The organism is Flavobacterium sp. HSC-32F16 (genome assembly GCF_024171645.1).
GTDB lineage: Bacteria > Bacteroidota > Bacteroidia > Flavobacteriales > Flavobacteriaceae > Flavobacterium.
The window spans coordinates 57,672-173,014 of record NZ_JALKAC010000005.1; the positions used below are offsets into that span (position 1 = coordinate 57,672).

The window sequence follows — 115,343 nt, forward strand, 5'->3', positions numbered from 1 at the left end:
AATCTGAAAAAGCTTCTATAGTAGCTGGAGCCATTATGATTGTTTTTCTTTTTGTTGGAGAAGGTTTTCTAAACCTTATTGGCATTGATGTTCATTCATTTGCTGTAGCGGGTTCTTTTGTATTGTTCTTTCTTGCATTAGAAATGATTTTAGGAATTAGAATTTATCGTGACGAAGAACCAGGTTCTGCATCTATCGTACCGCTGGCCTTTCCTTTAATTGCCGGAGCAGGAACAATGACAACTTTACTTTCTCTTCGTTCTCAATTTCACACTATTAATATTATCATAGCAATTTTACTTAATATTATATTGGTATATGTAGTTTTGAAATCATCTAAAAAGATTGAAAATTTGTTAGGAGAAAACGGACTTGGCGTAGTTCGCAAGACATTTGGAGTTATACTTTTAGCGATTGCTGTTAAATTATTCGCTGCTAATGTTAAAGGTTTGTTCGTCTAACATTTATTTTTATACTTTTACCCCCAATAAATTTATAAAATACAACTTTAAGACCTATTTTGTTAAAGTTTTATTTTGATTTTTAGATAAACAAAACAACCAATATGAAAATCTTCACTTCAATCTTAGTGCTTTTGGCATTAGCTTTAATTGTTTTTAATATTACGCTATTAGACTTTTCAAATCCTTTTCAAGGAGACAGTGCGGTAGCTTTTATTGGAATCGCAGCTTCTTTTTGTGCCGTATTGATTCTTTTGATTTTTAGAATTTCAAAAAGAATTGAAGAAAAAACAAACGGCAGATAGTAATGTTTGACGTTTTAATTATCGGCGGAGGCGTATCTGGAATGTCTTGTGCATTGGTTCTGGGATCTGCAAATAAAAAAGCTTTTGTTACCGACAAAAAAATCGGAATTTTTACCCATCAGAAAAATTCTTCTTTACAAGAAGCAATTTTCTACAATGCTTATGGTATTACATCAGGTAAATTAGGTTCTGAACTTCTTACAGAAAGCACAAAGGATTTAGCTGCAACTTATCCTCATATCGAACAAATTGCAAATGAAAAGGTAATTAAAATCGAAGGTTCTTTTCCTGAATTTACAGTAGTTACAAACAAAAACTCTTATAAAACAAAAAATATCGTTGTTGGGATAGGTTCTGCCAATACTTTTGATATTGAAGGTTTAACTCAATATGCTGAACCTCATAAAAAAGCTCTTCCTGAAAAACAACGTATTCAGCTTAAAAACGAAGATCATAAAGTGGCTGACGGCATTTATGTAATTGGAACTTTAGCCGGCTGGAGAAGCCAATTAGCCATTGCAGCAGGAAGCGGTGCAGCAGTTGCCACAGATATTCTTACTGTATGGAATAACGGAACACAGACTCACTCACACGACAGTATTCGATAAAATTATTAAACCATATAAGTTATATAAGTTCATATTATACTTTGCGTATAGATTAAATGAACTTATATAACTTATATGGTTTAATTTTAATTTTTATTTGTTTTGTGTCTTTATTTCACCGAAACAATCTGCGTTACCTTAATATGTTTTTCATCATCCGTTTTCCAGATTTCTCCTTTTAGCGAAACTACGTCTCCAATTTTTAATTGTTTGTAATTCTGTGGTCCGCCAACGTTCACGATGCTGATCGTAGCAAAATATACTTCTTTCGTATCTGTGTTGATTTTTGCCGTGTAACCGTCTTTTCCTGATTCAATTGACTCTACTTTTCCTGAAACTGCACTATTGTCATTATTTTTCATAGTTGTACAAGAGATTACAAAAGCCATTAAAAGTACAAGGAAACTTATTTTTTTTAGATTTTTCATAGTTTAGTTTAACCGCAAAGCCAGGCAAGATTTACGCAAGGTTCGCTAAGTCGTATTTTAAGTTAATATTATTTTAGTGTTCAAGATTTATGCCAATTGAACACAGCTTCCGGCAATAACTTTTAAATCATCATCAATTTTTTTCCAAACTCTGATATATTTAAAAACACCATTTATGGGATTATTATCGTAAGTACCTTTTAATGAGACGGTAACCGTAACTACAGCCGAATCATGAATTACATTAATTATTTGGTCTGAAGCCTCTAAAGAATGAACTTTCATTTTTCCCGAACGATAGGAATTTAAATCAAACTCTTTTGTAATAGTTTGGCCGTCTGGCATATTAAAAAGTAAATCATCATGAAGAGTTTTGTCTAAAACAGCGATATCAGAATTTCTAATTGCAGTTAGAAGCTCTATTTCCGCAGTTACGATTGAGTCTTTTTTCATTAAATTAGAATTAAGTTTTATTTCTTCGGATTTAGGATTGTTTTTATCATGGCATCTTCTTTTAAAATAACATCATAATAATACACTTCTCCATATAACTGACGAGCAAATTCTGCCGTTATGTATCGATTTACCAAAGCTTTGGTTTTGTCTAATTTTAGATCTAAACCGGTCATTAAAATATAGTTTTTAAATTTTTTGAAATAAGCGTCTGAAGTTTTCATCTTTTCTAAAAACTCATTGAACTTAAGTCCTGAAAAAGCCTCACGGTCTTTATCTAATTCTTCAAAAACAAAATGACCTACGATTCCTGTTTGAAGTAAATAAGCCACGTTTTCATTTCCGTGTTCAGCTTCCATCGGAACAAAAACATCCGGTACAATTCCGCCGCCTCCATAGACGATTTTACCTTTTGGCGTTTTAAATTTTAAAGAATCCGCTACTTTTATACTGTCTTTTGCGTATAATTCGCCCGTTGCGATTCTGGATTCAGATTCTTTGAAATATTCGTCGTTTCCTTTTTTATACGGTTTTTGAATTGATCTTCCGGTTGGTGTGTAATACCTCGCAACTGTTAAACGAACTGCTGATCCGTCATTGAAATCCATTTCTCGCTGTACTAAGCCTTTTCCAAAAGAACGACGTCCAACAATAGTCCCGCGGTCGCTGTCCTGAATTGCTCCAGCCAAAATTTCACTTGCAGAAGCACTATTTTCGTTGATTAAAACATATACTTTTCCAGTTTCAAAACTTCCGGCTTTTGTCGCATATGTTTTTTCGGTTGTTCCATTTTTATTTTTGGTAAAAACAATAAGCTGTTTGTCTTTCAAGAATTCATCGGCAATAGCAATTGCTTCTTCCATATAACCACCGCCATTATCGCGAAGATCAATCACAAGCGACTGAATTCCTTTTTGTTTTAATCGTGCTAAACCGGTTTTGAATTCATTAAAAGTGGTTTCGGCAAAACGATTGATTTTGATATAACCTGTATTATTTCCAATTAGTAAAGAAGCATCAACACTTTTTATCGGAATAACATCTCTTTTAATTTTAAACTTTAATTTCTTTTGTTCGGATTTTCTAAAAACAGTCAATTCGATTTCTGAACCTTTGATTCCTTTTAATTTGGAGAATAAACTATCCGAAGGCAGTCTTCTTCCATACAATTTCGTTTTTCCTGCATATAAAATCCGGTCACCGGATTTCAATCCCGCTTTCGCTGAAGGCCCGTTTTCGACTGGTTTTATAATCGCAACAGAATCTTTGTACATATAAAAATTGATTCCTATTCCAACGAAATCACCTTTCATGCTTTCAGCAACCTCAGCTTGTTCGCTTGGCGGAATATAAACAGAATGCGGATCTAATTTTGAAAGGATATTATCAACTGTAAGATTTACAATCGAATCGGTATTGACGCTGTCAACATATTCGGTATTGATAAAATCAATTAGTTTATTCAGCTTGGTTTTGGAGTAATTTTTAGCCAAAAGCTGATCATCTGCAGGACCGTTTGTTAAACTTCCTATCACAATACCAAGAGCAAAAGTCGCTCCGATAACAATTGGCAGATATTTGGGATTAAATTTCATTATTCTTCTAAAACAGGAATATGTTCGACTTCGACACCCGCTTTTATTAAAAACTGAATTCCGGCATCATCACGATATCCATCTTTATACACTACTCTTTTTATTCCGGATTGATGTATCAGCTTACTGCATTCTTTACAAGGTGAAAGTGTAATATACAATGTTGCACCTTCACACGATTGTGTTGATCTTGCTACTTTTAAAATCGCGTTTGCCTCGGCATGCAAAACATCCCAGCGTGTTAATCCGTCTTCGTCTTCGCAGCAATTTTCAAATCCGGATGGCGTTCCATTGTAGCCGTCAGAAATAATCATTCTGTCTTTTACGATAATCGCCCCAACCTGCTTGCGCTTGCAATACGATAAAAGGCTCCATTCTTTAGCTATTCGCAAATAGGCTTTATCGTATTTATTTAATTTTTTTACTTCCATTTATTTATCTGTTCCAAATCGGACTTTCTATTATCATTGGAATCACAACTCCTATAATAAAAGCCGACATTACAAGCGCCCAATCGCGTTTTGAAAAACGAAAAACGGTCTGCACTATATATGATAGTACCAAGACAACAAAAACTACTACTAACTGAGCAGCTTCGATCCCTAAAGCAAACTCTCCCAAAGGTAACAATTTTGACGTTGCAGTGCCTCCTAATATTGTTTTGAAATAATTAGAAAAACCTAAACCGTGTATAATACCAAAGAATAAAGTTATAAAAAATACCAGATTCACACCATCATTTTTTGAAGTCTTTCCTGCTGTAAATAAATGATAGAGAGCAGTTACCAAAATTGTAATTGGAATTAAAAACTCTACAATATTTACTTTTATCGCAACTATCCCATAAACAGAGAGAATTAATGCCAATGTATGACCGATTGTAAATATAGAAACCAGCAGAAAAATTCTTTTCCAGTCCTTAAATAAATAAGGGACTGTCAGGGCAATTAAAAAAAGAACATGATCATAGGCATTAATATCTAAAACATGCTTTAATCCTATTTGAAAATAAATCCAAAATTGTGACATAGGTAAATTAAAATTAAATAATTAGGGGTTGTAAACTTACGATTAATTTTCAAAATTAAAGATTTACCTATTCAAATCGTACAATAAAAATAAGTTAAATTTTATGAGAAATTTAAAATCAATAATTTAAAAATAGGCCTATATTTGTTCAATAAAAACTTATTAATTATGCCATTTTCAGAATTATTTGATAACGAATTCAAACAAAGAAACAGAGGTCATTTCTCTGCCATTGTGCGTGTAGCATTTGCTGACGGTAAAATAAGCCCGGAAGAACAGGAATTTTTGGACAAAATTGCTTCAACATTACAAATTTCAGAAGACGAATATAAAGAGATTCTTAAAGATCCTTGGAAACACCCAATAAACCCGCCTTATTTATATACACAGCGTTTAGAACGTTTATATGATTTAGCAAGAATGGTTCACGTAGATCACCACTTAGGCGATCAACAGGAAGTTATGTTAAATCGTATGGGATTAGCTCTAGGATTTACTCCAGGAAACGTAAATTATATTGTTTCAAAAGCATTGTCTCTAATCGATAAAAAAGTAGATTTAGATACTTTCCTTTTTGAAATGGAGAATATGAATAAATAATTTTAGTTTTCAGTATTCAGCAACAGTTTACAGTATTGTACCGAAGATTGAAACTTTATTGAAATTAAAAAATAAAAATAAACCCGACAGGTTTTAAAAATCTGTCGGGTTTGCTATTTATAGTTCAGACTGAAAACTGAGACTGCGGCTGAATATTAAAAAACTTATTCAGCTGCCATAAACTCCTCAGCCTTTTCTACCATGTTTTTGCTTCCGCAGAAAAACGGCACTCTTTCGTGGAGTTCTGTCGGCTGGATTTCCATAATTCGGCCAAACCCGTCTGTTGCTTTCCCTCCTGCTTGTTCTGCTATAAATGCCATTGGATTACATTCATATAATAAACGTAATTTCCCTTTTGGCGCTTTTGAACTTGTTGGATAAATATAAACACCGCCTTTGATCATATTTCGATGAAAATCGGCCACTAAGCTCCCTATGTATCTTGAAGTATAAGGCCTGTCCTCTTCTTCACGCTGGCAGTATTTAATGTAATTTTTTACTCCCTGCGGAAAATGAACATAATTTCCTTCGTTTACTGAATAGATATTTCCATTTTCAGGAAACTTCATGTTTGGATGCGAAAGGTAAAATGTTCCAATCGCCGGATTCAGCGTAAAACCATTTACACCAAAACCCGTTGTGTACACTAACATGGTCGAAGTTCCATAAATTACATAGCCTGCTGCAACTTGATTGATTCCCGGTTGTAAAAAATCCTCGCTTGTTACCGGAGTTCCTATAGGGGTAATTCTTCTAAAAACAGAAAAAATAGTTCCCACAGAAACATTTACATCAATGTTTGAAGATCCGTCAAGCGGATCCATTAAGATCACGTACTTATTATTATGACAGTTGTCGCTCCCCTGAACTGTAATAAAATCGTCGTTTTCTTCAGAAGCAATACCACAGACAATCTCACGGTTTATTAACGTCTGGATAAATACTTCGTTTGCATAGACATCTAATTTTTGCTGGTCTTCTCCCTGAATATTTTGTTCGCCTGCGGCGCCAATAATATCCACTAAGCCTGCTTTGTTCACTTTATAGTTTACGACCTTTGCCGCCAAACGTATAGAGTTGATAATTCGGGAAAGTTCTCCCGACGAATACTGAAATGCTTTTTGGTTCTCAATAATAAACTCTCCCAGTGTTTTATTGCGTTCTTCCATTGCTATAACGTTATAGTTTTAATTTTAAGTCACAAATATCGCTTATTTTGTGAGAATGATTTAAAAATTATTTTGTTAGTTTGCTACTATTGTATATTTGCTAATTAATAGCAAAAAGTACCTTATAAATAAATGCTTTTTTAGCTAATAAACACTTAATAATACGAATAAATGAATATTAGAAAAGGAAATCCCGAAGACATGAAATCGGTTTTGGGATTAATTCAGGAGCTGGCAATATTCGAAAAAGAACCTGATGCTGTTGTCATTACAGAGGAAGATTTAGTTCGTGACGGATTTGGAGAAATACCTCTTTTTCAGGTTTTTGTAGCAGAGATGGATTCGAACGAAAATGAAAGCGGAAAAGAAATAGTAGGAATCGCATTGTATTACTACCGCTATTCTACATGGAAAGGAAAAACAATACACCTTGAAGATTTAATTGTGAAGGAAAAAATGCGCGGTACCGGTTTAGGATCTGCATTGTATTCTGAAATTATGAAGCAGGGAAAAAGAGACAACGTTCGCAGAGTAGAATGGAATGTTTTGGCCTGGAATACTCCGGCAGTTAATTTTTATAAGAATTCCGGAGCGAGAATTCTTGATGACTGGCAGGTTGTTCAAATGGATGAAGCAGGAATTAATTCGTTCTTAGAAAAATTATAATTTTTTTGTCACAAATTCCATGAATTAACACAAATTAATTAGTGAAAATTTGCGCGATTCGTGGCAAACCGACACAGATTATAAAATCATTTTAATCCTAATAATCTGTAGCAGAAAAAACAAAATACTTGATTTCGATTTGAATCTGAAATCTAAAATTAAAAATCTAAAATTAAAAATGAGAGTATTTAAATTTGGTGGAGCATCAGTAAAAGATGCTGAAGGAATTAAAAACGTATATGACGTTTTACAAAAAGTGGGTTATGAAGATGTGATTTTGGTTGTTTCGGCAATGGGAAAAACCACAAATGCTCTTGAGGTTGTAATCAAGAATTATTTTGAAAAATCAGAAGAACTGAATTCATCAGTACAGGAAATAAAAAATTATCACTTTCAAATCGTATTAGATTTATTTAAAGACGAAAACCACGCTGTTTTTGCCGCCGTAAATGCTCAATTTGAAGAATTAGAATACTTCCTTGCTCATAATAAATCTCCAAACTACAACTTCGTTTATGATCAGGTGGTAAGTTTTGGAGAATTAATTTCGACTAATATCTTAAGTCATTTCATGAATTTCATGGGAATTCAGACACAATGGCTTGACGTTCGTAATTTCATCAAAACCAATGCAAATTACAGAGATGCTGAAGTAGATTGGGAAGCTACAGAACAAAACATCAGCAAAAATGTTCCAAGAAAAATATTGAACATCACACAAGGTTTCCTTGGTGCCGATGAAAATAACTTTACAACTACTTTAGGCCGTGAAGGTTCTGATTATACTGCCGGGATTTTTGCTTATTGCTTAAATGCCGAAAGTGTAACGATCTGGAAAGACGTTCCGGGAGTTATGAATGCTGACCCGCGTTATTTTGAAAATGCAAGTCTGCTGAACCAGATTTCGTATCGTGAAGCTATCGAATTAGCATTTTACGGAGCAACGGTAATTCACCCAAAAACATTACAGCCTTTACAGAAAAAAGAAATTCCGTTGTATGTAAAATCGTTTATTAACCCATTATTAAAAGGAACTTGTGTTTCTAAAGGTGTTGATCTGGAACCGCAATACCCATGTTTTATCGTAAAAAGAGAGCAGCTTTTGATTTCGCTTTCTTCAATTGATTTTTCTTTCATTATGGAAGAAAATATAAGCGAGATTTTTGGTTTATTCCACGAATTTAAAATCAAAGTAAACCTGATTCAGAACTCTGCGATTAGTTTCTCTGTTTGCGTTGAAGATAAATTTGGAAACTTTAACGATTTGAATGCAATTCTTTCGAAAAAATTCAAAGTAGATTACAGCGAGAATGTAACTCTGTATACGATTCGTCACTTTACTGAACAAGCTGCAGAAACGGTTGAAAAAAATAAAGCGGTTTTATTAAAACAAGTCAGCCGTGAAACCATGCAGATTGTGACTAAAGAACTAAATTAATATTGCTTTATAAAAGGTAATTATTTCAATTCATTAATAAAAGGTTTCATCTTAATTGATGAAGCCTTTTTTAGTTTCTACCTCACCCTATTATTCTCCGTCTGCTCAATTTCAGATTTCTTATAAGCTGGCTTTTTTGAGTTTCCAAAACTGTACGCTGCGATTAATTTAAAATAATTTGTGGTATAAGTTCTATGATAATAAATTTGGGTTTGCCCCACTTCATAATTACCGGAAACCATAAAATCATGAAAAATATCGCTGGCTGTAAAATTGAGCTTCAAGGCATCTTTAAAAAAGTTTCTTTCGATTCCTAATGTGATTGTCGAACGGCTGTTATCACTTCCTAATCCGTAACTTCTATTGCCTAAATACCAAGCCAAAAGCTGAATCTTAAAAAGCTTAGGAATTGTAAAAGTATTATTCGAATACAAATAAATTTGAGGTTTAACAGGGCTCATTTCAAACGAATAAAAATCATCTACAGATTTAGTCAAATTCATACTTATGGTATTCGTAGAATTCCACCATTTAACATTAAAAGATCTCGAAAGCGAACTAAAAAAAGTATGCCCTTTTTGAAGATTTAAAGATCTCAAAATATAACTGTTTGGAGTATCTCCCTGCAAAGCAGCCCCGGAAATGGGATCAATTTTATACGTGTAACCTATTTTAAAATCAAACTTTTTATACATCGTTCCTATTTCAAAAGCGTGTACTTTTTCGGGAAGAAGGTTTGGGTTTCCTTCAATGGTGGTAAACGGATCCTGATACACCACAAACGGATTTAATGCCTGATATCTTGGCCTGGTTATTCTTGAAACATAGGAAAAATGCGCTTTCCAGTCTTCTGAAAAATTAAAATTCAAAAGCAGGTTTGGAAAAAAGTTTCCGTAGCTTTTTCCAAATTCCTGAATCCCGTTTGCATTCGTATACAAATCATAATTTGTTCTCTCTGCCCTTGCTCCTATCGATAAATTGACTTTCTCACCAAGTTTACTGACGTAATTAAAATAAGCTGCTGTAATTTTTTCATTGTATGTAAAATCACTCGAAAGAGCATCATCTAACTCAAAATCAACCGCATTGGCATTAGCAATAAAAAAATCGGTTCCTGATTTTATGGATGCATAGCTAAATTTTACGCCTGATTCAAGTTTGGTGTTTTCATTAATTTTTTTCGAATAATCGGCTTGTGCCGCCGTTATATTAATCGTATTTCCAACATCATTTTTCAGATATCTTCTGCCACCAGTTTCTTCTATTACACTATTTTCTTCTATAAAATCTCTTACCGTTCCGTTATAATTTGAATATTGAGTTCCAATAAATAATGACGAACCTTTTGAATCTGTAATTAAATTGTAATTCAGATTGATAAACTGATTCAGCAAAACATCATTTTTAGCAATATCTGTAGCATAAAAACTATTTTCAGAATTATTGGTAATGGAGTTTCGACTTTCTACTGCTCCGCCTAAATCTTCAATATTACCACTATAAGCAAGAGAGATATAACTTTTTTCAGAGAACATATACTGAAGTCCAAATCCAAAATTAGAGTAATTATTAAATTGTCGAAGCCAGTCGGTTGTTAAAACCGACTGCATGTAGGCATCAGGGTTTGGGCGTGTTCTGGTCGTGTACAATAATTCACGGCCTTTACCTAATTGAAGTCCGTAATTGGTTATAAACGAAAATTTTCCTTTGGTATAATTAAAATCGACCAATGTATTGGTGCTCGTTCCTGCAAATTTTGAAACCGTAATATGCTGGCTTGCCGATCCCATCATACCGCTTTCTATATTTTGTCTGGTTATGATATTGATAACCGCTTTCCCTTCGGCATCGTATTTTGATGATGGATTTGAAATGACTTCTATTTTCGCAATCTGAGAAACCGGAATTGCTGCAAATCGTTCGTAATTAATCAAAATTCCGTTTAGGTAAATTATTGCTTCTCCTTTTCCCAGAACGTTAATTTGTCCTTCGGCAACCACAACATTTGGAACTCGTGCTAACAATTCGTGTACAGAACTACTTGTGGCGAGAACTGTTCCTGTTACGCTAACATCAATTGTGCCGTTTGCTCCGTATTTTAATAATGAAGGATTGCTTTTTATCACAACTTCATTTAACTGATTGTTGTTTTCTAAAACTATAATGGTTCCTAAATCAATGTTTGATGCATTGGAATAATTTACACGCAAAAACTGATCTGCAAATTCTGCCGAAGTCAGCTTTAGAATAGTTTCTTTTTGATTGATATCTGATAATTGAAAAACACCGTCTAAAAAATCCTGCTGTTTGATAATTACAGAATCACGAACAGACAAAACCGTTGCAGTTCCCATCATCATCGCGTTATTTCGATTAATAACTTTACCTGAAATTTTTTGGATAGACTGTCCGTTTGAAACGGTCGAATTAAAAAGAAAAAAATAGATATAAATGAAAACCAGAATTAGAAACCTCATGAAATTTAGGAATTAAGATTTGACCTTTTGCAGTAACAAAAGTCATCTCTAAATCACGAAATGAGGTAATCGAAAAAGAAATCAGGAGTACGAATTTATAAATCAATACTGCGTATTAGGCTTGTAAAGCCCGAAGCTGATAATTTAAAGGTGTTGTTCCGGTATGTTTTTTAAAAGCAGCAAAAAATGTTGATTTTGAATTAAAACCAACATCATAACCAACCGATTCCAAAGTCAGTTTATCATTTGAAGTAATGATTTTACAGGCTTCGTTTATTCTAAATTCGTTTACGAAACTGGTAAAATTCTTTCCCATATTATTATTTAAAAACTGTGATAATTGATGACTCGAAATATTAATTTCTCGCGATAAATCCTGTAAATTCAAATTCGGGTTTTTATACAGGCTTTTTTCATTCATTATATTTTCTAATTTTTCAGAAATAATAACGGCTTCAGCTGCATCTATTTTTTTAACTAAAACCTTCTGATTATTCAGGAGAAACAAATCATCGGTCTTTTTTCGGTATAAAAGAATAGAAATGATCAGATATAAAATAAAAGAAAAAACGACCGCACCGCTTATATAAGTTGCCGCCGAAGCGCCCATAATGGCCAAAAAGTAAAAAAGAAACAGTAAAAAATTACCCAAAAATAGAGTTCCAAACCACATTTCTGACGGACTGGTCTTTTCTTTTGTATTGAAAATTTTCTTTAAAATACCGCCGATTGTAAATCCTGAAAACAAAATATACACAAGCCATTGAAAGTAAATAATTCTAATAAAATAAAAACTCCAAAGTTTGGGATAAGTTTGGTATGGATATACTATTCCAATGCCAAGAATTAGAATTCCCCAAAACATCAGAATCATTTTCCACGATTTTGGCATTACATTGATTTCTTCAACCGCCGATCTAAGGAAATAATACAAACACGGCCCAATAAAAAAACAAGCGGTAAGCCCAAACTGCAAATACATTTTTGGCAGTTCGGGATGAAAATAAATAAAAACAGATTTTCCAATTCGGATGCTTAAAGCAAACAACAGTGCACCCAGGAAATAGTTCGTCAAGTATTTTTTCTTAGTAAAAAAGAAAAAATAAATTCCCAGAATAATTCCGTTGAAAGATCCCAAAGCACTAAAAAAGAATAAAAGTTCTTTACCAGTATCCATTATTTAATTTTGTTTTATCCTGACAAAGCTAAAAAAAAATGATTGCGGTTGACTGTCTTTTTAGTCTTAATAAAAAATAAGATTATTCTTGTCGATAAAAATATTTAACTAATTTTATAGTACTTAAAGAAAAGTCAAACGAGATCAAACGCTCAAAAACCATGGAAGACGAAAACGAACCAAGCGAAGAAACCAAAGATAAATGGATCAATGATCCTAATAATTGGCTTTGGGGGATTTTTTATTACAATCCGAAAGACAAAAGGCTTTTCCCTCCCAAGAGAATAAAAGCATTTGGCTACACAACCAATTTTGCCAATCCTAATTCTGTTTTTGCAATCATTTTTTTAATGTTAATTCTTATTGTTGTAGGAAGACATATGCATTAAAAACCATTTTCTAATCATAAAACTAAAATCTCCTCCACAGCATTTCCCAATTATAAATACTACTTTTGAATTTTTAGAGTTAAAGTGTTTATGTTGAAAAAATTACTGTTTTGTGTGATGCTGTTTTGGTATTCCGGGCTTATAGCGCAGGAAACAGAAACGCTGTACAAAACCAAAAAAATAATCGCAGCAAAAGATACTATTCATCTTGAAAAAGTGAGTATCAACTCGAGTTTTTTTGAAATTTTAAACACTAAAAACCAGCCGATTGATTCTGCTTTTTACAAAATTGATTTTCAAAAAGGAATACTTATTTTCAACGAAAAATTTACTTCAGTTTCTGATACTTTAATTGTCAATTATCTCAATTATCCCGATTTCCTGACCAAAGAATACGGACTTTATAAGGACAGTCAGGTTGTAAGCAGTGATGTTACTTCAGACAAATTATATAAAATAGACAATAGCAATACTAAAAAAATTACTCCTTTTGACGGTTTAAGTACTTCCGGAAGTATTACGCGCGGCGTTACGATTGGAAATAATCAAAGTACGGTTTTGAATTCTAATTTAGATTTGCAGATTACAGGAAAAATTTCAGATAAAGTCACTCTGCGGGCCTCACTGCAGGATAATAATATTCCGCTTCAGGATGGTGGCTATTCTCAAAAACTCGATCAGTTTGATAATATTTTCATGGAACTTTTTACAGATGACTGGAACATTCGCGCCGGTGATGTTTTTCTTGAAAACCGGAAAACACAATTTTTAAGTTTTAACAAAAAGGTTCAGGGATTGGCTGCCAGTTTTGATTTTGATACCGAGAAAAGTAAAACCAATGTTTTTGCTTCGGTGTCATTTGTAAAAGGACAATATGCCCTAAGCACTTTTACGGGGCAGGAAGGAAATCAGGGACCTTATAAACTAAAAGGGCAAAACGGCGAATTGTATGTTTTGGTAATTTCAGGTTCTGAGCGCGTTTATGTAAATGGTGTTTTGCTGAAACGCGGTGAAAACAACGATTATGTTATTGATTATAATGCAGGAGAAATTGTTTTTACTTCGCTTTTTACGATTACTTCTGAAATGAGAATTAACGTTGAATATCAATATTCCGAAAGAAATTACAATCGTTTAGTAACTTACGCAGGCGCAGCGACTGAAAGTAAAAACTGGAGTTTTGGCGGTTATATCTATTCTGAAAATGACATGAAAAACCAGCCTTTGCAGCAAAATCTTTCTACAGAACAAGTTCAGATTTTGGCTAAGGCGGGCGATGATATTAATTTAATGAAAGCGCCATCGGCATTTGAAGACACGTATTCTGAGAATAAAATTTTATACAAAAAGACGCTTATCAACTCGGTTGAAGTTTATGAATATTCAAACAATTCTGCAGACGTTTTGTACAATGTAAAGTTTAGTCTTGTTGGAAACAATCTCGGAAATTATATCATCCAGAAAACGAATTCGGTTGAAAGAATTTACGAATATGTTTCGCCAATTGGCGGTATTCCGCAGGGAAATTACGAGCCAATTGCACAATTAGTTGCGCCAATGAAAATTCAGGTTGCCACTTTTTTAGGAAAATACAATCCCGACGAAAAAACGCTGGTCGATTTTGAAATTGCAATGAGCAATAATGATAAAAACTTATTCTCGAACATTGATGATTCTGATAATGAAGGAATTGCTTTTAAGACCAATATTAAAAAACGTCTTTTTACCCGAGACTGGACTTTAGACGGTTTTGCGAATTATCAATTTGTACAGAAAGATTTTAAATCGGTTGAACGTTTGTATAATATTGAGTTTAACCGCGACTGGAATCTAAATTCTACACTTTTAGGAAATCAGAGTTTATTGGTTACGGGCGTTAATTTTGATTTGTTTGCCAAAAAAGAAACGTCGAATATAGGCTTGTTTACCTATCAATTTGAGAAATTGGATTTTACCGAAAGTTATTCTGGAGCGCGGCATACTACAACAGCTTTATTCAAACTAAAAAAATGGACGATAGAAAATCAGGGAAGTTTTTTAAATTCTGATGCCACGGCTTCAACTTCAAAATTCATTAGAAATCAAACCCGAACAAAATATCATTTTGGTAAAAACTGGATTGGCGGGAGTTTACAGATCGAGAACAATCAGGAAAAAGATAAAGCAACGAATCAGTTTTCGGCTTTAAGCCAAAGGTTTTCTGAATATGGTGTTTTTGTTGGACGCGGTGACAGTACGAAAGTTTTTGTTGAATTGGGTTATTTGCAGCGTCGAAACGATAGTTTACAAAATGGACTTTTACAGCACGTAAACAATTCGCAGACCTACTTTTTAAAATCAAAATTAATTCAGAATAAAACGACTGATTTGGCTGTTTATGCCAGTTACCGAAATCTGGATTTTACAGATTCAGGCAAAAAAAATGAACCTTCCTTAAATTCAAGAATTTTATACAACGACCGATTTTTTAATCAGTTCATGCAGACAGGAACGGCTTATGAAACGAGTTCAGGAACCATAGCGCAACAGGAATTTACTTATGTCGAAGTTCCAACCGGACAAGGCGTTTATACCTGGAATGATTATAACGGAAACGGAATTCAGGAACTGGAAGAGTTTGAAATTGCTGCTTTTCCGGATCAGGCAAAATACATTCGCATCTTTTTACCGAATCAGATTTACATTAAAACGAATCAGAATAAATTTTCGCAATCGGTTATTTTAAATCCGTTACAATGGCAGAACGAGAAAGGATTGAAAAAATTGATTTCGTATTTCTATAATCAGACTTCGTTTATTATGGATAGAAAAGTACGAAGCAACGGCGATCGCTTGGAGTTGAATCCTTTTTATTCTTCAGATGAAAATGTTTTGGGTTTAAATTCAAGTTTCAGGAATAGTTTGTTTTATAATCGCGGTAAACAAAAACATTCGGTTACCTATTCTTACCTTATTAATAATGGTAAAAATTTACTATCTGTTGGTTCTCAAAGTGTCAAAAATAGTTCACACCAATTGCAGTACACACATTTGTATCAAAAAAGCTGGTTATTTAATTTCTTTACCAAAACGATAAAAACTGATTTAATTTCGGAGGATTTTGTAGAAAAAAATTATGATTTAAAGGGATATCAGCTGGCACCAAAAATCAGTTATTTATTTTCTAAAAATACGAGTCTGGATTTCTTTTATGAGTTTCAGAATAAGGAAAATCAAATAGGAAATTTTGAAACTTTAGTTCAAAACCGACTTGGTACTTCTTTTTCTTTTGCCGGCGAAAAGAAAGTTACTATAAACGGGGAATTCTCTTTTTATGAAAACAAATTTAATGGAAATGAGTTTTCTTCTGTTGGTTTTCAGATGCTGGAAGGATTACAGCAAGGGCAAAATTTGGTTTGGAAACTGCTTTTGCAGAAGAATATTACTCAGTTTTTAGACGTTAATTTAAACTACCAAGGTCGTAAAAGTGAGACCGGAAATACGATTCATACCGGCAATGTTCAGCTTCGTGCCTATTTTTAATGTTTAACAAAAACATAAGAATTAATTGCTTAATTTTATGTGAATTTATAAACTATAGCCACCATGAAAAAATTAGTATTACTTTGTTTTTTAGTAGTTTTATCTACTAATTTCTACGCACAGGAAACCACCACAAAAGCCGCTAAGAGCAAAACTGAAGCATCTTCAAAAAAAGCAAAATCTGATGCCGACAAGGCAAAAGCCGATGCCAAAAAAGAAGCGGCAAAAGCTAAAAAAGAAGCAGCGAAAGCTACTGAAGCATCATCGACGGCGAAAAAAGAATCTGCGGCAGCAACTAAAAAAACAGCAGACAAAGAAGCAGCTAAAGCAAAAAAGGAAGCGGCAGGTGCAAAAAGTGACGCAGCAAAGGCAAAAAAAGCAGCCGATAAAGCCGAAGGAGCAAAAGCTGACGCTAAGAAAGAAGCAGCAACTGCAAAAAAATCTGCCACAAAGACTTTAAAAGAAACCAATGAAAAAGCTCCAAAAACTCCAGATAAGGTTACGGGCGAATACAATGGTAAAAAAGTATATACTGGACCAAAAGGCGGTAAATACTATATTAACAAAAATGGTAACAAAACGTATATTCAGGAATAAGAGAGATACTGAGATACTTAAAGCCGAACGTAAGTTCGGCTTTTTTTATGTACTGAGAAAATGCTTAGAGCGTTAGTGTAGTGAAATCTCAACATCTTAATTATTCATAAATATATCGCTCCTCTTGAGCTTTAAAACTATATTTTTAAATCTATATTAATTAAAATTTAGTTTTGGTCAATTTTAAAATCAAATTGTACTTAACATATAAGTAACTTTATTATTCAAATTACTGCTTTTTATTTTTCTTTTTAACGAAATCAAAAGCCTTATAACGTCTATAGAGTTAATAATTTAGTAATATGTGCGAAATAACACAAAAAGCATATTTCTTTATCTTCGTTTTTTAAAAAGCGTTAAAAAATATGAGCATTGACTATTCTGCTAACAAAACTATATTAGTTGCTCCGTTAAACTGGGGACTAGGGCATGCCACAAGATGTATTCCGATAATTAAAGCGCTTCAAGAAAATAATTATATTCCGATTATTGCTTCTGACGGTATCGCTCTGGCTTTGCTGCGCAAAGAGTTTCCATACGTACAGACTCTGGAACTGCCTTCTTATCATATTGAATATGCTAAAAATGGCAAGAACTTTAAATGGAAGCTGATCAAGAATCTTCCTAAAATGATTACGGCCATTTTAGACGAGAAAAAAATGGTAAACAGCTGGATCAAAAAGCACGGTATTGATGGTATAATTTCGGATAACCGATTAGGTGTTTTCAGCAAAAAAATACCTTCTGTTTTCATGACGCATCAATTGAATGTTATGACGGGAAACACGACTTGGTTTACAAGTAAATGTCATCAATATTTTATAAAAAAATATACACAATGCTGGGTTCCTGATTCTAATGAAAAAGTGAATCTTACCGGCGATTTAGGTCATCTTAAAACTGATCACCTTAATTTAAAATATATTGGTCCTTTAAGCAGAATGAAGAAAAAGGAAACGCCAATGGTATACGACCTTATGATTATTTTATCTGGTCCTGAACCGCAGCGTACTTACTTAGACGAGAAACTGCAAAAAGAAACCGCAAGATTTAATGGAAAAGTTGTTTTTGTACAAGGAATTGTAGAGAAAACGCAAGAAAAATGGCAGGCTGGAAATGTAACGTATTACAATTTCATGAACTCGAAACAACTGGAACAAACTTTTAACGAAAGTGAATTTGTGCTTTGCCGTTCTGGTTATACAACTGTTATGGATTTGGCGAAACTGGGCAAAAAAGCTTTTTTTATTCCTACGCCGGGACAATATGAACAGGAATATCTGGCGATAAAACTTCAGGAAGAAAATCTTGTACCGTATGCAATGCAAGACGACTTTACGATTGAAGATTTATCAAAGGTAAAGTCGTTTAAAGGTTTGTCTCAATTTAAAAATGATATAGACTGGGACTCGTTATTTAATGTTTTTGAAGATAATTCTCAACAATAAAAAATCTTTATCTGTGTCTTCACAATACTGTATCCGTTTAATCTGTGTATTACAATCAGAACACAAATTAAACGGATTTGCATTTGTAAAAGCGTGGATTTATACTGATTTTATCTCTTTTTTAGAAATTAAACTGAGCTTGTAATCGCAGCACATTTCCTTTTTGTCTGTTTATTGGAAGCGCACTGTCTTCAAAAGTTCTGTCGGCAAGTACATATGATGCCGTTAATTCAAATGCTTTAATTGGCTGCCACTCGATACCAAATTCATAGTCTCTTACAACGTAACTTCTGGCATCTTTTTCATATTTCTTTCCTCCGTCGTAATATTGAAATTTGGCGAAAGGATAAATATGCTGTTTTTTGATATCCCATTTATAGTTTAGCAAAACGTAACCTCCATTTAAATCCGTTTCATCTACTGTATTCGTTAAGGTATTATAACGAGGACCTGTTCCTATATTGTATTCTGTCTGGATTCCAAAAGGTCTTGGATACAAAACAAATGTCGCACCTACTCTTTGGTCTTTTACATATTGCGGATCATTTACGATTACTCCGTTAGAAATTTCTCCTGTAAAAGCCCATTTTCCTGTATAAGCCTGAATTCCGGGTTCGATAATCTGACTTCCAATTACAAATGGATACGTTACTCTGGCAACAACATTTAAATCTCTGTTTCCGTCCATTTTATTAGCGATCTGTCCATTATAAACTCCAAAAGCAAATACTCCAAAATCTCCAGAACCTTTGTATCCGTCTCTAACCAGCATATTGAAACGCTCTCTAATTTCGGCTGGAGCCCAATAAAAGAAGATTCCTAAATCACGCTCATTGGCTATTGAACTGTTTATACCATCGGCACGGTCAAGAGTCAAACGTTGTGAACTTGACTGCATATTTTCGAAACCATAAGGGATTTTACTTTGCCCAACACGAACACGATATTCTTTTTTCTTATCAAAAGAAAGGTCAAAATACAAGTCACGAATTTGCACAAAATTCTGAATACCAGTACTTGGTGAACTGGCAAAATCAGGCTGAAAATAGAAAAACACATTGGGGTGAACCTGTCCTGAAAATACTAAACGCGCACGGCGGATAAAAAGTCCGTTGTTTGCTTGTGCATCTGGAGCTGTTGATGTTGTTCCCCAGGATTTATCACATTGATCGCAGGAAACTTTATCATTTGTAGAAAGAAGTCCGTTGTATCTAATTTGGGCATAACCTCTTAAAGATATTCTGTCGTACCAGTGTTCTTCAACTCCTCCTCCAGATTTAGTTTCCGGAAGTTTTGCTTTATTGATGGAATCTAAAATACGAAGTACTTCATTTTTTACTTCCTGTTTGTTTATTTCCTGTGCATTTGCAGCAAAGGTTATCAATAATAAAACGGCTATTATTTTTCTTTTTATCATTAGTTCTCTAATTCCCTTAATTTCAGGATGCAAAGATGACTCACCTATGTTAAGAAATCATTAACCAGATGTTACTATAATAAAAATTTAATGTTACGACCTGAAATCGTATGTTGATTTATTGTTAAAATCCTTTGTTTTAAGGTGTTTGACAAAAACTCGCTTACAATTTTTTAACCTCAGCTTTTTGGCTTTTGAATGCTTTTTCGAGTGTAAAAGAGAATTCTGAACCAATTCCGAACTCACTTTCTACATAAACTTTCTCTTTATGAGCTTCAATAATATGCTTTACAATGGCTAAACCTAAACCAGAACCTCCTTCAGATCGTGTTCCGCTTTTGTCAACTCGGTAAAAACGTTCAAAAAGTCTCGGAATGTTTTGTTTTTCAACACCTTCTCCATTATCACTTATACGAATTAAGACTTTTTTCTTGGTTAAGTTTACTACACCAACTTCGGTTAAACCGCCTTCTTTTCCGTATTTAATTGAGTTTACAATTAGGTTTTCTAAAACCTGCTGGATTCTGTCCTGATCACCGCGAATAATAACCGACTGTACATTTTTGCTTTCAAAAGCCAGTTTGATTTTCTTTTTATCGGCTTTCATTTCCAATAAATCAAAAACATTCTGAATTAGTTCAACGATATCAAAATCAGTCATATTCAAATCTAAATCACCAGATTCCAGTTTGGTAATCATATCTAAATCTTCGACTATATATATAAGACGCTCTACACCTTTTTCGGCACGTTTTAAATATTTTTTTCGAATGTGTTTATCGTCCATTGCGCCGTCAAGTAAAGTCGAAACATAACCCTGAACGGTAAATAAAGGTGTTTTTAATTCGTGTGAAACGTTACCCAGAAATTCCCTGCGGTATTGTTCACGAATTTCGAGCATTTCGATTTCAAGTTTTTTATCGGTGGCAAACTTTTTCACTTCTCGCGAAAGCGTTTCCATATCGGTTGTAATGGGCTGATTAATTAGTGTTGTGGATTCTAATAACGAAACCTCATCGTAAATTTTCTTTACTCTTCGATATATAAAACGTTCTACTCGATATTGTAAAACCAAAAAGGAGAATATATAAATGGATATTAGGAAAATAATTCCAAATGCAATTTGATGTTTTAACTGACTTTTATAAAATAACGACATTAGAATCAGTACAAATCCCGTCGAGAAAAGACTGATGTACAATGCCGATTTTATAGCAAATTTGTATGTTTTTTTAAAATTAATTTTCATTGAAATATTTAAAATATAAAACCATTAAGAGGTATTTTTTTTACCATATAAGTGATATAAGTTCATTTAAAAATAAACTTATTTCTTTGGATTACAAAACAATGTAAAAAAGTAAATCTTTGCCAAAGTCCAGAACTTTGACAAAGATAAATTTTAATACAAAAGTATGTACACTATAATTTAAATGAACTTATATAACTTATACGGTTCAAATTTATATAGAATGTTTAAACTTCAAATTTATAACCAACACCTTTTATGGTTTTAAAAAGATCTTCTCCTATTTTTTCACGTAGTTTTCTGATGTGAACATCGATTGTTCTTCCACCTACTACTACTTCATTACCCCAAACTTTATCAAGGATTTCATCTCTTTTGAAAACTTTTCCTGGTTTTGAAGCTAATAAATAAAATAATTCGAATTCTTTTCTTGGTAAAGCAATTTCGACATTGCCTTTTATGATTTTGTATTCTTCTCGGTTAATCTCAATTCCGCCAACATTTAGAGTATCTGTAACGACTTCTTGTTCTTTTAACCTTCTTAACAAAGCCTTTACTTTAGACACTAATAATTTTGGTTTGATTGGCTTTGTAATATAGTCGTCAGCACCTGCGTCAAAACCAGCTACTTGCGAATAATCTTCGCTTCTTGCGGTAAGAAATGTTATGATAACATTATTTAACTCAGGAATTTTTCTGATGTGCTCACAAGCTTCCATCCCGTCCATTTCTGCCATCATTACGTCCATGATAATTAATTCCGGCAATTCTTTCTGAGCCTTTGCTATAGCATCTTTTCCGTTAGAAGCTGTAACAATCTGGTAGCCTTCCTGAGCGAGGTTATAGCCAACGATTTCCAAAATATCCGGTTCGTCGTCAACTAATAAAATCTTAGTTTGTGTTTTTTTCATAAATAGCAAAAATTGAGATTTTTACATCAAATATTCTTATTCATTTATCCGATGTTTTTTATTTCACAGGGTAAATATACTAACAAATGAACGGTTAAAAATTGGTGTTAACCGTAATTTAATCTGGTAACAATTTCATAATCTTAACAACACAAAAACATAACAAGTCCGTAACATGGACTTTACAGCGCGGTTCTTTCTTTGCACAAAAATAAATTAAACACAACACACAAATGAAATTCAATTTAAGATTTCTATTTATTGCATTATTTATCTGTACGATTTCGATCGCGCAAAACAAAGGTACGATTTCTGGAGTTCTGACTGACAAAGAAGCGAACAATGCATCGTTACCTTTTGCTAATGTTTTAATTAAAGGTACAAATATTAGCGCAAACACTGACATTGACGGAAAATATTCGTTGAATGTAAATCCTGGAAACTATACTGTTATTTTTAGTTTTGTAGGATATGAAACTAAAGAAGCTCCAGTTACTGTAAAAGCAGGCGAAACTGTAGTTATAAATCAAGTACTTTCTTCCGGAAGTTTTACTTTAAAAGATGTAGTGGTGAAATCTACGGCTGGAAATAAACAAAAAGAATCAGCATTGTTACTAGATCAAAAAAATGCAGTTTCATTTAAAGCTGCGATTGGTGCCGAAGAAATTTCCAGAAAAGGAGTTAACGACGTTGCTAATGCCGTGGCAAAAGTGAGCGGGGTATCTAAACAAGATGATTCTGGAAATGTTTTTGTAAGAGGTCTGGGCGACCGTTACAATGTAACTACTTTAAATGGCCTTCCTTTACCATCAAATAATCCTGCAAATAAAAATATACTTTTAGATATTTTCACAACAAATATCGTAGACAACATTGGGATTAGCAAAACATTTGAAGCACAGAATTATGCCGATTTTGGAGGTGCAAATATTGACATCAGCGCAAAAAAATTCAGCGGCAAACCTTTTATCAGCTTTTCAATTGGTACAGGAGCAAATACAAATGTGCTTAGTCAAGATCACTTTTACTTACAAGATGGTCCATCATATACTGGATTTAAAAAAGCAGGCGTTCCAGATTCTCCTTTAAAACCATATAATTATGCTACAAGCTGGGACAGACAAGAAAACAAAAATGTTTTAAACGCTTTCTATACATTATCTGCCGGAAAAAGATTTAACATAAACGACGAAAGTTCAATTGGTACTTTTGTCACAGGATCTTTCAGCGCAAGAAACAGATTCACAGAAGGTTACAACAGAGGATCAATTAACTCAAATGGAAACATAAACAGTAATTTATACAGAACAGCTTATAAACATAACACCACAACAACTGTTATGGCTACAGCTGATTATAAAATCAACAACAATCATTCTGTAATGTTAACTTCATTATTCCTGAATTCAAGTGATCAGGATTATAGTGAATACCAAGGAACAAATCAAGATTTTGATGGAGGCGGTGATACTGAACTTCAACAAACAAGCGGATTTATTAAACGTGGAACTTTTGAAAGAACTCAATTAATTGTAAATCAATTAACAGGTAAAAATAAATTTAACGATCAATGGAATTTAAATTGGGCAGCCGGATACAGTACTTCAAACAGTGCAATTCCAGATCGTATGCAAAATACATTTGTTCATGCTCCTAATGGAACTGATTACACTTTTTTTATCAACTCTAACATTAATAATCATAGATTCTTTCAGGATTTAAAAGAAAATGAGCTTTCTGCAAATATTGCTCTATCTTATAATTTCAACAAAAAAAGCGAAGATGACGGTTATAAAGGAAAAGTAACTTTTGGTTATTCTGGAAAAATGAAAAAACTAGACTACACCATGCAGCAATATTCGTTTTTCCCAGACAGAACGAAAATATCTTTTCCATTCGAAGACGTTCATCATGTTGACAACTATTTAAACGAAGCCAACTTTGGTTCATCTTCATCTAACAGAATATTTCAATCTTATAATGGAGATTTAAATATGAATGGTGCATTTGCTACTATTCAATACTCACTTACTGAAAGACTAAGTGTAATTTTAGGAGCAAGATTTGAGCAGTTAACTCAAAATGTATCATATATTACAACTACACTTCCTGACGGCGATGACTCTGATTATTCTAAGTTTAACATTTTACCAAGTTTAATTTCAAAATATACGCTGACAGACAAACAAAATTTAAAATTCTCTGCCAGTAAAACTTATACACTTCCTCAGTTTAAAGAAAAAGTGCCTATTATCTATGAAGATGTAGCACAAGCTTACAGAGGAAATCCAGACTTATATCCATCAACAAACTATAATGCTGATTTAGGATGGGAATATTTTCCAAAAGCAGGAGAGTTGGTTTCGGTAACAGCATTTGGTAAAATTATTCAAAATCCAATTAATGAAATGTTCGAAAATTCTTCTTCAAATGATATTACTTATGCTAATACAGGTGAAAAAGCAACTGTAGCGGGAGTTGAATTAGAAATTAGAAAAGACATTTTTGAAATTGAAAATGCTAACAGCCTAAAAACGAAACTTTCGTTTGACGTAAACGGATCTTATCTTTACACCAATCAGGATTTGGATGGCGAAAAAGTAAATAATGAAAATGGCTTTGGTGCTCTTTTTACTTTTAAAGAAAGCAAATTAACAGGTGCTTCAAATTTCCTGGCTAATGCCAATCTTTCTTTGATGAAGCAATTTACAGAGAACAATGATATAACAGCAACAGTATCTTACTCTTATTTTTCAGATAAATTAGCCGTAATTGGAACTTCACAGATAGGAAACCAAGTTGATAAAGCTGTAAATAAATTAGATTTCATTTTAAACTCAAGTTTAACTAAAAACCTAAAGTTAGGTCTTATTTACAACAACATTCTAAACCCAACTTTTAAACGCGTACAAGAGCAAGGAGAAGTACCAGGAAAAGAAGCTGTTGGTGATATTACAGTAACATCATACAAAGCAGGTTCTGATCTTAGACTTACTTTAAACTACACATTTTAAGAAAATAAATATAGAATTTACGAAAAGGTGATTAGCAGTGCTAATCGCCTTTTTTGTTTTCATACAAACCGAATGTAAATTTTATATTAAGCAAAGCTGTTTACAACAGAACATACTTAATATATTATTAATACGGCCTTAACTCAGCAAAAACATATGTTCATTTACTTTGCTTAAATAAATTAAAACAATAAAACACAACAACAATGAAAAAATCATTTTTTGCAATGGCTGCAATATTAGGACTTGCTTTAACAAGCTGTAGTTCTGACGACAACAACAAAAGCGATGAGAACAAAAGTACTTTCGTTTTAAAAGTTGACGATTTAAAAGGTAACATCAATGACGGTACTGTAACTTTAGACCCTACTCAAACTTACACTTTAACTGGAGGTTTAGTTGTTAAAGGAGGAGCAACTTTAGTTATTCCTGCTGGAACAACTATCAAAGCTTCTGCAACAGCAGATCCAACATCTTTATTTATTGCTGTAGAAAGAAATGCTAAAATAAACGTAAATGGTACTGCTGCAAAACCTGTTATCATGACATCTGCAAAAGCAGTTCCAACTGAAGGAAGCTGGGGTGGATTAATTATCGCTGGTAATGCTAAAGTAAACACTGGAGATAACGGTACATCTGAAGTTGGTTCTTTAAGCTACGGTGGTACAAATAACACTGACTCTTCTGGAAATATTAACTTCTTAAAAATTTCTTACACTGGTTCTAAATTCTCTACAACTAAAGAATACAATGGTGTATCTTTCTTTGGAGTAGGTTCTGGAACTATAGTATCTGATATCTACACTTACGAAAGTGGTGATGACGGAATTGAATTTTTTGGAGGAACTGTAAACGCTACTAACTTAGTAATCGTTAACTCTTATGATGATTCATTCGATTTTGCTGATGGATGGCAAGGTTCTGCAACTAATGTTTACATCAAAGGTGTATCAAAAGCTGCTATTGAAGGATCAAACAACGAAAAAAGCCCAGGTGAAGCTACTCCTGTAACTACTGGAAAATTAGTTAACTTTTCTATCATCAAAGGTGGTGCTGCTTTCTTAGCTGACGAAAAAACTATCAACTTTAAAGATGGTGGTGGAAAACAAGCTTACACAAATTTCTATGTTGATAATGATATGCCATCTGCACTTATCAAAATATCATCTACTGATGCTGCTGCTGCTAAAAACATTGCTGATGGTTTCTTTACAATCGAAAACTACAGCTTTGGCGCTGCAATGACAAACACAACTGGCCCTAAATTATCTGGAACTGTTGGTGCAGCAACTGGAGCTGGTGCTGGTGCTGAATTACCATCTTGGGCTAGCTGGACTAAATAATAAAAAGTATTTAGTTTCCCTATAAGACTACTATTTGGTCCGTTGGTTTCTAATAACTTAAAATACAAAATGTTAAAAACATCCTAAATATTTAGGATGTTTTTTTTTGGTGTAATTCTTGTAATTTTTTTTGTATATTTACAATATCCAAATATACGCGATGGCAAAAAACTACTTTTATATTACATTCTTATTGGCTTTTTTCTTTACTGTAAGTGTCTCGGCACAAGACAGTAAGCAATTACCAAAGACTCAAGACGCTACAGGCATTGAGGGTCTCAGCTTGTACCCTAACCCAGTGGTAAACGGAAAAGTATATATTACTTCAAAAAATGATTTTGATAAAGAAGTCATTGTTTTCGACATCTTAGGCAAGAAAGTATTACAAGCGCATTTAACTACAAAAGAATTAAACGTTTCAGACTTAGTTCCCGGCGTTTACATCATAAGAATAAGCGAGCAAAATGCAACAGCAACACGAAAACTCATTATTCGATGAATTTTTTAAAAAGCTCCTTTTAGGAGCTTTTTTAGTTTAAAGTCGCAGCCATTGTTTGCAGTTTCTGCAATGCAGTAAAACTGGCAGCTGAAAACCGAGACTGAAAACTAAAAATTAAATATCTTTGCACAAAAAAGTTTTGATTACAGCCAGCGATATATTTACGATTTCAAGCCATAAACAATTTGAAAAAACAGCATTAAAAGTGTTTCGTTTTCAATATGCGAATAATGTAGTATATCGTGACTTCTGCGATTTCTTAAAAACAGATGTTCAACAAGTAAAATCACTACAGCAAATCCCTTTTTTACCCATTCAGTTTTTCAAAAGTCATAATGTTGTTTCGAATGAAAATACTGCCGAAGTAACTTTTACCAGCAGCGGTACAACCGGAATGATCACCAGCAGACATTTAGTGACCGATGTTTCCTTATATGAGGAAAGTTACCGCAAAGGTTTTTCTCAGTTTTACGGCAATATCGAAGATTACGTTGTTTTAGCACTTTTGCCGTCCTATTTAGAACGCGACGGCTCTTCGCTTATTTACATGGTCGAAGACTTAATAAAACTATCTAATCAGCCTGACAGCGGGTTTTATTTACACAATCACGACGACTTAATTAAAAAGCTGACTGAATTAGACGAATCTGGACAAAATGTAATTTTAATTGGTGTTACTTATGCTTTATTAGATTTAATTGAAAAACATCAATTCAATCTTCAAAATACCATAATAATGGAAACCGGAGGAATGAAAGGAAAACGTAAAGAAATGATTCGGGAAGAACTACATGAAATTCTTTGCGAAGGTTTTGGCGTTTCCTCTATCCATTCAGAATATGGAATGACTGAACTCTTAGCGCAGGCCTACTCTTTAGGCGAGGGTGTTTTTGAGTGCCCCTCATGGATGCATATTTTGGTGCGAGATCCAGAAGACGCTTTAACTTACATTCAGGATGGAAAAACCGGCGGTATCAATGTTATTGATTTAGCCAATATCAATTCCTGTTCCTTCATTGCTACACAAGATTTAGGTAAAAAAAATCCCAACAACTCTTTTGAGGTATTAGGACGTTTTGACAATTCTGATATCCGAGGCTGTAACCTGATGGTTTTATAAACATCCCTTCCTTATTATATTCTCTTTATTTTTTTATTCGTAAGAATATACTCAATTTAATAACCTACAGTTAATATAGAAAAAATACTACATTTATATTTAAAATATACTTTTAAAGTAACATTTTAAATATAAAAAATTATGAAAAAAATTACTTTCTTAGTGCTTATTTTTATAAGCAGTATTACGAGCTGGTCTCAAACGTACAAATTTCACACCCTTCAGGATTTAGGTCCAAACATTGAAATAGCTATTTCTGCCGGATGTGCTCAACGTGTCACAGTTGGACCAAATAGAGATGTTAATCTAAATCAAAGTTTTAAATTGGAAGTTGGTAAAATTTACAAATCAGACCTTATTTTGGGTTCAACTTCCGGATCAAGATACTACAGAGTACTTTACGCTGTAGATTATTATCTTGACAAAGGAAGTGATATAGATGAGCCCGCTAACTTTGAACTAATTCCAGATTTATGCAATTCTTTGTCATGGAAATACATTAGACCAATCTTACTAGGCTCAAATATACAAGAAGCTCAAGCTAACTTTTGCTCTAATCTAACCGCTAACACAATTAGAGAAAAAGTAAATATCAAAACAGAAAAACCTTTAAATATGGGAGATGTATATTTGATGGATTTTGGAAAAGGTGCCAATTATTATTTAATTACAGCATCAGATATAGAAGCAGGAGATAGTGAGTATCAACTTGACCCAACAAACGGTAACATTTTTTCACCAGTTACTTTCAATTGTCAAAAACCAGACATTCAAGCAGTAGCAGTTGGGTTTTCTGATTATACCGATTCTTATCGTGGATCAAAAAAAACTGCAGCATATTCTATAAGAAACATAGGCTCAAGTATTCAAAGTGCCAATACAACTTTTTCACTTTATCTTTGTACATCCAGGAATTACATAGATGGTAGCGACACCTTATTATATACTGAAGCTGTTAGTCCTATTAGCGCAAATGGAAATTTTGTCTCGAGCATGTCCTTTACAATTCCTAACACAGTTAGCAATGGTAAATATTATTTAAATGTAAAGGCGACCAATAGCGAAGACTTTAATGTATATAATAACATAGTGTCATCACCATCTAAAATAACTATCATAAACGGAACCCCTCCGACAACACCTGCACCTACTCCAACACCAACACCTACTCCAACAGGCAAACCAGATCTAATTATAGATCCTAACAATACAATTGTATTTAGTGATTGTTTTGACTGCCCTGGAGCATTAAGTGATTTAAAAGGAAAGAGACATAGAATAAGTAACCAGGCCGGATCAATAAAATTACCATTAATATCTGTTAAAAATATTGGAAATGCCCAATCGTCCAAAACAAACCTTAGGTTTTATCTATCATCTAACACTACTCTAGATACCGCAGATCAAAAATCCAGTGGAAATACTATAACAATAAACACCATTAACGCAGGAGAATCTTATGTGATGCCCGGAGGCAGTATTTTTTCTACTGATTTTGGTAACATTGGAGCTACATTTACTGGAAATTGGAACATTCTTATGGTTGTTGACGATTCTAAAACAATTACAGAATCAAACGAAAACAACAATGTAACAGTTATTCCTGTAACTTTTTACAATCCATTTGCAAAAATAGCACCAGATACACTACAATCTAATTTAGATTTTGAAGATACAGTACAGCCTTATTCTATAAACGTTTACAATTTTGAAGGACAAAAAGTTCTAACAAAAGAAGTTAACTCTAAAGAAGAAGAAAACAAATCGTTAGGTTCATTAAAAAGTGGTATCTACATTATTAAATCTAAAAACGAGACCCGAAAAGTTCTTAAATAAGAACAACTATTAAATAGAAAAGCATCCTTACTCAGGATGCTTTTTTTATTGTATAAATCATGATACGAATTAAACCACTCTAATCACAAAATAATTCTTTTTACCGCTTTGTAATAACACAAACTGATTATTGATTAAATCATTTGCCGTTAAAACAAAATCTTCTTTAATTTTTTCTCTGTTTACAGAAATTGAATTAGCCGTTAAAGCTCTTCTTGCTTCTCCGTTTGATTTAAAGAAACCCGTTTTTTCGTTTAAAACTGTAACGATTTCCAACCCATTTTCTAAATCTGCTTTTGCGATTTCAGCCTGAGGAACTCCGTCGAAAACTTCTAAGAATGTTGCTTCATCTAATTTCTTTAAATCTTCAGCAGTTGAATTTCCAAATAAAATATTCGAAGCCTGAATTGCTTTTTCTAACTCTTCTTTGCTATGAACAAAAATTGTAATTTCTTCTGCTAATTTCTTTTGTAGAATTCTTAAATGCGGTGCCGCTTGATGCTCAGCAATCAAACCATCAATAGTTTCTTTATCTAAAAAAGTAAAGATTTTAATATATTTTTCAGCATCAGCATCTGTAGCATTTACCCAAAACTGGTAAAATTTATAAACAGAAGTTTTGTCAGCATCCAGCCAAACATTTCCTCCTTCAGATTTACCAAATTTAGATCCGTCTGCTTTTGTGATTAATGGCGTTGTTAAAGCAAAAGCTTTTGCGTTTTCACCGCCCATTCTGCGTACTAATTCTGTACCAGTGGTAATATTTCCCCATTGGTCGGAACCTCCCATTTGCAAAAGGCAGTTATTGTTTTTATATAAATGATAAAAATCGTATCCCTGAATTAATTGATAAGTAAACTCTGTGAAAGACATTCCTTCCCCTTCGCCATTAATTCTCTTTTTAACAGAATCCTTCGCCATCATATAATTTACCGTAATACGTTTTCCAACTTCACGGGCAAAATCAATAAACGAGAATTCTTTCATCCAGTCATAGTTATTAACCATAACCGGTGCATTTGCTTCTTTTGAATTAAAGTCCAAGAAACGAGACAAAACACTTTTGATTCCGGCAACGTTTTTAGCCAAAGTTTCTTCGTTCAACAAATTTCTTTCGTCAGATTTTCCAGAAGGATCTCCAATCATTCCGGTCGCACCGCCCACAAGAGCAATTGGCTGATGACCAAAATTCTTTAAATGAACCAATAAAATAATCTGAACCATACTGCCTATATGCAATGAATCTGCTGTTGGATCAAAACCAATATAGGCGGATGTTACCTCTTTTAGCAATTGTTCTTCCGTTCCTGGCATGCTATCATGGTATAAACCGCGCCACTTTAATTCTTCAACTAGATTCTTCATTTTTTAAAATATTTTGCGCAAATATAATCAATGGTAATGGCAATATCAAAAACTTATGCTGCTAAGGCACAAAGGCACAAATATTATTAAAAAACAAAAAAACTTTGCGCCTTTGTGTCTTTGTGGCAAAAACCAAAAAACTTATATTTACAAAATGATATTAGTAACTGGCGGAACAGGTTTAGCAGGCTCACATTTATTGCTTCATTTAATAGAAAATGGAGAAAATGTTCGGGCTGTTTACCGAAACGAAAGCAATATTCAAAAAGCAAAATCAGTTTTTGAATTGTATAAAAAAGCGGATTTATTTGAAAAAATAGAATGGATTGAAGCCGATATTTTAGATGTTCCTGCTTTAGAAATTGCTTTCGCAGATATTGACTACGTTTATCACTGCGCCGCTTTAATTTCATTTGACCCAAAAGATGAAGAAGCACTTCGAAAAATCAATATCGAAGGTACGGCCAATATGGTTAATTTTTCGATTGCGAAAGAAGTTAAAAAATTCTGTTTTGTGAGTTCAATTGCCGCACTTGGAGATTTAGCTCCGCACGAAACCTACATTACAGAAGAAACCGACTGGAATCCTGAAAAACCACACAGCGATTACGCTATTTCGAAATATGGTTCCGAAATGGAAGTCTGGCGCGCACATCAAGAAGGTTTAGATGTAATCATTATAAATCCGGGAGTTATTTTAGGACCAATTCCTAAAGAAAAAAACAAACAGCAGGGAAGCGCAGAGTTATACACAAAAGTGGCCAACGGACTTTCTTTTTACACATTGGGAAGCACTGGATTTATTGCCATTGATGATGTTGTTGAAACCGCTTATCAATTAATGAAAAGCGACATTAAAAACGAACGTTTTACTTTAATTGCTGACAATATTGTTTTTAAAGATATTCTTGACACAATTGCAGATGCTTTACAAGTTAAGAAACCACACATTCATGCAAAACCATTTTTCATGAATTTGCTTTGGATGGCAGATGGTATTTTTTCGACTTTATTTTTCCAAAAAAGAAGTCTTACACATGCAACTGCAAAAGCTTCTTATTCAAAAAACCTGTATTCAAATGAAAAAATAAAAACCGCTTTGGGAACGGTTTTTTTAGATGTGCATCAATATATAAAAGACATTTCGAAGTTATAGAATTATCTTCTTAATTTGCTTTTTGAATTTTTGATCGAATCGATGTTTATTTGTTTTGGTATTATCTTTTTGATTGAGTCTTTCGAAATTTCTTTCTTTTTCTTTTTGGCTTTTTTATCTTCAATTACAACAATCGAATCTGTTGCTCTTTGAACTTTGGCTAATCTCTTCCCTACCTCATCAAACATGTCTTTATAATTCTCATAATCTGCTGCATAATACATATTGTTTTGCGCAAACTGTAAACTATCCACTTTATATTTTTTTAAAATAAATTTTGTTGGATTTGTTTCTGTAGAATCTATAAGCTGCGGATGCTGATATTTCATCGCTTCCAACAGAGACAAATCATACATAATATCAATCATTTTATCTTTCTCAATAAGTTTTGCAGGCTGTTTTACAACTTCCTTTTTACAACTTACAGAAAGAAACAAAACTAATAGTATTACTAAACAATTCTTCATTTTAGCTTTTTATCTGTCAAACAATAAACGTTTTCCGGCGCGGATATCTTTTACTTTAAAATTATTGTAAACCAGTTCTCCGTTTACAAAAGTATGCGTAATTCTCGATTTAAAAGTCGTGTTTTCAAATGGAGACCAGCCGCATTTGTATAGAATATTATCTGAATTTACCCTCCAAGGCAGACTCGGATTTACAATAACCAAATCGGCAAAGTAACCTTCTTTAACAAAACCTCTTTTTTCGATTTTAAAAATCTTAGCCGGATTATGGCACATTTTCTCCACAATTTTCTCTACGCTGATTTTACCTTGGTGATGCGCCTCAAACATTGCCACAACTGCGTGCTGCACAAGCGGACCTCCAGAAGGTGCTTTTAAGTACGACTGTAATTTTTCTTCTTTAGTATGCGGTGCATGATCTGTTGCAATAACATCGATACGTCCGTCATTTAAAGCTTTCCAAAGTTCAGCTCTGTCGTGTTCTGTTTTTACAGCAGGATTCCATTTAATGAAATTTCCTTTTGTTTTGTAATCTTCATCAGTAAACCAAAGATGATGTACACAAACCTCAGCTGTAATTTTTTTATCTTCTAATGGAATTTTGTTCGTAAACAATTCCATTTCTTTTGCTGTAGAAAGGTGAAAAATATGCAAACGTGCTCCTGTTTTCTTTGCCAAAGCTACCGCTTTTGAAGACGAAAGATAACAAGCCTCGGCGCTTCTAATTAAATTATGCGCCGTTACCGGAACATCTTCACCATATTTTTCTTTGAATTCTGCTAAATTGTTCTGAATTGTAGTTTCATCTTCACAATGCACCGCAATTAACATTGGCGTGCTTGAAAAGATTCTCTCTAAAGTCGCTTCATTATCAACCAGCATATTTCCTGTTGAAGAACCTAAGAAAATCTTAATTCCGGCAACATTTTTTGGATTTGTTTTTAAAACTTCTTCCAGATTATCATTTGTTGCACCCATCATAAACGAATAATTCGCAAATGATTTTTCGGCAGCAATTTGGTATTTATCTTCTAATATTTCCTGAGTAACTGCATTAGGAACCGTATTGGGCTGTTCGATGAAAGAAGTAATACCTCCCGCAATTGCTGCTCTCGATTCAGATTCAATATCACCTTTATGCGTTAAACCCGGCTCTCTAAAATGCACCTGATCATCAATTGCTCCGGGCATTAAAAAACTTCCTTCGGCATCTATAACAATACAATCCGAAGTTTTTAAACTGATACTGTCGGCCACTTCAACAATTAAATCATTTTCGATCAAAACATCTCCGTCAAAAATAGATCCCTCGTTTACAATTTTGGCGTTTTTTATTAAAATCCTATTCATGTTCTATCTTATAATGTATTGACTAATTTTTTTAATCGCAGAGAAATTACTCCCAGAATTGCTTCTTTTATAATGGCATTACTCATTTTTGAAACGCCTTTTGTTCTGTCTGTAAAAATAATCGGGACTTCTTTTATTTCGAATTTAGAACAATAAGTCCTGTACTTCATTTCGATTTGAAACGCATATCCAACAAACTTTATTTTATTCAGATTTATTTTCTCTAAAACTTCTCTTTTATAACAAACAAAACCTGCTGTTGCATCGTGAATTTTCATTCCGGTAATAAATTTTACATATACCGATGCAAAATATGACATTAATACCCGGCTTAAAGGCCAGTTCACCACATTTACACCTGTAACATAACGTGAACCAATGGCTAAATCGGCTCCTCCAAAATGACAGGCATCATATAACTTTTCAAGATCATTTGGGTTGTGTGAAAAGTCGGCATCCATCTCAAAAATAAAATCATAATTGTGTTGTAATGCCCATTTAAAACCATGAACATATGCGGTTCCCAAACCCGCTTTTTTAGCTCTTTTTTCAAGAAACAATCTTTCAGGATATTCTTCCTGCAAAGCGATAACTTTATCAGCCGTATGATCTGGGGAATTATCATCTATTATTAAAAGATGAAAAGGTTTATGCTGCGAAAGAACGGCTCTTATTATACTTTCTACGTTCTCTATTTCGTTATAAGTGGGAATTATGACAATACTATCATTCATTTTTTTCTCGGTAATTTCACCGCAAAAGTAAACTTTTTATAGCATTCGGTTCATAATAAATACATAATAAAAGTATTGATACAAAAAATTACTAATTTTGTGACGCTATGATTGAACACCTTCATCCACGAATTATCGAAAACAAAGACTGGGCAACGGCTTTATTTGTCCTTACCTTTGCCGTTGTTGCAATGACAAAATCTGCTTATGAAACTCGTTTTACCGAATTCAGCAAGCTTATTTTTTCAGATAAATATGCAAAAATCTATCGCGATAACAGCCACATGAAAAGCAGTTTTACAGTTGGCTTATTTTTCGTTCAGGTTATTTCGTTTGCTTTCTTCATTCAGCTTACGATGAACACTTTTGGAAATGCCTCAAAAACCGACTGGGTTTTGTTTATTCAAATTGCCACTTTCCTGCTTTATTTTATTCTGGCAAAATACTTAGTTGAGAAAATTGTTGCGGCTTCATTCAACATTGACGACTTTGTAGAGCTTTTTAATTTGCAAAAAGTTACTTACAGAACTTATATTGGCGTTTTAATCCTTCCAATTAACGCTATTTTGTTTTATTATGACAATATTCCAACGATTGTACCGCTTGCTATCATTGGTATCTCACTGTGTATCAGTCTGTATTCGTATTTTATTTCAATTAAAACATATCAAAACGTAATAATCGGCAAGTTATTTTATTTTATTTTATATCTTTGCGCTCTTGAAATAGCGCCTTATTATTTTCTATATTATTGGATTACAAAAGGGAGTGCTTAGAAAATGTTTATAATATGAAAGTGAAAACAATTTTGGTGTCACAGCCTGAACCTAAAGTGGAGAATTCTCCTTACTTTGAGCTCCAACAAAAACACAAAATAAAAATTGATTTCAGACCATTTATTCATGTGGAAGGGGTTAGCGCAAAAGAGATTCGATTACAAAAAATCGATCTTAATCATTACACTGCGATCATTTTAACAAGTCGAAATGCTGTAGATCATTTTTTTAGAGTGGCTGATGAAATGCGTTATAAAGTTCCTGAAGGATTGAAATATTTTTGTCAATCTGAAGCTGTAGCATTTTATCTTCAAAAGTATGTTGTTTACAGAAAACGTAAAATTTACGTTGGGGCAAAAGATTTTGCAGATTTATCTCCTCTTATTAAAAAGTACAAAGACGAGAAGTTTTTACTTCCTGCATCTGACCAATTAAATGCTGATGCACCTGTCACATTAAACGGCTTAAAAGTTGATTGGGCACAAGCCATTTTTTACAGAACTGTAATGAGTGACTTATCTGATCTTGCTGATGTTTATTATGATGTTTTAGCGTTTTTTAGTCCAACTGGAATTAAATCTTTATTTAAAAACTTCCCGGATTTCCAACAAAACAACACCAGAATTGCTGTATTTGGAAGCACAACTCAAAAAGAAGCTTTAGATCACGGTTTAAGAATTGATATTCTTGCTCCAACTCCTGAAACTCCTTCTATGACAATGGCTTTAGAAAAATATATTGCAGAAGCAAACAAAGGAAAATAACCTTAAAAAATATACAATTTTAAAAATCCAAATTCCAACTAATCATTGGGATTTGGATTTTTTGTTTTCAATCAATTCTTTATCTCCTTGCGTTTAACATGATTGAAACCACGGGTTATATTTTTAGAATTGGGACTCGACCGACAGCGAATAAACGAAAAAATTTAAAAAATTGAAATTTCATTATTAAAAGCCTTTTAACTACATTTGATTTCTATTCCAAACCCAAATCACTAGAAATAGTTTCAAATTTTAAGTTATGAAAATTAATTCCCTATTAATTGAAATCGACGGTATCGACAAAGAAATCCTTCGCTATTTAATGGACGATGCCCGAAAACCTATTTTACAAATCGCTAATAAAATTGGCATTTCGGGAGCTGCAATTCATCAGCGATTAAAAAAGCTCGAACAGTCCGGTGTAATTTCAGGATCTAAGTTTACTGTAAATCCAAAAGTTTTGGGTTATAATACTATGGCGTTTGTGGGAGTTTATCTTGACAAAGCTTCCCGAAATTCTGAAGCCGTAAAAGATCTAAAAAAAATACCTGAAGTTCTGGAATGCCATTATACAACCGGAAATTGGTCGGTTTTGATAAAAATTATCTGTCGCGATAACGAACATTTAATGCAGCTTCTAAATACAAAAATTCAGGCCATTGAAGGAGTTTCAAGAACTGAAACTTTTATCTCCCTGGATCAGCAGATTGACAGGCAGATTCAATTGTAAAATTAGAGAATGAGGCAATATGATACTTAAATAATCCGACCTGAAATGACAAACATTCGACCTGAAATTAAAACACTGCTATTTTTTGCAGCTTATTTTATAGCTTTTATCCTTATAAAGACATTTCAGCCACATGGCAGTCCACACGCACCCAACATAAGTGACATTTTTTTCTTATTGTCAATTCCGGCAAGTATAATCTACAGCCTATTTCTTCTTTACAAATTTTTCAAATCTGGCAATAGAAATTATGTAAATGCCATATTTGTAGTTACCGCATTATGGGTTATATTTTATAATTTATTAAAATACGTAATCTATTAAATAACAAAACCCGACAGATTTAAAAACCTGTCGGGTTTGCTATACATTATCTAATTGACTAATTATCTAATTAATTTCTTCTGTTTGAATAAATCGAGATATAGTACAACAACGTAGCGATAGACCCTAAAGCCGCAACAACATACGTTCTTGCTGCCCATTTTAAGGCATCTTTTGCTCCGGCTTGTTCTTCTTGCGTCAACATATGTTTATTTTCAAGCCAGGCCAATGCTCTGTTACTTGCATCGTATTCTACAGGTAAAGTAATAATTGAAAACAATGTTGTTACCGCAAAAATTATAATTCCCACTAAAAGCAATTGCGGAAAAGTTCTAATCATCAAAATTCCGGCTAACAAAATCCACTGCATAAAGTTAGAAGCTACACTAACAATTGGCACTAGTTTAGAACGCATTGTTAACCATTCGTAACCAATAGCGTACTGCACTGCATGACCACATTCGTGTGCTGCAACAGCCGCTGCCGCTGCATTACGATGATTGTAAACTGCTTCACTTAAATTCACCGTTTTATCTGACGGATTGTAATGATCGGTTAACTGACCCGGAGTCGAAATAACACGAACATCTCTAATTCCGTTATCAGCAAGCATTTTTTCAGCGATTTCTGCACCACTCATTCCGTTTCGTAATTGCAGTTTAGAATATAATTCGAATTTACTTTTAAGTTTTGAACTCACCATCCAGCTAAACAACATAATAGCTCCGGCAAGTATTAAATATCCACTTCCCATATTTTTACTTTTTTTGATTGAAATTTAAAGTTACGAAAGAAACAGCAATTTCTGAACCAAAATCAAAAAATGTCATTTTGACATTTTATAAGACAAAATTTCAATCTAAAAGGTTATTTTTTAAAAGCAGTGTAATCAATTCTGCAACATTTTTGGTTTTATACTTTTGAAGAATATTTCGTCTGTGTGTTTGAACCGTTAAAAAGCTTAAAAAAAGCTCATCGGCAATTTCCTGAGTTTGTTTTCCTTTTGAAAGTAAAAGCGCAATATCTTTTTCCCTTCTGCTTAAACTAGGAATAGTATCCAAATCTTCAGATAAAGGCTGGCTTACAATTGTTTTTACTTCATCACTAAAAACAATTTCGCCTTCAATTGCTTTATTAATACAGTTTTTAAATTCTTCAAACGAAGCGCTTTTTAAAATATAACCATTCCCTCCATTTTGAATAAACTGCATCACCAGGCTTCTTTCAGACTGACTGCTCATCCCGATAACTATCACCTGAGGAAATTTTTGTTTAATGGCTTTACACAAATCAATACCGGTAACTACGGGCAGAAAAATATCCATTAAAACCAGATCGACTTCGTTGTTTTCGATATAATCGAGAAGTAAAGCTCCAGATTGCATTTTCTCAACAATTTCAATATTATCAAGATCTGACAACAGACCAGAAATTCCAGAAATCACAATTGGATGATCATCGACCACAACCATTTTATATTTTTTACTCATTTTCCTGTTTTTCGTTTATTACATTCACTTCTATATAAACGGAAGTTCCCTGATTTATTTTACTGTCGATTTCTAATTTTCCGCTTAAAAATTCTACTCGGTTATTAATATTCTTTAATCCCATTCCGTTTTTTCTTTTTGCTTCGGCAACATTAAACCCTACTCCATTGTCCTCAACCGTAATAAAAAACACATCTTTATTTTGAGAACAGGAGACCAAAACCTGCGATGCTTTTGCATATTTTAAAGCATTATTCACCAGTTCCTGAATAATCCTGTAAATCATGATTTCGTAGTTTTTAGGCAGTCTTGATTTTTTATTAACTAAATACTGATATTCAATTTTAGTAACCGAATTTGAATTGGCCGCACATAAATCTCTTAAAGCGTGTTCCAAGCTGAGTTCCAGTAAAGTTTCAGGCATTAAATTCTGCGAAATATTTCGAAGTTCTTTAATTGAATTATCTAAAAGAGTATCCACATTATTTACTGTTTCGGCATTCTCTTTTTTAGCCAGATTCAAATGAATCTTCACTCCCGAAAGCATACTTCCAAGTCCATCGTGTAAATCTCTGGCGATTCTTTTTCTTTCCATTTCTTCACCCTGAATCAAAGCTTTAGAAACTGAAAGCTTATGACGATCTTCAAAAGAAGATAATTCCTGCTTAAGATTAATTTCTTTTTGGGCGCTTAATTTCTTTTGATTTTTATTGAAAAGCCACAGAAATAAAATAATTAAAAGTAAAAGAAAAGACAATCCGGCAAATAACACCGAATTTAATCGATTGTTATACACCAGTAAAGCCGCCTTATCGTTTTGTGATTGCAGTAAAGTGATTTTTTTCTCGCTTTCGGCCTTTTTATATTTGGCTTCAAGCTCTACAATTTCACTTTTAAACTTTGTACTGTTTAAACTATCATTTAAAGCATTGTATTTATGAGAATAATAATATGCTTTATCAAATTCTTTGGTAGCATTATACACTTTGGCCAATTCACTGTAGTAATTCTTCTTATCTACTACAAAAGGAGTGTTTTCTAAAAGATAATCGAGATTTTTCTTTGCCTTATCATAATTCTTGAGTTTAAAAAGCACTTCATATTCAGCAAATTTTAATCGGTTTAAGGCAATTGCATTTTGGTGTTTTTCTGAAGATTTAATTCCTTTTCCATAACTTTCCAAGGCACTTTCGCTTTTATTTAGTTTGGCATAATATAGTCCTTCAGAATAATAATAAGAATCATTTAAGTTCGATTCCGGAAAATTTTTTAAGGTCGAAAATGCTTTATCCAGCACTTTTTTAGCATCATAAAAATGTTGTAATTCGACTAAATTTTCGGCATTAATAATATAAGTCTCCATTTTTGACTCGGCGGCCGTTGGAGATTTTTTAATGGCCCTTTCTATATATTTTTGAGCTTCATTTAAATACTCACTTGCTTTTTCACGTTCGCTGTTATTCATAAAAATAATAGCTACAGCTTTATATAATCCGCTTATAAGTTCGTAATCACGGCTTTTTTTGGCAGCAGGAATGGCTTCATTAATTAGCAGTTTCATGTAAACCTTTTCATTATTCTTACGTTGCTGCATGATACCGTAATTCTGCAGAATAATAGCGCGGATTCGAAAAGCTTCCGTATTAAAATATTTTTTCAGCTTCTCATTTCCTTCAAGCAGTGTTTGTTCGAAGCCTTCAACATCCCCTTTTTCCAGAAAACCAGACGAATTATAAAAGATACCGGCATCTCGTAAAAACGGGAACTTGTCTTTTAGCTTATTTGCCTGTGCTAAATATTCCTTTGACTTTTTACTATCCTGAACCATCAAATATAACTTTGACAGCTTAAAACTGTAAAGACATTTTATACTATCTGATTTTGTGTATTTGGTAATGTTGGCAATACTGTCAATGTACGCAGAATCATCATCTAAAGAAAGAATAACCTGTGAATGGGATAAGGCGGATAAAAATAGAAATAGTGTAAGTAAATAGATTTTCTTCATAGAGAGCGGCATTTATTCAAATTTATCAAATTAAAAATCTTTTCAAAAAGAAATTTTTCAATTTTACCTGATATCAGGTAATGCAAAATGCATTTTATCAGGTATTGCTACCTCTCTAATTTGAATTTAAATTTGTTTAAGATTATTAATTAAAATATTTAACCATGAAATCAATTTTGAAAACAGCGGCGCTTGTACTGACTCTTGCTTTTACAGCAGTTTCTTGCAGCAGCGATAATGACAATGACAATGGTAACAACTCCGGTACAGGATCACGAGATGTAAAATATGAAGTAACAGGAAATTTTACTGGAAAAATGGATGTGTCTTTTTTGGAAAAAAGCGGTGCACCTCTTATTGAAGATCTTACCAAGCTGCCTTGGACTAAAGAGTTTACAGCTGATGCCGGAAGCGACGGAGCACTATTACACACAAGCGGTTATGGTGGAACTCAAGGACAGACTTTGACAGCTAAAATCTATGTAGGTGGAAAAGTAGTTTCAGAATTAACCGGAACTGCAAACAGCGAAGGAATTATTGTAGTTCATACCAAAACTTACGTATTCCCAAGATAACACTTTAGGATTAGAATTTAATATTTTTTTGTTTTTGGAAAAAAGAAAGCTTCACAATTTGTGAAGCTTCTTTTTTATAACTTCAACTGATTATTGATTTCTTCAAACTTCTCAATCAGGCTGTTTAATTTTTCCTGCTGTTTTTTAATTTGTTTCGGTCGAAGATAAAACCAATTGAACAACATCCACAATAAAGTAATTCCATACGTTAAACCTGCTCCCAAAAGCGTCATTCGGCTTGCGTATTCGTACATATACAAACAAATCCCAGCTGTTAAAGCTATAAAGTAAAAACTCATCATTTTGGTTTGTAAAAACTGCTGCTGCTTCTTAATTAAAATCAGCTTTTGCAAATAGTCCTGATTTGTCTGCGCTGCATCGATATCTTTAAATTCAGCCAATAATTTATTGTACACAAACATATAAATGGCCATTGCCAAAATAGTAAACACAATTCCTATTTTAGTCGAAATAAACTGCGGCTGATAATATATCCAGATAAAGATTATAAAAGCACTTGTTGCAAAAAGCAATATATTGGTAATCCATAAACTTCTTAAAGCTGCTTTTTTAAATTTACTAACTCGCAAAAGCAAATCTTTCATGTCGGGCTGATTTACAGATTGTTTTTTCCATAAATCTTTAAAATCTATATTGTTATCGTTGTCCATTTTCCTTAAATTTTTGAGTCAGTTTTTCTTTTATTCTGTGAATTTTCACTCTAACATTGGCTTCAGAAAGGCCGACAATTTTTGCAATTTCTGATTGCTTTACATCTTCTAATTCTAATGAAATAATGATACGTTCCGCCTCGGGCAGTTCTGCAATACATTGGTATAAAAACTGAATTTGCGGTTCTAATGAAGCTGGTCTTTCTTCTGAAAGATGAATTGGAAGTTCTGATTTCAGGAATCGTTTTTGCTTTTCTATCTGCCTCAAGCAATTGTTTGAAGCAATTCTGAAAATCCAGGTTCCTACAGAAGATTCATTTCTAAAGGTTTCCAGTTTCTGCCAGACAATTATAAAAGTTTCCTGAGCCAGATCCTGAGCAGCATCATAATCATTCACAAATCCCATGCAGAGCCTGAAAATTCTATCCCAATATGTTTTGTAGATTTCTTCGAATTCCATCTTAAGATTTTAAAAAAGCGTTTAATTGTGCCAAATACCAGTCTTTGTCATCATACATTATAAAATGCAGTCCTTTATTGGCATATTGAAAATTAGCAGTTTTCATATTTTTATACTGTCCTTCGATTGCCGGTTTTAAATTTATAAAATAAGATTCTAATAAAATTAACGCCGGACATTTTATCGCTGCTATTCTTTCTCTTAAATCGACATTAAAGAAATCACAATACATTTGAGCAAAGGTTGTTCTATCTGATTTTACACTCCAATCGACAACCATTTCCTGTTTTGATTTATCTTCTAAAAGTCTTGGCATAGTTTGTTTCTGCATATCGTAAAACTGTTTTTCGTTCATCGCAGCCATTTGTGCAACCATAGGCGAACAATCATTATTTTCTTTTGATTTGAAAGACGGATCGCTCAAAGCAGCCAAACACGGAAGCGCATCAACCACTACAATTCCCCCAATCAAATCTGGATAATCTGCTGCAATGGCAAGCGCAAGTCCGCCGCCCATACTATGACCAACAAGAATAGGTTTTTCGATTTTATTGTCTTTGATGTATGCTGCAATTCCCTTTTTCCAATTTTCGAATGAAGGGTTTGGCTGTGGTTTTACCCCAGCAAATCCAGCCATCGTAAGTGTATAACAGGTAAAATCTTTTTCGAATACTGTTTTGGTTTCGCTCCAGACTTGTCCAGAAGAAGCAAATCCTGGAATAAAAACTATAGATTGTTTGCCGCTTCCGGTTTTAAGAACTTCAAAAGGATATGATTTTGTTTGTGCAAAAACATTTAAACATAATGCTGAGAATAAGAATGCGATTATTAAGATATTATACTTTTTCATTTTTAATAGTTTTAAGTTGTTAATTAAATCGGATCCATGCTTTGGATACTAGAACTATTAAAATGTTACAACATTTTGAAAATTTTCAATAATTAAATTCCAAATCCCAATGTTGGCGAGGGTTTTGTAGTGCAAAGTGCACGAAGGTTATTTGCTCGCAAAGACGCTAAGTCGCAAAGTTTTTTGCCACAAATTACACTAATTTTCACGAATTTATGGCAAAAAAATTTGTGCCCTTACACTTTTGCAAACAAAATAACTTTCTAAACTTTGCAAAAAACCTTAGCCCACTTTGCGTTAAAAATATACACATCATCTAAAATTAAATTCGTAAAAATTAGTGTAATTCGTGGCAAAAAAAATAAGCACAAAAAAAATCCCAAACCCCAATCGTAAAATTGGAATTTGGAATTTTTATATTGGAATTTTAAAATTAACCTACAAGGTTGATAATTTTTCCAGGAACGATAATTACTTTATTTGGTGTTCTGCCGTCCAATTGTTTTTGAGTTCTTTCGTCTTTCATTACGATTTCTTCAATTTGTTCTTTAGTTAAGTCTAAAGGCAATTCGATTGTGAAACGCATTTTTCCGTTGAAAGAAACTGGATATTCTTTATTAGTCTCCACTAAATGTTTTGCATCAAAAGCAGGAAAAGCTACTTCAGAAATTGAAGTTGTATGTCCTAACTGTGCCCATAATTCTTCTGCGATATGCGGTGCGTATGGCGAAACTAAAATAGCCAATGGTTCTAAAATCGCTCTTGAATGACAGTTTTGAGAAGACAATTCATTTACACAAATCATAAATTGAGAAACCGAAGTATTGAAAGAGAAATTCTCGATATCTTCTGCTACTTTTTTGATGGTTTTATGTAATGATTTTAAGTTGTCTTTTGTTGGTTCGTCGTTGTTTACGATTAAACCGTTATCATCAAAATACAATCTCCATAATTTTTTCAAGAAACCAAAAACTCCTGAAATTCCAGCAGTATTCCAAGGTTTTGCCTGTTCTAACGGACCTAAAAACATTTCGTACAAACGCAATGTATCAGCGCCATATTCTGCACAAATATCGTCTGGCGTTACCACATTATAGTATGATTTCGACATTTTTTCTACTTCACGACCTACAATGTATTTTCCGTTTTCGTCAAAAATAAATTCTGCTGTATTGAAATCTTCTCTCCAAGCTTTGAACTTTTCGATATTTAATTCATCTGAAGAGTTTACGAAATTAACATCAACACGAATTGGCTGTACATTTTGACCTTCAATTTTATTTTTAGATACAAAAGTATTTGTTCCTTCCAATCTATAAACATAAGCCGTTGTCCCCAAAATCATTCCCTGATTAATCAGTTTTTTGAATGGTTCTTCGGTTGGAGCGAAACCTTTGTCTTTTAAAAATTTGTTCCAGAAACGAGAATACAATAAATGTCCGGTTGCGTGTTCGCTTCCTCCAATGTATAAATCTACACTTTCCCAATACGCCAAAGCTTCTTTGCTTGCAAATTCATTTTCATTATGCGCATCCATATAACGCATCCAATACCATGAACTTCCTGCCCAGCCTGGCATAGTATTCAATTCTAAAGGAAAAATGGAAACATTGTCAACTAAATCTGTATTGACAACTTTGTTTTGTTTTGTATCCCAAGCCCAAACCGCTGCATTTCCTAAAGGAGGCAAACCGTCTTCTGTTGGTAAATATTTCTCAACTTCCGGCAAAATAATTGGCAAATGCTGCGCATCAATCATTTTTGGAAGTCCATTCACGTAATAAACTGGGAATGGTTCACCCCAATAACGCTGACGAGAGAAAACAGCATCACGCAAACGGTAATTTGTTTTACCTTTTCCCTGCCCGATTTCTTCTAATTTATAAATCGCTTTTGCTGTTGCGTCTTTGTAATTTAATCCGTTTAAGAAATCAGAACCAGCAATTTCAACGTTATCTTTTGATCCATAAGCAGCTTCTGAAATATCAACATTAGCGAAGATATTTTTAATTTCCTGCATTCCGTTCTGCCCTTTAAAGAAATTAGCAAAAGCATAATCTCTTTCGTCTCCGCAAGGAACTGCCATTACAGCACCAGTTCCGTAACCAGCCAAAACATAATCACCAATCCAAACCGGAATAGCTTCTTTTGTAAAAGGATGTTCAGCATAAGCTCCTGTAAATACTCCTGAAATCGTTTTTACATCGGCCATACGCTCACGTTCAGAACGTTTTGACGTTTTTTCGATATACGCTTCAACAGCTTCTTTTTGTTCTGGAGTTGTAATTTTAGCCACCAAATCGTGTTCTGGTGCCAAAGTCATAAAAGTAACTCCAAAAATTGTATCAGGTCTTGTTGTAAACACTTCGATTACTTCGTTGTGATTTTTCACATTAAAAGTTACTAAAGCCCCAACCGATTTCCCAATCCAGTTTCTTTGAGATTCTTTGATTGACTCACTCCAATCGATATCATTTAAACCTTGAAGTAAACGTTCGGCATAAGCAGAAATTCGCATACTCCATTGTGTCATTTTTTTTCTTATAACAGGAAATCCTCCACGCTCAGAAACTCCGTTTACAATTTCGTCATTTGCCAAAACAGTTCCTAAGCCCGGACACCAGTTTACTTCCGTTTCTGCCAAATAGGTCATTCTGTATTGCAAAAGGATTTTTTCTTTTTGATCCTCAGAATACGAATTCCATTCGTCAGCAGTAAAAATCATTACGTTATCATCGCAAACTGCTTCGACAAGTGCGTTTCCACTTTCTTCAAAAACCTTTACAAGCTCTGAAATTTCAAATGCCTGCCCTTGTTTTCTGCAATACCAAGAATTAAATAATTGGATAAAAATCCATTGTGTATGTTTGTAATAATCAGGATTTGATGTACGTACTTCACGTGCCCAGTCAAATGAGAATCCGATTTTATCTAATTGTTTTCTGTATCCGGCAATTTGTTTTCCTTCTTTATCTACACCACCATCAATATTTACACGCGTTGTATCTTCCGGACGCTGTCCTGTCTGAATTGCATATTGTTCTGCAGGCAATCCAAAACTGTCGTAACCCATTGGGTGCAAAACATTGAAGCCTTGATGTCTTTTGAAACGAGAATACACATCTGAAGCTATATAACCCAGCGGATGCCCAACGTGTAATCCTGCTCCAGATGGATAAGGAAACATATCGAGAACATAATGTTTCGGTTTTTCAGAATTATTTTTTGCTGCAAAAGTTTGATTTTCTGCCCAATATTTTTGCCATTTGGCGTCAATTTCGTTTGGATTGTATTTCATTTCTAAGTGACTAAGATTCTAAGTGACTAAGGTTCTAAGGCTTTTCACTAATTAATTAGCCGCAAATTTACATTTATTGTTGCTTGTTCCAAAGCTATTTCACTGACAAACAAATAAATTTACGTTTTACGTATTATCAATTAAGTAAAAACACGTATTATTGTAACTACTAAATACTTATTTACATTGAAAATCGATGGCAGAAAATAAGAAATATAACGTTGAAGTTCGAGTTTGGATTGAAGAAACGGAAGGTGCTTTTCTTGGTATTGGCAAAATCTGGCTTTTAGAAAATATTCGGAAAACCGGATCGATTACCAATGCTGCCAAAGAAATGAAAATGGCATATCGACAAGCGTGGCAATTGGTTGAGGAAATGAATCAGCGTGCCGAAAGTCCGCTTGTTGAAAAACTACTCGGCGGGAAAGGCGGCGGGGGCGCAAGATTGACAGAGGCTGGAGAAAAAGCTATAACTGTTTTTTATGAAGTCGAAAAACGAATCAAGGCATTTGCTCAGAAAGAAACTCAAAATCTGAAATTTTAGAATTTGAAAAATTAACCGCAAAATTCACAAAGCCTGACGTTTTTTTGGCCGCTCCCGATGGCTATCGTGAGTAATTATTTCTTTTAACTTTACTAACCTTGCATAAAACCTTGCGCACTTTGCGGTTAAATTACCTTTACTATTCAATATCAAATCGTACATTTATAGTATAAAAGTTTGTTATTAACTTTAAATAAAGAAATTCTTTATTATTTTTACCACATAATTTAAGCATACTATGAGTTCTAACTTTGATAAATTTCAAAAGCGCAGGTTAATTTCCTCTTATTTTTCAGTTGTATTAAGTGTATTCTTGGTATTATTCCTTTTGGGAGTACTAGGATTATTCATTATTAATTCTAAAAAACTGGCTGATGACTTTAAGGAAAAAATCGCCATGACGGTTTTCTTTAAAAATGAAGCAAATGACAGTGTTATCAAAGCATTTAATACTGAATTAAAAAGAGCTCCTTTTGCATTATCTTATGTTTATGTAACTAAAGAAAAAGCGGCAAAAGAACATACCGATATTATTGGTGAGGATTTCTTAACCTTTTTGGGCGAAAATCCATTGTTAAATTCATACGATATTCACTTAAAAGCAGATTACGTAGAACGTGACAGCATCCTGAAAATCGAAAGCGGTTTACGTAAAAACACTATGATTGAAGATATTGTTTATGACAAACAATTGGTTAATCTGGTAAATGATAATATCAAAAAAGTTAGTATGTGGATTTTGATTATCAGTGGTTTCCTTACTGTAATTGCCGTTTTATTAATTAACAGCTCATTGCGTTTATCTATTCACTCCAACCGATTTATTATTAAAACCATGCAAATGGTGGGCGCTACAAAATCGTTTATTCGTAAACCTTTTGTAACCCGAAGTGTAAAACTAGGAATGCTTGGTGCTTTATTGGCCATAATCGCTTTAATCGGGCTTTTATTTTATGTAGAAACAAATTTCCCCGGATTAGGAATTTTAGAAGATAAAGCTTTAATCGGGTTGGTATTATTAGCTGTTTTTGGATTAGGTGTTTTAATTACATGGGTAAGCACACACTTTGCAACGCAGCGTTTCCTTAATTTAAGAACTGACGATCTTTATTAATTTTAGATTGCAGATTTTAGCTTAAAATAAAATACCCTTCTCCCGAAGTACCGGGATCGCTCAGGGTGACAAAAAATTAAAATATCCTTTGGCTTAATCATAGGATGACAAAATAAACAAAATGAAAAACAATTTTAAAGAAGAATCACAATCAGAGCCGCATAAACAAGAATTCCTTTTTGACGGTATCAATTACAAAATTTTATTAGCTGGAATTGGCGTGATTGCATTAGGATTTATTTTAATGTCTGGAGGAGGAAGTGATAATCCAAATGTTTTTAATGAGGATGTTTTTAGTTTTAGACGTATTCGATTAGCCCCAACTACTGTTTTAATTGGTTTTGGAATCACGATTTATTCTATTTTCAAAAAATCTAAATAAAATAGGTTTAGATTTTTGTCGCCCTGAGCGAATTCAAAGGGATGCCAATCTGAAATCAAAATCTAAAATCTAAAATTTCGAATGAATACATTACAAGCTATCGTTCTTGCCATTATTGAAGGAATTACAGAATTTTTACCTGTATCTTCAACTGGACACATGATTATTGCCTCTTCTTTTTTTGGAATCGCAAAAGACGATTTTACTAAACTTTTCACCATTGTTATTCAGCTTGGTGCAATACTATCAGTTGTAATTTTATATTTCAAACGTTTTTTTCAAACTTTTGATTTTTACTTTAAACTTTTAGTTGCTTTTATTCCTGCAGTAGTCTTAGGATTATTGCTGAGTGACATTATTGACGGATTACTAGAAAACCCCGTTACGGTTGCAGTTTCTCTTTTAATTGGAGGATTGATTCTATTGAAAGTTGACGAATGGTTCAACAACCCAAATACAGCCGAAACTTCGCAAGAAATCACTTATTTACAGGCTTTAAAAATTGGATTATTTCAATGTATTGCCATGATTCCGGGAGTTTCACGAAGCGGCGCCAGTATTGTGGGCGGAATGTCTCAAAAATTATCCAGAACCACTGCTGCCGAATTTTCATTTTTTCTTGCCGTTCCAACCATGTTAGGTGCAACAGCAAAAAAATGTTACGATTACTATAAAGCTGGATTTGAATTATCACATGATCAAATCAATATTTTAATTATTGGAAATGTGGTTGCCTTTATTGTAGCGCTTTTGGCGATTAAAACCTTTATTGGATTTTTAACTAAAAACGGTTTTAAAGTTTTTGGTTATTACCGAATTATTGCCGGAATCATTTTATTATTGATTCACTTTTTCATTCACCCGCTTACCATTATATAATGACACCTGAAGAATATTTAAACGGACAAGTTTTACTAATAGACAAACCTTTAAAATGGAGTTCGTTTCAAGCTGTCAATAAATTAAAATACCTTTTAATTAATAAAGTCGGACTTCCAAAAAAGTTCAAAATTGGTCACGCCGGAACTTTAGATCCTTTGGCTACCGGTTTGTTATTAATCTGCACTGGAAAATTCACCAAAAGAATTTCAGAGCTTCAGGGTCAGGCAAAAGAATATACGGGAACTTTTTACATTGGAGCCACTACTCCATCGTATGATTTAGAAACCGAAATCGATCAGACTTATCCAACAGAACATATCGACGACGCTTTAATTCACGAAACAGTAAAACAGTTTTTAGGCGAAATTGATCAAAAACCACCTATTTTTTCGGCTATTAAAAAAGACGGAGTTCGTTTATATGAACACGCACGTGCCGGCGAATCGATAGAAATTGAAAGCAGAAAAACAACTATTCATGAATTTGAAATTACAAGAATAGAATTGCCCGAAATTGATTTTAGAGTAGTTTGCAGTAAAGGAACTTATATCCGTTCTTTGGCTTACGATTTTGGAAAAGCAATGAATTCAGGTTCACATTTAACCGTTTTACGCCGAACCAAAATTGGCGATTACGATGTGAAAAATGCGATTAATATTACTTTGTTTGAAGATAGTCTTCAATAATTTCTATAATAAGAATTCTATTTTTTTTTCTTTCTTTTATTTTTTTTCATCAGTCTCAATGCACAAGGTCAAGTAACCCAAAAGACGTATCTGTAATTTGATGTGCTTCGTCAATAACATGAAATTTAGACTATGATAATTCAGCCAGTTCTTTTATTGTTGCAATGGCAACGGAATAAAAATTGGTTATGGAATTCTTTAATAAATAATCAAATCAATATCTTCTAAAAAACAAGAAGCACATTACATGTGAATTGTAATGTGCCTACTTCCAAAAATAATGTTGTCCCATACTTGTTTGTTACTTAATAGTGAGGAACATTTTTCCCTCCAAACAAGAATGTCGAAAAAAAATCGTAAAACCTTTCGAATAACTTTTTCATAATAGTGCATTTTTTAATTGTTAATATTAAATAGACACCAATAAAAAGAGTAAATCAAAAATTAAATAATAGAAGTGGGATCATAACAGCAAGATACAAAATTTTGTCTTACAAAATACATTTTAGCAAAACATTATAATATTTGTTATCAACACATTACCACTAAACTGTTTTTAATCCGTATTACAAAAACAATCTTTTATCTATAATCGGTTGTATTTGATGTTTTCCATGATTTCGACTAATTCCTGCTGAACAGAGATTCCTTTATCTGCTAGATACCATAATTGTAAATCGGTTTTTATTTTTTCATCAATTGCTCCAACTTCTTTTTTATGTTTTGCCATTAATTCTGATGCGCCTTTGGGTCTTGGTCCCCAATCTGTTCGCACAATTCCGGCTTCTTTACAAATTACAATAACTTTTGGAATTGCTTTTCCGCCATTTGTCAAGTATTGATTCATTAATTCCTCGTTTTCATCACGAAGAACAATTCGAAGATCAATTTTTTTATTAGATTCGTGAGCCATTTTATTTAAAATAGGAAGAATCTGCGCTGCATCGCCGCACCAGCCTTCAGAAATTACAAGCCAGATATAATGATTATCCAAATGTCTTAATTTTGATATGACATCTTCAGAAATTGTAATTGTCTTTTCTAAACGGTTCATTCTAGCCTCGTTTAGTTTGGAATAATTCGTAAGACTTTCAGACTGATCGTTTCCCGTTGATTTTCCTTCAGATAATAAATCGGTAACTAATTTTCGATATTCAGCATACGAATGGCTGTTGAATAATGCTTTTGCTACAGTACTTTTCATAGAGGTTTATTTTGCTTACTATAAAATTAATAATTTTAGGAAGATGAGGGAATGACTTTTGTCACATTCGAATGAAAAAATCAAAAAAGTCTTTATAAAAATTAAAATCCAGAGAGCAATTAATTTTTTATCAACATTATTTTTAAAAATCAGAATATGTCTATATTTGCACAAATTAACGCAACACAACATGAAATATAAAAGAATTCTTCTTAAACTTAGCGGCGAGGCCTTGATGGGTGATTTACAATACGGAATTGACCCTAAAAGATTAGGCGAATATGCAGATGAAATCAAGCAGATTCACCAAAAAGGGGTAGAAATTGCGATTGTTATTGGAGGAGGAAATATTTTTAGAGGCGTTGCCGGTGCAAGCGCAGGAATGGACAGAGTGCAAGGTGATTACATGGGAATGCTTGCTACTGTTATTAACGGAATGGCTTTACAGGGCGCTCTTGAAGATAAAGGAATGAAAACGCGTTTGCAGACTGCTTTAAAAATGGAATCTATCGCAGAACCGTATATTAAAAGAAGAGCTGACCGCCACCTTGAAAAAGGAAGAATTGTAATTTTTGGTGCAGGAACCGGAAACCCATATTTTACAACTGACACTGCAGCGGTTTTAAGAGGAATAGAAATCAATGCTGATGTAATCTTAAAAGGAACTCGTGTTGATGGTGTTTACGATTCAGATCCGGAGAAAAATGCTTCGGCTGTAAAATTTGACTTCATCTCTTTTGATGATGTCCTGAAAAAAGGACTAAATGTAATGGATACCACCGCTTTTACTCTAAGCCAGGAAAATAAATTACCAATTGTTGTTTTTGATATGAACAAAATTGGAAACCTTTTGAAAATCTGCGAAGGCGAAAACATCGGAACTGTAGTAAATATTTAGGCTTCTTAGATTGTTAACCCTTAAATTTTGGGATAGATTATTAGATTTAATTAAAAAACGATACTCTTAAAACAATCTTCAAAAACATAAAAAAATAAAAAAAATGACTGAAGAAATCGATTTTATATTAGAAAGTACTGAAGAATCTATGAACGGTTCTATTGCACACTTAGAGAAAGAATTTCTAAACATTCGTGCAGGAAAAGCATCACCAGCTATGTTGGGAAGTGTTTTTGTAGATTATTATGGATCAGCAACACCACTTTCGCAAGTGTCAAAAATTAGTGTTCCTGATGCAAGAACTATTACCTTACAGCCTTTTGAAAAAAATATGCTGCAGGTTATTGAAAAAGCAATTATGATTGCTAACATTGGTTTTAACCCAATGAATAACGGAGACGTTATCATCATCAGCGTACCGCCTTTAACGGAAGAACGCCGTCGTGATTTAGCTAAGCAGGCAAAAGCTGAAGCTGAAGATGCTAAAATTGGTGTTCGTAATGTTCGTAAAGATGCAAACAGCGACATTAAAAAATTAGAAAAAGAAGGTACTTCAGAAGATGTTTGTAAATCTGCAGAAGAAGAAGTCCAAAACTTAACGAATGCTTATATTAAAAAAATTGATGAGTTATTGGCTGCAAAAGAAGCCGAAATCATGAAGGTTTAAGTATTTGATACTGAAATTTAAAGAAATCCGTCTGGTAAATTATCAGACGGATTTTTTTATTCTTATTTTTGCATACCAAAATCAAATACTTTTCGTTTTTGAATCTATATAATTCTCTATGAGGCTATTTTGTTTATTGACTTTATTTTTTACGCTTACTATTCAGGCGCAATTTCAAATAAACGGAATTGTAACCGATTCAAATAACAAGCCTCTTCCGTTTGCTAGTATTACAACTTCAGACAATAATAACGCTATAACAGATGTAGACGGGAAATTCATTTTTAAAACCGTTACAAAATCAGGAAATTTTACGGTTTCTTATATTGGTTTTTATGCCAAAGTTGTGGCTTTAGAAGAAAATAAAAAGTTTTATTCGGTTTCATTATCTCAAAAAACCGATGATTTACAAGAGGTTATTGTTTCTAACGAAAATCCGGCATTAACCATTATCAAAAAAGTCATTGCAAACAAAAGCAATAATAATCCGCAGAAAAAATTAAAAAGTTTTGATTATAAAAGCTATAACAAACTTATCGTAACCGCTAATCCGGATTCGATTGACGGAAGAATTGATTCGTCTGCAGTGTATAAGGATTTAAATAAAAAGAAAATCAACATTGATTCTTCTGATTATAAATTCAAAGAAATCATAAATAAGCAGCACTTGTTTCAAACCGAAAAAGTATCGCAATATCAATTTGGAAACAACAAACTAAAAGAAACCGTTCTGGGCACAAAAATAGCCGGTTTCAAAAATCCTATTTACGAAGTTATTGCTTTCAATTTACAATCAATCTCTATTTACGACAATAAATATGAGCTTTTTGAAACTAAGTATGAAAACCCAATTTCAAATACTGCAACTGCTACTTATAATTATAAATTACTGGATACCGTAAACATAAAAGGGCGCGAAACTTTTATGATCTACTTTAGGAACAAACACAAAAGAAAAACTTCTGGCTTAGAAGGTGTTTTGTATATCGACTCACAAAACTTTGCGATTGCCAAAGCTGTAATGCGTATAAAAGGCGTTTTGGATATCAGCGGTATTCATGAGTTTGATTATGTGCCAAATGAAAAAGTATGGTTTCAGAGCAATACAACTTTTAAAATTGTAAAAGGAAATAATGACGATGATATTAAGATTTTAGGAGGCACGATTCAGTTTGACGGAGATGTTGCCGAAGATTTTGAACCGAGAAAAAAAGCAGCTTCAGATTTTACGTATTTACTTTCTGAAAGCAATAATTTTGATATTCACTACAATCCGGAAACACTTATAAAAAATCCGTCTCTTTATATTGAAATTAAAGATGATGCGAGCAAAAAACCGGAGGAATTCTGGAATCAGTACAGAAAAGAAGTTTTAGACCAAAAAAGCCAGAAAACGTATCAATTATTAGACAGCCTGTCAGTTAGCCGAAGAATTGAAAAACGTTTGGGATTTGGGCGGAAAATCATCAACGGCTACATTCCAATTGGCCCGGTTGATTTAGACTTAAAAAAAATCATCAGCTACAACAATTATGAAGGTTTTCGTTTAGGTCTTGGAGGCGTAACAAATGATAAGTTTTCTAAAAATTTTAGAATTGAAGGTTATACAGCTTACGGAACAAAAGATGGTATTGTTAAATACAATCTGGGTGCGGGCATTTTATTAGATCAGAACACTAATACCTGGATAAACGGATCGTATACCGATGATGTTCGAGAAATTGCGAGTACACTTTTTGCGGTTGACAAACGTGTTTTTAAAATTTATGATCCGCGGCCAATTAACATTAGTACATTCTACCACTACAACAGCTGGAAAGCAAATGTACAAACGAAAATTATTCCAAAAACCGAAGCTGTTCTTGAATTATCGAGAACTTATGTTGAACCGAAATTCGATTATCTTTTTAATTACAACGGACAACTGTATTCAAGTTACATTATGACAACGGCTATGCTTTCTATTGTTTGGGCACCTTTCAGCGAGTTCATGCAAACGCCGACAGGAAGAATGGAGTCTGATAAAAGGTTTCCGAGATTTACTTTCCAATTTACGCAGTCTCTGCCAAATGTTTTAGACAATGATTTTAATTTTGGTAAAATTGATTTTAAAACGGAATATGAAAAGAAATACTTTAATGGTCAAAAAACAAGCTTGCTTTTACAAGGGGGTTATGCAATTGGCGACATTCCGCTTACACATTTGTACAACACAATGCCAAACAACTTAACGAAAGAAACTATTATCCAACGTATTACTTTTGCTGGAAGAAACAGTTTTGAAACTATGTTTTTTAATGAATTTTTCTCGAGCCAATATATATTTTTCCAGGTTAAACATGGTTTTAACCGAATTAAAATCCTGAAAAAAGTTCGTCCTACCATAGTTTTAGTAAGCAGAATGGCTTGGGGAAGTATGGAAAAACCGCAGCAACACGTTGGCCCGGAATACAAAACACTGGACAAAGGCTTCTTTGAATCAGGAATTGAATTAAATAAAATCTACAAAGGTTTTGGTCTTGGCGGCTTCTATCGATATGGCCCTAATCAGTTAATGAAGTTCGAAGATAATATTGCCGTTAAGATTTCTTATGTAATTGATTTGGGACTTTAATTGTTTTGGAAATTTAACCGCGAAGTTCGCAAGGTTTTTTCGCAAAGTTCGCTATGGTTTATTTTAAGAAATAAATTTTTATGAGAGCGCAAAGGCTTCTCGGCTTTTTGTCTTCGTGAGCGAAGTTGAAGGATCGTCTCGTAACTCCACAAAGTATTTCGGTAAAGTTTGTCATTTCGAGGAACGAGAAATCGCACTAGAGAATCGACAAAGATTGGCGACATACTGTGTAGAGTTTCGAGTGCGATTTCTCGTTCCTCGAAATGACAAGTATTGTGGCTACTTTGTGTTTTCAACTCTCTTAAAAGCTTTGTCAAAGTTTTAAACTTTAACAAAGGTCTGCACACAATTAATACCATAAAAAAAATCCCAAACCCCAATCATAAAATTGGAATTTGGAATTTAAATATTGAAATTTTAAAATTATGGTTTCAAAATCAAAACCGAAGGCGTATTATTCAGCCAAGTGCTTTGAGATTCTATTAGTTTTTTCCAGCTGTCTAGACTTATAATCATTAAATTTTGTCCATCCAAAAATTCTTTTTTAATGGTTCTGTCATGCATAATCATAATATGGTTTGGGGCAATCTGTTCTATAGATCTAATGGTTTCCTGAATCTCGCGTGTGTTTTTTACATCTCCGCTGGCATCCAGGACCGTAATCTGCGAACCGTTATTGTTGATTAATTTTTTAGCATAATCAATTAAAAAAGCATCTTCTTTACTAAAAACCGGCATAAATACCTGATCTACCTGCTCTAGTTCTTTATCAATAAAAATACCAACCGGCATTTTGCTTTTTGCAAGAATATGACGTGTTCTTTCGTCAAAAGGATTATTTTCAAACAAACCTTCTTTTCCGGTAAACTTATCAATTAAACGATCTGGATTTACAATTCGGGTTGTAAATCCGAGGATTTTTCCAAGCAAAGTTCCATCAAAAATCGATTGCCCTAAACCAACCAATAACAAATCATATTCACCCTGATTTGCTGAGTCAATAATATCCGTATCAATATCATTCGATACTTTAAATAAACTCACCATGTTTTGATTCAGCTTATGAGACTCGTCAACAACCGGAACCAGCATTTTACGTTCGTGTTCTTTTATATCAAATGAATGTATTTCTGTACTTAACGACAAATGCAGCGCAGTTACGATCGAATTATCCTGTTGTTTTTTAACTAAGCTGTTTGCAATTCTTAAAAGCTTTTTCCCTCTTTCAGGAGTTGCAAATGAAAGCAGGATTTTATATTTGCTTTTGTTTCCAATTTCCTGTGGAATGGCCGTTATTTTGTCTTTAAATATAAATCCTATGAAATCCAAAGCCGGACCCGTCATAAAAGTAGTTACCAAAGCCATAATTACCATCATGGTAAAAATTTCTGTTGATAAAACCCCAAGATCATATCCAATATTTAAAACCACAAGTTCCATTAAACCTCTTGTGTTCATTAAGGCTCCAATTGCCAAACTGTCTTTCCAGTTTTGACCAACGAATTTTGCTGCCAAAGCACTCCCCAGAAATTTTCCGGCAACGGCAACAGCAATAATTAATCCGGTGATTTTCCACAAAGCCGGATCGTTTAACAAACCTATTTGCGTACGTAATCCAGTAAACACAAAGAATAATGGAAGCAGGACAATTATGGCAACGTCTTCTACTTTTTCGATAAATATATTTCTGAATTTATTGTTTTCCGGCATAATTGCTCCGGCTAAGAAAGCTCCAAACAAAGCGTGAATTCCAATTAACTCAGCTGCATAAGCAGAAATTAGAAGTGTTATAAAGAAAATAGCAACAACTGGTTTATTTAAACTTTCGCGGGTTGCATTTAAATCTCCAACACGTTTAAGGAACGGACGAACGATTTTTAACATTACGATTACATACAAAATCGCTAAACCAATAACGTACAATGAACTTGTAAATGATCCTGCTTTTACAATTGCAATTACAACGGCAAGAATACACCATGCTGTAATATCATCAGCGGCGGCACAAGTTATGGCAATAGTTCCCAGTTTGGTTTTCTGCATACCGCGTTCCTGTACAATTCTGGCTAAAACAGGAAAAGCAGTAATACTCATAGCGATTCCCATAAATAACCCGAAAGAAGCAAATTCAACACCAATTGGGGCAAATGTATGATATATGTAATAAGCTAAAGTTAATCCTAAAGCAAACGGAATTACAATGCTGGCGTGACTGATAACAACGGCATCGTGTGCCTTGTTTTTTAATACTTTTAAATCCAGTTCCATTCCAATAACGAACATGAAAAGGATTAAACCAATCTGGCTTAAAAACTGTAAGTTTCCTAAAGATTCTTTTGGAAACAAAGCGGCAGAAAATTCAGGAAAATACATCCCAACCAAAGATGGCCCTAAAACAATACCTGCAATCATTTCTCCAATTACAGACGGCTGTCCTATTTTTCTAAAAAACCATCCAAATAAACGCGCTGCCAAAATGATCGTTACTATCTGCGCTAATAATATTGCTAACGGATGCTGTAAATTATGAACCATCGAATCTAGGAAATCGTTCCAATGGTTGCTTTCGATTTGTTTTTTAACGATGTTGCGCCCCACTTCAAGTGATGCGCCTTTTGAAATTACCCAATATATTAGTGCTGTAAAACCACCAATAATGGTAACGTAAAATAAAGAGTTTTTAATGTTATTCATAACTCGTTCTTTTGATTTATGCAGCAAATATCAGAACTGAGCCTTTAGTGAAAAAGCAAATTACAAGCTAATTTTCAATCTATGTAACAAGTCGGAAATATTTTGTAATAAGTTATAATTTTACTTTTTTCAAAAAATCAGAACGATAAGTTTCACTCAAAATTAAGGTTGTATTTTTATTATTTTCTTCAATATGACGAAGCACAATTTCGTTATGATTAAAGAATTTTATGGCTTTTACTGCCACTATTTCTTTTTTGTTTATTCGGCAGAAATCAGCTTCGGGCAATTCGTTTAAAAGCGTGTCGAATTTTACATTTTTCAAATTCAAAAAACTTCCATCAGCAAGCAGAACCGTTTTATCACGACTATCACTTATTGCTGTCTTGATATATTGAATTTTATTAAAATACATCAAAGTCTTCCCTCTGTCTGTATTAAGCTGTATGAATTTTTTTGAATTATCTGATTTTTCAAAACGCTCAAAAGCTTTTGAGATTGCTTTTTGCAGACGCTCCAGTTTTACTGGTTTTGTGATATAGTCTACCGCATCAATATTAAAAGCATCAGCGGCGTAATCTTTATAAGCCGTACAAAAAATAACCATTTTATCACTGAGCATTTCGGCTAAATGCAAGCCGTCCATTCCCGGCATTTCGATATCTGAAATTAATAAATCAAATTCGAGATCAGGAATATCAGTCAAAAGCTTCTGCGGATTATTGAATGTTTTTACGATTTCCAGTTCAGGTATTTGTTCGCAAAGCATTTTTAAGTACGTTAATCCCGGAAGCTCATCGTCCAGAAGCAAGCATTTCAGTTTTGTATTCAAGTAAATCTATTTTTAGATGGGCAATATAAACATCATTTTCTATAAACTTTTCGAGTTTGAAATTATTCTTGTAAATAATACGCAGTCGATGTTCTAAAGTTGCGTGTCCAAAACCGCTTCGCTCCTTTTTCAATACCTTTTTATCTGATATTTTATTCGAAACCGTCATAAAAAAAGCATTATCCCTAAACTCAAAAACCACTGATATAAAAGCATCAGCACTTTGAAGATCAGCATGTTTAAAAGCATTTTCGATTAAATCAATAGAAATTAGCGGCGCCAGTAAAGGCTGATCGTACAATTTATCATCTTCATTGATATTGGTTTTGATCTTCAATTCAAATAGCGGACTAATTTTGATTTTATTGATTTCGATTAAATTGAGTGCAAAATTGATTTCTTCTTTTGCCGTTACAAATTTCTTTTTGCTTTCGTATAAAATATAATCCAGAACATTGGCCAGTTTATCTAATGCAAAATAGGTTTGGTAAGCATGAGACTGAATCGAATTTAAAATATTCTTAAACAAGTGCGGATTCAGTTTTGATTCGAGATTTTCTAACTGCAAATCGTTAACTTTTACTTCGAGTGCATAAAAACTTTTTTCGGCATCCTCTTTTGCTTTTTTTGCTTGCATGAGGTGATACATCATAAAGCAGATGATGATGATCAAGAGTAAAAGAATTGCTAAAAAAATAAAGGTTAAGGTATTGTTTTCCTGCATTTTTATGGTTTTCTGTTTGCCGCGAATTACACTAACTACACAAATTTAAAAACAAACAAATCTTGACTCTGATTTAACATTTACATTAAAATTTTACTTCAAAAATCAAAATTATTGAGCTCAAGAAATGTTTCTTATTGTTTTTAATTACTGCAAATATGAGAAAACCAATCGACTAAACGGTAAAAAGGCGGTAAATTATGATAGTACAAAAACTCAAATCTTAGTGTTAACATTAAGTAAAATACAATTGATTGTTGATGATTTTGAGCACTTTTCACTACATTTGCATCCATTTTTAAAGATTTTATGAAAAACGCTATTCAAGTTGGATTTTGGGAAAAACTGGCCCGAATCATACTTAAAAACAGAATTACAATTCTAGTTATCCTATCTATTTTAACCATTTTTCTTGGTTATCAATGGAAAAACCTTTCTATGACTTATACTGAGGCTAATTTGCTTCCTAAAGATCATATTGCTAATAAAGAATATCAAAAATTTCTGGATAAGTTTGGTGAAGAAGGAAATCTTGTAGTTATTGGTTTTAAAGATCCTAAATTTTTTACGCCAAAAAATTATGCGGCGTGGAATGAATTAATGACTGGTTTAAAAAAATCAAAAGAAGTAGATTTAGTAGTTTCTTTAAACGATTTAAAAAAACTTGAAAAAGATACGGTTAACGAAAAGTTTGTTTTAACACCTTTTATTGACCAGAAGAAAGCGCTAGATCCTGCTTATTTAAAAAATATCCAATACGATCTGTTTCATAATTTACCTTTTTACGAAGGACTTTTATTTAATAAAGAAAGCGGAAGCGTGCGTTCTGCAGTTTATATCAATAAAAAACTGGTAAATACTGCAGAAAGAAAGACTTTTATACTGAATGATCTGGTTCCGAAAATCGATAAATTCGAAAAAACAACCGGAATTGATCTTAAAGTTTCCGGAATGCCTTATATCAGAACGATCAATGCTGATAATATGAAAGGCGAAATCGGGCTTTTCATCGGAGCATCTTTATTGACGGTTTCCTTGATCTTCTTTTTCTTTTTCCGTTCTTTCAGAGCAACGTTTATTTCAATCTGTATTTTAATTGTAGGCGTAACCTGGTCATTTGGAACACTTGGATTATTTGGTTATAAAATCACGATTTTAACAGCTATTATTCCGCCGTTAATTATTGTAATTGGAATTACAAACTGCATTTTCCTGATTAATAAATACCAGCAGGAAATCAAAATCCACAACAATCAGGCAAAAGCATTACAGCGCGTTATTTCAAAAATTGGTTCTTCGACTTTAATGACGAATTTAACGGCAGCAATTGGTTTTGCAACGCTTATGATTACCGGAAATGAATTGCTTTTTGAATTTGGCCTGGTAACTTCAATCAACGTACTTTCTGTTTATACTTTAACACTTTTTATTGTGCCGATTATTTACAGTTTTATGCCATTGCCAAAAGCGAAACATTTGTACCATTTGGATAAAACTTATATTTCAACGCTATTAAATGTGGTTTCTAATATAGTTAAAGGTAAAAAAACAATCGTTTATACTATTTACGCTGTACTTTTTATTGTGAGCTTAAATGGAGTTAGACAAATGAAAGTTTCTGGAAGTTTAATTGGTGAAATGCCAAAAAGTGCTTCTTTCTTTAAAGATATTTTATTTTACGAAAAAGAATTTAACGGTGTAATGCCGTTGGAAATCATGATTGATACCAAAAAGAAAAAAGGTGTTATGAAGGCTTCCACAATTCGTAAAATGGATGAATTCCAAAATACAATCGAAGAAATTCCTGAATTGGCAAAACCAGTTTCGATTGTAAACTTGGTTAAATATTCTAAACAGGCTTTCTATAATGGAAATCCTGAATATTACCAATTACCAACTTCGCAAGAACAGACTTTTATTTTAAGTTATGCTAAAAATGCGACTAAAAACAGCAAAGAAAACTTAATGAAAGCTTACGTAGATTCGACTGGTCAATATGCCCGAATCACGACTTTCATGAAAGATATTGGAACGGATGAAATGGCGAAAGTGGAAGATAAATTACACAAAAAAATTGACGAAATTTTTCCTAAAGACCGTTTTGAAGTTACCGTTACCGGAAAAGCATTGGTTTTCCAAAAAGGAACTACGTACTTAGCACACAACTTAATTGAATCATTGCTTTTTGCAATTTTGACGATTGCGATTTTGATGTTGTACTTATTCCGTTCGTTCAAAATGGTAGCAGCTTCTTTGATTACGAATATTTTACCGCTTTGTATTACTTCGGGATTAATGGGGTATTTCGGAATTCCATTAAAACCTTCTACGATTTTGGTATTTAGTATCGCTTTCGGAATCTCGGTAGATAATGCGATTCAGTTTATGGCGAAATACAAACATGACTTGCTTCAAAACCGCGGAAAGGTTAAAAAATCTGTTTTCAGCGCTTTAAGAGAAACCGGAGTAAGCACTTTTTATACTTCTGTAGTTTTGATTTTAGGTTTTGCGACTTTTACGTTATCAAGCTTCAGCGGAACAATCGCTTTAGGAGGATTAATTTCTTGTACTTTGGTTTTTGCTATGTTTGCTAATTTAGTTGTGTTGCCTTCATTAGTTTTAACTTTTGAGAAGAAGAAAACTAAGAAAGAGGAATTGGAAAATTTGGAGAAGTAATTTTTTTTTTTGCCACGAATTACTCGAATTGGCACTAATTTAAAAAACATAAATCTTTGTCAAAGTTTGGAACTTTGACAAAGATTAACGCACAGTTTGTCATTCCGAGGAACGAGGAATCTCACTCGGAAATCGACAAAGATTGGCGACTTACTTTACGGAAATACTCGTGTGATTTCTCCTTCGTCGAAATGACAAAAACAAAAGAAATAGCTTCTTTTGAAACCGAGTGCCCTAGCCCTGATAGAAGCGACATCCTTTTTCTTGCTCCTTTAGCAAGAAAAAGATATAGCGGATAGCAGGAAACAGCTTCAAAAATTAATTATTATCGTTTATATTTGCAATTCGATATAAAAAACACTGGTTTTATTTTGATGTAAAATCAGCAATCTATAAATCTAAAATTAAAATGAGACACACAAAGGTTAAAGACTTATTAAACAGTACGACGACGCTACAGGAAGTGAATGCAAAAGGATGGGTGAGAACTTTTAGAAATAATCAGTTCATCGCGCTAAATGACGGTTCTACCATTAATAATATACAATGTGTTGTTGATTTTGAAAATACGCCAGAAGAAACTTTAAAAAGAATCACAACTAGTGCTGCAATTTCTGTAACTGGAACTTTAGTAGAAAGTAAAGGTGCGGGTCAGAAATATGAAATTCAGGTTTCAAAAATCGAAATTTTAGGAGATTCTGATGCAGAAGCTTATCCAATTCAATTAAGAAACAGACCAAGTCTAGAATTTTTAAGAGAAAAAGCTCATTTACGTGTACGTACAAATGCTTTTGGTGCCATTATGCGTGTGCGTTCAGTTTTATCTTATGCAGTTCACAGCTATTTCCAGCAAAAAGGTTTCGTATATGTAAACACGCCAATTATCACTGGAGCTGATGCTGAAGGTGCTGGAGAAATGTTTCAGGTAACTTCTTTACCATTGGATAATCTTCCAAAAAATGAAGAAGGAAACATCGATTTCAAAAAAGATTTCTTTGGAAAACACACCAACTTAACGGTTTCTGGACAATTAGAAGGCGAAACTTTTGCTATGGCTTTGGGTCAGATTTATACTTTTGGACCAACTTTTAGAGCAGAAAACTCAAACACTTCTCGTCACTTGGCAGAATTCTGGATGATTGAGCCGGAAGTTGCTTTCAATGACCTTGACGATAACATGGACTTGGCTGAAGATTTTATTCAATATGTAATTAAATATGCTTTAGACAATTGTGGAGACGATTTGAAATTTTTAGAAGGAAGACTTTTAGAAGAAGAAAAATCAAAACCTCAGGCTGAAAGAAGCGAAATGAGTTTATTAGAGAAATTGAACTTCGTTTTAGAGAACAATTTCAAACGTGTTTCGTATACAGAAGCAATTGACATTTTAAGAGATTCAACTCCAAATAAAAAGAAAAAATTCAGCTACATCATCAACGAATGGGGAGCTGATTTACAATCGGAACACGAACGTTATTTAGTAGAAAAACACTTTAAATGTCCGGTAATCTTATTTGATTATCCGGCAAACATCAAAGCATTTTACATGCGTTTGAACGAAGATGGAAAAACGGTTCGTGCAATGGATATCCTTTTCCCTGGAATTGGAGAGATTGTTGGAGGTTCTCAAAGAGAGGAACGTTACGATGTTTTGGTTGAAAAAATGAAAGCCTTAGGAATCGACGAGGAAGAATTATACTGGTATTTAGACACCAGAAGATTTGGTACAGCAACGCATTCAGGATTTGGTTTAGGATTTGAGCGTTTGGTATTGTTTGTAACAGGAATGACAAATATTAGAGACGTAATTCCTTTCCCGAGAACTCCTGGAAGTGCAGAATTTTAATCTAAGATTCTAAGTCGCTAAGACACTAAGGTTCTAAGTTTTTAAAATATAAATAATTCAATCGCGAATTTAATTCGTCAAAATAAGATGCTCAGTACCTTAGTACCTTAGCATCTTAGCAACTTTTTTTATGCTAAAGCAATTTTTAAATTTAAAATTATCCCAAAAATTATCTCCACAGCAAATTCAGCTGATGAAGTTAATTCAATTGCCTACGCAAGCTTTTGAACAGCGTTTATTAGAAGAAATGAACGAAAATCCAGCTCTTGAAGCTGGAAAAGAAGATGAATATGAAGCGGATGAATTCGCAAATGAAGACTACGACGATTATGATGATGCAGAATCAGATAGAATCGAAGCAGACGACATTAACATCGACGAATATCTAAGCGACGACGATACGCCTGACTATAAAACTCAGGTTAATAATTATAGTGATGATGAAGAACGCGAAACACCTTTTGCTTCGCCAATTAGTTTTCATCAGGATTTAATCAATCAGCTGAATACTTTTATTTTGAATGATGAAGAACGCGAAATCGCAGAATTCCTTGTTGGAAGTATTGATGATATGGGTTATATCCGCAGAAGCGTTCCAGATATTGTAGACGATATGGCTTTTACTCAGGGAATTTATACTGATGAAGCAATGGTCGAAAAAATGATGACTGTAATTCACGAGCTGGAACCTTCGGGAGTTGGAGCACGCGACTTGCAGGAATGTTTATTGCTGCAATTAAAGCATAAAACACCAACCGAATATGTTGATTTAGCAATTGATATTATCGAAAATCAGTTTGATGCTTTTACCAAAAAGCATTACGACAAATTATTGCAGAAATACAGCGTTTCGAACGAACAGCTTAAAAAAGCAATTCACGAAATCGAAAGACTAAATCCAAAACCAGGTGGTTCTTTTACAGGAAATAATAAAGTTACGGAGAATGTCGTTCCTGATTTTGCCATCAGAATTGTTGACGGTGAGCTAGAATTGACTCTAAACGGACGAAATGCTCCTTCTCTGCACGTTTCTAAAGATTATCAGGAAATGATGCAGACCTATAAAGATTCTCGTGATAAATCATCGGCTCAGAAAGATGCTGTTCAGTTTATCAAACAAAAACTGGATTCTGCTAAATGGTTTATCGATGCGATCAGACAGCGTCAGGAAACACTTTTTGTAACCATGAATGCGATTATGCATTATCAGGAAGAATTTTTCTTAGACGGCGACGAAACAAAGCTAAAACCAATGATCTTAAAAGACATTGCAGATATGGTGGGCTTGGATATTTCGACGATTTCTCGCGTTGCTAACAGCAAATATGTGGAAACGCCATACGGAACAAAGCTGATTAAAGAATTTTTCTCTGAAGCGATGAAAAACGATCAGGGTGAAGATGTTTCGACTTTAGAAATCAAAAAGATTCTTAAGAATACAATTGAAGAAGAAGATAAAAAGAAACCGCTTCCAGACGATCAATTGGCAGAAATCTTAAAAGAAAAAGGATATCCGATTGCCAGAAGAACTATTGCAAAATATCGTGAACAACTTGATATTCCGGTAGCGAGAATGAGAAAGAAAATTTAGTTTTTTCTTTTTTAAACCATATAAGAAATATAAGTTCATTTAAAAAAACAGCCCCGAAAACTTTCGTTTGTCGGGGCTGTTTTTTTTTGCTTTTCAAAATATAAAACATCCATATTCATTATTAAACCGGATTAAAATCCAGCCCTTCAATATAGCTCGAGCCAAAGGCTTTTTCAAAGTTCCGAAGGAACGAATTATTTTGTAGAGCTGGACTTCAGTCCAGTTTACATTAATTGAGATTATTCATCATTCAATTAATCAAACGTTCCTACGGAACGTATACCCCACAAACCATTTTTTTTCTACCGAAAAACATTCCTACGGAATGAATAAGATCTTTTAAAAACAATAAACCCGACAGATTTTAAAAACCTGTCGGGTTTACCAAATTGTAAAAGTTTAAATTATTTATACTGATCCGGTAATATTTTCACCGTAAACAAAAATCCTTTTTTCTTGTCACTATAACTATAAATCAAAGTATAATCATTGTCCCTAAAAACCTGAAGTCCCGGATTTGCTTTTGCTGTACTTAAAAGACTTTTCTGGATTTCGTTTTGTATAACATTCACTTCGGCCGTTTCTTTTTCTACATTCAACAATGTTAAATTATACTGAACTACTCTTTCTTCGGGTAAACTAACACTATCTAAACGAATACCTTCCTGAATAGGAAGCGGACAGCTTTTATTGTATTTTTCGACTAATTCTGTAACTTCAGTATTAACTTCATCAGCCTTTTCAGAAAGGAAAAACTGAAAAAAAACAGCCAGTGTCACTGCAATTACAATTACAACTAATAATAAAATATTTTGTCTTTTTTTAGTTTGTTTCTCTGTCATTGTTTTTAAAACTTAAATGGAATTTTACAATCTATTTTTCCTGGTTTTTCTTCATTGCTTTAAAATACGCTGCACGGCTAAGCGGCTCATATTCTTCCGTTTCCCCAAGCATTACCAATTTATCATTATCGGTTTTTCTAAAACTATAATTAGCCAGATTTCCGGTTCTGGTACAAACCGCATGAACTTTGGTAACATACTCGGCAGTTGCCATAAGCGCCGGCATTGGCCCAAAAGGATTTCCTTTAAAATCCATATCAAGTCCTGCAACTACCACACGAATTCCCTGATTGGCAAGATCATTACAAACGGTAACAATTTCATCATCAAAAAACTGAGCTTCATCAATACCAATCACATCGCAGCCTTGTGCCAAAATAGCAATATTGGCCGCAGCCGGAACAGGCGTTGAACGAATTTCGTTGGCATCATGCGACACCACCATTTCGTCATGATAACGGGTATCAATAGCGGGTTTAAAAATTTCGACTCTTTGTTTGGCAAACTGTGCGCGTTTTAATCTGCGGATTAATTCTTCGGTTTTACCCGAAAACATTGATCCACAAATAACTTCAATCCAACCAAATTGTTCTTTGTGATTTACTGTATTTTCGAGAAACATTTTGTATTTTTCTGCCTTTAAAAATGAATAGTTTTTATTACTTTGTACTGGTAATAAATCGACGTAAAAATGTGCTGTTTTACATTTTTTCAAAAGTAGAAAATTTTTATCAAATCAGGGATTGGCTGACGCTTATTAACAGAAATAAAAAAATATCTATCAGATTTCCTTAAGAATAAAGACATTCATACATCAAATACACTAAAATACCTTATTCACTATAATTTCAACAGTTATGAAAAAAAAATTGGAAGCCGATTTAATCAGCATTGCACATCGAATTTTAAAACTTAAAAATAAATCCGATATCAATCAATTATATCTTGAAACTCAGAAATTATATGAGAAATTAGCTGTTTTAAAATTTGTTGATGAAAACTTTAGCGAAGCGAAACCAACAATTACCCATAGCGAAATCAGTTCTGAAATTGAAACTCTTTTCGATAAAGAAGATATTTCTGCAGAAATTATTCCGGCTGAAACTGTAATTGAAACTCCCGTTTCAGTTGAAGAAGTTAAAGCAGAAGAAACTCCAGAACCTGTTGTAATTGAAGAAACACCTGTTGTTGAAGAAGTAATTGCAGCCATTCCAGAGGAAACAATTCCAGAACCTGCCCAAGAAGTTACAGAAGAACCAACTGCTCCAGAAGTTGCTGAACCAGAAGTTATGGAAGAAGTGGAAAAGGCAGAAGAACCTAAAAGTAATATTGAAGAACTTTCGTTTACAACAGTTAGCGACTTAAAACCAATTCCAGATTTCAAGCCTGCTTTTGAATTAGATACAGAAGAAATAAAAGAGGATATTAAGGAAGAACCGAAATCAGAATCAAAACCAACTCCAATTCCAATTGCATTTGAAGATTTCGGAATCAATTATGCCGATGCTCAATTTGTAAAAGTGGATAGTTTTGAACCCGTTTCTTCTTCAAACAATGATTCAAAAGAGAAAAAGAATATTGAAATTCCTGTTTTAGAAACTTCAAAAGAACCAAAATCAGTTTCTTTAAACGAGAAATTATCAAAAGGTTTTCACATTGATTTGAATGACCGAATTGCTTTTACTAAAAATCTTTTTGGAAACAGTACTGAAGATTACAGCCGTGTTTTAAATCAGCTTTTAACTTTTGATTCTTATACCGAAGCAAAAGATTTTATCGAAGAAATGGTAAAACCAGATTATAATAATTGGGAAGGGAAAGACGATTACGCAGAACGTTTTCTTGGAATTATTGAAAAGAAATTTTCATAAAACATAAAAACACGAATTTTACGAATTGACACAAATTTTTTCTTTGTGAAATTTTGGCACTTTAATCGTTCGTGCGAATCTGTGCAATTCGTGCTTAAATATTTAAAATAAATTATGTCAAAATTATATATCGTTCCAACGCCAATTGGCAATCTTGAAGACATGACTTTTAGAGCCATTCGGGTTTTGAAAGAAGTTGATCTGATTTTGGCGGAAGACACCAGAACAAGCGGCAAACTACTAAAGCATTTTGAAATTGGCACGCACATGCACAGCCATCACATGCACAATGAGCACAAAACGACTGAGAATTTAATTGCGCGTTTAAAAGCTGGCGAAACTATCGCATTGATTTCTGACGCGGGAACTCCGGCAATTTCAGATCCTGGCTTTTTATTGACTCGCGCTTGTGTCGAAAATAAAATTGAAGTTGAATGTCTTCCTGGCGCAACAGCTTTTGTTCCGGCTCTTGTAAACAGCGGACTTCCAAATGACAAATTTGTTTTTGAAGGTTTCCTGCCTGATAAAAAAGGGCGTCAGACTCGTTTTTTGGCTTTAGCCGAAGAAACCAGAACCATGATTTTATACGTTTCTCCGCATAAACTCGTTAAAACTTTAGCTGAATTTATTCAGTACTTTGGAGAAGACAGACAAGTCTGCGTTTCGAGAGAATTATCAAAATTACACGAAGAAAATGTCCGCGGAACTGCAAAAGAAGTTCTGGCACATTTTGAAAAAACAGCACCGCGAGGCGAAATCGTTGTGGTCGTTGCTGGAAAAACAATAACAAAAGAACCTAAGAAAAGTAAGTTTTCTAAGGATGAAGAAGAATAATTTATTTAAGCCACAGATTAAAAGGATTAACACAGATTAAAAATTGAGTTGCCACGAATTACACGAATTATCACGAATTAAATTAGTGGAAATTCGTGACTCGAGCGATAGCGAACAGGCGAAGCAAATTCGTGGCAAAAAAATCATTTTAATCCTTTTAAGCTGTGACAAAAAACTAAACTGCAAAGCAGAAAAACAATACATATCATGAGCATACAAGCCTTTCTAGAAAAAGTAAAACAAACACCAACACAAATCACATTTCCTGAAACTATTGCAGTAATCGAAGAAAATTACAATTTCACACCAACTGCTTTTCAAAACGGAACACAGCACAATGCTGCCGGAGAAAATTCTGGTTCTTGTAAATTATTTTCTTTCGCGAAATTGCAGAACTTAAGTAAAGACGAAACTTTAGCTTGTTTTGGAGCTTTTTATTTTGAAGAAGTTTTAGGAGATCCAAACGGAACGAATCACCAAAACATTAGAAATTTCATCAACTTAGGCTGGGACGGAATTCAGTTTGAAGGAAATGCTTTAGAAGCGAAATAATATTTGTCAGGCTGAGCGAAATCAAAGCCCTTCTAAATACAAAATATTTTGCCACAGATTAAAATGATTAACACAGATTAATATGAAAGTTGCCACGAATTACACAAATTAACACGAATTAAATTAGTGGAAATTGGTGACTCGAGCGATAGCGAACAGGCGAAGCAAATTTGTGGCAAAAAAATTACCAATCAGATTAAACGATTTCAAAAATCTGAAGTCTAAAATTTAAAATCTAAAATCAACCCATGCGTTGGACTTTAAAACCAAAACCTTCTGAAGATAAAATCAAACATTTAGCAGAAGCTTTAAATGTAGAAGATTTTGTAGCAACACTTTTAATTCAGCGTGGTATTGAAACTTTTGAAGATGCTAAGAATTTCTTTCGTCCGTCATTAGAGCATCTTCATAATCCTTTCTTGATGAAAGACATGGACAAAGCCGTTGCGCGAATCCAGCAAGCTTTTGAAAATCAAGAAAACATTATGGTTTTTGGTGATTATGATGTTGATGGAACAACAGCGGTTTCTTTAGTTTCCTCTTATTTAAAATCACATTATCCTCATATTGCCACTTATATTCCAGATCGTTACGATGAAGGTTATGGCATTTCGTATAAAGGAATTGACTATGCAGACGATAATGGAATTTCATTGATTATCGCCCTAGACTGCGGAATAAAATCAATCGATCATATCGCTTACGCGAAAGCAAAAAATATCGATTTTATTATTTGTGATCACCACAGACCCGGAGAATTTCTTCCAGATGCTGTTGCTGTTTTAGATCCGAAAAGAGAAGACTGCTCTTATCCTTATGATGAATTATGCGGCTGCGGCGTGGGTTTTAAACTGATTCAGGCCTTGGGTCAAAACCGAAATGAAACTATTGAAGATTTAGTTCCCTATTTGGATTTGGTTGCTACAGCAATTGCGGCAGATATTGTTCCGATAACGGGAGAAAATCGTGTTCTGGCTTATTTTGGTTTGAAGGTAATTAACAGCGAACCAAGACCAGGAATTAAAGCTTTGGTACATCAAGTCAAAAAGAAAGTTTTAGACATAACCGACGTCGTTTTTATTATTTCACCACGAATTAATGCAGCTGGAAGAATCAAACACGGCAATCATGCAGTTGAATTATTAACTGAATTTGATTTTGAACAAGCACAGCAATTCGCCTCAGAAATTGAGCAATACAACGCCGACCGAAAAGATTTAGATAAAAAAATAACAAAAGAAGCTTTTCAGCAGATTTTAGAAAATCAGGAAGAAGAACGTTTTTCAACGGTTGTTTTTCAGGAAGACTGGCACAAAGGTGTTATCGGGATTGTAGCTTCTAGATTAATTGAGACTTATTATCGACCGACTTTGGTTTTCACTAAAAGCGGAGACAAATATGCAGCTTCTGCCCGATCTGTAAAAGGATTTGATGTTTACAATGCATTGGATGCCTGTTCCCAACATTTGGAACAATTTGGAGGACACATGTATGCCGCAGGAATGACTTTAAAAGCCGAGAATTATCATCTTTTTAAAGAAGCTTTTGAGAAATGTGTACAAGAAACCATTCAGCCTGAAATGCGAACTCCAGAAATCGAGATTGATGCTGAAATTGATTTCTCTGACATAACTCCAAAATTGATTCGGATTTTAAAACAGTTTGAGCCTTTTGGCCCGCAGAATATGACGCCTGTTTTTGTGACCAAAGATCTAAAAGACACTGGCTATGCCAAAACCCTTGGTGCAGAAGAAGAACATTTAAGACTTTTCGTTAAACAGCAAAACTCCGATGGAATTGCTGCAATTGGTTTCGGACTCGGAAAAAAACTCGATATAGCAAAAAATCAAAATCTGTTTCAACTGGCCTATACAATTGCCGAAAATGAATGGAACGGAACTATTTCAACACAGCTTATGCTGAAAGACATTAGAACAAATGGAAGAGATTAAATCCAGTAAACGTGATCCGTATCAGGCACTGCGTTATAGAGAATTCAACGTATTTTTATTATTGCGTTTTGCGATGGTTTTTGCCTGGTCGATGCAGTTTATTGTAATTGAATGGGAAGTTTACAGCTTAACTAAAAATCCGCTTTCGTTAGGAATTATTGGTTTAATGGAAGTAATCCCTGCCGTTTCGATGGCTTTGTTTGCGGGACATATTGTAGACCAGCGAGAAAAGAAAGGATTATTGGTAAAATGTATTTTAGGATTTTCGGTAATTAGTTTTGGATTGTTTTTGTTGACTTGGCCAAAAGTTGTTGGAGGTTGGTCTTCAAATCTGATCCTATATTCAATTTACGCTTTAGTATTTTTTGGCGGATTAGTTCGTGCTTTTCTTGGCCCGACTATTTTCTCTCTTCTATCCCTGATTATACCTAAAAAAGCTTATCCAAATGCCGCAACTTGGAGCAGTTCGGTTTGGCAGATTGGAGCTGTTATGGGACCCGCATTGGCAGGATTTTCAATCAATTGGATTGGTGTTCACTGGTCAATGTGCCTGGTTTTTGGATTTTCACTTCTTTCTTTAATCGCTTTATCTCAAATTAGTAAAAAACCAATCATAAATCCGAAGATTGGAGAATCAATAAAAGACAGTCTTACAGAAGGTTTGACTTTTGTATTTAAAAACCAAATTGTTTTAGGTGCTTTGTCTCTTGATATGATTGCGGTACTTTTTGGAGGAGCCGTAGCATTATTACCTGTTTTTGCACAAGACATTTTAAAAGTCGGTGCTGAAGGATTTGGTATTTTAAGAGCCGCGCCTGCGGTTGGAGCTTTCATTACGATGATTGTTTCTGCTTATGTACCCTTATATCAAAATGCAGGAAAGAAACTCTTAATCGCCATATTTGTTTTTGGATTATCGATTATCCTATTTGGACTTTCTACTTATTTCTGGCTATCTGTTTTTGCTTTATTTTTAAGCGGATTGGCTGACGGAATCTCTGTAGTTATTCGCCAGACGATTTTACAGCTTAAAACTCCCGATCACATGCGCGGACGTGTTGGCGCTGTAAACTCGATTTTTGTTGGATCTTCTAATGAATTAGGTGCATTTGAAAGCGGTGCAACGGCTAAATTGATGGGCGCTGTAACTTCAGTTGTTTTTGGAGGAAGCGTTACACTTTTAACCGTTATTGTAACAGCTTTAAAATCGCCGACTTTTAGAAATTTAGATCTTCACAGAGATATGGAAGATCATAATAAATTGGAATAGATGAAGTCAATTTTTCTTTCTTTATGTTTGATAATGTCCCTTTTTGCAAACGGACAAAATCTGTACATCAAAACATACGGAAATGAAAAGAACAAGGCCATCATTTTTATTCACGGCGGTCCAAGCGGCAATGCCACTTTATTTGAAGGAACAACAGCTCAAAATCTGGCCGATCAAGGTTTTTATGTTATTGCTTACGATCGTCGTGGCGAAGGAAGATCAACAGATTCTGATGCAAAATTTACTTATGAAGAAGCATTTCAGGATTTGAATTCTATCTATAAAAAATATAATGTAAAGAAAGCAGCTATTATCGGTCATAGTTTTGGAGGTTTAGTCGCGACACTTTATGCTCATAAATATCCGCAGAATGTAAGCGCTTTAGTTTTGGCCGGTGCATTGTTTTCTCAGCAGGAAACTTATGATCATATTTTAAATACACTGAAGAAAAAATACAGCGGCGATTCTGAACAATTAAAAAGGATAAACCTTGTTGAAAATTTAGATAAGAATTCGGCTGAATATAGAAAAAAGTGTTATGAACTTGCGGGTGAAAACGGCTTTTTTAAAATGCCAAAACCAACAGCTGCATCTAAAAAACTCTATGCCGATTATGAAGCTGGTGAATTTTTTAAAACCAATATTAGGAACAAAAATGCTCCTTTGCTTTTTTATCAAAATGAAAAACAAAACAATATTGACAGCAGACCTTCATTAAAAAAAATCAAAGCTTCAGGAATTCCTGTTTTTGCTATTTACGGAAAAGAAGACGGTGTTTTTTCATCTGCACAAATCCAATCTATTCAAGATCTCGCCGGAGAAAATCACTTTGCTTTGCTTGATAATTGTTCGCATTATTTATTTGTAGATCAGCAAAAAGAATTTCTTGCTAACATAAAAAAATGGCTTGAATAATTTTTTTAATCCTACAAGTTCATTTAATGTTTGAGCTTTAAATTGTACTAGCGTTCAATAAAACTGAAGTTTTTTTTTATGATCATTCTCCACGAATTAAAATTCAAAAATCTTTAATAGAAACTTATATCAACTATAGCGTTCAAAAAACTTTTTCATTTTTTTATGAATTTTTTATTTAGAATTAATATAAATAATATTTATATTTGTTGAAATAAAAGGATTTACGATGAGAGAAATAGAACAGATATATCATAATAATTTTGGAATTGCCTTTTACTGGAAGCAAAACAGCCAGACTATTCTTGACAAAGTACAACTGGTTTTTAAGGAAACTGGTTTTTATTTTACGGTTTCAGAATTGAATCAGTTTTGTGATTTAATCGAAGACAGCCTAATTGAAAATACTTGCTGTGAAGCTTGCGAAATGAAATATTCCTGCCATAAATTTTTATTGAAAACTCCGTGTAATTCAATAGATCTCGCTGTTTCTATGACCGAATTAAAATCTATTAAGGATTTAGTTGAAGGTTCTTTATTTAAAATTGAATTGGATGAATATGTTTACGGAGCAGGCTTAAATTAAGAACTATTCTAAATAAATTAACAACATTTTTTCATAATTGAAATATATTTTGTTTGTATTCAAAATAAAGTATATTTACGATAATGAAAAATACCTGCATTCTTTTTGCTTTTATTATTTTGTCAGTTTTCTTAACAAACTGCACAAACAAATCTGATGAATATATTGATCCGCGCGGTACTGACTACGCTGGTTCCGAAAGCTGCATTCAATGTCATCAGGTTCAATATAATATGGCTTTACAGAGTTCTCATTTTAAAGCTACTGCTCCTGCAATTTCCGGAAATGTTTTGGGAGATTTTAATAAAGGCCATCACACTTTTATCTATGACAAAAACACAAAATTAGTCATGGAAAAACGAAACGACAGTCTTTATCAGGTTTTATATAAAAACGGTAAAGAAGTCGAAGCACATCGCTTTGAAATTGTTTTTGGGGTTAAACATGCACAAACTTCGGTATACTGGCGCAATAACAATACGTATGAAATGCCGGTTTCTTTCTACAATTCCATAAACAATTGGGCTACTAGTCCGGGATTTCCTGCTGATAAACCTTATTTTGACCGAATGGTGGTTAAGGATTGTTATTCCTGCCATGCTTCAAATGCCAGCAGCAGAAGTGTAAATCAAAACTCTGAGGAGAAAAATTTCATGTCAATGGATGTTGAGGATATTATTGACAAAAACACTATCGTTTACGGAATTGATTGTGAGCGCTGCCATGGTCCGGCAAAAAAGCATGTTGACTTTCATTTAAAAAATCCAAATGTAAAAACCGCCAACAGCATTACAAGTCTTAAAACTTTAAACCGACAGCAAAAATTAGATGCCTGTGCACTGTGCCATGCAGGAAATGACGGAATGAAAATGAAATCTCGTTTTGATTTTAAACCGGGAAATAGTTTATCTGAATTTTACAGAGAAACTAGAAGTATAAACGATACAACGCAATTTGATGTTCACGGAAATCAATTTCGCTTAATGGCGCAAAGTAAATGCTTTATCAATAGCGATAAAATGGATTGTATTACGTGTCATAATCCGCATGAAAATGCTTCAAAAAATATAGCATCGTATTCTAAAATCTGCATGAGCTGTCATCAAGGATTAAAACACAACGAAAAGACGCTTAAAATAATGCCTGAAAAATTACTGGCAGATAATTGTGTAGAATGTCATATGCCGAAAAAACTATCAGGAGCTATTAAGTTTCAGCTTTCAGACAGTAAACAATTGTCTAGTTATATTTTACGAACACACCGTATAGGAATTTATCCGCAGGAGAAAAAGTAATTATTTTTCAAATTTTTTAAGTTCAAAAGTCTCTCCGTCAAAAACACCATAAGTAAAGTAGCCAATCCAGTCACCCAGATTAACGTACTCAGAGTTTTCGCCAACAGGGTGAACCATAGGTAAATGACGATGCCCGAAAATGAAATAATTGTAGTGTTTACTTTCTAATTTTCGTTTAGCGTACAAAATCAGCCATTCTTTTTCTTCGCCTAAAAACTTAATATCCTCGTCACCAGAAATCAATTTATTTTTTACAGATAAATATTGAGCTAAACTAACGCCAACATCCGGATGGAGCCATCGGAAAAGCCATTTTGAAAACGGATTTGTAAATACCTTTTTCATTCGTTTATAGCCTTTATCTCCAGGACCTTTTCCGTCTCCGTGGCCAATCAAAAAAGTTTTTCCGTTAAAAGTAAACTCTTTGTTATCGTGATAAACGGGAATATTCAATTCAGTCTCAAAATAATCATTCATCCAAAGATCATGATTACCAACGAAAAAATAAATAGGAATGCCACTATCGCGAATTTCGGCCAGTTTTCCTAAAATCCGAACGAAACCTTTTGGCACTACGGTTTTGTATTCAAACCAAAAATCAAATAAATCACCTAACAGGAAAATAGCTTCTGCATCTTCTTTTACCTCATCTAACCAGGCAACAAATTTCTTTTCGCGCGGTAAACTCAATTCTGGAGTTGGCGCACCAAAATGCTGATCTGAAGCAAAATATATTTTTTTCATTTAGATTGTTAGATTACTAGATTTTTAGACAACTAAGATAAAACCTTTTGACTTTTGACTTTTTACAAATTATCAGATGCGTACCATTCTGCAAATGAAGATTCAGTTTCTTGAAGTTTTAGGGAAAAAAGTGAAATTCCTGCTGGAAGTCTCGCGATGATTCTTTCTGCAAAATCTACAACCATATTTTCACTTGTTGGCTGATAATCAACTAAAATAACGTGGTGACCACGGTTTTTCAGTTCATTTGCCAATTCAACATGCGGTGTCGTTTGATTAAAAACAGTAGCATGATCAAACTGATCGACGATTTCTTCTTTTACAATTTTCTTTAGGTCAGAAAAGTCAATTACCATTCCGAATTTCACATTTGAGCGATCTGTAATTGGCGAACCAATAACAGTCACTGATAATTTATAACTGTGGCCGTGAACGTTTTTACATTTTCCGTCGTAACCGTACAAAGCGTGCCCGGTTTCGAAACTAAATTGTTTTGTAATTCTGATATTACTCATCGATTTTTAATTTAAGGTTGCAAATTTACAAATTAATAACCGTTTTTATCTCTTTTTTTGGCTCTGTTATACATCCAGTAAGCAATTCCTATTAAAATGACAAAAGGAATGAAAGATCCAATAACAACTCCTAACTGGTAACTGCTGTCTGGAGCGTTTTTAATTTTCTCTGCAACATCGACGTTTTGGAATAAAGAAATAATAGTCATATTCAATAATTTATATTGTAAAAATTGGTTTTAAAACATTTTTCAAAACTATGTTTCTATTTGTATAAAATCAATGACTTATATCATACCTATTTTTTAAATTGCAACAAAGCATCACGACTAAAATCGGACAAAACTAATTTACCTGTAATTGCTGCGCGCTCAAAAAGAATAGATTCCCATTGTTCAGTTCCTTCCCATATAATCTTTTTCATTTCCTTTAAGGCTTCGGGATTGTATGAGCTTAATTTTTGCGTAAAACTTTCAACCTCAGCATCCAGATTTTCAGCATTGCTTAAAACTGAATATAAGCCTTTTTGAAAAGCCCAATCTGCGGATTTCCATGCGTGTGCTGCCAAAGTCATTTCAGTCATCGCTGTTTTGCCAATTTTTCGAGAAACAGCTGGTTCAATTACAAAAGGCCCAATTCCAATTGCGAGTTCAGATAATTTTACATCACTTTGGGGAGTTGCAAAAACATAATCGCAGGTTGCAATAATTCCTACTCCGCCTCCAACCGCTTTTCCCTGCACTCGACCAATAATTAACTTGTTACAGTTTCGCATCGCATTTAGCAGATGTGCAAAACCAGAGAAAAATTCGGTTCCCTGTTCTTCATTTTCAACCTGTAAAAGTTCATCAAACGAGGCGCCGGAACAAAACGCTTTTGTGCCTTCACTTTTTAATACGATTACCGAAATATTTTCATTTCGGCTTAAATCGTTAATTTCAGCCGTTAGCTGGTCTAATAATTCACGTGGAAAAGAATTGCTTGCCGGATGTCCAAACTGCACTGTGGCAATTGTATTTTGAAAAGAGGTTTGTAAAGAACCCTTTGTAATTTCTGAACTCATAAAAATAGTTTTAATGTAAAGTTACGCTTTTGAAAAATATTTTGCCTGATAGGTTCTGAAATTTGTTTTTTGAAAATTAAATGACTTTATTTGCTACAACTTTGGGGGATTAGCTCATTTGGCTAGAGTACTTGCCTGGCAGGCAAGGGGTGACCGGTTCGAATCCGGTATTCTCCACAAAATTAAAAATACCCAAACAGATACTGATTTCTGCTTGGGTATTTTTTTTTAGCAGACATCCTATGTTTTATATCTACATCATATATTCAAAAACACTAGACAAATATTATATTGGTTCTTGTCAAGATATTGAAAGACGTCTTCAAGATCATTTAAACGGTCGAAGTACATTTACAAAAACTGCGAAAGACTGGGAATTAAAATATTTTGAGACATTTTTAACCAGAAGCGAAGCCTGTAGAAGGGAATTACAAATAAAAAAAATGAAAAGCAGAAAGTATATTGAAAACCTAATAATAACAAAAAGGTTAGAGTATCCCGATGCATCGGGAGGGTGACCCGTTCGAATCCGGTATTCTCCACAAAATTAAAAATACCCAAACAGATACTGATTTCTGCTTGGGTATTTTTTTTAGCAGACATCCTATGTTTTATATCTACATCATATATTCAAAAACACTAGACAAATATTATATTGGTTCTTGTCAAGATATTGAAAGACGTCTTCAAGATCATTTAAACGGTCGAAGTACATTTACAAAAACTGCGAAAGACTGGGAATTAAAATATTTTGAGACATTTTTAACCAGAAGCGAAGCCTGTAGAAGGGAATTACAAATAAAAAAAATGAAAAGCAGAAAGTATATTGAAAACCTAATAATAACAAAAAGGTTAGAGTATCCCGATGCATCGGGAGGGTGACCGGTTCGAATCCGGTATTCTCCACAAAAATTAAAACCCTTGTAAATTTGTTTTTACAAGGGGTTTGTTTTTTTCCTAGATATTGAACACAAACTTGTCATTTCGAGAAACGAGAAATTCCACTAGAAACTCCGTAAAGTATTTCTTTAATCTTTGTTGGTAAACTTGCGAGATTTGTCGTTTCTCGAAATGACAAATCTGACAAATCGATTATTTCTCATTAGCCGAATCATCAGCGTCTAGATCATCTTTTTCAGCTTTTTTGAAATCATTATTCAGTAAATCGGTTAGTTTCTTTTTCTCTTTTTGATTTTTTTTGATCGTTAGTACTATCAAAAGAACAACCAATATTACTGCAACTCCTATTACAATCCAGTTAATTTCCATAATTTTAATTTTGAATAAAAGTAAAAATTAAAAGTATTCATCATATTATCAAAAGGTTAAGCATTCTCTTTTTAAGCAGAAGCTCATCTTAAATACAATTATAATTTTTGAAAGATATTTCTTTAAAACAGTTTCTTATTTTTGTGTATCTCAAAATATCCAAAAAAGACACTTACAAGAATTAAGCAAACCTTTCGAAATGAATCAAACTTTTAAAACTAAAATATTCTTATTCTTGAAGAAATTCATCTTAATTGCTTTACTGATTTTCATTGCTACTTTCATAGAAATGTATTGGGCAATGGGAAGTCTTTCTGAAAGAATGTCAAGCGGAAATCCAGACAGTGCTTTTTTTGATGATGCTTATTTAATATCTGTATTTACAACTGTTTTCTTAACCGTTGTTTTTCTGGCTTTAAATTTCATAAAAAAAACATATTTAAAAATCGCAATTCAATTAATATGCATAATTTCAATTTGGTATTTCTGGAATTACAGCATTTTTATTGATCGAGAATCTTCGTGGAGCACATATCTTTTTAAAGAAGAATTACTTTATACGCTTTCATTGTCGTTTTTTCCTATTTGGGTTTTATCAATTGTTTTAGTAATTGCTTTAAATTATATCTCAAAAAAATATGAGTTCAGGTAAAAAAACAATATTACGATTGTACTTCATCCTCAGTTTTATTTTCGTTTTAAACGGTTGCTTATATTATTTTAAACAAATAAGCCTGAGAGGTTATTACAGTGATGTTATTCTTTTTTGGATTTGGCTTTTTATGAATTTTGTGGTAATTCTGGTTTTCTGGAAAAAAATTATGGCCAAGCTTCTTTTAGCTGCTTTGGTATTGACTTTGGTATTTAGCATTATCCCCATGATGATTCCTTTTTATGCTTTAGTACTTTCAACCACACCTTTTGGATTGAATATGTATAAAAATCTAAATGAAAAATATCGGGCGCAGATTGTGGGTTACAGCGTAATGACATCTCCATGGCTTGAAGTAATTGAAAAGAAAGGAATAATCGAAAAAAGAATTTTTAAATGCACTGACTCACAACTTATGAATGATAATCTGGAGGTTAAAATCAGAACGGCAAAAAATATTATTTTTAACAACGAAACCGACAGCACAATTACACTCACACTTTTTTATGCCGGGCCAAGCAAAACTTTTACTTTTAATAAAAAAACCGGAAATATTACGGCTCAAACATTCAGTCGAAAAAACCTAATCCAAAAATTTGAAGGAACGTGGTATAATGAAACCGAAAAATCGTATCTCAGTTTTTATTTTGAAAAAGGATATGATTATGCAACCGCAAATACCTGGACGGGAGACCTAAATAAAAAAGAAAACATTGATGCTTATAAAGCTTTTATAAAAGACGGTAAATTAATGCTTCCTGTAGAAAACAGCGATCACCATGCGCCTTATTGTGAGATAGATGTAAAATATGGTGTATTGATTTACACATGCAATCAGGGACTTAATTTTTCTGATACTTCTATAAATACAAAAAAACCGTTGTTAATAACAAAATATAACCGTGTAACAGAATAACTCTTCTTACAAATTGTAATTTTTCTATCTTGCAAAACCTTATTTAAATCCCAATTTAATTTATGAAAATAAAACTATACGCCCTTTCTACAGTTCTTTCACTGTTACTTTTTTCTTGCAACAAAAAAGAAAATACTACAATTAAACTGCCTGAAGCAGCTGAACATACAGAAACTGGAACCGACACCTTACAAGAGGCCGACGAAACGCCCAGAAAGCAAAGCATCAATTTGTTTACAGTGATGCCAAAAGACAGCAGTGATATTGCCTTTATTTCTCTTTCGGATGTCTATTCTGTAGGCTACGAGAAAGATACACTTGCTTTACCTAATGTAGAAAAAATGGGAAAAGAGAATGCTCGGTATTTTACGTTTGGTGACATTTATAGAAAAAGACTTTTAACCGGGGCAAATATTTCCGAAACCGATTCTGTTTTTATAATTGATTATGCTAAAAATAAACGGGTTTCTTTTGCTGTAAAAAACCTAAAAACAGCAGCGATGCTGAGCCTGTATTCTTCTGGAGAAGATTGGCCTTATCGCAACTTTGATTATATGATTGGTTTCGAAATAGACAAAAAACTTTTAAACGGTTTTAGTGAATATTACAGTGATGCTTTAGTGTATGTGGGTAAAGAAAATCCGTTTTCGAAAGAACGTTTAAAACCTATTTCATGGGAAAAAATTGCTAAAAAAGACTATCCTTCAAAAACAATGAAAAATGAAGAACGAGTTTTGTTAAAAAACACAGTAACAGGCAATACGTATAAATTTAAAACAGACAGCCATGAATATTATTTACAAGACTACCTAGACAGCGATAAAATAATTTATGGCAGACGCCTTTTAGTAATCAATTCTACAACTAAAGATATCATAATCGAAAAGGTCTACCATTCAAACGAAGGTTCTTCTCCCTGCCCGTTAAATTATGAAGAAGGAGACGAGGCAATTAACCAATGGACAGGAAAACTTTTTAAAAACAAGCCTCCTGTTGTTTTTGGTTTTGAATATGTTTCTTTTGGATGTCCGGGAATTTCAATTATAGATAAATCAAACGAAGATATTTATCTGCAATGCGATAATCGTCATTAATCAAATTGCTAAAACTATTTTATGCTAATTTCATCTTGGCCTTATTATTCTACCTGCAAATCGTTTGATTTTTATAAAGAAGGTTTTCTGTTCCAGCTGTTGGTCATTTTGAATTAAAACCAGATTATCATGAATAAAAATGCAATAAAAAACCACATCGTTATAAGAGTATTTGTCATACTTGTTTTCTACGCTTGTTATTTTTTTTCGGAAATAAACAAAAATCATGGCGGCGGAAATAACTTTATCTCTGATAATTTCTTTTTAATGATGCTGGGATTAGGCATTTTATTTGGATGGATTGCCTGGATGATTATTGAAGCATTTGTTCTTTTATCTAAACAAAAATCAAAATTGGCATTAATTAACCTCTTCTTATTGATTGTAATGGCCGTAATACCCCTAGGATCTGCCTATCTCAAACATAAATATTACTAATCTTCCTATACAATGCAAAACATACAAAAACGTATCGCAGAATGTGAACTAGAATATGAAGAAATCTTAGAATCATCTTTGGCTTCAAATGAAGAAATACAAGAATTGGCTTCTTATTTTTCTCTGCCTTTACCACAAGAACTAATCAATTTTTATACAACTATTGGCGGTATTGAATCTGATGAGATATTCCGTATTTCTTCTGCAGAAAATCTAATCAGATATATGAAACAAAGAGAGACTTTCTCTCATAATTCAACTGGAATTATTGATATGATTATTGCTTTTTGGGCAAACGACCGCCCGGAGCTTCAGAAATATAAATTTCTTACTCAAGAAGAGACACAAAAAATAAACGCATCATTTCAATGCATCGGCTGGATCACGTCAGAAGAAGATATTGATGAAAGCGGCGAGTATATTATTTTCGACAAAAACGGCAACTTTGCAAACCTTTATTGCCATCAGGATAATATTAAAGCGGCAACAGACCAATTACTGGAATTTTTAAAATCTGGTCTTCCGGAAAGAACTCTTGAAAATGTTCTGGAAGAATTATTTGAACGTGCCGAAGGAAATTTAAGCCGATGGGACTAAAATCGAAAAACCATTCAATCTCTCTAATTAAAATAGTAACCATTTAAAATCTTAAATCATGTCTGAATTAAGTTCTTTATTTTGTAAAGTAAAAATCACAAAACCGCAGCTGGAAAAATTTTTAAACAGTCCGCTTGAAGAACCGCAGTTAAATACAAACTGGCTTGAATATTGGGACAGCCGGGAAATGTATTCAAAATCAGTTTTGACTCAGGAACAGCTTCGCACATACAACGATAAAATTAATCAGGAAGTTATTGACGGATGGATTAATTATCCCGAAGCGATGGCTTTTTCAGATTATGATGAAACCAATCAAGAATGGCATTGGGGAATGATGTTTTTTAGCGAGAACTTTACAGAAATGATTCCCATGTTTGCTTTTATCATCAGCATGGAAAAGTACATAATTGAAAGTACAGAAAACAAGGCGATTGTTTTTCCTTTCTTTTGGGGTGATGATGCTGTGCATGCTTATATTTATTTTGAAGATGGAAAAGCAGTATTGAGTCCAAAAGCACAAGTTTTAAAAGACGTAGATCCAGAGTTTTTAGAAAAAACAAAAGATTTCCTAAATAAAAAATGGGATCAATTGTCTAAAGAAATGGATTTAGACAATCTGGATTAAATCTTTTAAATTGTATGAAAAGTTGTATTTTTACTTCTTTCAAACTCGAAATCGTATTTTACCAAAACAAGTCTGTTTTTTACCGAAAAACGATTTTGTAAATCTTTTTTAAATACCTTTGAATTATGAGCACAGCAACAAAACCAAATCATATAGGGCGAAAAATAAGCCGTATTCGTGAACTTCGCGATATGAAGCAGGAAGCTTTGGCACAAGCTTTGGGAACAAACCAGCAAGCTATTTCTGCCATAGAAAATAGTGAAACTATAGACGAGGCAAAACTTATTGAAATAGCAAAAGCACTTGGTGTAACTGCCGAAGCAATAAAAAGCTTTTCAGATGAAAATATGATCACTTATTTTAATACTTTCCACGATACTGATTTCAGTAATAGTCAAGGAGCTTTTGGTCAAAATCATCAATGTAATTTCAATCCGCTTGACAAAGTTGTGGAACTTTATGAGCGTTTGGTTCAGGCTGAGAAAGATAAGGTTGAATATTTAGAAAAATTATTTAAAGGGAAATAGTTCTCTTTATTTTAAATAATATAAAAAGCCATTCCTGAAAAGGAGTGGCTTTTTATTTTTAGAATGAAATAAATAAATTTTTAAATCTCATTAAATATTTTATCTTTTAATACACTAAAAAACAGTTAACTAAACATAGAAATAATCCATTCAATAAAATAAGATATCAAAATTTCAAGCGTTATTATTAAACCCTTCTTTACTATTTTTAATAGTTTCTTTTTCATCTGACTTACAATTTTAATTATAAATCAAATTTCCACATATTGGTTTGGTACTATTACTGGTACCAGTACCATTTTGAGTACCATTTTTAAATTTTCTCGTCTGGCAATCTTTTTTTAAAATATGGAACTACTTCAACATTTAAAGATTCGCAATGAGAAATTATTTTTTGCATTTTTTCCCTTGAATTGAATATGTTTTTATTTCCATTTCTATTATTAGCGGGATAGTTATTAATTGTGGCTAAAATAAATTTATTATAACTGTTATTTCCTAAGTCTTTTGCTGCCTTAGAAGCATTAAAGCCATCTTTAAAAACTGTAGTGTCTTTATCATTTATGAAATAGTATTTTTCCATTTTACCTGAAGCAAACATACATCCTACCAAAAACCAAATTTCAGTTTTACAATCTTTAACTTCGTCAAAATTTGAAATTTCCTCGTTTTTATAGTTTGATTTAGAAAGATTTTCAATTTTAATCTGCTCCTTATAAAACCTTCTTTTATTTTTAAAAAAATCTTTCTGTGGCTTTATGTGATATGGTTCGTCGTTTTCAAACATCTTAATTCTTAGATATTCTGTATCTAATTCATCAATTGCTCGATTTATTATTTCTAAATTCTTGATTTTATCGTTTTTAGAAAATATTTTACTTAATGTTAAAAATCCTTGATTTAGACAATACATTGTAATTTTTCTCAAATCAAAAGCAACTCTTCCATTTTTAAATAAAAAGCATTCATAAAATTTAATTGATAAACTTCTTAAAGTTGCCTTCTCATAAAGAATTCTCTTATTTTGTTCGATAATATTAACAAACCACCAGACAGCCAAAAACTCATTTAAACGTCCCTCGACGTGGTAATTATAGCATTTTTTATCTTCTTCTTTTTTACTATTCCCATTACAATAAATACAAGAAGCTTTTAATTCTTTTGGAAATGTTTCGTTAATTTTTTTCGTAAATTCATTACTTAGAAAATCTTTTAACTTGTTATCTTCTAAATAAGCCTCAAAATAATCCCAAACTGACTTTTCGTTATTATTAAATCCAAATTGTTCTTTTTGCTTATCACTTAATTTTACAGAATAAACTTTCTCATCTTCGATATTTACAAATCCAAATTGCAGTATTTCTTTCATATTTGAAAATTTAAATTCTCCCTAAAAATCATTACCTCAACAAAAACCCCAATCGAATCGATCCAAAAAAGTATCCAGTATTTGTATCATTAACATCACCTTCTAATTCTTTCCCTCGGTAAATAAAAGAATATGACATATTGAAGTTATTGTGTCTGTATTTCAAACCAAACTCGGCATTGAAACGAAGCGGCACCAAATCGAAAGTTACGGGACTTGTATCGTTAAACATACTGCCTTGGATTGTGGCATCATAAAACTGATAATTAACACTTGGCATAGCATAGAAATAAAACTCCCGAATATCAGGCTGTGCATTTGCGCTTACTGAAGCATCATGAAGATTTGAATCGTAAACCGGAAGCAGTTTCTTAAACCCAACTCTAGTTAAAAATCCGGTTGAAACTCCCGTAAAAATAGTTCCCAAATTGGCTTCAGACTGAAAATGAAGATCTATAAAATCGTTGTGTTTTGTTGGAAATAATTTCTTCGAATACATAACATGCGCCTGAACCGCCAAAGCATTATGAAGCTGATTTTCCCAGCCATACACTTTTTTGTATCCAATAATTTTATGAAATCCTTCCTGAGTTTCTTCACCCAAAGCATTCGGCCCCATAAACCCAAGCTGAAAATCAGTTTTTAAAACCGATTCGCTTTGGTAAAAAAAGCTCCTTCCCGCTTCGGCAAAAAGATAACCCGTAAAAGGGCGATCGTTTATGGTTACGGCTGCCTCATTAATAAATCTGGGATTATAGATATATTGCCCAATCCTGAATTCGGTAATTTTTTTATTGATTTTCTCATTATCATTTTTAGATAAAAATCGATAAAAAAGTTCCAAACCATTGGTATAATACATATCGTTTTTAGACGAAGTGTATAAATCATTGTCGGTTATAAAACCTATTTCTGTTGTTTTTCCTTGTCCAAAAGTTAACGCAGTAGTCAAAATCAGAAAAGCAAAAAATACTTTTTTACTTTTTTCCATCCCCTTTATAATTGACCTTTTTCCCAACGTAACGCATCTCGCGAACAATTCTTTCTTTTCTTCTGTTAATATAACTTGATGAACCTGTAGCTTTAAATTTTCTTGGGTTTGGCAAAATCGCCGCAATTCCCGCCGCCTGCATTGGCGTTAAACTCGAAGCGTCACGTCTATACCAATGTTCAGTTGCAGCATAAGCGCCATAAACACCATCGCCCATTTCGATACTATTTAAGTACACTTCCATAATACGTTCTTTGCCCCAGATAATTTCAATTAAAACAGTAAAATAAGCTTCGAGCCCTTTACGGAAGTAACTTTTTCCCTGCCATAAAAAAACATTTTTCGCCGTTTGCTGCGAAATCGTACTTCCACCGCGAATTCGGCGTCCACGTTCGTTACTTTTATAGGCTTTTTGCAACGCTTTAAAATCAAAACCATTGTGGGTTAAAAAAGTTCCGTCTTCACTGGCGATAACGGCTTTTTGCAAATTCATCGAAATTTTTTCTATTGGTTCCCAGTCGTGATCAAAATAAACCTCTTTTCCGTCAAGTTTATTTTCGATAGCACGAATAATCATTAAAGGCGTAAAAGGCACGGGAACATATTTAAAAAATACAACCGATGCGATCGAAACTCCAAAAAACCACAATGCGGCTTTTATAAAAAACCATTTTACTTTTTCTCCAAAAGATCGAGTCGATTTCTTTGGTGCTGCTTTTGGTTTAGGTTTATTTGCGGTTGTTTTGGGTGCTGGTTTTTTAACTGCCATTATATTAAGTCTGCTAATTCGGTTCCTATTAAACTGCCTATTGCTACTCCCATTCCGCCTAAACGCACTCCACAAAACACGTTTTCAGACAGTTGAGAAACAACAGGACTTTTACTATTTCCAATTCCCATAATCCCACTCCAACGATGTGCGATCTGAAAATCCTGATTCGGTAAAATTACATTTTTCAGTAAATCTTCCAATCTATTTTGAATAATTTTCGTCTGGCCAAATTCAGTTGTTGTTTCTGTTTCAAAATCAAGGTTTCGGCCTCCGCCAAATAAAATTCGGTCGCCAATATTTCTGAAATAATAATACCCGTGATCCAGATGGAAAGTTCCTTTTATATCCAGATTTTTAATAGGTTCTGTAATTAAAACTTGTGCTCTTGCGGGTTTCACTGCTCCATTTGTCAAAGAGTGTGCAAAACCGTTTGTCGCAAAAAATATTTTTTTTGATTTAAAACTGAAATCGTTCAATACCACTTCTACATGATTTCCGGCATCTGTGTAAGAAGTTACCGTCTGCTGATTTAGAATTAAGATATTATCTGAAACTGCTTGTCTCAATAATTCCTGCATCATGTTTCCGGTATCAATTTGTGCTTCAAACGGATTAAAAATCAAATAATCCTGAATATTTCCAAACCCAAAACGGTCTGTTTCTTTCGAAAAAACTTCGGCTTTAAAAAGCGGTTTTAAAATTTCATTTATAAAAGGCATTTTCGAAATACATTCATTAAATCCAAATTCGTCTTCTTTTAAAAATAATTCGTAGCCGCCGTGAGGCTTAAAATCGATTGCTTCGTCTCCTAATCTTTTTCGGAGTAACTGTAAACCTTTCCAGCGCTTTTCGATTAAATTCACAACATCATCTTCGGAATGCGTTTTTAAGTCATCCATAATTTCAGAAAGACTTCCAAAACAGGCAAAACCGGCATTTTTTGTACTTGCACCTTGTGGCAGCATTCCTCTTTCGAGAACCAGAATTTTTGCAGCTGGAAATCTTTCGCGTAAGCGCAAAGCCGTATGGAGACCCACGATTCCGCTGCCAACAATGGTATAATCAATATCTGTAAACCAGTTTTTTAATTCCCAATAACTCAACTCCATTTTTAGACTTTTTAATAAAAATAATGATTTTTTTGAACCATATAAGTTCATTTAAATTTAATTTTTAAATCAGCCCTTTAGAGATTAAGTTATATTAAGCGCTGCTTTCTTAATTTACTTAATCTCTTAATGGTAAAAAAAGAAAAAACATTGATAACGTTTAAATGAACTTACATTCCTTATATGGTTTAACCCTTTTTAACATTTTGTTGCAAAATTATATTCGTATTTTTAGCGCACAAAAAAACAGAATAATTTGATTATGAAAAAAGTAGTATTAACAACCTTAATAATGATGAGTTTAAACGCTATTGGGCAGAATGTTATGTCTCCGGAATTGTTATGGAAATTAGGAAGAGTTACACCTCTTGGAATTTCTAAAGATGCAAAAAGTGTGGTTTTTAAGGTTTCTACACCTTCAGTAGAAGAAAACAAATCGCATTCTAAATTTTATACCGTTCCTGTAAATGGTGGAAATGCAGCTGAAATTAAAGACACAAAAGATGTTTTAGCAGATAAAAATGTTTCGCCAGACGGAAAATATTTAGTTTATAATGAAGAAGTAAAAATCGACAATGTTTTAGGAAAAGATTTTTACCCAAAATTAGACAAATCTGAAGCTCAAATTTATGACGGATTAGATTATCGTCATTGGGATACGTGGAACGAAGGAAAATTTAATCACGTTTTTTATAAAGAAAACAAAGACGGCGCAAAGGGAATTGACATCTTAAAAGATGAAACTTTTGATTCTCCTCAAAAACCTTTTGGCGGCGACGAAGATTATATCTGGTCGCCAGACAGCAAAAGCATTTTTTATGTGTGCAAGAAAAAAGCGGGAACTGCTTATGCAATTTCTACCAACACAGATATTTATGAGTACAATTTAGAGACTCAAAAAACGACAAATAAAACCGAAGGCAATTTAGGTTACGATACTGCACCGCAGTTTTCTCCAACAGGAAATTTAACTTGGTTACAAATGAAACGTGACGGTTACGAGTCTGATAAAAACGATATTATTGTTGAGTTTAAAGGAATCAAAACCAACTTAACAGCAAATTGGGATGGTACTGTAGATAATTTTATTTGGAGTAAAGACGGAAAAACGGTTTTCTTTGTTGCTCCAATTGACGGAACAAAACAACTTTTCTCGGTTAATTTTCCTGGCTTAACTAAGATCGCAATTAATGTTCATCAATTAACAAACGGAGATTTTGACGTAAATGATTTAGTTGGTTTTTCTGGAGATGATATTATTGTTACCAGAACAGATATGAATCATGCCGGAGAAATTTTTTCTTTTAATTTGAAGAAAAACACCTGGAAACAACTTTCGAATGTAAATACAGAAACATACAAATCTTTAACGTTAAGCAAAACCGAAAAACGTTACGTTACAACAACTGATGGAAAAAAAATGCTGGTTTGGGTAATTCTGCCTCCAAACTTTGATGCTTCTAAAAAATATCCAACTTTGTTATTCTGCCAAGGCGGACCTCAAAGTCCGTTGACACAATCGTATTCTTTCCGTTGGAATTTCTCTTTAATGGCTGCAAAAGGGTATATTGTAGTTGCGCCAAACCGCCGCGGAATGCCGGGACACGGTGTTGAATGGAATGAACAAATTAGTAAGGACTGGGGCGGACAAGTTATGGACGATTACCTTTCGGCAATTGATGATGCTGCAAAAGAAAGTTATGTTGACAAAAGCCGTTTAGGTTGTGTTGGTGCCAGCTACGGAGGATATTCTGTATTTTATTTAGCAGGAATTCACAAAAACCGTTTTAAAACTTTCATTGCTCACGATGGTGTTTTCAATACGGTTTCAATGCTAGGAACTACTGAGGAAGTTTTCTTTAACAACTGGGATTTTGGCGGACCATATTGGGAAAAAGACAATGCAGTAGCGCAAAAAGCATACACTACATTTAATCCTGCAACTTTGGTACAAAACTGGAACAAACCAATTTTGATTTTTCAGGGAGGAAAAGATTTCCGTGTGCCAATTGGGCAAGGACAAGAAGCTTTCCAGGCTGCACAGTTAAGAGGAATAAAAAGCCGTTTTGTGTATTTTCCAGACGAAAATCACTGGGTTTTAAAACCACAAAATGCTCAGGTTTGGCAGGGAGAATTCTTTAAATGGCTAAACGAAACGCTATAAAACAAAAATTAAAATAAACTTAACCGCAGCATTATTTATATAATCTGCGGTTATTTTATTTTTAGAACATTGGAATTATATAAATATTTGATTTGCATTTCCTTTTCTTAAATTGATTTTTTAAATAAATTGCAAGGAATTCGAACACTAAAAAACATCCCCAACCCCCGATAAATATTATGGAGAGCAAAAAAAGTTACACAGCACTCAAAGTTCTATTCAGCTATGTTGCATTACTTGCTTTGGTTGTTACTGTAGGATGGTTTTTATATTCTGAAAATGTAGTTTATAAAAAACTCGAAGATAAAATTGCTTATGAAAAAACCAAAATTCTGCGTGTAAGTAAATTATTTTCTAATGTTTACAAAACAGAAAGTCTGGCAAGACAAACTATTCAGACTAATTCTGAAAAAGATTTTAAAAGTTATCTTATCGAAACCGATTCTTTAAAAGCCAGAATTGATACTTTAAAACAAATCGTTACTACTGAATATCAAAAAACACTTTTGGATAGTGTAACCTATTTATTGTCTGAAAAAACAGAAAACATCAGACAATTAAAAACCATAAAAAATAAAGCCGAAGATGAAGTTTCTGTCAATAATGCTATTGATGAGATTACGAAAATGGAGTTTAATCTTCGAAAACTGGAACTTCAGGATTTTACCAAAAATCCAAATGACTTAGGAAGTTACCAGCGAAATGTGCTGCAAAAATATGTGGATTATCTCAATCAGAATATTCCAGATGACAGCACAAACACGCTGAGTAAAAAAGCATCGGATTCTATTTTGGCTAATTCTAAAAAACTGTTAAGCAACGTAAAACTAAAGGCTGAAAAGAAAAAAGAATCGCTGAATTTTGAAGAGAATAAATTGCTTAAAAATGAAATTGCAATTTCAGACCAGCTTAGAAAAGTACTTCGCATTATTGAACGTGAAATTATCATTAACTCGATAAAAAACAACTCATTAAAAGAAAAATCTCTTAAAAAAGTCAACGAAATTGTAACGGCTTCGGCTATTGCTGGTTTAATTTTGACTTTGTTTTTTTCTGTTTTAATTGTAAGCGATTATTCAAAATCGCAGGTGTACAAAAAACAGCTTGAGATTGCGAATTTCAAAACCAAGAATTTACTAAAAAGCCGTGAACAATTGATCTCGACTGTAAGTCATGATTTAAAAACGCCTTTGAGTACAATTGTGGGATATTCTGAACTTTTGGGAAATTCTGATATTAATACAAAACAGTCGTATTTTATTAAAAATATCAAAAATTCATCTGAATATATTACGCAGCTGGTTCAGGATTTATTAGACTTTTCGCGAATTGAAGCCGGAAAAATTACTATCGAGAAAGTTCCTTTTTTTCTACCTGAAATTATTGAAGATACAGCCCGAAATATTCAGACGGTCTACAAACAAAAAAACATTAATTTGATTATTAATGTAGATGAAAAACTAAACACGAGAGTTGTAGGTGATCCGTTTCGACTGAAACAAATTTTGACTAATATCATTGGGAATGCATATAAATTTACCACAGAAGGTCATATCAAAATCAGTTCGTATGTTAGTGAAAACGAAAACTTTTTTGTTATCACCATTGAAGACACAGGAATTGGAATTGAGAAAGGCAATCTTAAATTAGTTTTTGAAGAGTTTGCTCAGGCAAATGAAAATATCGAAAAGAAATATGGCGGAACTGGCTTAGGTCTTTCCATCTGTCAAAAGATAATTTCATTTATGGGTGGCAGAATTAGTTTAGAAAGTACTTTTGGCAAAGGAAGTACATTTGAAATTAAAGTTCCTCTGGTATTTGATCACAGCGAAATTACGGTTGAAGAAATAAAACGAAACATTAGTCGAAATACAAAAAAACAAACTTTCATTGTTATTGATGATGACATCAATCTTCTCAATTTAACCAGCGGTGTTTTAAGACAGGAAAATCACGAGGTATTCTCTTTTACCAGCGCTGCAAAAGCTCTTGAAGCGATTCAGAATACTAATTTTGATTTTGTGATTACAGATATTCAAATGCCGGAAATTGATGGTTTTATGTTTCTGGAAAAACTTCGTAACTCTGAAAAAAGCATTTATAAAAATCAGCCTGTAATTGCACTAACCGGAAGAACAGATCTGGATTCTGGTATTTACACCAGAGCCGGTTTTACAACGGTGGTTAAAAAACCTTATTCCCCAAAAATATTGCTGGAAACGATTCAGCATATTTTAGATAATGAAGAACTTCCAGAAGTTGAAATAAACGATCCCGAAGAAACTTCTTCGCCTCAATTGTATTCTTTAGAAACCCTAAAAGATTTTTTAGGGAATGACAATGATGCTCTAAATGATGTTTTAAAAGCTTTTATAATAAGCAGTAACGAAAATTTGGATTTGCTTGAAAAAGCGGTAAATGAAGGAAACATTGCTGAAATAAATTCCATTGCACACAGAATTGCGCCAATGTTCAAGCAGATTGAAGCACGTGATATTGGGACAATTTTAAAAACTCTGGAACAGGATAATCTGGAAATTGCAGATCTGCAGGATATTTATACCGCTTTAAAAGCAAAAACAACTAAACTATTTTCTGCTTTAGAACAGGAAATAGTTTAGTCAATATTGTATTGCTTTAATTTATTGTAAAGCGTTTTTCTGGTAATTTTTAAAAGTTTTGCCGCTTCAGATTTATTATTCTGGGTTCTGTTAAGTGCCTGAATAATGGCTTCTTTTTCATTATCTGATAATGAAAAACCAGCACTGCTGAAACCTTGTTTTTGTTTCTCTGCCTGGAAAAATTCAATTGGCAGTACATCACTTTCTATAAAATCGCCCTGCGTTAAAAGTGTGGCGCGTTTTACACAGTTTTGCAATTCACGTAAATTTCCCGGCCAGCTGTAGTTTTGAAAAATAGAAACTACTTCTGGAGAAAAACCTATAACTTCTTTATTTAACTGCTGATTGGCTTTTTCAAGGAAATAATCGGCAAAAACCATTAAATCTTCGTCACGATCTTTTAATGATGGAGACTGAATAGAGAATTCGTTGATTCTATGGTATAAATCTTCTCTAAAATCGCCGTTTTTTACTGCCTCGCGTAAATCTTCGTTTGTAGCGGTAATAATGCGTATATCGACGTTTATTTCTTTATTGCTTCCAACAGGTTTTATTTTTCTTTCCTGAAGCGCACGCAATAACTGAATTTGGTTTTCATAAGAAAGGTTTCCTATTTCATCCAGAAAAAGAGTTCCTCCGTTTGCTGCTTCAAAATATCCCATTTTATCGCTGATAGCTCCGGTGAATGATCCTTTCAAGTGTCCAAAAAATTCACTTGCTGCCAGCTCTTTTGGAATCGCACCGCAATCAACTGCAATAAAATTATTGTTTTTTCTCTGGCTTTGCTGATGAATACTTTTAGCGATAATTTCTTTTCCTGTGCCGCTTTCGCCGATAATCAAAACCGACATATCTGTTGGACTTACCAATTGAATATGATCCAATAGTTTCTTTGATGCAACAGAAATTCCTCTTACGAATTCATTTTCACCAGAAGCTGACGCTTTTTTAGCCGGTTTCTTTTCTTTAACCGGAGTTTCTTCTGCCTCTTTTGAAACTTGTAATGCATTCGTAATTACCAGTAAAACCTCATCGGGATTAAAAGGTTTTGAAATATAATCAGCCGCACCGTTTTTAATTGCTTTTACAGCTGTGTTTACATCAGAATATCCTGTCATTAAAACAACCGGAGTTTCAGGATGTGAGTTTTTAAATTCAGACATAAGTCCAATACCGTCAGAATCAGGCAGACGAAGATCTGTCAAAATCAAATCGAAGGATTCATTTTTGATTGCTGCTCTGGCTTCTAAAGCGGAAAAGGCGACGGCTACTTCGTATTTGTTTTTAGTTAGAAATTTTTCTAATAATTTACAAAACGAAATATCATCTTCTATAACTAATATCTTTGGCATTTGCTTTTAGGGACTTTTTTGCTAAAATAACACTATTAAAGTTATAATTTCTTAAAATTATGCGAAAAAAAAAGAGATTGCACGATGCAATCTCTTTTTCACCAAAAACATAAATCTAATTTCACCTAATTATATCTTCAACCAGTTGCCATTGACATCTGAATACACAGTAGCCTTTTGGTCACCAACTGATATTTCTAGTTTGTATTCTTTTTTATCATTAATATATGCTTTAACCAATTTTGCATTAGGGTAAGCAGTTTGCAGAGCCGTTTTTACAGCCGCCGGTACAGCATCTGTAGTAACTTCGGTATATTCTGCCTGAACAGAAATTGACGTCTTTACTTTATTGGGAGTTATCTCTGCAATTGCAGGAATTGATAAGCTGCCTAAAATAATTGCTGCTGAAATGGCTAACTTTTTCATATTGCTCTGTGTTTATTTATTTTTTAATGATATTTCCTGAAGCATCTGTAAATACAGTATACTTTTTGTCTCCGCTTGAAATTTCAAGTTTGTACTCATTCTTGTCGTTTTTGTACGCTTTTTCAAGTTTTGTACCTGGAAATGATTTTTCAATCGTTGACTTTACAGCTGCTGGTACAGCATCTGCAGTAACTTCAGTATATCCGTCCTGGATATTTACTGATGCAATTATTGAGTTCACTTGCGATGGAACAGCTGCCTGTACAGACAAACCTCCCAAAATAATTGCTGCTGATAAGATTAATTTTTTCATAATGCTTAATTTTTATAATTATTTTTTAAGAATGTTTCCTGTTGCATCAGTGTAAACAATAGATTTTTCTCCTCTAACTGTGATTTCAATCTTATATTCTTTGTTTGAATTCACAAATGCTTTTTCGAGTTTTACACCCGGATAAGCATCATCCAGAGATTTTTTAATCGCTGCCGGAACGGCGTCGACTTCTTTATAATCATCCTGATATTTTACTGAATTTACTGTAGTGGTGGTTAAAACAGTATTTTCTGCCTGCATTGACAGCCCTCCTAATAGGATTGCTGCCGATAATATTAGCTTTTTCATAATAATAGTTTTTTAGGGTTAGTTGTTATTTTTTTACCCAGGTTCCATCTGCATTAGCATAAAGAGATCCTACTTTGTCTCCAACGGTAACTTCTAATTTGTATTGAGAAGCACTGTTTTTGTATGCTTTATTAAGAACTGCATCCGGATATGCTTTTTTAAGTGCATCTGTTACCGCTGCCGGTACTTCTGTTAATGCTACTTCTGTATAATCATCTTGAAATGATACTTCTTTTACGATTGTATTTGTAGTTGGCGAAGTTGAAGCAAATGATGTTAAACCTCCCAAAACGATTGCGGCTGATAAAAATAAATTTTTCATGATAGTGATGTTTTAATATTGTTAATTTAATTTTAGTATTCTTAATTTGAATCTCCATAAGAACCTAAGTTAGATTGTTTGATTACTTTTTTAATCTTAGAGTTTTTTAGGATTATTTTTTAATCCAGGTTCCGTCAGCATTAGCAAAAAGATTTCCTACTTTTTCACCTACTGTTACGTCTAATTTATACTCTGATTTTTCGTTTTTGTATGCTTTAGTAATTACGGCATCCGGATACGCTTTTTTCAAAGACTCAACAATTGGAGCTGGTAATTCTTCTAATTTAATTTCAGTATACTCGTCTGCAACTGATATAACTTTTACTATAGAACTTGTAATTGGAGTTGTAGAAGCAAATGTTGTTAAACCTCCTAAAACAATTGCGGCTGATAAAAATAAATTTTTCATAATGTGTATATTTAAATAGTTAATAGTTTGTTTTACACTTTAGATAAAGAAACTATTGTGCCGAAAATCAAACATGACCACTTAAACCTACATAAAGACCTGTATTTAAAGGGATTTACAGCTTTATGCCAAAAAATGAAAAATATAAAAAAGTGTGTAAACTGATAAAACAGTGTGTAAAAAGTATACACAATTAGTGTTTACTTCAATCAAAAAACAATAAAACTTATCAAAACCAAAACAAGCTTATTGATCAAAAAAAATCATTTTAAAACAAAAAAGGCCGTCAATATTGACGGCCTTTAAATTATTCTGGACTATTCATTTTAAAAGTATCCATAAATGCAGTTGTATAATCTCCTGCAATATATTTTGGATCATCCATTAATTGTCTGTGGAAAGGTATTGTAGTTTTCACGCCTTCGATCACAAATTCATCAAGAGCTCTTCGCATTTTGCTGATAGCTTCTTCACGAGACTGCGCTGTTGTAATTAACTTAGCAATCATAGAATCGTAATTTGGCGGAATACTGTAACCAGAGTATACGTGAGTATCTAAACGAACTCCGTGGCCTCCCGGCATATGAAGCGTAGTAATTTTTCCTGGTGAAGGACGAAAATCATTATAAGGATCTTCAGCATTAATACGACATTCGATAGCGTGTAATTCTGGAAGGTAGTTTTTTCCAGAAATTGGAATTCCGGCAGCAACCATAATCTGCTCACGAATTAAATCGTAATCAATTACTTGTTCAGTAATTGGGTGCTCAACCTGAATACGCGTATTCATTTCCATGAAATAGAAATTTCTGTGTTTGTCCACAAGAAATTCTACAGTTCCAGCGCCTTCGTATTTAATGAATTCTGCCGCTTTTACAGCAGCTTCTCCCATTTTAGTACGCAATTCGTCTGTCATGAAAGGTGAAGGTGTTTCTTCTGTAAGTTTTTGGTGACGACGTTGTACTGAGCAGTCTCTCTCAGAAAGGTGACATGCTTTTCCGTAAGAATCTCCAACAACCTGAATTTCGATATGACGTGGCTCTTCGATAAGTTTCTCCATGTACATTCCGTCATTTCCAAATGCTGCAGCAGCTTCCTGACGTGCACTTTCCCAAGCTTTTAAAAGCTCTTCTTCTTTCCAGATAGCACGCATTCCTTTTCCACCACCACCAGCAGTAGCTTTCATCATAACTGGATAACCAATTTCTTTAGCTACTTTTAGTGCATGCTCATAAGATTCTAATAATCCGTCTGAACCTGGCACACATGGAACTCCTGCGGCTTTCATTGTAGCTTTTGCAGAAGCTTTATCTCCCATTCTGTCGATCATTTCAGGAGCTGCACCAATAAATTTGATTCCGTGCTCTTGACAAATTTTTGAGAATTTAGCATTCTCAGAAAGAAAACCGTATCCTGGGTGTATTGCGTCAGCATTAGTAATTTCTGCAGCAGCAATAATATTTGACATTTTTAAATACGATAAGTTACTTGGAGGAGGACCAATACAAACCGCTTCGTCAGCAAATTTAACATGCAAACTTTCTGCATCGGCTGTAGAGTAAACTGCTACAGTCTTGATTCCCATTTCCTTGCACGTACGAATTACACGAAGTGCAATTTCTCCTCTATTCGCAATTAATATTTTTTTAAACATCTTATTTTAATTAGATAATTAGACAATTTGATAATTAGATAATTTTAGATGGTTAAAAAATTCTCTTTAAATCCATTCTAAAATCTAAAATCTAAAATCTAAATTTATTTATGATGGATCTACTAAGAATAAAGGTTGATCAAATTCAACTGGCGACATATCGTCAACAAGAATTTTCACAATTTTACCTGAAATTTCTGATTCGATTTCATTGAATAATTTCATTGCTTCAATTACACAAAGAACATCTCCTTTTGCGATAGTACTTCCAACTTCTGTAAAAACTGGTTTGTCTGGAGATGGTTTTCTATAGAATGTTCCAATGATTGGAGATTTTATAGTAACGAATTTAGAATTCTCAGCTGGAGCTTGAGCCTCAGTAGCAGCATTTACAACTACTGGAGCAGTTACTTGTGGAGCAGCTGTTTGAGGCAATGCAGCCTGAGCTGGCAATTGCTGTACATAAGTCGTCTCCGTTACATTTCCTTCTAAAGTTGTTCTGATCGTGATTTTTACATCATCCATTTCTAACTTCACTTCTGCAACACCCGAATTTGCTACAAATTTGATTAGGTTTTGAATTTCTTTTAAATCCATAATGATTCGTTTTTAGTTTTAATTTATTTCTTATCGTAAGCCCATTTTAAGTAAATAGATCCCCAAGTGAATCCTCCTCCAAATGCTGCTAAAATAATATTATCTCCTTTTTTGAGTTGTTTCTCAAAATCATAAAGTACCAAAGGTAATGTTCCTGAAGTTGTATTGCCATATCTTTCGATATTAACTAACACTTTAGACTCTTCTAATTCTAGTCTTCCTGCAGTTGCATCGATGATGCGCTTATTCGCCTGGTGAGGCACTAACCAATCAACATCCTGATTTGTTAAATTGTTTCTTTGCAAGATTAATTCGCTGGCATCTGCCATATTGGTTACAGCATATTTAAATACTGTTTTTCCATCTTGCATAATATTGTGCTGTCTGTTTTTCACAGTATCTTCTGAAGCCGGAATCAAAGATCCTCCTGCTGGTATTTTAAGAAAATCTCTTCCTACACCATCACTTCTTAAGTATTCGTCTTGTAACCCCAGACCTTCATAATTTGGTTCGAACAAAACTGCTCCTGCTCCATCACCAAAAATAATACAAGTTGCTCTGTCTGTATAATCCACAATTGACGACATTTTATCGGCTCCAATTAAAAGAACTTTTTTATATCTTCCAGATTGTACATAAGCCGCAGCAGTAGACATTCCGTATAAGAAACTTGAACAAGCCGCCTGCAAATCGTATGCGAATGCATTTGAAGCTCCAATTTCTGTTGCAACATAGACTCCTGTAGATGCGACCATCATATCTGGCGTTGCAGTTGCCATTATAACCATATCAATTTCAAGAGGATCAATATTAGCTTTTGCTATTAAATCCTTTGCAGCTTGTATGGCAAGGTAAGATGTTCCTTTATCAGCATCTTTAAGAATTCTTCTTTCTTTAATTCCTGTACGAGTGGTAATCCATTCGTCATTGGTATCTACCATTGTTTCCAACACTTTATTAGAAAGCACAAAGTCTGGAACGTAGCCTCCAACAGCGGTAATTGCGGCTGTGATTGTATTCATTATATTCTATTATTTCCTTTCAAATATTAGTATTTGAAAAATTTTTAAAAGACTCGAAAATTACAAAAAAAATCAAAACGAATTTGCCTGTATTTTCTTAAAAAACAAAAATTATAACCAACAAAAAAAACTCTCACTATGTGAGAGTTCTAGTATAATTTACAAAAACGTATTAAGCAACCGCTTCAGATTTATCGATAACAACTTGCCCTCTGTAATACATTTTACCTTCGTGCCAGTAAGCTCTGTGGTATAAATGCGCTTCACCTGTAATAGGGCATGTAGCGATTTGAGCTACAGTAGCTTTATAGTGTGTTCTTCTCTTATCTCTTCTTGTTTTCGAGGTTTTTCTCTTAGGATGTGCCATTTTACTATATTATTTATCCGTTAATAGTTTCTTTAATTTTTCCCAACGCGGGTCAATATCTTCTTCTTGTTTACTCTCTTCCTTTTGTTCTTTTATGCTTAATTCATTCAATTTTGTCAAAGCTTCGGTTTGTAATGTCCCGTCTTTAACTCCCGGATGAATTCGTTTTAGAGGCACTGAAAGTGCTATCATTTCATAAATGTATTGTGACACATCTAATTCATGTTCTCCATGCGGCAAAATCAACAATTCTTCATTATCATTATTGAATTCTTCTCCAAAGCGTACAATCAACTTCATTTTCCCTTTTAAAGGAAGATCAAAATCTTCGCTTGTTAGATCACAAGGAACATTTACCGTTCCTTTGTGTTTGAATTCTAATTCTAACATATTGCTTTTCTTATCGAAAACCAAATCGACTTTAATGTCTGTACTTTGAAACTCATCGTATTCAAAGTCCTTAAAGAACGTGTTATCTATTTGATATTCAAAATGGTGTTTTCCCAGCTTTAATCCTACGAAAGGAATTAAAAATTCTTTTGATTTGCTCATTTCAACATCAATTTGTACAATTCAAATACAAAACTACATATCTGAATTGGGGTGCAAAGATATAAAATTATTGTAAATCTAATAATCTTATTCACCTTTTTTTGTTTATAACTGTTTTTCTTTTATTTTAAGAGGTTTTTCGCTAATCTCCTCATACTGATTACGCGAGCGAAAAATATCCAGAGCAAGATAAACGGCTTCTTTAAATGAGTTAAAATCTGCCATATCTTTTCCGGCAATATCATACCCCGTACCGTGATCCGGAGAAGTCCTTACCTTATCTAAACCCGCAGTATAGTTCACTCCTTTACCAAATGCTAATGTCTTAAACGGAATTAACCCCTGATCATGATAAGTCGCTACAACTGCATCATATTTTTCATATTGTCCGCTTCCAAAAAATCCATCGGCAGAAAAAGGTCCAAAAACCAAAGTACCGCTGTCAAATATTTTTTTCAGAACCGGTTTTAAAACTAAATCGTCTTCTTTTCCTATTACGCCGCCATCTCCACAATGCGGATTTAATCCCAAAACTGCAATTTTTGGCTTTACAATACTAAAATCCTGAATTAGAGATTTTCTAATGGTTTCGATTTTTCTAATAATTAATTCTTCTGTCAAATGAGAAGAAACTTCATTTAAAGGTACATGATCTGTCAGCAGTCCAACTCTTAAATTATCCTGAACCATCATCATCAAGGCATTTCCTTCTAACTCCTGATCTAAATAATCTGTGTGGCCCGGAAATTTAAAATCTTCTGACTGAATATTATATTTATTGATTGGGGCTGTAACCAGGACATCAATCAAATCTTCTTTTAAAGCTTTTGTTGCCGCAACAAATGACTTTATTGCATATCCGCCTATTTTTTCATCATTTGTTCCTAAATTAATATCTACACCTTCTCTCCAAAGATTATAAACATTTACTTTTCCCGGAATTACCTGATCTAATTTATCTACACCATGAAACTGCACTGTAGAGGTAAAACTTTTTTTAACAAAAGAAAGTATTTTAGCATTTGCGAAAATAACTGGTGTACACAATTCTAACATTCGCGAATCTTCGAATGTTTTGAGTATAACTTCGCTTCCAATACCGTTTAAATCTCCTACTGAAATTCCAACAATTATATTTTCTGCTTTTTTATTCATGAGCTCAGCTTATTTATTACTAATTTTGATGTGCAAATTTAGTAAAATAAAACCACAATGTTTACAGGAATTATTGAAACCCTTGGAAGGATTCACGAAATACAAAAAGATAAAAACAACTTACACGTTACAGTTGACTCCTCAATTACAAACGAATTAAAGATTGATCAAAGCGTTTCGCACAACGGAATATGCCTTACAGTTGTCGCTGTAAAAGATTCATTTTATACCGTTACAGCAATCGAGGAAACTATTTTAAAAACGAATATTGGCGACTGGAAAGTCAACGATATTGTTAATCTGGAAAGAGGAATGAAGCTTGGAGATCGTCTTGACGGGCATATTGTTCAGGGTCACGTAGACCAAACCGGAACCTGCATTAAAATAGAAGAAGCCAACGGAAGCTGGAATTATACTTTTGAATATGATCCAAACCTCAACAATATTACAATCGAAAAAGGATCTATTACAGTTAACGGAGTAAGCTTAACGGTTGTAAACTCCAAAACAAACGAATTCAGTGTTTCGATAATACCTTACACTTTTGAAAATACCAATTTTAAAGATTTTAAAGTTGGAACGAAAATCAATTTAGAGTTTGATGTTGTTGGAAAATATATTTCGAGACTTTATTCGATAAATAAATAAGAGAAAAGTTTATCGCATAAAAAAAGCTTCAATTAAATTGAAGCTTTTTTTGTTTTATTTCGATATATAACTGCTGTGCCCAATAATAAACCGGCAACAATTAAATAAGGCAGACCTTCATTTATTGGGCCTTCTAAAGGTCCCTCTGGGTCACAACCTCCTGGACATGGAGGAGTTTGAGATAGAACACTTGACATATTCAATACTAGAAAAAATACTAAAAAAATAATTCTTATTATCTTCATAAACTTGGGGCGCTGAAAATCAATACTATATCTATACTGGCAAATATTTTTCGTTGAAATTTCTCATAAAAAAGACTCTTTTAAAGAAATTCTTTGGCAAAAATATATGATTTTTAGAAAAAAACAACTTTATAACTAAAAAGACCTCACATCCTTAACATACGGATTATGTTATAATTTGGTTTTTTTGTTAGATTATCTTATTCAAAAAAACACATTTTCAATTAGTGTGTTTCTTTCTCAATCCCATCTAACACCTTATTAAACGGGGAATTACTAGGTTTATTATCTAAAATTCATACTATTATAAAATTAAGCTTTATTTTTTAAATTTTACTGTTTGACAAAAAAATCTCACAAAATATTTTTTTTCAAAAAAACATCAAAATTCAAAATAAGTCAGAAAGAACTGTAAATTACGACTTTTAAAATCAATCTAAAATTTCTTTTTAAATTGTCACAGTGGTCAAGTGTTCGCGAATTAATATATTTGCATAATTAAAACAAGAACCTAAAAGGTCATTCATTAAATCAGGGCAAATAATAAATGAAGAAAACAGTTGGAAGTTTGTATGCAGGTGTAGGAGGTATATGTTTAGGGTTTGAGAAAGCTGGGTTTAAACTAGAATGGGCAAATGAATTTGACAAAAATGCCTGCATAACCTATAAAAATAATTTTGAACACAACCTTATTGAAGGTGATGTGATGGCCCTGGATGTTACTGCTCTAAAAAAAATTGATATTTTAACAGCAGGATTTCCATGCCAGCCATTTTCGGTTGCGGGTTATAGAAAAGGTTTTGAAGACAGCAGAGGAAATCATTTCTTTAAAATTTTAGATTTTGTAGATGAAATGCGTCCTAATGTTATTTTTCTTGAGAATGTAAAAAACTTAAAAGGTCACGACAAAGGAAACACTATCAAAGTTATCGAACAGGAAATTACAAAACGCGGTTATACTTTTGACAGCGCGGTTTTGAATACCAAAGACTTTGGAAACATTCCTCATAACAGAGAAAGGATTTTCATTGTTGCTTTTGATAAAAATTATATAAACGATGATAAATTTAAGTTTCATTTTCCTGAAAAAGAAAATTTAACCAAATCAATCAAAGATTTAATTATTAAAGAAAAGGTCGACGAAAAGTTTTATTATCACGAAGATAAATATATGTACGATATGCTGAGAGAATCTATCACAAACAAGGATAGAATTTATCAGTTTAGACGACAATATGTTCGTGAAAATAAATCGAGTGTTTGCCCTACCCTGACTGCCAATATGGGAACCGGCGGGCATAATGTACCGCTTATTACAACTAATTTTGGTTTTAGAAAACTCACCCCAAGAGAATGCTTTAGATTTCAGGGTTTTCCTGATGACTTTAAACTTCCTGCCATTTCAAATTCACATTTGTATAAACAGGCTGGAAACTCTGTAAGCATGCCGGTTATTGAAAGACTGGCATCTGAAATTTACAAAGTACTTGAAACAGTAGAATCAAAGAAGACAAAAAAGTCTAAAGAAAAAGCTTAAACTGCCCATCCTGAGCTTCTAATATTTTTTCTATAAAAGATTCGTATTCGTCTAATTTTGTAAAATCTATAAAATAATCCTGATCTGTCGATTTTGTGATTTTTACGCTGTCGTAACCAATTTTTCTGAGTTTATCATAAGTCAGAACTTCGTTTTCTTTCAGTAGTAAAACATCACGGAGCATCCAGTCGGCCATGGCTTTGTTTGGGTTGGTCATTAAAGCTTTGCTCCCGTCCTGACACACTTTTGCAGAAAGAGTTTTACCATTTGGAATTTTAAGATTAAAAATCACATCTTTTTCAGGAAAAAAATCAGGAGCATTGTTTCTAATTTTTGATGGTATCGATATATAAACCTCTCCCGGATCTCTTTTCCTTCCTCCGGCATTCCATTGATTCAGCTGACTTTTTATTGGTACAATCGGTTCTTTTAATTTCTTTTTGGCTTCGGGAGAATATAAGGGCAGAACAACATAATCGACAAATGGGATTAATTCTTCTTCCGCCAATAAACCAATGACGGCTTGAAGCTTTTCTTTCGCAAAATCAGTATGTGTATTTAAGCTTGGCTGTGTTAGATTTAAAAGTACATTAATTGGTTCTTCTAAAATCTCAACATCAATTTCAATGCATTCTTTCGGAATTATAAAGCGTTTCATTAAAACACTTTTAGAAAAATTAAAATTATACTCGTTTAAAGCGTCTTTAAATTTCAGCGAACTTTTTGTTTCTTCTAATATTTGAATTGAATCTTTGTCAATTAAATCATAAGAAGTTTCAAAAACTTTAATCAAAAACTTATCACGGCCAATGATATGATACACTCTATTTTTAGTATTGTAAAGTCTATCTGCAAATTCTATCCGTTCATTCCTAAAATCGGCTAGTTTATGGGCTAAATCTAAACCTTTGAGTATTCTTAAGTCTGAACTTCTCGAATTAAACTCTGCTACCTTTTCAACTTTTGAACTTCCAGATAATATAAATGTTTTAATACCAACACCACAACCGTTTATTATCGCATCGTATGCCACATCTGCGCGGGCGAGATTGTCGGCACCAAAAGCTTTACAAAAAGCATTTTCGGCAACCCGGTATTGAATAAAGGGTTTATCTGAAGAACTAAACAAATTCGAAAACGCACCAATTGCCTTTAAAGCACTTGTATAATTTTCGATATTTTGATTCGTTTGAGTTTGTAGAAACATTATTTATTTTGAAAGTTCAATTTCTTCTTTAATTTTTTCGATGCAAGATTCTAATTCTTTTTGAATTTCTTTGCTCCAAAACCGTAAAACTTTCCAATTATTTGAAAGCAAATGTTCGTTGACTTCAATATCACGTTTCATATTACGTTCGATTTTCGGAATCCAATATTCCCGATTCGATTTGATTCGGAGTTGCTGCGTTTTCCAATCTTTTCCGTGAAAAAATTCACTGTCAATAAAAATAGCGATCTTATAATTGGCGAAAGTTAAATCTGGTTTTCCAAATATTTTTTTGTTGTTTTTGCGATATCGATATCCCAATTTCCATAAAGCTTTTGCCAATCTTACTTCATCTTTTGTCGCCGTACTTTTTATCGCCTGCATATTTTTTCTCCGTTGTTCAGGAGTTAAATTATCCATCGTTCCTTAAGATTAAATTTGTCTTTTAAAGATAAATTTAATCTATTTTTCCCTTAAACCCGAATACAAATCATCTAAATCATGTAAATCTCCAGATTGGATATAATAATTCTCGGCATCCATTTTTGTTTTTCCATTCAGCAAAGCATTTTTAGGAATAACATATTGATTTTTAATTATGTGCCGAATTGTTTTTAAAGAACAACAACCCGGAATATCACAAAACCAAACCGCGTTTTCAATTTCCTGCCATAAATTTTCTTTGTTTTGAGGAATACTTTTTAAAATAAATTTTATATCAGGCTTAATTCTAACCAAAACAAAAAAATCGTAAGTATCAATATTTGAATTATCGAGATTCGGAATATATTTCCCTTCCGGATTCCAATCTTTAGTTTCCAAAAGCAAAAGATTAGAAAAAAAAGCCGCCGATTTTACACAAATAGATTTCCCGTTTGCTTTTAAATCGGTTTCATCCCAAACTCCTTTTCCATGAATGCTAAAATCAGGAACTTCAACCTCAATATTTTGAAGTTTTAAATTTTCATACAATACAATTTCGGCTAATTTTCCCTGAAAAGTATTTTGAAAAATCTCTGCATTTGTACGATTCAAATGCCCGCCCGATCTTTTAATTCTATGAAATCCTTCTCCATAAACCATTTCATAGGCAAAATCAAAAGCTTGTTTTACAAAAGCAGCATTAACTTCTTTTGCTTCAAAATTCTTTTTTAAAGTGATGAAATAGATGTTATTCTTTTTGTCTAACTTCATGATTTTACTTTTATCTTGTTAAAAGCAAAAATATGTTTTTAATTGATAGAAAAATATTACAAAATAAAATTTACATCAACAAAAAAGCCTTTACATTGCTGTAAAGGCTTTCTATTCTAAAGAAGTGGTCCCACCTGGGCTCGAACCAGGGACCACCTGATTATGAGTCAGGTGCTCTAACCAGCTGAGCTATAGGACCGGTTTAGAGGTTGCAATATTACTACTATTTTTCATTCACTCCAAATATTTTAAGACATGATTTGCATTTAATTTCATTTCAAACCCTTTGTTTCAAAAATAATATTGATTTTCAATGCCTTATTTAAAATAAAAAATGATTTTTTTTTAAATAATTTCCTGGCAAAGCTCTACCAAAACGCCATTTGTGTTCTTCGGATGCAGAAAAACTACCCATTTATTGTCAGCGCCTTTCTTCGGAACTTCATTAATCAGCACAAAACCTTCACTTTTTAATCGGGAAATTTCAGCATGAATATCTTCTACATCAAAAGCGATATGATGAATGCCTTCACCTTTCTTTTCTAAAAACTTCGCAATTGGACTTTCCGGACTTGTCGCCATTAAAAGTTCAATTTTGTTGGTTCCGGTTTGAAAGAAAGAAGTTAAAACGCCTTCACTTTCTACCGTTTCTTCTTTGTATGACGGAACGCCCAATAATTTCTCGAACAATACATTTGCATCATCCATATTTTTTACGGCAATTCCAATATGTTCTATTTTATTTATCATCTGATTTTATCTTAATTGAGTAACATAAGAATTAAAATAACCGCATTCTGCAATTACATCCTGATAATATTTAGTATCTGAATAATCTTTTTGAAGCGTTTTAAATCCGTTCCAGGCGATAAAGTTAACTTTATCGTCATTTGCATCCCACCAATATCTTACGCTGTTATATTTATTATTATAATATTCGTTTCGTTCGCATTTTGAAATTAAGTACACACATTTTGCTTTCTGCTCTTTTGTTGCTGCAGCCTGCAATGCTTTCTGATAATACATTTTTGAAACACTGCAGTCCGTAATCATCTTTTTCATAGAATCTCTAAACGAGTATGGACTTGAACCATAACCTACGATAGTAATCTCGTAAAAAGTTCTTCCGTTTCCAAAATGCGAAATATTATAAAATGCATTTCCTAACAATAAACTATTTGTGTAAACATCTTCGTTTTTAGCCAATTTATCCTGCATTTCTTTAATAGTAGTTAAGAAATCCATTTGCGTATATTTTCTTTTTTGATAAGCCGCATGATCGCAGTCGTGACAATCTTTTATACTTCCGTTAAACGGGTTTCCTAAAAATTTATAATACTGAACTGAATCTGTCTGTTTTAAAAATTCGATAGCTTCAGGAATTTTATTTTTAAAAGTCGCCTGAACTGCCTGAAAATTATTGATATCTTTTAGTTTTAAACTATAAATTCCCGCCCCGATATTCTCAATTTCGGTTCTATTAGAATTAGATAAAAATGCTTTTATGGCTTGCAGATTTTTTTCATTATCATAAAACGAATTTCCATCGTTCCAATAGCTGTAACGTGATTCGCCAAAAATCTCGGCCAAAACCAAGTTCCCTTTTTCTCTGTAAAGAGTCGACAAATAATTTCTGCTCCATGAAGAAGCGTTTTGATAACGAAATTCCTGTCCTTTATATGTTTTTGGAAGTTCGTTGTATAACCAGTTCAAATCGGCTAGAATTGTCTTTTCGTTTTTGTCTGTCAATTTATCAATTTTGCTCACATTATTTACAAAACGTAATAAACGAAGCTGCATTCCTGCCAATTCATTTTTTGGAAGCGTTTTTACCGCTTTATCAAAATTCTTATCGGCATTAGCGTATTCTCCTTTTAAAGTCTGCAAATATCCCAGAGATAAATCCCATAAATAAGGTCGGTCCGTATTTCCTGATGCCGAAATTTTAGCGATTAGATCTAACGATTTTTGATCCACCTTAACTTGATTTTCTTTTTTACTTTCTGCAACAGTCAATTTCTTTTTAGGCTTATCGTCTCCGGCATTCTGCTGAAATGAATTATTTATAGACTGCTCAAGCCCATTTACCAATCTTGTTGCCAGATAATTTAAATGCTCGCTTTTTGGATCAAGTTCATAAATCTTTTCAATTGCCTGTTTTTCATCTTTATAATATCCGTGAATAGCCCAAAGTGCCGCTTTTTCTTTATTATTTTTTGCCATTGTTAAAGCTTTATTCCAATCGGCTTCATTTTTAGGATGAAAACTATAAGCTGTAACTACACGTAATTCTGGGCATTTATCAAAAACCTGCGCATACAAATAATTTGAAACCGCATATTTTTTTTGCTGGTAATTGATCCCGGCAACATATGCCAGAGCGCGATAGTACAACGTGTTTTTTGCAACAGCACTTTCTGTTTTATTAAAAAAGTCTATTGCTTTTTGTTTATCATTGCTGTAAAAACGGGCTTTCATGGTTAAAAACCAGTATCTGTTTTTTAGGAAAGGATCCGACAATGTATTGTAAACATTTTCTATCGACTGAATCATTTTGGCATCATCGAATGTTTTTGCCGCAACGGGTTCATAACCCCAATATTCTTCACTAGTAGACACAGTTTCAATTTTTTGAGCTAAATACAAAAATTCGATAAAGTTTTTAATTTTATCGTCTTTCAAGTTGATCTTTTTGCCCCATTTCTGTGAGCTTTTGTTTTCTTTTTTATTCTTATAAAAAACATGTAGATCCGTAATTTCTTCTTTATTCTGAATTGCATTTTTTCCATCAGGATAATATCCTGGACGTTCATCTCCAATCAAAAAATAATTTACTGTTGTTGTATCGGTTTTTCCTTTAAGGTAATCTGCCCAATCTGATTTTATATTTTTATTAAAGCGTGAATTATGCTGGGTATCAAAACCAATTCCGTAGAAAATACCACCCGACAAAAAAAGCGGCGAATACGATTCGTCTGCAAAGGTTTCCGGAGTAAAATTAGAAGTGTATGATCCCATATAATCCCAGTCACCATCTGCGCAAGCATAAATTATTCCGTACACAAAAAGGAAAGCGGCACTAAAACCAAGAAACAACCTGCTTAAAAATATTCTTTTCATAATTATCTAAATTGAATTCGTCTAAATCGTAAAATATAATTTCTTTTGGGGACTGAGCTTTATTATCTTCTAAATCTTCAGCCATTTCTTTTAAATCTTCTGGAGAAATAGTCTCTGTTTTCAAGAGATCATTTTCTTCGTAATAAACACCGTTTTTGTAATTAGATTGTCTGGCTCTGAAAAATATCGGGCTTATCTGTTCAAAGTTTTTATCTTTTTTGAGTTCACTGAAATTCAGTTTAGAACGCAAACCTAAAACTTTCTCATTTCTAATATGAATCGCCCATGAATAAATAGGAAGCGCATAATCAAGATGCAGCGGATATTTTTTTAAACTTTTAAGATATTTCTCTGAGATTTTTTGGCTGTAAATAGAATTCAATGAATCTGGCGCAATACTTCCCATATTATAAAACATCAAAACGCCGTTGTCTACATTTGGAATTTTAGTTTTCTTAAAGTATTTCACCTGATGAAGCCTGATTGTTGCCGAAAGTTTTTTCTTCGAAAGCTTTTTAATCTGTTCAATAAATTTAAGATAATTGTCTTTACTGTTCAAACTCCAATCGCAGTCAATTTGAATTTCGGTACAATTAAGTTTGTTCTTCTTATTGATTTCAGTAATTAAATGAATTGTTTTTTCGGCCAGATCCTCAACATTCAGATCCTTTCTAAGCATTACTTTATTTTGAATAAAAACAACCGGAACAATTTCAAATTCCTGTACGTTTTCGTAAAAATGAATAGGGCTTATCGGAAAGGGTTCTTGCGTTTGAGGATGAAGTCCGATATCAAAATAACGAATGTAGAGTTTGTGTACATCATTATCTTTCAGAGCGGTTTTTTCTGTTTCTGAAAATTTTAAATTGGTTTTCCAATAATAAAAAGAAATTATGGGCTGTTCATTTTTGCTGCACGCTGTCAGAAAAAGAAATAACAAACCCAAAAAAAATCTTTTAACCAAAACGAAGTAATATTATATTGAAATTCAAAAGTAAGAAATTATATCGTATGAGAGATTTTGATTCTTAAAAATTGTAAAAATATATACGGTATCAAATCCTAATAAATGGCCAAAAAATTTCAATTAAAGCAAATATAATTGTTATTTTGTGCAATCAAATTCAAAAACCGCTATGTTTAAAAGCAAATTCAAATATATTTCATTTTTACTGGTATTATTAATGATGAGCTGCGCCAAAAGAGGCAGTATTACCGGCGGATTAAAAGATACACTGGCACCTGTTTTGGTTTCGAGTACGCCAAAAAACTTTACTACAGATTTTAAAGGAAATGAAATTACTTTGGTCTTTGATGAATATATCAAATTAAAAAACCTGAACAAGCAGTTGATTATTTCTCCTCCAATGAAATATGAACCGTTGATAACACCAACCGGAGTAAGCAAATTCATAAACATAAAAATAAAAGATACTTTACAGCCCAATACAACTTACAGCTTTAATTTTGGACAAAGTATTGCAGACAATAATGAAGGAAATGCAATAAACCAATTTAAGTATATTTTTTCGACAGGACCCTATATTGATTCTCTTAAACTTGGCGGAAAAATCAAAGATTCGTATGCCAAAAATGTAGATAATTTTGTTTCAGTAATGCTTTATGAGGCAAATGATAAATATAAAGATTCTGTTATTTACAAAGAATTTCCTCGTTATATCACCAATACTTTAGATAGTTTAAGAACTTTTGAATTTGAAAATTTAAAAGCTGGAAAATATCTTTTAGTGGCTTTAAAAGACAAGTCAGCTAATAATAAATACAATCCCAAAGATGATAAAATAGGCTTTATCAAACACTTTATTACAGTTCCAAATGACACTATATTTGAATTAGAATTATTTAAGGAAACGCTTCCGCTAAAGACTTTTAAACCTATACAAGCTTCGGGCAACAGATTACTTCTTCCGTATGAAGGAAAACAGAATTTTAAAACGAACAGACCTGCAATTGTACTTAAAAACAATGGTGAAACTTTAGAAACTATCATAACTCAGTTTCCTAAAAAAGATTCACTTCAGGTTTGGTATAAACCATTAAAAGTTGATTCTTTATCATTAGAAGTGACTAAAGATACTTATACCAAAAAATTTAATTTTAAGGTTAAAGACCAGAAAAAAGATACTTTAAATATTAAAGCGGTTCAAAACGGGGTTATTAATTTTAGAGACCGATTTACTTTAGAAACCGAAACTCCATTGGTTAAATTTGATAAATCAAAAATAAAGTTAGTCAGCAAAGACTCTACGGCGATTGATTTCACAACAGAATACAACGAATTTGAACAGAAATTGTATGTTGATTTCAAAAAAGAACCACTGGAAAAGTACCATTTTACTTTTTTACCGGGAGCACTGACTGATTTTTATGAAAAAACAAATGATACTTTATCCTATAAACTCAACACAAAAGAAGTTGCGGATTATGGTAATTTAATATTGAATTTAAAAAATGTCAAACGTTTCCCTATTATAGTTGAAGTAACTAATAAAAAGGGAGATGAAATACTTGCAAGTGATTATTCTGAAGGAAAAACTCAAATTGAATTCAATTTAATGCTCCCATCGCAGTTTACGATAAGAGTTATCTACGATGATAATAAAAACAAAATGTACGATACTGGTAGTTTCCTTGAAAAAAGATATGCCGAAGAAGTATTTTATTTTCAACGAGAAATCGATGTACGAACCAATTGGGATGTTAACGAAACTATTGATTTAAGTGTTCCGTATAACCCTGACGTAGAGAAAAAAGAAGATTTGAAAAAGAGAAAAGACGACGAAAAGAAACGTAAAGCTTTCTAGATTTTAATTTCAAAACTATCTTTATCACTTAGAAAATCCAGTTTTTTTCTTGTTTCCAACATTTCATTTTTATTTAAATCAACCACAAAAACAGCTTCTGTTTCTTGTGGTTCTAAAATGTAATTCCCTAAAAAGTCAACAACTTGAGAATGCCCCGTGTGTTCGTAATCATTATGATCTAAACCCACTCGGTTTACCCCTACTAGATAACTCAGGTTTTCAATGGCGCGTGCTTTAAGCAATGCGTCCCAGGCATTTGTGCGAACTTTTGGCCAATTGGCAACGTATAAAAGCAAGTCGTAATTTTCGACATTTCGAACAAAAACAGGAAATCTTAAGTCGTAACAAACCTGCAGGCAGATTTTCCAATCCAGATACTCTACAATAACTTTTTCAGTTCCGGCGGTGTAGAATTTATCTTCTCCCGCCAAAGAAAATAAATGACGTTTATCATAGTATTGGATTTCTCCCGACGGAAATACAAAAAACATTCGATTGTAATAATTACCGTTTTCTGTAATTACTAAACTTCCTGTTAAGGCACTATTTTTTTCTTGTGCCATTTTCTTCATCCATAAAACAGTTTCACCTTCCATTGTTTCGGCAACGGCGGATGGATTCATTGTAAATCCTGTCGAAAACATTTCGGGAAGAACGATCAAATTTACTTCAGAATCGATCTGATTTATTTTTGATTCGAACATTTTTTTGTTTTCTGAAACATCTTCCCAATGAAGATCTGATTGAATAAGTGCAATTTTCATATTCCAAAAATACGAATTTTCAACCAAAATCAATTTTTCTGATAAAAAGCATATTCTGCAAAATTTTCTCAGAATGCCCTTAGAAATCTACTATTTTTTGGATCAAAAAAATATTCAAATAAATTTTATTGCAAAAAATATGCATTTTATGCAAAAAATATGCAAGTGTGAAAAATAAATCTATATATTTGATTCGACAACAAAACCAAAAAAACATGAAAACCAAACTATTATGAAAACAAAGCTCATTTCATTAGTATTTATTGGGGGAATAATGCTCTCAGCAAATGCAAAGGAGATTGCAATAAAAAAGCATCTCTATGAACAAAACAGCAATCAGGTTGAAATTACAGGTCAGGTAATAGGCCAGGATGACGGAATACCAATTGCCGGCGCAACCGTTTATGCTAAAAGCAATTCTAAAATAGCCACGATCACAGACGAAACAGGAAAATTTAAACTGAATGTTCCTGAAAACGAAAAGCAAATTGTCATTTCATATATGGGTTACGGAACTTTAGAATTTAACTTAGACCGTACGACCAATTTAATAATCAATTTAAAACCTGCCGAAAATGTATTAGACCAAGTTTTGGTGACAGCATTAGGAGTTAAAAAAAGCAGTAAATCTGTTGCTTATGCGGTAACAGAACTTAAAGGAACTGAATTTACAAAAGCAAAAGAAACCAATATTGCCAATGCTTTGGTTGGAAAAATTGCCGGTGTAAACGTGAGCAGCACTGCAACGGGACCCAACGGATCAAGCCGAGTTGTAATAAGAGGAAATGGTTCGCTAAACGGAAATAACCAGCCGATGTATGTAGTGAACGATTTACCAATTGATAATACACAGCTTAATTTGCCTGGAATTGGAAACGGACCAGGATCTACAAGAATTAATGTGGATCGCGGAGACGGAACTTCTGTAATAAATCCAGATGATATTAAAACGATTACGGTTTTAAAAGGCGGAACTGCGGCGGCTTTATACGGAGCAAATGCAGCAAACGGAGTTATTTTGATTCAGACGAAAAGAGGTGCTGCCCAAAAAGGAATTGGAGTTGATTATAATACTTCATTTACTTTTGAAACGCCTTCTATCATTCCTGATTGGCAGTACGAATATGGTTCAGGATCAAACGGAAAAAAACCAATTAATCAATCTGAAGCTATTGCTGCCGGACGCTGGTCGTGGGGAGCTAAAATGGACGGAACCGATGTTGTACAATTTGATGGTGTGGCAAGACCCTATTCGGCACAAAAAAATAACATAAAAAACTTCTACGAAACCGGAACGACTTTCATTAATTCCATCGCTTTATCCGGAGGAACTGAAAAAGCCACAGGACGTCTTTCTTTCTCCAATACAGATAATCAATCTGTGGTGCCAAATTCTGATTTCAACAGAAAAAGCATCAATATTGCGAGTAACGTTAATATGACAGACTGGTTAAAATTTGATGTTGTGGCGCAGTATAATTTGGAGAAATCAAACAACAGAGTTACGGTTTCCGATGCTGAAGCAAATCCAAACTGGGGAACATACATGATCGCCAATACGGTTGACATTAGAAATCTTGCCCCGGGTTATGATGAAAATGGTGTTGAAGAAGCAT

111 protein-coding genes and 2 tRNA genes (2 of these 113 cut by a window edge) are annotated in these 115,343 nt (G+C 33.3%); 55 read left to right on the forward strand and 58 right to left on the reverse strand.

What is annotated here, in order from left to right:
* From L1276_RS15310 to L1276_RS15320, 3 genes are all read left to right on the forward strand, one after another.
* Positions 1–461, forward strand: the 3' portion of a protein-coding gene (locus tag L1276_RS15310; RefSeq protein ID WP_253789243.1) for a MarC family protein. The gene continues 118 nt to the left of window position 1, outside the view; the window shows 461 of its 579 coding nt (coding positions 119–579); its start codon lies off the left edge, out of view; the stop codon is at positions 459–461.
* A 104-nt stretch (positions 462–565) separates the two neighbouring features.
* The gene (locus tag L1276_RS15315; protein WP_253789245.1) at positions 566–766 is read left to right on the forward strand and encodes a hypothetical protein; all 201 of its coding nucleotides are present in this window, start codon (positions 566–568) and stop codon (positions 764–766) included.
* Between the two features lie 2 nt (positions 767–768).
* A complete protein-coding gene (locus L1276_RS15320) occupies positions 769–1,374 on the forward strand; it encodes an FAD-dependent oxidoreductase (RefSeq protein WP_253789246.1) in 606 nt (201 codons plus the stop codon).
* A 110-nt stretch (positions 1,375–1,484) separates the two neighbouring features.
* Here the strand turns inward: L1276_RS15320 and L1276_RS15325 are convergent, their stop codons facing one another.
* The 5 genes from L1276_RS15325 to L1276_RS15345 form a co-directional block, all read right to left on the reverse strand.
* A complete protein-coding gene (locus L1276_RS15325) occupies positions 1,485–1,802 on the reverse strand; it encodes a hypothetical protein (protein ID WP_253789247.1) in 318 nt (105 codons plus the stop codon).
* An 87-nt stretch (positions 1,803–1,889) separates the two neighbouring features.
* The gene (locus L1276_RS15330; protein ID WP_253789248.1) at positions 1,890–2,255 is read right to left on the reverse strand and encodes a nuclear transport factor 2 family protein; all 366 of its coding nucleotides are present in this window, start codon (positions 2,253–2,255) and stop codon (positions 1,890–1,892) included.
* A gap of 17 nt (positions 2,256–2,272) precedes the next feature.
* Positions 2,273–3,850 carry a S41 family peptidase gene (locus tag L1276_RS15335; protein WP_253789249.1) on the reverse strand — a complete coding sequence of 526 codons (1,578 nt, stop codon included), beginning with the start codon at positions 3,848–3,850 and terminating at the stop codon, positions 2,273–2,275.
* Positions 3,850–4,281, reverse strand: coding sequence for a dCMP deaminase family protein (locus L1276_RS15340; RefSeq protein ID WP_073410592.1), 432 nt, complete (start codon positions 4,279–4,281; stop codon positions 3,850–3,852). Before L1276_RS15340 ends, L1276_RS15335 begins: the two co-directional genes overlap by 1 nt.
* A 4-nt stretch (positions 4,282–4,285) precedes the next feature.
* Positions 4,286–4,879 (reverse strand): HupE/UreJ family protein, encoded by a 594-nt coding sequence (locus L1276_RS15345; RefSeq protein WP_253789250.1) that lies wholly within the window; start codon positions 4,877–4,879, stop codon positions 4,286–4,288.
* A 168-nt stretch (positions 4,880–5,047) separates the two neighbouring features.
* Between L1276_RS15345 and L1276_RS15350 the strand changes: the two genes are divergently transcribed.
* A complete protein-coding gene (locus L1276_RS15350; RefSeq protein ID WP_012022623.1) occupies positions 5,048–5,479 on the forward strand; it encodes a TerB family tellurite resistance protein in 432 nt (143 codons plus the stop codon).
* 164 nt (positions 5,480–5,643) lie between these two features.
* On the opposite strand, the gene fbp is transcribed toward L1276_RS15350, so the two are convergent.
* On the reverse strand, positions 5,644–6,648 hold the full coding sequence (fbp, locus tag L1276_RS15355; protein ID WP_253789251.1) for a class 1 fructose-bisphosphatase: 1,005 nt from the start codon (positions 6,646–6,648) through the stop codon (positions 5,644–5,646).
* A 171-nt stretch (positions 6,649–6,819) separates the two neighbouring features.
* Between fbp and L1276_RS15360 the strand changes: the two genes are divergently transcribed.
* Together L1276_RS15360 and L1276_RS15365 are read left to right on the forward strand one after the other, a co-directional pair.
* Entirely contained in the window at positions 6,820–7,314 is a 495-nt protein-coding gene (locus tag L1276_RS15360) for a GNAT family N-acetyltransferase (protein WP_253789252.1), read from the forward strand.
* 178 nt (positions 7,315–7,492) lie between these two features.
* On the forward strand, positions 7,493–8,752 hold the full coding sequence (locus tag L1276_RS15365; RefSeq protein WP_253789253.1) for an aspartate kinase: 1,260 nt from the start codon (positions 7,493–7,495) through the stop codon (positions 8,750–8,752).
* Between the two features lie 77 nt (positions 8,753–8,829).
* On the opposite strand, the gene L1276_RS15370 is transcribed toward L1276_RS15365, so the two are convergent.
* Positions 8,830–11,229, reverse strand: coding sequence for a TonB-dependent receptor domain-containing protein (locus L1276_RS15370; RefSeq protein ID WP_253789255.1), 2,400 nt, complete (start codon positions 11,227–11,229; stop codon positions 8,830–8,832).
* Positions 11,230–11,344: 115 nt separating this feature from the next.
* Positions 11,345–12,406 carry an AraC family transcriptional regulator gene (locus L1276_RS15375; RefSeq protein ID WP_253789257.1) on the reverse strand — a complete coding sequence of 354 codons (1,062 nt, stop codon included), beginning with the start codon at positions 12,404–12,406 and terminating at the stop codon, positions 11,345–11,347.
* A 161-nt stretch (positions 12,407–12,567) separates the two neighbouring features.
* Here L1276_RS15375 and L1276_RS15380 point away from each other — a divergent pair, with 161 nt between their 5' ends.
* The 4 genes from L1276_RS15380 (at position 12,568) to L1276_RS15395 (ending at position 18,362) form a co-directional block, all read left to right on the forward strand.
* Entirely contained in the window at positions 12,568–12,795 is a 228-nt protein-coding gene (locus L1276_RS15380; RefSeq protein WP_253789259.1) for a DUF5808 domain-containing protein, read from the forward strand.
* Positions 12,796–12,885: 90 nt separating this feature from the next.
* Positions 12,886–16,317, forward strand: coding sequence for a hypothetical protein (locus L1276_RS15385; RefSeq protein WP_253789261.1), 3,432 nt, complete (start codon positions 12,886–12,888; stop codon positions 16,315–16,317).
* 63 nt (positions 16,318–16,380) lie between these two features.
* Positions 16,381–16,914, forward strand: coding sequence for a hypothetical protein (locus tag L1276_RS15390; RefSeq protein WP_253789263.1), 534 nt, complete (start codon positions 16,381–16,383; stop codon positions 16,912–16,914).
* Positions 16,915–17,279: 365 nt separating this feature from the next.
* Complete coding sequence (locus L1276_RS15395; RefSeq protein WP_253789264.1) at positions 17,280–18,362, forward strand: glycosyltransferase; 1,083 nt, start codon at positions 17,280–17,282, stop codon at positions 18,360–18,362.
* 121 nt (positions 18,363–18,483) lie between these two features.
* Here L1276_RS15395 and L1276_RS15400 read toward each other — a convergent pair whose 3' ends face one another.
* The 3 genes from L1276_RS15400 to L1276_RS15410 form a co-directional block, all read right to left on the reverse strand.
* Positions 18,484–19,779 (reverse strand): porin, encoded by a 1,296-nt coding sequence (locus L1276_RS15400; protein ID WP_253789266.1) that lies wholly within the window; start codon positions 19,777–19,779, stop codon positions 18,484–18,486.
* 163 nt (positions 19,780–19,942) lie between these two features.
* Positions 19,943–21,028, reverse strand: coding sequence for a cell wall metabolism sensor histidine kinase WalK (locus tag L1276_RS15405; RefSeq protein ID WP_253789268.1), 1,086 nt, complete (start codon positions 21,026–21,028; stop codon positions 19,943–19,945).
* Between the two features lie 227 nt (positions 21,029–21,255).
* Positions 21,256–21,939 carry a response regulator transcription factor gene (locus L1276_RS15410; RefSeq protein WP_008465097.1) on the reverse strand — a complete coding sequence of 228 codons (684 nt, stop codon included), beginning with the start codon at positions 21,937–21,939 and terminating at the stop codon, positions 21,256–21,258.
* A 233-nt stretch (positions 21,940–22,172) separates the two neighbouring features.
* On the opposite strand from L1276_RS15410, the gene L1276_RS15415 reads away from it, so the two are divergent.
* The 5 genes from L1276_RS15415 (at position 22,173) to L1276_RS15435 (ending at position 29,751) form a co-directional block, all read left to right on the forward strand.
* Positions 22,173–24,953 (forward strand): TonB-dependent receptor, encoded by a 2,781-nt coding sequence (locus L1276_RS15415; RefSeq protein WP_253789270.1) that lies wholly within the window; start codon positions 22,173–22,175, stop codon positions 24,951–24,953.
* 206 nt (positions 24,954–25,159) lie between these two features.
* Positions 25,160–26,296: a hypothetical protein gene (locus tag L1276_RS15420; protein WP_253789272.1), complete on the forward strand. Its 1,137-nt coding sequence runs from the start codon at positions 25,160–25,162 to the stop codon at positions 26,294–26,296.
* Positions 26,297–26,456: 160 nt separating this feature from the next.
* Positions 26,457–26,795 carry a T9SS type A sorting domain-containing protein gene (locus L1276_RS15425; protein WP_253789274.1) on the forward strand — a complete coding sequence of 113 codons (339 nt, stop codon included), beginning with the start codon at positions 26,457–26,459 and terminating at the stop codon, positions 26,793–26,795.
* 139 nt (positions 26,796–26,934) lie between these two features.
* Positions 26,935–27,915, forward strand: coding sequence for an acyl transferase (locus L1276_RS15430; protein WP_253789693.1), 981 nt, complete (start codon positions 26,935–26,937; stop codon positions 27,913–27,915).
* 162 nt (positions 27,916–28,077) lie between these two features.
* Positions 28,078–29,751 carry a CARDB domain-containing protein gene (locus L1276_RS15435; RefSeq protein ID WP_253789276.1) on the forward strand — a complete coding sequence of 558 codons (1,674 nt, stop codon included), beginning with the start codon at positions 28,078–28,080 and terminating at the stop codon, positions 29,749–29,751.
* Between the two features lie 69 nt (positions 29,752–29,820).
* Here L1276_RS15435 and tyrS read toward each other — a convergent pair whose 3' ends face one another.
* Complete coding sequence (tyrS, locus tag L1276_RS15440) at positions 29,821–31,116, reverse strand: tyrosine--tRNA ligase (RefSeq protein ID WP_253789278.1); 1,296 nt, start codon at positions 31,114–31,116, stop codon at positions 29,821–29,823.
* A 154-nt stretch (positions 31,117–31,270) separates the two neighbouring features.
* Here tyrS and L1276_RS15445 point away from each other — a divergent pair, with 154 nt between their 5' ends.
* On the forward strand, positions 31,271–32,272 hold the full coding sequence (locus tag L1276_RS15445; RefSeq protein WP_253789280.1) for an NAD-dependent epimerase/dehydratase family protein: 1,002 nt from the start codon (positions 31,271–31,273) through the stop codon (positions 32,270–32,272).
* 2 nt (positions 32,273–32,274) lie between these two features.
* Here L1276_RS15445 and L1276_RS15450 read toward each other — a convergent pair whose 3' ends face one another.
* Genes L1276_RS15450 through L1276_RS15460 form a run of 3 tightly spaced genes read right to left on the reverse strand, consistent with a single transcriptional unit; the run spans position 32,275 to position 34,823 of the window.
* Entirely contained in the window at positions 32,275–32,739 is a 465-nt protein-coding gene (locus tag L1276_RS15450) for a DUF4296 domain-containing protein (protein ID WP_253789282.1), read from the reverse strand.
* A gap of 9 nt (positions 32,740–32,748) precedes the next feature.
* Positions 32,749–34,089 carry a dihydroorotase gene (locus L1276_RS15455; RefSeq protein WP_253789284.1) on the reverse strand — a complete coding sequence of 447 codons (1,341 nt, stop codon included), beginning with the start codon at positions 34,087–34,089 and terminating at the stop codon, positions 32,749–32,751.
* Positions 34,090–34,097: 8 nt separating this feature from the next.
* Complete coding sequence (locus L1276_RS15460; RefSeq protein ID WP_253789286.1) at positions 34,098–34,823, reverse strand: polyprenol monophosphomannose synthase; 726 nt, start codon at positions 34,821–34,823, stop codon at positions 34,098–34,100.
* Between the two features lie 107 nt (positions 34,824–34,930).
* On the opposite strand from L1276_RS15460, the gene L1276_RS15465 reads away from it, so the two are divergent.
* From L1276_RS15465 to L1276_RS15475, 3 genes are all read left to right on the forward strand, one after another.
* Positions 34,931–35,599: a DUF4271 domain-containing protein gene (locus tag L1276_RS15465; protein WP_253789288.1), complete on the forward strand. Its 669-nt coding sequence runs from the start codon at positions 34,931–34,933 to the stop codon at positions 35,597–35,599.
* A 14-nt stretch (positions 35,600–35,613) separates the two neighbouring features.
* Positions 35,614–36,363, forward strand: coding sequence for a uroporphyrinogen-III synthase (locus L1276_RS15470; protein WP_253789289.1), 750 nt, complete (start codon positions 35,614–35,616; stop codon positions 36,361–36,363).
* 259 nt (positions 36,364–36,622) lie between these two features.
* The gene (locus L1276_RS15475) at positions 36,623–37,093 is read left to right on the forward strand and encodes an Lrp/AsnC family transcriptional regulator (protein WP_035681816.1); all 471 of its coding nucleotides are present in this window, start codon (positions 36,623–36,625) and stop codon (positions 37,091–37,093) included.
* 394 nt (positions 37,094–37,487) lie between these two features.
* Here L1276_RS15475 and L1276_RS15480 read toward each other — a convergent pair whose 3' ends face one another.
* The 3 genes from L1276_RS15480 to L1276_RS15490 form a co-directional block, all read right to left on the reverse strand.
* Positions 37,488–38,171 (reverse strand): zinc metallopeptidase, encoded by a 684-nt coding sequence (locus L1276_RS15480; RefSeq protein ID WP_253789290.1) that lies wholly within the window; start codon positions 38,169–38,171, stop codon positions 37,488–37,490.
* 100 nt (positions 38,172–38,271) lie between these two features.
* Positions 38,272–38,907: a response regulator transcription factor gene (locus L1276_RS15485; RefSeq protein WP_253789291.1), complete on the reverse strand. Its 636-nt coding sequence runs from the start codon at positions 38,905–38,907 to the stop codon at positions 38,272–38,274.
* On the reverse strand, positions 38,900–40,915 hold the full coding sequence (locus L1276_RS15490) for an ATP-binding protein (protein WP_253789292.1): 2,016 nt from the start codon (positions 40,913–40,915) through the stop codon (positions 38,900–38,902). Before L1276_RS15490 ends, L1276_RS15485 begins: the two co-directional genes overlap by 8 nt.
* A gap of 164 nt (positions 40,916–41,079) precedes the next feature.
* On the opposite strand from L1276_RS15490, the gene L1276_RS15495 reads away from it, so the two are divergent.
* Positions 41,080–41,490: an MmpS family transport accessory protein gene (locus tag L1276_RS15495; RefSeq protein ID WP_253789293.1), complete on the forward strand. Its 411-nt coding sequence runs from the start codon at positions 41,080–41,082 to the stop codon at positions 41,488–41,490.
* A 74-nt stretch (positions 41,491–41,564) separates the two neighbouring features.
* Here the strand turns inward: L1276_RS15495 and L1276_RS15500 are convergent, their stop codons facing one another.
* The 4 genes from L1276_RS15500 to leuS all read right to left on the reverse strand — a co-directional run bounded on the left by L1276_RS15500 (position 41,565) and on the right by leuS (position 46,769).
* The gene (locus L1276_RS15500) at positions 41,565–42,161 is read right to left on the reverse strand and encodes a hypothetical protein (RefSeq protein WP_253789294.1); all 597 of its coding nucleotides are present in this window, start codon (positions 42,159–42,161) and stop codon (positions 41,565–41,567) included.
* Entirely contained in the window at positions 42,148–42,621 is a 474-nt protein-coding gene (locus tag L1276_RS15505; RefSeq protein ID WP_253789295.1) for an RNA polymerase sigma factor, read from the reverse strand. Before L1276_RS15505 ends, L1276_RS15500 begins: the two co-directional genes overlap by 14 nt.
* A gap of 1 nt (position 42,622) precedes the next feature.
* Positions 42,623–43,471: an alpha/beta fold hydrolase gene (locus tag L1276_RS15510; protein ID WP_253789297.1), complete on the reverse strand. Its 849-nt coding sequence runs from the start codon at positions 43,469–43,471 to the stop codon at positions 42,623–42,625.
* Between the two features lie 433 nt (positions 43,472–43,904).
* The gene (gene leuS, locus L1276_RS15515; RefSeq protein WP_253789299.1) at positions 43,905–46,769 is read right to left on the reverse strand and encodes a leucine--tRNA ligase; all 2,865 of its coding nucleotides are present in this window, start codon (positions 46,767–46,769) and stop codon (positions 43,905–43,907) included.
* Positions 46,770–46,965: 196 nt separating this feature from the next.
* Between leuS and L1276_RS15520 the strand changes: the two genes are divergently transcribed.
* From L1276_RS15520 to truB, 5 genes are all read left to right on the forward strand, one after another.
* A complete protein-coding gene (locus L1276_RS15520) occupies positions 46,966–47,313 on the forward strand; it encodes a winged helix-turn-helix domain-containing protein (RefSeq protein ID WP_253789301.1) in 348 nt (115 codons plus the stop codon).
* Positions 47,314–47,551: 238 nt separating this feature from the next.
* Positions 47,552–48,427: an ABC transporter permease gene (locus L1276_RS15525; protein WP_253789303.1), complete on the forward strand. Its 876-nt coding sequence runs from the start codon at positions 47,552–47,554 to the stop codon at positions 48,425–48,427.
* A 121-nt stretch (positions 48,428–48,548) separates the two neighbouring features.
* A complete protein-coding gene (locus L1276_RS15530; protein WP_253789305.1) occupies positions 48,549–48,809 on the forward strand; it encodes a DUF3098 domain-containing protein in 261 nt (86 codons plus the stop codon).
* 81 nt (positions 48,810–48,890) lie between these two features.
* The gene (locus L1276_RS15535; protein ID WP_253789307.1) at positions 48,891–49,688 is read left to right on the forward strand and encodes an undecaprenyl-diphosphate phosphatase; all 798 of its coding nucleotides are present in this window, start codon (positions 48,891–48,893) and stop codon (positions 49,686–49,688) included.
* Positions 49,688–50,377: a tRNA pseudouridine(55) synthase TruB gene (gene truB / locus L1276_RS15540; RefSeq protein ID WP_253789309.1), complete on the forward strand. Its 690-nt coding sequence runs from the start codon at positions 49,688–49,690 to the stop codon at positions 50,375–50,377. Before L1276_RS15535 ends, truB begins: the two co-directional genes overlap by 1 nt.
* Before the next feature lie 586 nt (positions 50,378–50,963).
* Here truB and L1276_RS15545 read toward each other — a convergent pair.
* The gene (locus L1276_RS15545) at positions 50,964–51,581 is read right to left on the reverse strand and encodes a thioredoxin family protein (protein ID WP_253789311.1); all 618 of its coding nucleotides are present in this window, start codon (positions 51,579–51,581) and stop codon (positions 50,964–50,966) included.
* Positions 51,582–51,771: 190 nt separating this feature from the next.
* Between L1276_RS15545 and pyrH the strand changes: the two genes are divergently transcribed.
* The 3 genes from pyrH (at position 51,772) to L1276_RS15560 (ending at position 55,760) form a co-directional block, all read left to right on the forward strand.
* A complete protein-coding gene (pyrH, locus tag L1276_RS15550; RefSeq protein WP_253789313.1) occupies positions 51,772–52,479 on the forward strand; it encodes a UMP kinase in 708 nt (235 codons plus the stop codon).
* A 103-nt stretch (positions 52,480–52,582) separates the two neighbouring features.
* Positions 52,583–53,146 carry a ribosome recycling factor gene (gene frr, locus L1276_RS15555; RefSeq protein WP_253789315.1) on the forward strand — a complete coding sequence of 188 codons (564 nt, stop codon included), beginning with the start codon at positions 52,583–52,585 and terminating at the stop codon, positions 53,144–53,146.
* A gap of 118 nt (positions 53,147–53,264) precedes the next feature.
* The gene (locus L1276_RS15560) at positions 53,265–55,760 is read left to right on the forward strand and encodes a DUF5686 family protein (protein ID WP_253789316.1); all 2,496 of its coding nucleotides are present in this window, start codon (positions 53,265–53,267) and stop codon (positions 55,758–55,760) included.
* Between the two features lie 423 nt (positions 55,761–56,183).
* On the opposite strand, the gene L1276_RS15565 is transcribed toward L1276_RS15560, so the two are convergent.
* The 3 genes from L1276_RS15565 to L1276_RS15575 all read right to left on the reverse strand — a co-directional run bounded on the left by L1276_RS15565 (position 56,184) and on the right by L1276_RS15575 (position 60,010).
* Positions 56,184–58,454, reverse strand: a complete 2,271-nt coding sequence (locus L1276_RS15565) for a cation:proton antiporter (RefSeq protein WP_253789318.1) — start codon at positions 58,452–58,454, stop codon at positions 56,184–56,186.
* 112 nt (positions 58,455–58,566) lie between these two features.
* A complete protein-coding gene (locus tag L1276_RS15570; RefSeq protein WP_253789319.1) occupies positions 58,567–59,286 on the reverse strand; it encodes a LytTR family DNA-binding domain-containing protein in 720 nt (239 codons plus the stop codon).
* Positions 59,249–60,010 (reverse strand): sensor histidine kinase, encoded by a 762-nt coding sequence (locus tag L1276_RS15575; protein ID WP_253789321.1) that lies wholly within the window; start codon positions 60,008–60,010, stop codon positions 59,249–59,251. The genes L1276_RS15570 and L1276_RS15575 overlap by 38 nt, the downstream gene beginning before the upstream one ends.
* 309 nt (positions 60,011–60,319) lie before the next feature.
* Here L1276_RS15575 and L1276_RS15580 point away from each other — a divergent pair, with 309 nt between their 5' ends.
* From L1276_RS15580 to rpoN, 3 genes are all read left to right on the forward strand, one after another.
* Complete coding sequence (locus L1276_RS15580) at positions 60,320–62,686, forward strand: RND family transporter (RefSeq protein ID WP_253789323.1); 2,367 nt, start codon at positions 60,320–60,322, stop codon at positions 62,684–62,686.
* A gap of 409 nt (positions 62,687–63,095) precedes the next feature.
* Positions 63,096–64,532 carry an asparagine--tRNA ligase gene (gene asnS, locus L1276_RS15585; protein ID WP_253789325.1) on the forward strand — a complete coding sequence of 479 codons (1,437 nt, stop codon included), beginning with the start codon at positions 63,096–63,098 and terminating at the stop codon, positions 64,530–64,532.
* A gap of 130 nt (positions 64,533–64,662) precedes the next feature.
* Positions 64,663–66,123 (forward strand): RNA polymerase factor sigma-54, encoded by a 1,461-nt coding sequence (rpoN, locus tag L1276_RS15590; RefSeq protein ID WP_253789327.1) that lies wholly within the window; start codon positions 64,663–64,665, stop codon positions 66,121–66,123.
* 404 nt (positions 66,124–66,527) lie between these two features.
* Here rpoN and L1276_RS15595 read toward each other — a convergent pair whose 3' ends face one another.
* Positions 66,528–66,965: a hypothetical protein gene (locus L1276_RS15595; protein WP_253789329.1), complete on the reverse strand. Its 438-nt coding sequence runs from the start codon at positions 66,963–66,965 to the stop codon at positions 66,528–66,530.
* Positions 66,966–66,996: 31 nt separating this feature from the next.
* Positions 66,997–67,587, reverse strand: coding sequence for a thymidine kinase (locus tag L1276_RS15600; protein ID WP_253789695.1), 591 nt, complete (start codon positions 67,585–67,587; stop codon positions 66,997–66,999).
* Between the two features lie 235 nt (positions 67,588–67,822).
* On the opposite strand from L1276_RS15600, the gene L1276_RS15605 reads away from it, so the two are divergent.
* The 8 genes from L1276_RS15605 (at position 67,823) to L1276_RS15640 (ending at position 76,240) form a co-directional block, all read left to right on the forward strand.
* Positions 67,823–68,836 carry a hypothetical protein gene (locus L1276_RS15605; protein WP_253789331.1) on the forward strand — a complete coding sequence of 338 codons (1,014 nt, stop codon included), beginning with the start codon at positions 67,823–67,825 and terminating at the stop codon, positions 68,834–68,836.
* A gap of 114 nt (positions 68,837–68,950) precedes the next feature.
* Entirely contained in the window at positions 68,951–69,670 is a 720-nt protein-coding gene (rsmI, locus tag L1276_RS15610) for a 16S rRNA (cytidine(1402)-2'-O)-methyltransferase (RefSeq protein ID WP_253789333.1), read from the forward strand.
* A 207-nt stretch (positions 69,671–69,877) separates the two neighbouring features.
* Complete coding sequence (locus tag L1276_RS15615) at positions 69,878–70,222, forward strand: HopJ type III effector protein (protein ID WP_135223461.1); 345 nt, start codon at positions 69,878–69,880, stop codon at positions 70,220–70,222.
* A 248-nt stretch (positions 70,223–70,470) separates the two neighbouring features.
* Positions 70,471–72,174 carry a single-stranded-DNA-specific exonuclease RecJ gene (recJ, locus tag L1276_RS15620; RefSeq protein WP_253789335.1) on the forward strand — a complete coding sequence of 568 codons (1,704 nt, stop codon included), beginning with the start codon at positions 70,471–70,473 and terminating at the stop codon, positions 72,172–72,174.
* A complete protein-coding gene (locus tag L1276_RS15625) occupies positions 72,161–73,444 on the forward strand; it encodes an MFS transporter (RefSeq protein WP_253789337.1) in 1,284 nt (427 codons plus the stop codon). Before recJ ends, L1276_RS15625 begins: the two co-directional genes overlap by 14 nt.
* Entirely contained in the window at positions 73,445–74,359 is a 915-nt protein-coding gene (locus L1276_RS15630; RefSeq protein WP_253789339.1) for an alpha/beta fold hydrolase, read from the forward strand.
* A gap of 229 nt (positions 74,360–74,588) precedes the next feature.
* Entirely contained in the window at positions 74,589–74,945 is a 357-nt protein-coding gene (locus tag L1276_RS15635; protein ID WP_253789341.1) for a hypothetical protein, read from the forward strand.
* 83 nt (positions 74,946–75,028) lie between these two features.
* Entirely contained in the window at positions 75,029–76,240 is a 1,212-nt protein-coding gene (locus L1276_RS15640) for a cytochrome c3 family protein (RefSeq protein WP_253789343.1), read from the forward strand.
* Here the strand turns inward: L1276_RS15640 and L1276_RS15645 are convergent, their stop codons facing one another.
* The 4 genes from L1276_RS15645 to L1276_RS15660 form a co-directional block, all read right to left on the reverse strand.
* Complete coding sequence (locus L1276_RS15645) at positions 76,241–76,984, reverse strand: UDP-2,3-diacylglucosamine diphosphatase (RefSeq protein ID WP_253789345.1); 744 nt, start codon at positions 76,982–76,984, stop codon at positions 76,241–76,243.
* A gap of 62 nt (positions 76,985–77,046) precedes the next feature.
* Positions 77,047–77,499 (reverse strand): 6-carboxytetrahydropterin synthase, encoded by a 453-nt coding sequence (locus L1276_RS15650; RefSeq protein WP_253789347.1) that lies wholly within the window; start codon positions 77,497–77,499, stop codon positions 77,047–77,049.
* A 32-nt stretch (positions 77,500–77,531) separates the two neighbouring features.
* Positions 77,532–77,708, reverse strand: coding sequence for a hypothetical protein (locus tag L1276_RS15655; protein WP_253789349.1), 177 nt, complete (start codon positions 77,706–77,708; stop codon positions 77,532–77,534).
* Positions 77,709–77,797: 89 nt separating this feature from the next.
* Positions 77,798–78,562 carry an enoyl-CoA hydratase/isomerase family protein gene (locus L1276_RS15660; protein ID WP_253789350.1) on the reverse strand — a complete coding sequence of 255 codons (765 nt, stop codon included), beginning with the start codon at positions 78,560–78,562 and terminating at the stop codon, positions 77,798–77,800.
* 103 nt (positions 78,563–78,665) lie between these two features.
* Between L1276_RS15660 and L1276_RS15665 the strand changes: the two genes are divergently transcribed.
* The 3 genes from L1276_RS15665 (at position 78,666) to L1276_RS15675 (ending at position 79,444) form a co-directional block, all read left to right on the forward strand.
* A tRNA-Ala gene (locus tag L1276_RS15665) sits at positions 78,666–78,739 on the forward strand.
* Positions 78,740–78,804: 65 nt separating this feature from the next.
* The gene (locus tag L1276_RS15670; protein ID WP_253789352.1) at positions 78,805–79,080 is read left to right on the forward strand and encodes a GIY-YIG nuclease family protein; all 276 of its coding nucleotides are present in this window, start codon (positions 78,805–78,807) and stop codon (positions 79,078–79,080) included.
* A gap of 88 nt (positions 79,081–79,168) precedes the next feature.
* Positions 79,169–79,444, forward strand: coding sequence for a GIY-YIG nuclease family protein (locus L1276_RS15675; protein WP_253789352.1), 276 nt, complete (start codon positions 79,169–79,171; stop codon positions 79,442–79,444).
* A 210-nt stretch (positions 79,445–79,654) separates the two neighbouring features.
* On the opposite strand, the gene L1276_RS15680 is transcribed toward L1276_RS15675, so the two are convergent.
* Positions 79,655–79,831, reverse strand: coding sequence for a hypothetical protein (locus L1276_RS15680; RefSeq protein ID WP_253789353.1), 177 nt, complete (start codon positions 79,829–79,831; stop codon positions 79,655–79,657).
* Between the two features lie 235 nt (positions 79,832–80,066).
* Here L1276_RS15680 and L1276_RS15685 point away from each other — a divergent pair, with 235 nt between their 5' ends.
* The 7 genes from L1276_RS15685 to L1276_RS15715 all read left to right on the forward strand — a co-directional run bounded on the left by L1276_RS15685 (position 80,067) and on the right by L1276_RS15715 (position 84,683).
* Positions 80,067–80,483, forward strand: a complete 417-nt coding sequence (locus L1276_RS15685) for a hypothetical protein (protein WP_253789355.1) — start codon at positions 80,067–80,069, stop codon at positions 80,481–80,483.
* A gap of 169 nt (positions 80,484–80,652) precedes the next feature.
* Positions 80,653–81,399 carry a hypothetical protein gene (locus tag L1276_RS15690; RefSeq protein ID WP_253789357.1) on the forward strand — a complete coding sequence of 249 codons (747 nt, stop codon included), beginning with the start codon at positions 80,653–80,655 and terminating at the stop codon, positions 81,397–81,399.
* 62 nt (positions 81,400–81,461) lie between these two features.
* Complete coding sequence (locus tag L1276_RS15695) at positions 81,462–82,493, forward strand: oxidoreductase (RefSeq protein WP_253789359.1); 1,032 nt, start codon at positions 81,462–81,464, stop codon at positions 82,491–82,493.
* Positions 82,494–82,622: 129 nt separating this feature from the next.
* Positions 82,623–82,931 carry a hypothetical protein gene (locus tag L1276_RS15700; protein ID WP_253789361.1) on the forward strand — a complete coding sequence of 103 codons (309 nt, stop codon included), beginning with the start codon at positions 82,623–82,625 and terminating at the stop codon, positions 82,929–82,931.
* A 12-nt stretch (positions 82,932–82,943) separates the two neighbouring features.
* On the forward strand, positions 82,944–83,528 hold the full coding sequence (locus tag L1276_RS15705) for an SMI1/KNR4 family protein (RefSeq protein ID WP_253789363.1): 585 nt from the start codon (positions 82,944–82,946) through the stop codon (positions 83,526–83,528).
* Between the two features lie 58 nt (positions 83,529–83,586).
* A complete protein-coding gene (locus tag L1276_RS15710; RefSeq protein ID WP_253789365.1) occupies positions 83,587–84,156 on the forward strand; it encodes a hypothetical protein in 570 nt (189 codons plus the stop codon).
* A gap of 125 nt (positions 84,157–84,281) precedes the next feature.
* Positions 84,282–84,683 carry a helix-turn-helix domain-containing protein gene (locus tag L1276_RS15715; protein WP_253789367.1) on the forward strand — a complete coding sequence of 134 codons (402 nt, stop codon included), beginning with the start codon at positions 84,282–84,284 and terminating at the stop codon, positions 84,681–84,683.
* A 313-nt stretch (positions 84,684–84,996) separates the two neighbouring features.
* Here the strand turns inward: L1276_RS15715 and L1276_RS15720 are convergent, their stop codons facing one another.
* Genes L1276_RS15720 through L1276_RS15735 form a run of 4 tightly spaced genes read right to left on the reverse strand, consistent with a single transcriptional unit; the run spans position 84,997 to position 88,924 of the window.
* Positions 84,997–86,052 (reverse strand): hypothetical protein, encoded by a 1,056-nt coding sequence (locus L1276_RS15720; RefSeq protein ID WP_253789368.1) that lies wholly within the window; start codon positions 86,050–86,052, stop codon positions 84,997–84,999.
* A gap of 31 nt (positions 86,053–86,083) precedes the next feature.
* Positions 86,084–87,043 (reverse strand): lipid A deacylase LpxR family protein, encoded by a 960-nt coding sequence (locus L1276_RS15725; RefSeq protein ID WP_253789370.1) that lies wholly within the window; start codon positions 87,041–87,043, stop codon positions 86,084–86,086.
* Positions 87,030–87,812, reverse strand: a complete 783-nt coding sequence (gene mtgA / locus L1276_RS15730) for a monofunctional biosynthetic peptidoglycan transglycosylase (RefSeq protein WP_256527402.1) — start codon at positions 87,810–87,812, stop codon at positions 87,030–87,032. The genes L1276_RS15725 and mtgA overlap by 14 nt, the downstream gene beginning before the upstream one ends.
* Complete coding sequence (locus tag L1276_RS15735; RefSeq protein ID WP_253789699.1) at positions 87,812–88,924, reverse strand: FAD-binding oxidoreductase; 1,113 nt, start codon at positions 88,922–88,924, stop codon at positions 87,812–87,814. The genes mtgA and L1276_RS15735 overlap by 1 nt, the downstream gene beginning before the upstream one ends.
* Before the next feature lie 262 nt (positions 88,925–89,186).
* Here L1276_RS15735 and L1276_RS15740 point away from each other — a divergent pair, with 262 nt between their 5' ends.
* Together L1276_RS15740 and L1276_RS15745 are read left to right on the forward strand one after the other, a co-directional pair.
* Positions 89,187–91,088: a S9 family peptidase gene (locus L1276_RS15740; RefSeq protein ID WP_253789372.1), complete on the forward strand. Its 1,902-nt coding sequence runs from the start codon at positions 89,187–89,189 to the stop codon at positions 91,086–91,088.
* Between the two features lie 179 nt (positions 91,089–91,267).
* The gene (locus L1276_RS15745) at positions 91,268–93,709 is read left to right on the forward strand and encodes an ATP-binding protein (protein ID WP_253789374.1); all 2,442 of its coding nucleotides are present in this window, start codon (positions 91,268–91,270) and stop codon (positions 93,707–93,709) included.
* Here L1276_RS15745 and L1276_RS15750 read toward each other — a convergent pair.
* The 12 genes from L1276_RS15750 to pdxA all read right to left on the reverse strand — a co-directional run bounded on the left by L1276_RS15750 (position 93,706) and on the right by pdxA (position 102,187).
* Entirely contained in the window at positions 93,706–95,061 is a 1,356-nt protein-coding gene (locus tag L1276_RS15750; RefSeq protein WP_253789376.1) for a sigma-54 dependent transcriptional regulator, read from the reverse strand. The two genes, L1276_RS15745 and L1276_RS15750, sit on opposite strands and share 4 nt — an antisense overlap.
* 129 nt (positions 95,062–95,190) lie before the next feature.
* Positions 95,191–95,487 carry a PepSY-like domain-containing protein gene (locus tag L1276_RS15755; protein ID WP_253789377.1) on the reverse strand — a complete coding sequence of 99 codons (297 nt, stop codon included), beginning with the start codon at positions 95,485–95,487 and terminating at the stop codon, positions 95,191–95,193.
* Between the two features lie 16 nt (positions 95,488–95,503).
* Complete coding sequence (locus tag L1276_RS15760; RefSeq protein WP_012022730.1) at positions 95,504–95,800, reverse strand: PepSY-like domain-containing protein; 297 nt, start codon at positions 95,798–95,800, stop codon at positions 95,504–95,506.
* Between the two features lie 18 nt (positions 95,801–95,818).
* Positions 95,819–96,109 (reverse strand): hypothetical protein, encoded by a 291-nt coding sequence (locus L1276_RS15765; RefSeq protein WP_253789378.1) that lies wholly within the window; start codon positions 96,107–96,109, stop codon positions 95,819–95,821.
* Positions 96,110–96,134: 25 nt separating this feature from the next.
* The gene (locus L1276_RS15770; RefSeq protein WP_253789379.1) at positions 96,135–96,431 is read right to left on the reverse strand and encodes a hypothetical protein; all 297 of its coding nucleotides are present in this window, start codon (positions 96,429–96,431) and stop codon (positions 96,135–96,137) included.
* A gap of 112 nt (positions 96,432–96,543) precedes the next feature.
* Positions 96,544–96,840: a hypothetical protein gene (locus L1276_RS15775; RefSeq protein WP_253789380.1), complete on the reverse strand. Its 297-nt coding sequence runs from the start codon at positions 96,838–96,840 to the stop codon at positions 96,544–96,546.
* 307 nt (positions 96,841–97,147) lie between these two features.
* Complete coding sequence (accC, locus tag L1276_RS15780; protein ID WP_253789381.1) at positions 97,148–98,494, reverse strand: acetyl-CoA carboxylase biotin carboxylase subunit; 1,347 nt, start codon at positions 98,492–98,494, stop codon at positions 97,148–97,150.
* Between the two features lie 108 nt (positions 98,495–98,602).
* Positions 98,603–99,091 (reverse strand): acetyl-CoA carboxylase biotin carboxyl carrier protein, encoded by a 489-nt coding sequence (gene accB, locus L1276_RS15785; RefSeq protein WP_253789382.1) that lies wholly within the window; start codon positions 99,089–99,091, stop codon positions 98,603–98,605.
* 23 nt (positions 99,092–99,114) lie between these two features.
* Positions 99,115–100,113 (reverse strand): beta-ketoacyl-ACP synthase III, encoded by a 999-nt coding sequence (locus tag L1276_RS15790; protein WP_253789383.1) that lies wholly within the window; start codon positions 100,111–100,113, stop codon positions 99,115–99,117.
* 172 nt (positions 100,114–100,285) lie between these two features.
* Positions 100,286–100,480 (reverse strand): 50S ribosomal protein L32, encoded by a 195-nt coding sequence (gene rpmF, locus L1276_RS15795; RefSeq protein ID WP_008465217.1) that lies wholly within the window; start codon positions 100,478–100,480, stop codon positions 100,286–100,288.
* Positions 100,481–100,489: 9 nt separating this feature from the next.
* A complete protein-coding gene (locus L1276_RS15800; RefSeq protein WP_253789385.1) occupies positions 100,490–101,032 on the reverse strand; it encodes a DUF177 domain-containing protein in 543 nt (180 codons plus the stop codon).
* A gap of 105 nt (positions 101,033–101,137) precedes the next feature.
* Entirely contained in the window at positions 101,138–102,187 is a 1,050-nt protein-coding gene (gene pdxA / locus L1276_RS15805) for a 4-hydroxythreonine-4-phosphate dehydrogenase PdxA (RefSeq protein ID WP_253789387.1), read from the reverse strand.
* A gap of 57 nt (positions 102,188–102,244) precedes the next feature.
* Here pdxA and L1276_RS15810 point away from each other — a divergent pair, with 57 nt between their 5' ends.
* Positions 102,245–102,835, forward strand: a complete 591-nt coding sequence (locus tag L1276_RS15810; protein ID WP_253789389.1) for a riboflavin synthase — start codon at positions 102,245–102,247, stop codon at positions 102,833–102,835.
* A gap of 32 nt (positions 102,836–102,867) precedes the next feature.
* Here the strand turns inward: L1276_RS15810 and L1276_RS15815 are convergent, their stop codons facing one another.
* Positions 102,868–103,032 (reverse strand): hypothetical protein, encoded by a 165-nt coding sequence (locus tag L1276_RS15815; RefSeq protein WP_253789391.1) that lies wholly within the window; start codon positions 103,030–103,032, stop codon positions 102,868–102,870.
* A 595-nt stretch (positions 103,033–103,627) separates the two neighbouring features.
* On the opposite strand from L1276_RS15815, the gene dcm reads away from it, so the two are divergent.
* Positions 103,628–104,617 carry a DNA (cytosine-5-)-methyltransferase gene (gene dcm / locus L1276_RS15820; RefSeq protein ID WP_253789393.1) on the forward strand — a complete coding sequence of 330 codons (990 nt, stop codon included), beginning with the start codon at positions 103,628–103,630 and terminating at the stop codon, positions 104,615–104,617.
* Here the strand turns inward: dcm and L1276_RS15825 are convergent.
* The 7 genes from L1276_RS15825 to L1276_RS15855 form a co-directional block, all read right to left on the reverse strand.
* On the reverse strand, positions 104,601–105,824 hold the full coding sequence (locus L1276_RS15825) for a restriction endonuclease (RefSeq protein WP_253789395.1): 1,224 nt from the start codon (positions 105,822–105,824) through the stop codon (positions 104,601–104,603). The genes dcm and L1276_RS15825 overlap by 17 nt on opposite strands.
* A 3-nt stretch (positions 105,825–105,827) precedes the next feature.
* The gene (locus tag L1276_RS15830) at positions 105,828–106,244 is read right to left on the reverse strand and encodes a very short patch repair endonuclease (protein ID WP_253789397.1); all 417 of its coding nucleotides are present in this window, start codon (positions 106,242–106,244) and stop codon (positions 105,828–105,830) included.
* Positions 106,245–106,286: 42 nt separating this feature from the next.
* On the reverse strand, positions 106,287–107,018 hold the full coding sequence (locus L1276_RS15835; protein WP_253789398.1) for a hypothetical protein: 732 nt from the start codon (positions 107,016–107,018) through the stop codon (positions 106,287–106,289).
* A 125-nt stretch (positions 107,019–107,143) separates the two neighbouring features.
* Positions 107,144–107,217: transfer RNA gene (locus L1276_RS15840), tRNA-Ile, on the reverse strand.
* A gap of 146 nt (positions 107,218–107,363) precedes the next feature.
* A complete protein-coding gene (mce, locus tag L1276_RS15845; RefSeq protein WP_253789400.1) occupies positions 107,364–107,768 on the reverse strand; it encodes a methylmalonyl-CoA epimerase in 405 nt (134 codons plus the stop codon).
* 6 nt (positions 107,769–107,774) lie between these two features.
* Positions 107,775–110,138 carry a hypothetical protein gene (locus tag L1276_RS15850; RefSeq protein ID WP_253789402.1) on the reverse strand — a complete coding sequence of 788 codons (2,364 nt, stop codon included), beginning with the start codon at positions 110,136–110,138 and terminating at the stop codon, positions 107,775–107,777.
* Positions 110,098–111,084, reverse strand: coding sequence for a hypothetical protein (locus tag L1276_RS15855; RefSeq protein WP_253789404.1), 987 nt, complete (start codon positions 111,082–111,084; stop codon positions 110,098–110,100). Before L1276_RS15855 ends, L1276_RS15850 begins: the two co-directional genes overlap by 41 nt.
* 190 nt (positions 111,085–111,274) lie before the next feature.
* Between L1276_RS15855 and L1276_RS15860 the strand changes: the two genes are divergently transcribed.
* Entirely contained in the window at positions 111,275–112,963 is a 1,689-nt protein-coding gene (locus L1276_RS15860; protein ID WP_253789406.1) for an Ig-like domain-containing protein, read from the forward strand.
* On the opposite strand, the gene L1276_RS15865 is transcribed toward L1276_RS15860, so the two are convergent.
* Positions 112,960–113,727, reverse strand: coding sequence for a nitrilase family protein (locus tag L1276_RS15865; RefSeq protein WP_253789408.1), 768 nt, complete (start codon positions 113,725–113,727; stop codon positions 112,960–112,962). The genes L1276_RS15860 and L1276_RS15865 overlap by 4 nt on opposite strands.
* A 232-nt stretch (positions 113,728–113,959) precedes the next feature.
* Between L1276_RS15865 and L1276_RS15870 the strand changes: the two genes are divergently transcribed.
* Positions 113,960–115,343, forward strand: the beginning of a protein-coding gene (locus L1276_RS15870) for a SusC/RagA family TonB-linked outer membrane protein (protein ID WP_253789409.1). It continues 1,772 nt past the right edge of the window; the window shows 1,384 of its 3,156 coding nt (coding positions 1–1,384); its start codon is at positions 113,960–113,962; the stop codon falls past the right edge of the window.

What these genes read in the sequence shown, in the direction of transcription:
- L1276_RS15615 (WP_135223461.1), top strand. Translation starts at nt 69,878, where the DNA reads ATGAGCATACAAGCCTTTCTAGAAAAAGTAAAACAAACACCAACACAA.
- L1276_RS15460 (WP_253789286.1), bottom strand. Translation starts at nt 34,823, where the DNA reads ATGAATGATAGTATTGTCATAATTCCCACTTATAACGAAATAGAGAAC.
- L1276_RS15530 (WP_253789305.1), top strand. Translation starts at nt 48,549, where the DNA reads ATGAAAAACAATTTTAAAGAAGAATCACAATCAGAGCCGCATAAACAA.
- L1276_RS15340 (WP_073410592.1), bottom strand. Translation starts at nt 4,281, where the DNA reads ATGGAAGTAAAAAAATTAAATAAATACGATAAAGCCTATTTGCGAATA.
- L1276_RS15395 (WP_253789264.1), top strand. Translation starts at nt 17,280, where the DNA reads ATGAGCATTGACTATTCTGCTAACAAAACTATATTAGTTGCTCCGTTA.
- L1276_RS15520 (WP_253789301.1), top strand. Translation starts at nt 46,966, where the DNA reads ATGGCAGAAAATAAGAAATATAACGTTGAAGTTCGAGTTTGGATTGAA.
- L1276_RS15380 (WP_253789259.1), top strand. Translation starts at nt 12,568, where the DNA reads ATGGAAGACGAAAACGAACCAAGCGAAGAAACCAAAGATAAATGGATC.
- L1276_RS15660 (WP_253789350.1), bottom strand. Translation starts at nt 78,562, where the DNA reads ATGAGTTCAGAAATTACAAAGGGTTCTTTACAAACCTCTTTTCAAAAT.
- L1276_RS15690 (WP_253789357.1), top strand. Translation starts at nt 80,653, where the DNA reads ATGGCCAAGCTTCTTTTAGCTGCTTTGGTATTGACTTTGGTATTTAGC.
- frr (WP_253789315.1), top strand. Translation starts at nt 52,583, where the DNA reads ATGACTGAAGAAATCGATTTTATATTAGAAAGTACTGAAGAATCTATG.
- L1276_RS15850 (WP_253789402.1), bottom strand. Translation starts at nt 110,138, where the DNA reads ATGAAAAGAATATTTTTAAGCAGGTTGTTTCTTGGTTTTAGTGCCGCT.
- L1276_RS15825 (WP_253789395.1), bottom strand. Translation starts at nt 105,824, where the DNA reads ATGTTTCTACAAACTCAAACGAATCAAAATATCGAAAATTATACAAGT.
- L1276_RS15365 (WP_253789253.1), top strand. Translation starts at nt 7,493, where the DNA reads ATGAGAGTATTTAAATTTGGTGGAGCATCAGTAAAAGATGCTGAAGGA.
- L1276_RS15330 (WP_253789248.1), bottom strand. Translation starts at nt 2,255, where the DNA reads ATGAAAAAAGACTCAATCGTAACTGCGGAAATAGAGCTTCTAACTGCA.
- L1276_RS15375 (WP_253789257.1), bottom strand. Translation starts at nt 12,406, where the DNA reads ATGGATACTGGTAAAGAACTTTTATTCTTTTTTAGTGCTTTGGGATCT.
- L1276_RS15680 (WP_253789353.1), bottom strand. Translation starts at nt 79,831, where the DNA reads ATGGAAATTAACTGGATTGTAATAGGAGTTGCAGTAATATTGGTTGTT.
- dcm (WP_253789393.1), top strand. Translation starts at nt 103,628, where the DNA reads ATGAAGAAAACAGTTGGAAGTTTGTATGCAGGTGTAGGAGGTATATGT.
- L1276_RS15710 (WP_253789365.1), top strand. Translation starts at nt 83,587, where the DNA reads ATGTCTGAATTAAGTTCTTTATTTTGTAAAGTAAAAATCACAAAACCG.
- L1276_RS15390 (WP_253789263.1), top strand. Translation starts at nt 16,381, where the DNA reads ATGAAAAAATTAGTATTACTTTGTTTTTTAGTAGTTTTATCTACTAAT.
- L1276_RS15650 (WP_253789347.1), bottom strand. Translation starts at nt 77,499, where the DNA reads ATGAGTAATATCAGAATTACAAAACAATTTAGTTTCGAAACCGGGCAC.
- rpoN (WP_253789327.1), top strand. Translation starts at nt 64,663, where the DNA reads ATGCTAAAGCAATTTTTAAATTTAAAATTATCCCAAAAATTATCTCCA.
- accC (WP_253789381.1), bottom strand. Translation starts at nt 98,494, where the DNA reads ATGTTTAAAAAAATATTAATTGCGAATAGAGGAGAAATTGCACTTCGT.
- L1276_RS15700 (WP_253789361.1), top strand. Translation starts at nt 82,623, where the DNA reads ATGAATAAAAATGCAATAAAAAACCACATCGTTATAAGAGTATTTGTC.
- leuS (WP_253789299.1), bottom strand. Translation starts at nt 46,769, where the DNA reads ATGAAATACAATCCAAACGAAATTGACGCCAAATGGCAAAAATATTGG.
- L1276_RS15450 (WP_253789282.1), bottom strand. Translation starts at nt 32,739, where the DNA reads ATGAAGAATTGTTTAGTAATACTATTAGTTTTGTTTCTTTCTGTAAGT.
- mce (WP_253789400.1), bottom strand. Translation starts at nt 107,768, where the DNA reads ATGATAAATAAAATAGAACATATTGGAATTGCCGTAAAAAATATGGAT.
- L1276_RS15830 (WP_253789397.1), bottom strand. Translation starts at nt 106,244, where the DNA reads ATGGATAATTTAACTCCTGAACAACGGAGAAAAAATATGCAGGCGATA.
- L1276_RS15760 (WP_012022730.1), bottom strand. Translation starts at nt 95,800, where the DNA reads ATGAAAAAATTAATCTTATCAGCAGCAATTATTTTGGGAGGTTTGTCT.
- L1276_RS15640 (WP_253789343.1), top strand. Translation starts at nt 75,029, where the DNA reads ATGAAAAATACCTGCATTCTTTTTGCTTTTATTATTTTGTCAGTTTTC.
- L1276_RS15630 (WP_253789339.1), top strand. Translation starts at nt 73,445, where the DNA reads ATGAAGTCAATTTTTCTTTCTTTATGTTTGATAATGTCCCTTTTTGCA.
- L1276_RS15320 (WP_253789246.1), top strand. Translation starts at nt 769, where the DNA reads ATGTTTGACGTTTTAATTATCGGCGGAGGCGTATCTGGAATGTCTTGT.
- L1276_RS15635 (WP_253789341.1), top strand. Translation starts at nt 74,589, where the DNA reads ATGAGAGAAATAGAACAGATATATCATAATAATTTTGGAATTGCCTTT.
- L1276_RS15735 (WP_253789699.1), bottom strand. Translation starts at nt 88,924, where the DNA reads ATGGAGTTGAGTTATTGGGAATTAAAAAACTGGTTTACAGATATTGAT.
- L1276_RS15750 (WP_253789376.1), bottom strand. Translation starts at nt 95,061, where the DNA reads ATGCCAAAGATATTAGTTATAGAAGATGATATTTCGTTTTGTAAATTA.
- L1276_RS15605 (WP_253789331.1), top strand. Translation starts at nt 67,823, where the DNA reads ATGAAAAAAAAATTGGAAGCCGATTTAATCAGCATTGCACATCGAATT.
- fbp (WP_253789251.1), bottom strand. Translation starts at nt 6,648, where the DNA reads ATGGAAGAACGCAATAAAACACTGGGAGAGTTTATTATTGAGAACCAA.
- L1276_RS15560 (WP_253789316.1), top strand. Translation starts at nt 53,265, where the DNA reads ATGAGGCTATTTTGTTTATTGACTTTATTTTTTACGCTTACTATTCAG.
- L1276_RS15360 (WP_253789252.1), top strand. Translation starts at nt 6,820, where the DNA reads ATGAATATTAGAAAAGGAAATCCCGAAGACATGAAATCGGTTTTGGGA.
- L1276_RS15600 (WP_253789695.1), bottom strand. Translation starts at nt 67,587, where the DNA reads ATGTTTCTCGAAAATACAGTAAATCACAAAGAACAATTTGGTTGGATT.
- pdxA (WP_253789387.1), bottom strand. Translation starts at nt 102,187, where the DNA reads ATGAATAAAAAAGCAGAAAATATAATTGTTGGAATTTCAGTAGGAGAT.
- L1276_RS15410 (WP_008465097.1), bottom strand. Translation starts at nt 21,939, where the DNA reads ATGAAAAAAACACAAACTAAGATTTTATTAGTTGACGACGAACCGGAT.
- L1276_RS15675 (WP_253789352.1), top strand. Translation starts at nt 79,169, where the DNA reads ATGTTTTATATCTACATCATATATTCAAAAACACTAGACAAATATTAT.
- L1276_RS15465 (WP_253789288.1), top strand. Translation starts at nt 34,931, where the DNA reads ATGATTGAACACCTTCATCCACGAATTATCGAAAACAAAGACTGGGCA.
- L1276_RS15740 (WP_253789372.1), top strand. Translation starts at nt 89,187, where the DNA reads ATGAAAAAAGTAGTATTAACAACCTTAATAATGATGAGTTTAAACGCT.
- L1276_RS15495 (WP_253789293.1), top strand. Translation starts at nt 41,080, where the DNA reads ATGAAATCAATTTTGAAAACAGCGGCGCTTGTACTGACTCTTGCTTTT.
- L1276_RS15470 (WP_253789289.1), top strand. Translation starts at nt 35,614, where the DNA reads ATGAAAGTGAAAACAATTTTGGTGTCACAGCCTGAACCTAAAGTGGAG.
- L1276_RS15525 (WP_253789303.1), top strand. Translation starts at nt 47,552, where the DNA reads ATGAGTTCTAACTTTGATAAATTTCAAAAGCGCAGGTTAATTTCCTCT.
- L1276_RS15720 (WP_253789368.1), bottom strand. Translation starts at nt 86,052, where the DNA reads ATGAAAGAAATACTGCAATTTGGATTTGTAAATATCGAAGATGAGAAA.
- mtgA (WP_256527402.1), bottom strand. Translation starts at nt 87,812, where the DNA reads ATGGCAGTTAAAAAACCAGCACCCAAAACAACCGCAAATAAACCTAAA.
- L1276_RS15580 (WP_253789323.1), top strand. Translation starts at nt 60,320, where the DNA reads ATGAAAAACGCTATTCAAGTTGGATTTTGGGAAAAACTGGCCCGAATC.
- L1276_RS15810 (WP_253789389.1), top strand. Translation starts at nt 102,245, where the DNA reads ATGTTTACAGGAATTATTGAAACCCTTGGAAGGATTCACGAAATACAA.
- L1276_RS15595 (WP_253789329.1), bottom strand. Translation starts at nt 66,965, where the DNA reads ATGACAGAGAAACAAACTAAAAAAAGACAAAATATTTTATTATTAGTT.
- L1276_RS15705 (WP_253789363.1), top strand. Translation starts at nt 82,944, where the DNA reads ATGCAAAACATACAAAAACGTATCGCAGAATGTGAACTAGAATATGAA.
- L1276_RS15315 (WP_253789245.1), top strand. Translation starts at nt 566, where the DNA reads ATGAAAATCTTCACTTCAATCTTAGTGCTTTTGGCATTAGCTTTAATT.
- L1276_RS15860 (WP_253789406.1), top strand. Translation starts at nt 111,275, where the DNA reads ATGTTTAAAAGCAAATTCAAATATATTTCATTTTTACTGGTATTATTA.
- L1276_RS15535 (WP_253789307.1), top strand. Translation starts at nt 48,891, where the DNA reads ATGAATACATTACAAGCTATCGTTCTTGCCATTATTGAAGGAATTACA.
- L1276_RS15695 (WP_253789359.1), top strand. Translation starts at nt 81,462, where the DNA reads ATGAAAATAAAACTATACGCCCTTTCTACAGTTCTTTCACTGTTACTT.
- L1276_RS15745 (WP_253789374.1), top strand. Translation starts at nt 91,268, where the DNA reads ATGGAGAGCAAAAAAAGTTACACAGCACTCAAAGTTCTATTCAGCTAT.
- L1276_RS15505 (WP_253789295.1), bottom strand. Translation starts at nt 42,621, where the DNA reads ATGGAATTCGAAGAAATCTACAAAACATATTGGGATAGAATTTTCAGG.
- accB (WP_253789382.1), bottom strand. Translation starts at nt 99,091, where the DNA reads ATGGATTTAAAAGAAATTCAAAACCTAATCAAATTTGTAGCAAATTCG.
- L1276_RS15500 (WP_253789294.1), bottom strand. Translation starts at nt 42,161, where the DNA reads ATGGACAACGATAACAATATAGATTTTAAAGATTTATGGAAAAAACAA.
- L1276_RS15725 (WP_253789370.1), bottom strand. Translation starts at nt 87,043, where the DNA reads ATGGAAAAAAGTAAAAAAGTATTTTTTGCTTTTCTGATTTTGACTACT.
- tyrS (WP_253789278.1), bottom strand. Translation starts at nt 31,116, where the DNA reads ATGAAGAATCTAGTTGAAGAATTAAAGTGGCGCGGTTTATACCATGAT.
- L1276_RS15400 (WP_253789266.1), bottom strand. Translation starts at nt 19,779, where the DNA reads ATGATAAAAAGAAAAATAATAGCCGTTTTATTATTGATAACCTTTGCT.
- L1276_RS15420 (WP_253789272.1), top strand. Translation starts at nt 25,160, where the DNA reads ATGAAAAAATCATTTTTTGCAATGGCTGCAATATTAGGACTTGCTTTA.
- L1276_RS15370 (WP_253789255.1), bottom strand. Translation starts at nt 11,229, where the DNA reads ATGAGGTTTCTAATTCTGGTTTTCATTTATATCTATTTTTTTCTTTTT.
- L1276_RS15485 (WP_253789291.1), bottom strand. Translation starts at nt 38,907, where the DNA reads ATGAGTAAAAAATATAAAATGGTTGTGGTCGATGATCATCCAATTGTG.
- L1276_RS15670 (WP_253789352.1), top strand. Translation starts at nt 78,805, where the DNA reads ATGTTTTATATCTACATCATATATTCAAAAACACTAGACAAATATTAT.
- L1276_RS15775 (WP_253789380.1), bottom strand. Translation starts at nt 96,840, where the DNA reads ATGAAAAATTTATTTTTATCAGCCGCAATTGTTTTAGGAGGTTTAACA.
- pyrH (WP_253789313.1), top strand. Translation starts at nt 51,772, where the DNA reads ATGAAATATAAAAGAATTCTTCTTAAACTTAGCGGCGAGGCCTTGATG.
- L1276_RS15755 (WP_253789377.1), bottom strand. Translation starts at nt 95,487, where the DNA reads ATGAAAAAGTTAGCCATTTCAGCAGCAATTATTTTAGGCAGCTTATCA.
- L1276_RS15385 (WP_253789261.1), top strand. Translation starts at nt 12,886, where the DNA reads ATGTTGAAAAAATTACTGTTTTGTGTGATGCTGTTTTGGTATTCCGGG.
- L1276_RS15345 (WP_253789250.1), bottom strand. Translation starts at nt 4,879, where the DNA reads ATGTCACAATTTTGGATTTATTTTCAAATAGGATTAAAGCATGTTTTA.
- L1276_RS15475 (WP_035681816.1), top strand. Translation starts at nt 36,623, where the DNA reads ATGAAAATTAATTCCCTATTAATTGAAATCGACGGTATCGACAAAGAA.
- L1276_RS15575 (WP_253789321.1), bottom strand. Translation starts at nt 60,010, where the DNA reads ATGCAGGAAAACAATACCTTAACCTTTATTTTTTTAGCAATTCTTTTA.
- L1276_RS15325 (WP_253789247.1), bottom strand. Translation starts at nt 1,802, where the DNA reads ATGAAAAATCTAAAAAAAATAAGTTTCCTTGTACTTTTAATGGCTTTT.
- recJ (WP_253789335.1), top strand. Translation starts at nt 70,471, where the DNA reads ATGCGTTGGACTTTAAAACCAAAACCTTCTGAAGATAAAATCAAACAT.
- L1276_RS15655 (WP_253789349.1), bottom strand. Translation starts at nt 77,708, where the DNA reads ATGACTATTATTTCTTTATTCCAAAACGTCGATGTTGCAGAGAAAATT.
- truB (WP_253789309.1), top strand. Translation starts at nt 49,688, where the DNA reads ATGACACCTGAAGAATATTTAAACGGACAAGTTTTACTAATAGACAAA.
- L1276_RS15335 (WP_253789249.1), bottom strand. Translation starts at nt 3,850, where the DNA reads ATGAAATTTAATCCCAAATATCTGCCAATTGTTATCGGAGCGACTTTT.
- L1276_RS15490 (WP_253789292.1), bottom strand. Translation starts at nt 40,915, where the DNA reads ATGAAGAAAATCTATTTACTTACACTATTTCTATTTTTATCCGCCTTA.
- L1276_RS15800 (WP_253789385.1), bottom strand. Translation starts at nt 101,032, where the DNA reads ATGAGCAAATCAAAAGAATTTTTAATTCCTTTCGTAGGATTAAAGCTG.
- L1276_RS15835 (WP_253789398.1), bottom strand. Translation starts at nt 107,018, where the DNA reads ATGAAGTTAGACAAAAAGAATAACATCTATTTCATCACTTTAAAAAAG.
- L1276_RS15455 (WP_253789284.1), bottom strand. Translation starts at nt 34,089, where the DNA reads ATGAATAGGATTTTAATAAAAAACGCCAAAATTGTAAACGAGGGATCT.
- L1276_RS15445 (WP_253789280.1), top strand. Translation starts at nt 31,271, where the DNA reads ATGATATTAGTAACTGGCGGAACAGGTTTAGCAGGCTCACATTTATTG.
- L1276_RS15565 (WP_253789318.1), bottom strand. Translation starts at nt 58,454, where the DNA reads ATGAATAACATTAAAAACTCTTTATTTTACGTTACCATTATTGGTGGT.
- L1276_RS15770 (WP_253789379.1), bottom strand. Translation starts at nt 96,431, where the DNA reads ATGAAAAATTTATTTTTATCAGCCGCAATCGTTTTGGGAGGTTTAACA.
- L1276_RS15625 (WP_253789337.1), top strand. Translation starts at nt 72,161, where the DNA reads ATGGAAGAGATTAAATCCAGTAAACGTGATCCGTATCAGGCACTGCGT.
- L1276_RS15405 (WP_253789268.1), bottom strand. Translation starts at nt 21,028, where the DNA reads ATGAAAATTAATTTTAAAAAAACATACAAATTTGCTATAAAATCGGCA.
- L1276_RS15350 (WP_012022623.1), top strand. Translation starts at nt 5,048, where the DNA reads ATGCCATTTTCAGAATTATTTGATAACGAATTCAAACAAAGAAACAGA.
- rpmF (WP_008465217.1), bottom strand. Translation starts at nt 100,480, where the DNA reads ATGGCACATCCTAAGAGAAAAACCTCGAAAACAAGAAGAGATAAGAGA.
- L1276_RS15815 (WP_253789391.1), bottom strand. Translation starts at nt 103,032, where the DNA reads ATGTCAAGTGTTCTATCTCAAACTCCTCCATGTCCAGGAGGTTGTGAC.
- L1276_RS15865 (WP_253789408.1), bottom strand. Translation starts at nt 113,727, where the DNA reads ATGAAAATTGCACTTATTCAATCAGATCTTCATTGGGAAGATGTTTCA.
- L1276_RS15425 (WP_253789274.1), top strand. Translation starts at nt 26,457, where the DNA reads ATGGCAAAAAACTACTTTTATATTACATTCTTATTGGCTTTTTTCTTT.
- L1276_RS15480 (WP_253789290.1), bottom strand. Translation starts at nt 38,171, where the DNA reads ATGGGAAGTGGATATTTAATACTTGCCGGAGCTATTATGTTGTTTAGC.
- L1276_RS15790 (WP_253789383.1), bottom strand. Translation starts at nt 100,113, where the DNA reads ATGAATACAATCACAGCCGCAATTACCGCTGTTGGAGGCTACGTTCCA.
- rsmI (WP_253789333.1), top strand. Translation starts at nt 68,951, where the DNA reads ATGTCAAAATTATATATCGTTCCAACGCCAATTGGCAATCTTGAAGAC.
- L1276_RS15510 (WP_253789297.1), bottom strand. Translation starts at nt 43,471, where the DNA reads ATGAAAAAGTATAATATCTTAATAATCGCATTCTTATTCTCAGCATTA.
- asnS (WP_253789325.1), top strand. Translation starts at nt 63,096, where the DNA reads ATGAGACACACAAAGGTTAAAGACTTATTAAACAGTACGACGACGCTA.
- L1276_RS15715 (WP_253789367.1), top strand. Translation starts at nt 84,282, where the DNA reads ATGAGCACAGCAACAAAACCAAATCATATAGGGCGAAAAATAAGCCGT.
- L1276_RS15645 (WP_253789345.1), bottom strand. Translation starts at nt 76,984, where the DNA reads ATGAAAAAAATATATTTTGCTTCAGATCAGCATTTTGGTGCGCCAACT.
- L1276_RS15765 (WP_253789378.1), bottom strand. Translation starts at nt 96,109, where the DNA reads ATGAAAAAGCTAATATTATCGGCAGCAATCCTATTAGGAGGGCTGTCA.
- L1276_RS15545 (WP_253789311.1), bottom strand. Translation starts at nt 51,581, where the DNA reads ATGAAAAGTACTGTAGCAAAAGCATTATTCAACAGCCATTCGTATGCT.
- L1276_RS15415 (WP_253789270.1), top strand. Translation starts at nt 22,173, where the DNA reads ATGAAATTCAATTTAAGATTTCTATTTATTGCATTATTTATCTGTACG.